At 32.8% G+C, this 115343-nt stretch carries 93 protein-coding genes, 1 tRNA gene and 2 riboswitches (1 of these 96 cut by a window edge); of the genes, 52 read left to right on the top strand and 42 right to left on the bottom strand.

Going from position 1 to position 115343, the window contains the following annotated elements; genetic code table 11:
• The 11 genes from hemW to D3P13_RS01940 all read right to left on the bottom strand — a co-directional run.
• Positions 1–95: the start of a radical SAM family heme chaperone HemW gene (gene hemW / locus D3P13_RS01890; RefSeq protein ID WP_117879602.1), read on the bottom strand. 1033 nt of this gene lie to the left of the window's left edge; 95 of the gene's 1128 nt are visible here — the first part of the coding sequence; its start codon is at positions 93–95; its stop codon lies beyond the left edge, outside the window.
• Between the two features lie 249 nt (positions 96–344).
• Positions 345–896 carry a crossover junction endodeoxyribonuclease RuvC gene (ruvC, locus tag D3P13_RS01895; protein WP_117879603.1) on the bottom strand — a complete coding sequence of 184 codons (552 nt, stop codon included), beginning with the start codon at positions 894–896 and terminating at the stop codon, positions 345–347.
• 54 nt (positions 897–950) lie between these two features.
• A complete protein-coding gene (locus D3P13_RS01900) occupies positions 951–1871 on the bottom strand; it encodes an endonuclease/exonuclease/phosphatase family protein (RefSeq protein WP_157972804.1) in 921 nt (306 codons plus the stop codon).
• A 7-nt stretch (positions 1872–1878) separates the two neighbouring features.
• Positions 1879–2814: a metallophosphoesterase family protein gene (locus tag D3P13_RS01905; protein ID WP_198679939.1), complete on the bottom strand. Its 936-nt coding sequence runs from the start codon at positions 2812–2814 to the stop codon at positions 1879–1881.
• Between the two features lie 41 nt (positions 2815–2855).
• Positions 2856–4019 (bottom strand): MFS transporter, encoded by a 1164-nt coding sequence (locus D3P13_RS01910; protein ID WP_117879605.1) that lies wholly within the window; start codon positions 4017–4019, stop codon positions 2856–2858.
• An 8-nt stretch (positions 4020–4027) separates the two neighbouring features.
• On the bottom strand, positions 4028–4957 hold the full coding sequence (locus D3P13_RS01915; protein WP_117879606.1) for an ROK family protein: 930 nt from the start codon (positions 4955–4957) through the stop codon (positions 4028–4030).
• Between the two features lie 9 nt (positions 4958–4966).
• The gene (locus D3P13_RS01920) at positions 4967–5716 is read right to left on the bottom strand and encodes a GntR family transcriptional regulator (protein ID WP_117879607.1); all 750 of its coding nucleotides are present in this window, start codon (positions 5714–5716) and stop codon (positions 4967–4969) included.
• A gap of 4 nt (positions 5717–5720) precedes the next feature.
• Positions 5721–7010, bottom strand: coding sequence for a GH36-type glycosyl hydrolase domain-containing protein (locus D3P13_RS01925; RefSeq protein ID WP_117879608.1), 1290 nt, complete (start codon positions 7008–7010; stop codon positions 5721–5723).
• A 12-nt stretch (positions 7011–7022) separates the two neighbouring features.
• Positions 7023–9425: a GH92 family glycosyl hydrolase gene (locus tag D3P13_RS01930; protein WP_117879609.1), complete on the bottom strand. Its 2403-nt coding sequence runs from the start codon at positions 9423–9425 to the stop codon at positions 7023–7025.
• A 7-nt stretch (positions 9426–9432) separates the two neighbouring features.
• A complete protein-coding gene (locus tag D3P13_RS01935; RefSeq protein WP_117879610.1) occupies positions 9433–12663 on the bottom strand; it encodes a GH92 family glycosyl hydrolase in 3231 nt (1076 codons plus the stop codon).
• Positions 12664–12674: 11 nt separating this feature from the next.
• A complete protein-coding gene (locus tag D3P13_RS01940) occupies positions 12675–14441 on the bottom strand; it encodes a class I mannose-6-phosphate isomerase (RefSeq protein ID WP_117879611.1) in 1767 nt (588 codons plus the stop codon).
• 148 nt (positions 14442–14589) lie between these two features.
• Between D3P13_RS01940 and D3P13_RS01945 the strand changes: the two genes are divergently transcribed.
• The 16 genes from D3P13_RS01945 (at position 14590) to D3P13_RS02020 (ending at position 40423) form a co-directional block, all read left to right on the top strand.
• Positions 14590–15600: a LacI family DNA-binding transcriptional regulator gene (locus D3P13_RS01945; RefSeq protein ID WP_117879612.1), complete on the top strand. Its 1011-nt coding sequence runs from the start codon at positions 14590–14592 to the stop codon at positions 15598–15600.
• A gap of 49 nt (positions 15601–15649) precedes the next feature.
• Entirely contained in the window at positions 15650–19264 is a 3615-nt protein-coding gene (locus tag D3P13_RS01950; RefSeq protein WP_117879613.1) for a glycoside hydrolase family 38 N-terminal domain-containing protein, read from the top strand.
• Between the two features lie 3 nt (positions 19265–19267).
• Positions 19268–20611 carry a sugar porter family MFS transporter gene (locus D3P13_RS01955; protein ID WP_117879614.1) on the top strand — a complete coding sequence of 448 codons (1344 nt, stop codon included), beginning with the start codon at positions 19268–19270 and terminating at the stop codon, positions 20609–20611.
• Between the two features lie 9 nt (positions 20612–20620).
• Positions 20621–21028, top strand: coding sequence for a cupin domain-containing protein (locus D3P13_RS01960; protein ID WP_117879615.1), 408 nt, complete (start codon positions 20621–20623; stop codon positions 21026–21028).
• 10 nt (positions 21029–21038) lie between these two features.
• Positions 21039–21731 (top strand): RraA family protein, encoded by a 693-nt coding sequence (locus tag D3P13_RS01965; protein WP_117880228.1) that lies wholly within the window; start codon positions 21039–21041, stop codon positions 21729–21731.
• 20 nt (positions 21732–21751) lie between these two features.
• The gene (locus tag D3P13_RS01970) at positions 21752–22549 is read left to right on the top strand and encodes an SDR family NAD(P)-dependent oxidoreductase (protein ID WP_117879616.1); all 798 of its coding nucleotides are present in this window, start codon (positions 21752–21754) and stop codon (positions 22547–22549) included.
• 29 nt (positions 22550–22578) lie between these two features.
• Positions 22579–23625: a lactonase family protein gene (locus D3P13_RS01975; RefSeq protein ID WP_117879617.1), complete on the top strand. Its 1047-nt coding sequence runs from the start codon at positions 22579–22581 to the stop codon at positions 23623–23625.
• A gap of 47 nt (positions 23626–23672) precedes the next feature.
• Positions 23673–24740: a mannonate dehydratase gene (locus D3P13_RS01980; protein WP_117879618.1), complete on the top strand. Its 1068-nt coding sequence runs from the start codon at positions 23673–23675 to the stop codon at positions 24738–24740.
• 198 nt (positions 24741–24938) lie between these two features.
• Positions 24939–29153: a glycoside hydrolase family 38 N-terminal domain-containing protein gene (locus D3P13_RS01985; protein WP_232829112.1), complete on the top strand. Its 4215-nt coding sequence runs from the start codon at positions 24939–24941 to the stop codon at positions 29151–29153.
• A gap of 21 nt (positions 29154–29174) precedes the next feature.
• Positions 29175–31397 (top strand): glucosidase family protein, encoded by a 2223-nt coding sequence (locus D3P13_RS01990; protein ID WP_157972805.1) that lies wholly within the window; start codon positions 29175–29177, stop codon positions 31395–31397.
• 43 nt (positions 31398–31440) lie between these two features.
• Positions 31441–33705, top strand: coding sequence for a glycoside hydrolase family 38 N-terminal domain-containing protein (locus D3P13_RS01995; protein WP_117879621.1), 2265 nt, complete (start codon positions 31441–31443; stop codon positions 33703–33705).
• 9 nt (positions 33706–33714) lie between these two features.
• Entirely contained in the window at positions 33715–34842 is a 1128-nt protein-coding gene (locus D3P13_RS02000) for a glycoside hydrolase family 38 C-terminal domain-containing protein (protein WP_117879622.1), read from the top strand.
• 12 nt (positions 34843–34854) lie between these two features.
• Positions 34855–37506 (top strand): GH92 family glycosyl hydrolase, encoded by a 2652-nt coding sequence (locus D3P13_RS02005; protein WP_117879623.1) that lies wholly within the window; start codon positions 34855–34857, stop codon positions 37504–37506.
• Between the two features lie 95 nt (positions 37507–37601).
• Complete coding sequence (locus D3P13_RS02010; protein WP_117879624.1) at positions 37602–38555, top strand: lysylphosphatidylglycerol synthase transmembrane domain-containing protein; 954 nt, start codon at positions 37602–37604, stop codon at positions 38553–38555.
• A complete protein-coding gene (locus D3P13_RS02015) occupies positions 38552–39679 on the top strand; it encodes a glycosyltransferase family 2 protein (protein WP_117879625.1) in 1128 nt (375 codons plus the stop codon). The genes D3P13_RS02010 and D3P13_RS02015 overlap by 4 nt, the downstream gene beginning before the upstream one ends.
• A gap of 3 nt (positions 39680–39682) precedes the next feature.
• On the top strand, positions 39683–40423 hold the full coding sequence (locus D3P13_RS02020; protein WP_117879626.1) for a Bax inhibitor-1/YccA family protein: 741 nt from the start codon (positions 39683–39685) through the stop codon (positions 40421–40423).
• Between the two features lie 406 nt (positions 40424–40829).
• Here D3P13_RS02020 and D3P13_RS02025 read toward each other — a convergent pair whose 3' ends face one another.
• The 4 genes from D3P13_RS02025 to D3P13_RS02040 all read right to left on the bottom strand — a co-directional run bounded on the left by D3P13_RS02025 (position 40830) and on the right by D3P13_RS02040 (position 44563).
• Positions 40830–41315 carry a hypothetical protein gene (locus D3P13_RS02025; RefSeq protein ID WP_117879627.1) on the bottom strand — a complete coding sequence of 162 codons (486 nt, stop codon included), beginning with the start codon at positions 41313–41315 and terminating at the stop codon, positions 40830–40832.
• A gap of 91 nt (positions 41316–41406) precedes the next feature.
• Positions 41407–42660: a tetratricopeptide repeat protein gene (locus D3P13_RS02030; protein WP_117879628.1), complete on the bottom strand. Its 1254-nt coding sequence runs from the start codon at positions 42658–42660 to the stop codon at positions 41407–41409.
• 13 nt (positions 42661–42673) lie between these two features.
• A complete protein-coding gene (locus D3P13_RS02035; protein ID WP_117879629.1) occupies positions 42674–44125 on the bottom strand; it encodes a M56 family metallopeptidase in 1452 nt (483 codons plus the stop codon).
• Between the two features lie 60 nt (positions 44126–44185).
• A complete protein-coding gene (locus D3P13_RS02040) occupies positions 44186–44563 on the bottom strand; it encodes a BlaI/MecI/CopY family transcriptional regulator (RefSeq protein ID WP_117879630.1) in 378 nt (125 codons plus the stop codon).
• 121 nt (positions 44564–44684) lie between these two features.
• On the opposite strand from D3P13_RS02040, the gene D3P13_RS02045 reads away from it, so the two are divergent.
• From D3P13_RS02045 to D3P13_RS02210, 34 genes are all read left to right on the top strand, one after another.
• Complete coding sequence (locus tag D3P13_RS02045) at positions 44685–45188, top strand: DUF456 domain-containing protein (protein WP_117879631.1); 504 nt, start codon at positions 44685–44687, stop codon at positions 45186–45188.
• 507 nt (positions 45189–45695) lie between these two features.
• The gene (locus tag D3P13_RS02050) at positions 45696–46310 is read left to right on the top strand and encodes a hypothetical protein (RefSeq protein WP_117879632.1); all 615 of its coding nucleotides are present in this window, start codon (positions 45696–45698) and stop codon (positions 46308–46310) included.
• Positions 46311–46421: 111 nt separating this feature from the next.
• The gene (locus tag D3P13_RS02055; protein ID WP_117879633.1) at positions 46422–48119 is read left to right on the top strand and encodes a histidine kinase; all 1698 of its coding nucleotides are present in this window, start codon (positions 46422–46424) and stop codon (positions 48117–48119) included.
• A complete protein-coding gene (locus D3P13_RS02060; RefSeq protein ID WP_117879634.1) occupies positions 48112–48846 on the top strand; it encodes a LytR/AlgR family response regulator transcription factor in 735 nt (244 codons plus the stop codon). The genes D3P13_RS02055 and D3P13_RS02060 overlap by 8 nt, the downstream gene beginning before the upstream one ends.
• A gap of 137 nt (positions 48847–48983) precedes the next feature.
• Positions 48984–49340, top strand: coding sequence for a hypothetical protein (locus D3P13_RS02065; RefSeq protein ID WP_117879635.1), 357 nt, complete (start codon positions 48984–48986; stop codon positions 49338–49340).
• 2 nt (positions 49341–49342) lie between these two features.
• Entirely contained in the window at positions 49343–49834 is a 492-nt protein-coding gene (locus D3P13_RS02070) for a DUF1206 domain-containing protein (RefSeq protein WP_117879636.1), read from the top strand.
• A 248-nt stretch (positions 49835–50082) separates the two neighbouring features.
• On the top strand, positions 50083–50763 hold the full coding sequence (locus D3P13_RS02075) for a LipL32 family surface lipoprotein (protein ID WP_117879637.1): 681 nt from the start codon (positions 50083–50085) through the stop codon (positions 50761–50763).
• A gap of 11 nt (positions 50764–50774) precedes the next feature.
• Positions 50775–51473, top strand: coding sequence for a hypothetical protein (locus D3P13_RS02080; RefSeq protein WP_117879638.1), 699 nt, complete (start codon positions 50775–50777; stop codon positions 51471–51473).
• A 249-nt stretch (positions 51474–51722) separates the two neighbouring features.
• Entirely contained in the window at positions 51723–52058 is a 336-nt protein-coding gene (locus tag D3P13_RS02085) for a hypothetical protein (RefSeq protein ID WP_117879639.1), read from the top strand.
• Positions 52059–52413: 355 nt separating this feature from the next.
• Positions 52414–53970 carry a hypothetical protein gene (locus D3P13_RS02090; protein ID WP_157972806.1) on the top strand — a complete coding sequence of 519 codons (1557 nt, stop codon included), beginning with the start codon at positions 52414–52416 and terminating at the stop codon, positions 53968–53970.
• A gap of 16 nt (positions 53971–53986) precedes the next feature.
• A complete protein-coding gene (locus tag D3P13_RS02095; protein WP_157972807.1) occupies positions 53987–55606 on the top strand; it encodes a hypothetical protein in 1620 nt (539 codons plus the stop codon).
• Positions 55607–55609: 3 nt separating this feature from the next.
• Positions 55610–56416: a hypothetical protein gene (locus D3P13_RS02100; RefSeq protein ID WP_117879642.1), complete on the top strand. Its 807-nt coding sequence runs from the start codon at positions 55610–55612 to the stop codon at positions 56414–56416.
• Between the two features lie 109 nt (positions 56417–56525).
• Positions 56526–56975, top strand: a complete 450-nt coding sequence (locus tag D3P13_RS02105; RefSeq protein WP_117879643.1) for a hypothetical protein — start codon at positions 56526–56528, stop codon at positions 56973–56975.
• Entirely contained in the window at positions 56972–57718 is a 747-nt protein-coding gene (locus D3P13_RS02110) for a DKNYY domain-containing protein (RefSeq protein WP_117879644.1), read from the top strand. The genes D3P13_RS02105 and D3P13_RS02110 overlap by 4 nt, the downstream gene beginning before the upstream one ends.
• Positions 57719–57734: 16 nt before the next feature.
• Positions 57735–58457, top strand: a complete 723-nt coding sequence (locus tag D3P13_RS02115; RefSeq protein WP_117879645.1) for a hypothetical protein — start codon at positions 57735–57737, stop codon at positions 58455–58457.
• 1 nt (position 58458) lies between these two features.
• Positions 58459–60000: a leucine-rich repeat domain-containing protein gene (locus D3P13_RS02120; protein WP_117879646.1), complete on the top strand. Its 1542-nt coding sequence runs from the start codon at positions 58459–58461 to the stop codon at positions 59998–60000.
• An 8-nt stretch (positions 60001–60008) separates the two neighbouring features.
• Positions 60009–60419, top strand: coding sequence for a hypothetical protein (locus D3P13_RS02125; protein ID WP_117879647.1), 411 nt, complete (start codon positions 60009–60011; stop codon positions 60417–60419).
• Positions 60391–60897 carry a hypothetical protein gene (locus D3P13_RS02130; RefSeq protein WP_117879648.1) on the top strand — a complete coding sequence of 169 codons (507 nt, stop codon included), beginning with the start codon at positions 60391–60393 and terminating at the stop codon, positions 60895–60897. Before D3P13_RS02125 ends, D3P13_RS02130 begins: the two co-directional genes overlap by 29 nt.
• Positions 60898–61056: 159 nt before the next feature.
• The gene (locus tag D3P13_RS02135) at positions 61057–61551 is read left to right on the top strand and encodes a hypothetical protein (protein ID WP_117879649.1); all 495 of its coding nucleotides are present in this window, start codon (positions 61057–61059) and stop codon (positions 61549–61551) included.
• A gap of 18 nt (positions 61552–61569) precedes the next feature.
• The gene (locus D3P13_RS02140) at positions 61570–62829 is read left to right on the top strand and encodes a hypothetical protein (protein WP_117879650.1); all 1260 of its coding nucleotides are present in this window, start codon (positions 61570–61572) and stop codon (positions 62827–62829) included.
• The gene (locus D3P13_RS02145) at positions 62829–64568 is read left to right on the top strand and encodes a WG repeat-containing protein (RefSeq protein ID WP_117879651.1); all 1740 of its coding nucleotides are present in this window, start codon (positions 62829–62831) and stop codon (positions 64566–64568) included. Before D3P13_RS02140 ends, D3P13_RS02145 begins: the two co-directional genes overlap by 1 nt.
• Positions 64568–65086, top strand: coding sequence for a hypothetical protein (locus D3P13_RS02150; protein ID WP_117879652.1), 519 nt, complete (start codon positions 64568–64570; stop codon positions 65084–65086). The genes D3P13_RS02145 and D3P13_RS02150 overlap by 1 nt, the downstream gene beginning before the upstream one ends.
• Positions 65087–65270: 184 nt before the next feature.
• Positions 65271–65945 (top strand): DUF7822 domain-containing protein, encoded by a 675-nt coding sequence (locus D3P13_RS02155; protein WP_117879653.1) that lies wholly within the window; start codon positions 65271–65273, stop codon positions 65943–65945.
• A gap of 248 nt (positions 65946–66193) precedes the next feature.
• Positions 66194–66655 (top strand): hypothetical protein, encoded by a 462-nt coding sequence (locus D3P13_RS02160; RefSeq protein WP_117879654.1) that lies wholly within the window; start codon positions 66194–66196, stop codon positions 66653–66655.
• 311 nt (positions 66656–66966) lie between these two features.
• Positions 66967–67962, top strand: a complete 996-nt coding sequence (locus D3P13_RS02165; protein WP_117879655.1) for a GH116 family glycosyl-hydrolase — start codon at positions 66967–66969, stop codon at positions 67960–67962.
• Between the two features lie 138 nt (positions 67963–68100).
• Positions 68101–69765, top strand: a complete 1665-nt coding sequence (locus tag D3P13_RS02170; protein WP_117879656.1) for a GH116 family glycosyl hydrolase — start codon at positions 68101–68103, stop codon at positions 69763–69765.
• 10 nt (positions 69766–69775) lie between these two features.
• Entirely contained in the window at positions 69776–70780 is a 1005-nt protein-coding gene (locus tag D3P13_RS02175; RefSeq protein WP_117879657.1) for a DUF2961 domain-containing protein, read from the top strand.
• A gap of 18 nt (positions 70781–70798) precedes the next feature.
• Positions 70799–73426, top strand: coding sequence for a GH116 family glycosyl-hydrolase (locus D3P13_RS02180; protein ID WP_117879658.1), 2628 nt, complete (start codon positions 70799–70801; stop codon positions 73424–73426).
• A gap of 171 nt (positions 73427–73597) precedes the next feature.
• Positions 73598–75640 (top strand): hypothetical protein, encoded by a 2043-nt coding sequence (locus D3P13_RS02185; RefSeq protein WP_117879659.1) that lies wholly within the window; start codon positions 73598–73600, stop codon positions 75638–75640.
• Between the two features lie 56 nt (positions 75641–75696).
• Entirely contained in the window at positions 75697–76593 is an 897-nt protein-coding gene (locus tag D3P13_RS02190) for an endonuclease/exonuclease/phosphatase family protein (RefSeq protein ID WP_117879660.1), read from the top strand.
• 20 nt (positions 76594–76613) lie between these two features.
• Positions 76614–77630: a family 43 glycosylhydrolase gene (locus D3P13_RS02195; protein WP_117879661.1), complete on the top strand. Its 1017-nt coding sequence runs from the start codon at positions 76614–76616 to the stop codon at positions 77628–77630.
• An 11-nt stretch (positions 77631–77641) separates the two neighbouring features.
• Positions 77642–78910 (top strand): DUF6786 family protein, encoded by a 1269-nt coding sequence (locus D3P13_RS02200; RefSeq protein ID WP_117879662.1) that lies wholly within the window; start codon positions 77642–77644, stop codon positions 78908–78910.
• A gap of 56 nt (positions 78911–78966) precedes the next feature.
• A complete protein-coding gene (locus D3P13_RS02205; protein ID WP_117879663.1) occupies positions 78967–81594 on the top strand; it encodes a GH116 family glycosyl-hydrolase in 2628 nt (875 codons plus the stop codon).
• Positions 81595–81605: 11 nt separating this feature from the next.
• A complete protein-coding gene (locus D3P13_RS02210; RefSeq protein WP_117879664.1) occupies positions 81606–82613 on the top strand; it encodes a metallophosphoesterase family protein in 1008 nt (335 codons plus the stop codon).
• 185 nt (positions 82614–82798) lie between these two features.
• Here D3P13_RS02210 and D3P13_RS02215 read toward each other — a convergent pair whose 3' ends face one another.
• The 26 genes from D3P13_RS02215 to D3P13_RS02340 form a co-directional block, all read right to left on the bottom strand.
• The gene (locus D3P13_RS02215) at positions 82799–83992 is read right to left on the bottom strand and encodes a serine hydrolase domain-containing protein (RefSeq protein ID WP_232829113.1); all 1194 of its coding nucleotides are present in this window, start codon (positions 83990–83992) and stop codon (positions 82799–82801) included.
• 351 nt (positions 83993–84343) lie between these two features.
• A tRNA-Asp gene (locus D3P13_RS02220) sits at positions 84344–84417 on the bottom strand.
• Between the two features lie 65 nt (positions 84418–84482).
• Positions 84483–85406, bottom strand: a complete 924-nt coding sequence (locus tag D3P13_RS02225) for a DUF58 domain-containing protein (RefSeq protein WP_117879665.1) — start codon at positions 85404–85406, stop codon at positions 84483–84485.
• A gap of 78 nt (positions 85407–85484) precedes the next feature.
• Complete coding sequence (trxA, locus tag D3P13_RS02230; RefSeq protein WP_117879666.1) at positions 85485–85802, bottom strand: thioredoxin; 318 nt, start codon at positions 85800–85802, stop codon at positions 85485–85487.
• A gap of 127 nt (positions 85803–85929) precedes the next feature.
• Positions 85930–86883 carry a methylenetetrahydrofolate reductase [NAD(P)H] gene (gene metF / locus D3P13_RS02235; RefSeq protein WP_117879667.1) on the bottom strand — a complete coding sequence of 318 codons (954 nt, stop codon included), beginning with the start codon at positions 86881–86883 and terminating at the stop codon, positions 85930–85932.
• On the bottom strand, positions 86880–87116 hold the full coding sequence (locus D3P13_RS02240; RefSeq protein ID WP_117879668.1) for a hypothetical protein: 237 nt from the start codon (positions 87114–87116) through the stop codon (positions 86880–86882). Before D3P13_RS02240 ends, metF begins: the two co-directional genes overlap by 4 nt.
• A gap of 5 nt (positions 87117–87121) precedes the next feature.
• Positions 87122–89806, bottom strand: a complete 2685-nt coding sequence (metH, locus tag D3P13_RS02245) for a methionine synthase (protein ID WP_117879669.1) — start codon at positions 89804–89806, stop codon at positions 87122–87124.
• Positions 89807–90088, bottom strand: coding sequence for an antibiotic biosynthesis monooxygenase family protein (locus D3P13_RS02250; RefSeq protein ID WP_117879670.1), 282 nt, complete (start codon positions 90086–90088; stop codon positions 89807–89809). It abuts the gene before it with no gap.
• Complete coding sequence (locus tag D3P13_RS02255; RefSeq protein ID WP_117879671.1) at positions 90085–91089, bottom strand: homocysteine S-methyltransferase family protein; 1005 nt, start codon at positions 91087–91089, stop codon at positions 90085–90087. The genes D3P13_RS02250 and D3P13_RS02255 overlap by 4 nt, the downstream gene beginning before the upstream one ends.
• 137 nt (positions 91090–91226) lie before the next feature.
• Positions 91227–91342: riboswitch (SAM riboswitch) on the bottom strand.
• A 58-nt stretch (positions 91343–91400) separates the two neighbouring features.
• The gene (cysM, locus tag D3P13_RS02260; protein ID WP_117879672.1) at positions 91401–92291 is read right to left on the bottom strand and encodes a cysteine synthase CysM; all 891 of its coding nucleotides are present in this window, start codon (positions 92289–92291) and stop codon (positions 91401–91403) included.
• Positions 92278–93048, bottom strand: coding sequence for a serine O-acetyltransferase EpsC (epsC, locus tag D3P13_RS02265; protein WP_117879673.1), 771 nt, complete (start codon positions 93046–93048; stop codon positions 92278–92280). The genes cysM and epsC overlap by 14 nt, the downstream gene beginning before the upstream one ends.
• Positions 93049–93157: 109 nt before the next feature.
• Positions 93158–93478 (bottom strand): 2Fe-2S iron-sulfur cluster-binding protein, encoded by a 321-nt coding sequence (locus D3P13_RS02270; protein WP_117879674.1) that lies wholly within the window; start codon positions 93476–93478, stop codon positions 93158–93160.
• Between the two features lie 2 nt (positions 93479–93480).
• Positions 93481–94530, bottom strand: coding sequence for an NAD(P)/FAD-dependent oxidoreductase (locus D3P13_RS02275; RefSeq protein ID WP_117879675.1), 1050 nt, complete (start codon positions 94528–94530; stop codon positions 93481–93483).
• Positions 94531–94566: 36 nt separating this feature from the next.
• The gene (locus D3P13_RS02280; protein WP_394336452.1) at positions 94567–95148 is read right to left on the bottom strand and encodes a precorrin-2 dehydrogenase/sirohydrochlorin ferrochelatase family protein; all 582 of its coding nucleotides are present in this window, start codon (positions 95146–95148) and stop codon (positions 94567–94569) included.
• The gene (cobA, locus tag D3P13_RS02285) at positions 95148–95918 is read right to left on the bottom strand and encodes a uroporphyrinogen-III C-methyltransferase (RefSeq protein ID WP_117879676.1); all 771 of its coding nucleotides are present in this window, start codon (positions 95916–95918) and stop codon (positions 95148–95150) included. The genes D3P13_RS02280 and cobA overlap by 1 nt, the downstream gene beginning before the upstream one ends.
• A gap of 9 nt (positions 95919–95927) precedes the next feature.
• Entirely contained in the window at positions 95928–98030 is a 2103-nt protein-coding gene (locus D3P13_RS02290; protein ID WP_117879677.1) for a HEPN domain-containing protein, read from the bottom strand.
• 196 nt (positions 98031–98226) lie between these two features.
• Positions 98227–99480, bottom strand: coding sequence for a sulfate adenylyltransferase subunit 1 (locus D3P13_RS02295; RefSeq protein WP_117879678.1), 1254 nt, complete (start codon positions 99478–99480; stop codon positions 98227–98229).
• A gap of 73 nt (positions 99481–99553) precedes the next feature.
• A complete protein-coding gene (gene cysD, locus D3P13_RS02300) occupies positions 99554–100501 on the bottom strand; it encodes a sulfate adenylyltransferase subunit CysD (RefSeq protein ID WP_117879679.1) in 948 nt (315 codons plus the stop codon).
• A gap of 24 nt (positions 100502–100525) precedes the next feature.
• The gene (locus tag D3P13_RS02305) at positions 100526–101140 is read right to left on the bottom strand and encodes a phosphoadenosine phosphosulfate reductase domain-containing protein (RefSeq protein WP_198679940.1); all 615 of its coding nucleotides are present in this window, start codon (positions 101138–101140) and stop codon (positions 100526–100528) included.
• Positions 101140–101394, bottom strand: coding sequence for a DUF2061 domain-containing protein (locus tag D3P13_RS02310; RefSeq protein ID WP_117879680.1), 255 nt, complete (start codon positions 101392–101394; stop codon positions 101140–101142). Before D3P13_RS02310 ends, D3P13_RS02305 begins: the two co-directional genes overlap by 1 nt.
• Before the next feature lie 102 nt (positions 101395–101496).
• The gene (locus D3P13_RS02315) at positions 101497–103437 is read right to left on the bottom strand and encodes an AMP-dependent synthetase/ligase (RefSeq protein WP_117879681.1); all 1941 of its coding nucleotides are present in this window, start codon (positions 103435–103437) and stop codon (positions 101497–101499) included.
• A gap of 103 nt (positions 103438–103540) precedes the next feature.
• Complete coding sequence (locus D3P13_RS02320) at positions 103541–103948, bottom strand: RrF2 family transcriptional regulator (RefSeq protein ID WP_117879682.1); 408 nt, start codon at positions 103946–103948, stop codon at positions 103541–103543.
• Between the two features lie 24 nt (positions 103949–103972).
• Positions 103973–105148, bottom strand: a complete 1176-nt coding sequence (locus tag D3P13_RS02325; protein WP_117879683.1) for an O-succinylhomoserine sulfhydrylase — start codon at positions 105146–105148, stop codon at positions 103973–103975.
• Positions 105149–105266: 118 nt separating this feature from the next.
• A complete protein-coding gene (gene thrA / locus D3P13_RS02330; protein WP_117879684.1) occupies positions 105267–108656 on the bottom strand; it encodes a bifunctional aspartate kinase/homoserine dehydrogenase I in 3390 nt (1129 codons plus the stop codon).
• A 14-nt stretch (positions 108657–108670) separates the two neighbouring features.
• A complete protein-coding gene (locus D3P13_RS02335) occupies positions 108671–109963 on the bottom strand; it encodes an O-acetylhomoserine aminocarboxypropyltransferase/cysteine synthase family protein (RefSeq protein WP_117879685.1) in 1293 nt (430 codons plus the stop codon).
• 186 nt (positions 109964–110149) lie between these two features.
• Positions 110150–110264, bottom strand: a riboswitch (SAM riboswitch).
• 148 nt (positions 110265–110412) lie between these two features.
• On the bottom strand, positions 110413–110814 hold the full coding sequence (locus D3P13_RS02340) for a DM13 domain-containing protein (RefSeq protein WP_117879686.1): 402 nt from the start codon (positions 110812–110814) through the stop codon (positions 110413–110415).
• Positions 110815–111084: 270 nt separating this feature from the next.
• Between D3P13_RS02340 and metK the strand changes: the two genes are divergently transcribed.
• Both metK and D3P13_RS02350 read left to right on the top strand, forming a co-directional pair.
• The gene (gene metK / locus D3P13_RS02345) at positions 111085–112341 is read left to right on the top strand and encodes a methionine adenosyltransferase (RefSeq protein WP_117879687.1); all 1257 of its coding nucleotides are present in this window, start codon (positions 111085–111087) and stop codon (positions 112339–112341) included.
• 123 nt (positions 112342–112464) lie between these two features.
• Entirely contained in the window at positions 112465–113697 is a 1233-nt protein-coding gene (locus D3P13_RS02350) for a glycoside hydrolase family protein (protein ID WP_117880232.1), read from the top strand.
• A gap of 76 nt (positions 113698–113773) precedes the next feature.
• Here the strand turns inward: D3P13_RS02350 and D3P13_RS02355 are convergent, their stop codons facing one another.
• A complete protein-coding gene (locus tag D3P13_RS02355) occupies positions 113774–115336 on the bottom strand; it encodes a M20/M25/M40 family metallo-hydrolase (protein WP_117879688.1) in 1563 nt (520 codons plus the stop codon).
• Positions 115337–115343 lie beyond the last annotated feature (7 nt).

The raw sequence follows: 115343 nt of genomic DNA on the forward strand, positions 1-115343 counted from the left end.
ATTTCTTCTTTTCGCTGTAATGAAGTTGAAAAATGAAAATCACAATAGTGACAAGCTTGTTTGCAAAATGGTATGTGAATGTAGATGGAAGACATATATTAAGTAATAGTATTTATTAAAAATATTCAGTAGCAGTTAATTGGCTCCAAATTTACTTATGTTAAATTTTCTTTTTAACACGAGTTTTCTTTTAAAAATAAGGAAAAAGAAATACCCAAAATATCCAAATAAAAAAGCTAAAATTAGCCAAATTCATTTATTTCTTTTTTTCTTAAATCCTAAATTTTTAAATTCATTAACATGGAGTAACACAAAAATAATATTTGAAAAATAAATAATATTCATTAACCAATTTTCTTCGGGTTATTCTTCACAAAAGCTCCCCATCCCGAATAATTTTTACCAACCTCTATTCTACCTTCGTTATAAAAATGACAAACAGCAGCTGCCAAACCATCGGTAGAATCTAAATTCTTAGGTAATTCTTTTAGTCCCAATGTACTTTGCAGCATCTTAGCAACTTGCTCTTTACTGGCATTACCACTACCTGTAATTGCCATTTTAATTTTTTTAGGAGAGTATTCCGTAATAGGAATATCTCGCGAAAGACCTGCTGCCATAGCTACGCCCTGAGCACGCCCCAACTTTAACATACTTTGCACATTTTTACCAAAAAATGGAGCCTCAATAGCTATTTCATCTGGATGATAACTGTCAATCAATTCAATAGTACGCTCAAAAATAAGTTTGAGCTTTACATAATGGTTGTCGTATTTTTTGAGCTGTAACTCATTCAATTGCATAAAGTGCATCTTTTTATTGACCACTTTAATCAACCCAAAACCCATAATTGTGGTTCCGGGATCAATACCTAATATGATTTTTTCTGTATCCAAATTTTATATTTCGCTATACCCACAAAACTAATCATTTCTACTTTGTCAGGTTCTTTATTCTTTAAGTTCAAATGTAGTGACAACAAACCCATGATCTGAAGGATAATTGATCTGTTTTCCATTAAGGGAAAATGGTTCATTTAAAAAAGCCATATATGATATTGATTTTATGGCTTTAAGTTTTGGACTTTTATAAAAGATATAATCTATTCTATGTTCATCTTTTATTGCTTTGGAATCCCAAGTAATTCCAGGATGAGTTATAGGATTTGTATTTACTTCTCTGTAAGAATCTATCAATTCCAATTCTTCTAATACTTTCGTTGAATACCATGGCACAACTAAATTCTCATGTATTTCTTGAGTATCTTCTCCCCAATCCAAATGAGATACAGAATTCATATCTCCACCAAAAATCATTGGGATAGAATCCGTTTGTAATGCATATTTTTTAATAGTAGGGAGTACTTTTTGAATCATTTTATATTTAGTTTCTGTTCGCTCCCATTCTAATAATTCTTCTACTGTTTTACCCATTTTCTCCGGCTCATCATTCCACGGTAAATAATGAAACCAATTTGAAAATAAATTAATTTTTTGCCCCTTAATAAGAATGGCTCGACCTCCCAGATAAAAAGGAAATTTTGTATCAATTCTTTCTTCAAAAGGAAATTTAGAAAAGATAGATAAGTTAACACTTTTATCATCCAAAGCAGTACCTTCTTGAGCAATCAAATGAAAATTATACCCTAAAGAATCAGCAATCATTTTACCAGAACCATAAGTTTCTACCATTAAAATAACATCAGGGTTTATTTCTTTAATAATCTTAACGGCATTTTCAGGACCATTTTCTATATCATTGGCACCATGCAAAATATTCCATGCCATTACTTTAAAAACAATGGGGCTTTCTTGAGTATTTGCAACAAAAGAAAATAACATTACGAAACTAATTAATAGATTTTTTTTCATAGATGGTTTAATAAGGGTGAGGGTAATATGTATTTTCAAGTGTACCATCATCAAACAAATCGATAATAGCATATCCTGGTGGGGTTTCTCTATACCAGTATTTCTGTGCAGAATGTTCATCTCCTTCTTCCCACCAAGCACCACTTACCGCACCAGTAACAAAATAATTTACATTATTATAAACTGCAGCATCTAGCAAATGAATGTGACCACTAAAACAATTTATTTTTTTGTCTTTATGCTTATATAAAAGTTTGGTTATTTCTTCATAATCTTTATGGTTACCATTTTTAAAAACACCACTCGCACTCAAAATAGGGCAATGAGACATTATTACAATTGAAGAGCCTGGTGGTAATTTCTCTAAATCTTCAGCTAACCAATTGCGTTGTGCTTCACCTAAAGCAATGGTCTTATCATTCATGCTATCTAATATGATAAAATGCCAACCTTCTTTATCAAAACTATAATAAGTAGCTGGCATCTCTAATTGTTGTACTACATATTCTTTACCATACATAGGATCAGTTTTTTCTGGAGCCGCCCACCACATATCATGATTTCCTAAACAACAATACATTTCATATTCAGAAAACTTACTTCTTAGGTCTTTCCAAATATTCCATTGTTCATGAACTCTATCTCTTGCTATGTTTTTATAATTTGCGGCATAAATAACATCTCCTCCATTAAGAAAAAAATCAACATTATGTTTCTTTATATCGGCTAAACATTTTTCAAAGCGATTTGGAGCGTCGTGTTCTGGTCTTATATGAATATCCGTTATATGGGCAACCCTTAATACGTTATTCTTTTTACTATCGCCGTCCTTTAGAGTCGTTGCAGAAACTAAAGGTGAAATTGTTAATGCACCAGCAACCAAACCCATTTTTTTCAACGCACTCCGTCTATTCGAATTAAAATCTGTATCTGTTTTACCCAATTTTTCAGTTTTATTAAGCTATAAATTTAAGAAAAAAAGAATTATAGGTTCTCTATTTTTTTTGGTGCCATCATTGGTATAAAAAGAATAAACACAAAACATAGAATTAGGACAATAATACTAGGAACAACACCGAGTTGTGAACTTACAAATCCCATTATTGGAGGAATTACCGCACCACCAACAATCGCCATAATTAATAATCCAGAAATTTCACTAGACCTTGTTGGCAGATAATTAATGGCTATTGAAAAAATTAAAGGAAATAAATTACCAGCACCTAAACCTATAATAAAAATGCCAACATAAGCTACCATTTCGGTTGGTGAAAATAGAATTAACAAAACACCTCCTATTGCCAATATCGTCGTACTAATTAGAAAAAATATGGGCTTTAAAAACTGTAGTAAAATAGCACCTAAAAACCTACTGATCATTAAGGCCGTAAAGTATACACTAATTCCATAAGAGGCAGTTTCGAGAGTTGTCCCGTGCAATTTCATCATAAACCCTTGAATATTAGAGTTTACACCAACATCTGCACCAACTATTAAAAATATAGCTATAACCAAAGCAAGAATAAACTTATTTTTAAGCAACCCCATACATGATGTAAAAGTTGCAGGAGTTTCTGATTTTATAGTTTCCTCAATTTTTGTTGCAGACAACCATAAAATGGAAAGTATAGAGACCACTCCATAAACCGCAAATACAAATTTCCAATTTCCATAATGAAGTGCAAAAAAAGTAGCGATAATGGGTCCTAATAAAGAGGTTATGGCTTTAATAAATTGAGAGAGACTTAAAAAACTTGATAATTTTTCTGTAGGCACTACTTCTTGTAATAATGGATTTGCAGAAACTTGCACAATCGTATTACCAATACCCATAAAAACAAAAGCTATTAAAACCATTATAAATGAGTAACTTATAAATGGTAGTAACAAGCCAAATAAAGTCACCATAATACCGATGTTCATCATCTTTTTCTTGCCAATCTTATCTTGAAAAACACCTACAGGAATAGAAAACACAAAAAACCATATAAAAACCATTGAGGGTAAAAACTGAGCCGTTGCATCTGATAGTTCAAAATCTTTTTGCACATAACCCGTAGAAACACCAACAATGTCAACAAAGCCCATTACTATAAATGTTAAGAATACGGGCATCATTTTACTGATACTATTTTTTTTTGAATTCATCTTTTATATTAAAGATTTGGTAAATCATTTTTTACACTATTCCAGAAATTGGAGTCAAATAGTTTTGCACTTCCAATAATGGCAGCATCTTCCATTAATTGTGATATTTCAAAACCTGTTTTTAGTCCTGCTTCTTTTATTTTTTTTTCTAAAACAGGTAAGAAAAATTTAGAAGCATTAGAAATATTTCCACCAAGAACAATTAGCCCAGGTTGAAACTTTTTAATAAAAGGTATCATAAACTCTGCCATATTCGAACCAAATTCTGTAAAAACTTGTTTAGAATGTTCATCGTTTGCTTCTGCAATTTCTTTAACACCATTAACTCTTTTTGATGTTATTTTCTGATACCTATCAATACACCATCGCGTTGAAAAATAATCATCACCAATACCCTCTTTACAAGGCTTATCCCACAAACAACCATCTACAGGAACCTCTTCAGACACTACTATAGGCACACCATTCTTTATAAATGCAGAGCCAAAACCTGTACCTAAAGTAACTGCTATAATTTTATTAAAACCTCTTGCCTTACCAATTGCTGAAACACCAACACCAAAAGAAGTTGCATCGTTTAAAAAACGCATAGCAGTATCAGTTGCATTAATGTACTTCACTAATTCTTTTGATACTGAAACATTATATAAACTGTCATACTTATCATTATCTCCAGAAAACATGGCAATTCCCTCTTTGTAGTTAAAAGGTCCCGGTATGGCAACGCCAATATTTACATTACCAATACCCCCAACACTTTCAATCGTTTTATTAATTGCTTCTGACCATTTTTTAAAGATTTCTTCTTTACTAGCTTTATTATCTAACTTAACACAATGGATAGTATTTGGAATTATTTTAAGTTCCTTTAAATTAACTGCGGCACTTGAAATGTGGCTTCCACCTACATCAACACCAATGGCAATTGAATCATTCATAATAATAATTTAAGATTTGGTATTAAATTCTCTTTTGATATCTATATCATAGGTAAAATAATCTGTATGATAGTAGACTATATTATATTCTACTGGTCGTACTCCAGTATCTAACACTATTCTTTCTCTTTGTAATAAGGCAACATCTTTTCCTAAATCTAGCATTGCCGCAATCTTGTAATCCGCTTTGATTGCCCTTAATTTTTCCTTAGATAAGGCTACAATCACATCGTGTTTTTCCTCTAGCAATTCATACAATGGTCTCATAAAATTTTCATCTCCTTTTATGCCCACTCTCGGATGAAAATAAGAAACTGAGTATAAATATTTTGCATTTTTTGAACCCCTTATTTTTTCTAATTTCCAAACTTTCTTTTTGGCATCAATTGATAATGCCTTACAAACATCTTCTTCTGGAGTTATCAATGATATATTAACAAGATAATTTACCACTTCAATGCCCTGGTTTTTCATTTCTTTGGTAAAAGAAATCCAATTATCCAATCGCATTAATATTCTTTTGGTTGTTACCTTTGAACCCACTCCTTTTTTACGCTCAATTAACCCTTCATTTACCAATCTATTAAGTGCATGTCTTATAGTGTTTCTAGACACTCCCAACTTTTTTGCCAAGCTAACTTCTTTAGGTAAAAATGAATCTCCATTTTTATACTCCTCTTTAGTAATAAGCTCTCTTAAATAAACTTCAATCTGTGCATGAAGTGGAACAGGGCTGTCTAAATCTAATTTAAAATCCATCTTGTTACTTATTTTTTTTTGCCCAATCTTCGAACATTAAAATACTTTTATATAGCACACCTGCAGAGCCTCTAAACGTACCAGAGCCTTCTGGTTTATTATCTACAGTATACCATTCATAAAAGCCTTTATTTTTAACTACTCTATCTGTCATCGGCAACAATTGTTCATAAGCTTCTTTGACAAAACCATAATTAATCAATTGCTGAATCATACGGGCTCCAAACCAAGTCCAATCTCCTCCATTTTGATAGCTGTATTCTGGATTCATAATCTTATTTGCAAATAACCCTTCTGGATAAGGAGGATAAAGTGTAAGCCCAATGGAGGGGGCTCCGGCTTTTTTTACTCTCGAAATCATTTCCGCTAATGACAATTGTATTTCTTTTTTTGTCAATAAACCAGCTACAATCGCTATCGCAGTTCCTCCAAAATAAAATATTTCATTCTCGTTAAAATCTTCAGGAAATGGCGAGCCTTTCAAATAAATATGAGGAATAAATTTTTGTGCTTTATCATCCCAAAGGTATTTTCTACAATTACTAGCCAATTTTTCACGTATGGGGAACCATTTAGTTTGGGTTTCTGGTAAAATTTCAGTCATATTATCAATAGCAATTATAAGCATAGCATTGTCATAAATATCTATAGCTTGATGCGTATTGTTATCTAAATCAACTCCCCAACCGTGCTCTGGCTGTACATCTCCCCAATCTGCAGTGGTTGCTCCCCAAATTAAACCATATTTATCAGAAAATCGATGATCTAATAGGAATTGCATTGCCCATTTCATACGTTCCGCTACCGTTTTATAACCTACTTTTTCATTGAAAATGGATGTGTCTCCTGTTTTTTTAACATATTTGTATACCGTTTGAATTAAAGAAGTTTCTTGATCTGTTTCAACGGTATTTTTATGACCTGCGTAACGGGGCTCAAGTTCAAAATAACTAAAATCTGTTGCTTCTTTACTTACCTTCTCTACAGGTGTAAATCCATCTAAAATGTTTCCATCATCACCTTGCATTCTAAAGAAGACAAGCAAATTTTCTTTCAATTCAGAAGCAGGATATACGTCTGCAGAAAGCTCAATGAAGGTGTTATAATCTCTTATCCAAACTTCGCCATATCCATCACCAGCGTTAAAACCCGTTTTCACTATTTCAAGAGCTTTATCTTTTACGTATTTAAACTCTTTATTTGTTTCTATTTTATCAACTAACTCATTATTTTCTTTTTGAACAGAACACCCTAGCATTAGAAACAACAGACCTGAACTTAATAACTTATACATAATAATTAATTTTTAATTTTCATTAGACATTGATGGTGGCATTTTTTCAATGCCCCATTCTTGATTTGGTTTTGATCCCAACGTAAATGTTAGCTTACCACCTTCCATAAGTTTATTACGATACATCCAATTGTTTAGTACTGGTTCTCCATTCCATAAAACTGATTGGACATAAATATTTTCTGAAGATTGATTTACAGTTTCTATTTCTAATTCTTCTCCTTTGTAATAAGTTGAATCCAGCTTAATGGTAATTTTATCGAATAAAGGACTTCCAAATTGAAAAGATGGATTTGCAGAAGTATGTCCTTGCACATCAAATAATCCCATAGAAGCCATAACATACCATGCTCCCAATTGCCCTTGATCTTCATCTTGCCCCACACCATATCCTCGTAATGGCTCTGTTCCATAAAACTCATTGCAAATGGTACGTGCCCATTTTTGAGTCAGCCAAGGTTTTCCCGAATAATTAAACAACCAGGCATCGTGCAAACAAGGTTGGTTACCATGATTATATAATTTTTCTAATCCCGAAAAACTATTTATGTCTTCTGAATTACCCCCAAACATCGTTTTTTGAGCATCATTGAACATGGTCTCTAAACGTTCATTAAAAAGAGCTTTTCCTATTAGTTTAATTAAATTCTCTGGGTCATGCGGCACATACCAAGTGTATTGATAAGCATTTCCTTCCTGAAAACCATCCCATGGCTTCATAGGATCAAAGTCTTTAATAAAAGAGCCGTCTTCTAATTTCGGTCTCATAAATTTTGTTTCTGGATCAAAGAGGTTTATATAATACCCCGCTTGTTGCATGAGTTTATTATAGCTAGAAGTATCGTTCATCCCTTTTGCCATTTGCGCTACGGCATAGGAGCTAAAACTATACTCCAACGTATGAGAAGCACCAAAATTGAATACCCAACCATTTGAGATCGTAGTATCCTTGTAGGGAACGTAATGTTCTTTCACAAAATAAGCAAGGTCATATTTTCCATTACCCAAATTACGCCCATGATATTCCAATTCATTTTTTAATGCAGCTTCATATCCAGTTTTTAGATCAAAATCACGAATACCAACATTATAAGCTGATGCTAATAATAAACCTTGAAAATTAGTCTGTACCCCATTAGTAAAAACACCTGCGGCCGCACCATCATGTAGCCATCCTCTATCTTTATAAAAATCGACACCTGTTTGCACGTAATCACTAAAATAATCAGGATAAGCTAATGCCCATACTTGACTTAAATTCCAAAAGCCTCCCCAAATTCCATCGGTATTGTAATGATTATATTTAGGTTTCCCATTTTCGTCTAAAGGTGTTTTTCCTATTTTTCCATCTATTTCTGGAAAATCTCCATTCACATCATTCGATAATCCTCTACCTAATAAGGCATGATAAAGCCCTGTATAAAATTTAATTCTATCTTCCTTTTTACCTCCTTCTACTACAATATTATTTAGTTTTTGATTCCAGATTTCTTTAGACTCTTTATGAACTTCGTCAAAACTTTTCCCTGTGGATTCCGTTTTTAAATTTAATCGAGCATTGGCTATAGAGGTATAACTTAATCCTGTTTGAATTTCTAACAACTCGTTCTTTTCCATAGAAAAAGTGAGATATAATCCGTTATTAATACCTTCTGTTTTTAGCTGACCTTCTTTTTGAGTTGCATCAATAAAACTTCCATATTTTGTTGGGTTTTTATTGAACTTAGCAACAAAATACATTTTTACTCTTTTCTCTGGATCACAAAATTTTACATACTCTGGATACGTTTCAATAAAGCCTTCAACCTGATTCTCATTTACTATTTGAGCAAACGTATTGGTAACATCACCACTTTCTCCTTGCTTGTGCCCTAAATCAATTACAACATGAGCTTCTTCTGTTTTTGGATATGTAAAGCGTTGGTACCCCACCCGTTCTGTTGAAGCTAATTCTGCCTTAACCGCATAATCTTCTAAAAACACACTGTAATAACCTGCCTCTGCATGTTCGGTAGTTTTATTAAAACGCGAACGATACCCTACATCTGGATTTTCTAAAGTACCTGGAACCGTTTTTAAATGTCCAACTGTTGGCATAAAAACTAATCCTCCAATTTGAAATTCATGAAAATGTCCAAATCCTTCAATAGAAGTATGCCTATCGTCATAGCCTGTTGGCCCCCATCCTCCTGCACTATTAAATCCATTAGTACTTGGAGCTAATTTAGCCAACCCAAAAGGGCGTGCGGCTGGGGTGTAAAAAAACCACCGACCATGTACCGATCCTATTTGAGGGTCTACATATTGCGTTAATTCTACTAGAGATTTTTCTTTAACTTTTTTAGTCTCATGGTCATTACATGCTACTAAATGAATACAAAAGAAAATAAATACTATAATTTTTAAGTGCTTCATTTTGTGTTTATTTTGGATTAAGAGGCATCTTTTCAACTCCCCATTTTTTATTTGGAACAGATCCCATTTGCAATTCTAATTTTCCACCTTTTAACAATTCAGTTGCTGGAAACCAAAAAGTTTTGAGTTCTTTTCCGTTTAAAGTGGCACTTTGAATATATTTATTGTTGAAGGAATTATTTTTAGCTTCAATAATAAAGGACTTCCCCCTATTGTATTGGTTCCCTAAATCTATTTCAATTTTCTTAAACAGTGGACTTCCTATCTCATAGATAGGCTCTGACCTTGTACCTCCATCGGTTTGAAACAAGCCTATAGACGACATCATAAACCAAGCACTCATTTGTCCTTGATCCTCATCACCCAAATACGCATTAGACACTCCATAGCCATAAAATCGAGCCATAATATCGCGATTCCACTTTTGAGTTAGCCATGGTTTTTTAACCCAATTAAACAAAAAGGAAAAATGCATAGATTGTTGATTGCCTTGAATCACTGGAAAATCCCAGTACAATTCATTGGGTGCATTATAACGCCAATTACTACTCAAAGTGAACCCATCATCCAACCGTTTTACAAATGTATCTTCTCCTATTATTTTTGCTAATTCAGGAACATCTTGTGGTACAAAAAAGGTTAATTGCCATGCATTACCTTCAGCAAATTGATGGTTTCCACCTGTTTTAATGGGGTCAAAATCTTTATACCAATTACCATCAGAATCTTTCAACCGTGCAAATCCAATTTCTGGATCAATAGCATTCTTCCACCAATATGCTCTATCAATAAACTCGTTATATTCTTTCGTTTTACCCAAGGACTTTGCGAATTGCGAAACGGTAAAATCATCAAAGGAATACTCTAAAGTATTTGAAAAACGCCCCTTATTATAGGGCACATATTTATGTTTTAAATAAGTTTCTAAATCTCTATTTCCAGCATAGCCATTGCCGACTTGCTCCCCTTTTGTCGTTTGCATTTTATATACCGCATCAAAGGCTTTTTCAGCATCAAAATCTCTAATCCCCATTTGGTAAGCACCCACAATTAATGGAATTTCATGTTCGGCAACCATAACAGGAATATACTCCATACCCGCCGGCCCTTTTGCCAACCACCCACTGGCATCATACATTGCCAATTGTGATTTTACCCATTTTGATGACCACTCTGGAATTACTAAATTCCAAAATTGATTTAAATTCCAAAAGGTATTCCAAAACGCATCACACCCTAAAGCAACATCATTAGGGTCTTTAAATTTTTTAATATTTTCTTCCGCATCAACCCAGCTTCCATCAACATCACTAAAGGTATTTCTACTAACCAATGCACGATACATATTGGAATAAAATCTGGTTTTTTCTAACTCATTATTAGTTGTAATCAGAACTCTTTTGAATAACTTATTCCAAGTTTTTTCTTGATTTTCTCTAACTTTTTCAAAGCTCCAACCGAAAGGTTCTGTAATTTCTTGATCTAAGTTTAATCCGGCATTTTCTATACTCACATATGAAATACCGGTTCTAGTTTGTACCACTTGGTGCTCTGCAGTATCAAACTCCACAAAACATACAATATCTTCCGGATTTATAACCGTTAGTTCTGTTTTATTTGATATAAGAGCATCCTCTTTTCCTTTTTTAGCACCATCAACCCAAATTCCAAAATTCTTTATGGGCTGATCAAATTCCATCACAAAATGAACGGTATATTCTTGAGCAATATCATCCCATTCCATTTTTTTATCACCATCTTCAACCATTTGGCTTCGATAGTATTGTTCACCCCAAATACCTGATGATTTTTGTTTACTATATCCTACTATTTTATGATCGTTTATTTTTTTAAAATAAGCTTCTTCTATACTATATCCGTATTCTGAAGGTATTTGTAAATCTACCAATATTCTAGAGTTGGGAACATCATTCGGATAGGTATATCTCTGAAAACTAGCTCTTGTTGTAGCGGTTAATTCTGCTTTTATTTTATAATCGCTTAAAAAAACCGAGTAGTACCCCAACGGTGCTTCTTCGGTACTTTTATCAAAACGAGAGCGATATCCATTATCCGGATCTCCTTGACTACCAACATGTGTCACTAAGGGTCCATTGGTTGGAAATGTACCCAATCCGGCCATAGTCCATTCGTGAATATGACTAAAAACACCTACGCTTTCAAAAGTGGGTTGATAGCCAGATTGCCACCCTTCATTTTGATTGTCAGGACTAATTTTAACCATTCCAAAAGGCATCCACGGTCCTGGAGCAATCATCCATCTAGAATGACCAGTACCAATTTTAGTATCCACATAATCAACGAGTCTATTCTGTTTTTTAGGACTTCTTTCAACGATACCTGTCTCAATAATGTTTCCATCTACTTTAATAGAATAATTGCTCTTTACTCGTTTAGCAACCGACTTCATTGGAACTTCATAAATTAATCTTCCATGTTCAAGTATTTGCGTAAAAATAACTTTACCATCTAACTGCACTTCAATTTTTGGAGTTCCCTGAAGATGTTGTATCTCTAACAACAAAGGTTGAATTACTTCTCCTTTTTCATTTAGTTCATAATTGGCAACATTTACACTTCTAACAAAAGCTTTTTCAGGTGTTAATAACATCACACTGGTTGGGCCTTCGAATCTTACTTGATCAAAAACCATCCAACTTCCTTCTAATGTTGTAAATTGAATATGATTACCTCCACTCTTGATTAAGTTAGCATCAATAGGAATTACCAATTTTTGTTCTTTTGTATTTGTAATTTCTCCTTTTAAAGCCGCCGTATTTCTACCTTTATCTAATCTAATTTTCCAAGATTTACCATTGACTGTAATTTTAAAATAGGGTGGTGTTTCTGGATTACAATCTAACACGTCAATAATCAATTCGTAATTACCTTTCTTCGGTTTCTCTTTAATTCCAAATAAAACATTAATTTCATGTGGACGGATTCCAGCCAAACCTGAAGTACCTCCCCAGTAATCAATTGCCCCTGGAAGTACAAAAGGAAAATCTTCTTTTTCATTAGAATAACCAACCACATAAAATCGATCTTCCCACCCAAAATCTTTTTCTAAAAATTTATTGTATTCACCATTAGCTAAAGCGAATTCAGCACCACTATTATCTGACTTACCTATTTGCCATATTGTTGACACTTGAGCAGAACAGCTGACAAAAGCCATTACACTTAAAATTAACAATTTTATTTTTAAACCTTTCATTTTATTCTAGTTTAACAAGCTTCGTCTTTTACAAATGATACTATAACCTTTGCCTTTAGCCCACCTTTATTAACCAACTTATAACTATTTGCAGCAGCAGATACTACAAATGTTTCGGCATAATGAAATGTTTGACATTTATCCGCTAACTCTAGTTCAATTGAAGTACCCTCAACAAGCATTAATACATGACATTGATTAAGTGTTTCGATGGTGACTTCGGTATCAAATTCATACCTGCAGATGTCATAAAAATGATCAGAATGTGTTGGTAAATGTATTTTCTTCCAATCTTGTCCTGACGATGCCACATAAGGTTTAGAAATTAAAGTTTCTTGAACAACCTTTCCTTTTCTATTAAAATTTAAATTGTCAAATGCCCGATTAATATTTAAGGGTCTTGGATTCCCTTCTAAATCTAATCGTTGCCAATCATACATTTTAAAGGTGAATATATATGGAGTAGCACTAATCTCTAAAATCATATTATTAATTCCAGAACAGTGAATGGTACCGTTTGGAATTAAAAATAAATCGTGCTTTTTTGCCGGTATTCTTTGAACATACTTTTCTACATCCAAAATTTCCTTTGTTTCACAACTGTGCTCAAGTGCTTTTTTAAACAATTTTGGCTTAATATCCTCTTGAAATCCTAAATAAACATCAGCATCTTCTTCTGCATCAAGAATATAATAAGTCTCATCTTGTGTGAAATTTTCACCAAATTCTTTTTTAATATAATGTGGTTTTGGATGGCATTGTACCGAGAGGTTACCTCCATCGAATGTATCGAGAAAATCAAAACGAATTGGAAACTCATCTTGAAACCTTTTTGCTGCTTTTCCTAAAACATTCTTTTGTTCATGGAACATTAACATATCAAAGGAAACTTCTAAGAGTTTTCCATCACTTTCAAATAACAAACCATTTTCAGGAACAATCATTTCAAAAGACCAAGCGTAATTAGGTACATTTTGATTTAAGTCTTTAAACCGATCTTTTATCCATTGCCCACCCCAAACACCAGGCTCAAACCAAGGTCTTACCCGAAAATAAGTTTTAGACATCTTCGTTAGTTGTTGTCGTAATAAAGCACCAGTCATCCAAGTAGGATGTTTAGGCCTTTGTTGATCAACAATAAGGTCAATTTTTGACAATAATCGCTTCTTTTCTTTATTCAACACTACCCAATCTACAAAATAGAAATGCTTATACATCTGTTTTGTATTTTTAGCTGAATTCATCCCCAAATTAGTAATTTCATTTGCCCTCATTCTGAATTGGAGTTCGTTCTTAGGTAATTCAAAATATACTAAGTACCCATTCAGATTGTATTGACCAGCACCAGTTCCGTAGATAATTGTAATGTCTGTATTTTTTTCTACTTTAATAGTTGAAACTTTTGCTTCATCAAAATAGTCATGTAATTCAATAGCTGCTCTATATCCAAAAATAGGATCTTCACCTCCTAAATAAGGCCTTACCATTTGTTCTATTTCATCTTCAGGTTTTAAGCAATCTTGCATGTTATACATCGTAACACTCAATCCTTTATTTCTCAATATTTGCACAAAAGAGATGGAAACCTCCTCCCAATCTACACCAACATAGCCATCAAGGATAACTATCTTTTCTTTACAAATTTCATTTACTAATGTTTCATACCCTTCACCAATAAACCCATCCTTTATATGTACAGACGGATAAATATCATAAACATTTTTATTATGGCTTGGTTTTTCTAAGGGCAGTAAAAATTGATTTGTTTTTCGTTTCATTTAATTGTTCTAAAGAGTACTAAAGTAAACATAATTTTCATATGTTCAAACATATGAACATATATTTATTAAAATATTTTTTGCCAGAACATTAAAAAAACCTACCTTTGAATAACTTAACTAAACCGGTGTAGTTATTTTGAAGAAAATGTACTTAAAAGATATTGCCAGCGACTTAAACCTCTCCAAGACTGCTGTTTCTCTTGTGCTTAACAACAGAGGTAACGAAAATAAAATAAGTCAAAAAACTCAAAAAAGAATTATTGATTATGCTAAAAAGCATAATTATAAACCGAATCAACTTGCCCGTGGATTAAGCCGAGGGAAAAGCGAAACTATCGGGTTAATTATACCTAATATTTCGGATATATTTTACGCTAAAATAGCAAGTCATATCGAGAAAAAAGCCAAGCTGTATGGATATACAGTAGTCTATAGTAGCTCTAATGAAAATCCGGAAATTGAAAGTGAGTTAATTAGATCGATGTTAAACCGTCAAGTAGATGGATTGATAATTGCCTCGACACAACAAAATCAGGCCGATATTCAGATTTTGAAAGACTTAAATTTCCCGTTTGTATTAATTGATAGACACTACCCCAATATTGAAACTAATTTTGTTATTGTTGATAATTTTGGTGGAACTAAAGATATAACTCAGCATTTAATAAAAAATGGAAGAAAAAAAATTGGATTTATTACAATTAAATCTAATTTAGATGCTATAGAGCAAAGATTATTGGGTTACCAAGATGCTATTAAAGCAAATAATTTAGAAATTAAAAGTGAGAATATTAAGCAATTAGATGTTGTTGATTATCAAAAAGAAATGAAACAAGCAATTAGTGATTTGGTAAAGCCATCAGTTAATGTAGATGCCATTGTATTTTCTACTCATTATTTAACAGCATCTGGATTGAGAGAACTAAAATTATTAAAGTTTAAAGTACCTCAGCAGATTGCTCTTGTCAGTTTTGATGAACTAGGAGCATTCGATTTGGTTGAACCGCCAATTACAACTAGTAAGCAACCAGTGCTCGATATTGGAAATCTTGCTGTTGAAATTTTGGTAAATGACATTGAAAATAAAAATTTAAAGATTGAAAATAAAAATGTATTGAAAACCAAACTCTTAATTCGTAAATCTTGCGGAATATAAAATTTATCATTTAACTAAACCGGTTTAGTAAAGCTAAAAATAACATAGTATGAAACAACAGAATAATTATCCAGCGATTAAAATAATAATTACTATTACTTTATCTTTCTTTTTATTCACCAATGCTTATGCAGATTTAGGTGAACCTATCCCCAAAAAGCCTTCAAGTATTACTTTTCATGAAGGTAACGGAAATGGGCATATACAAGAACTAAATACTAACTACAACTTATATAAAATTATTAAAAATGACATAGAAGGTTATAAAAAAATGCTTTCAGGATCAGAATTCTATTTATATCCTTCAATACGAGAAGATATAAATGTGTCTATGATTGCCCGTGCCACCACAGGGAAAATGGGATTTGAGTTTCTTACAGGAGAAGTACCTAAAAATTATACCTCAGACAATGTAACTTTCTTAATGTTAAGTGATATTGATCTAACATTGAAGGAGTCCTTCGACATTTATATAAATGATAAACACTTATTGACATTCAACTCCAATGAAGATGGCACACTTACAGTTACTGACAATCCAGGAAATGGTAATGCCGAATATGGTTTAATGAAAAGAGATGGCAATGGTGATGGGGTAGGTATATTCCGCCTAACCGTTCCTACCTCATCAATCAAAAAAGGAAAAAGTGCTAAGGTTAAGATTGTTGGTCATAAAAAAAACTCAAACTGTTGGCTCATGATTTTTAAAGCAACAGATGTGGTTGAACGAATCAAAAAATCAGTTTTTAATGAAGCTGCCTTTGTTCTTAAGGAAAAAAACGGAACTCTTTATATTGATGCCCCAACACATTTCTCAGGCAAAAAGGTCCATGTTATTAGCGATGGTAATAAAAGTAAGATAAAGGCTTTCAAAGCACAAGGAGAATTATCAAAAGTATCTTTCGCTATAAATCCACCAAAAAACAGCTTCTCTATTATTTATGATGGTAACATCATAGATTTAAAATTTGATAAAGATGATGGCACAATCTCAAATACAGATATTGAAGGAAAATATCTCTACCACAACATCGCAAATTACAATAATGGTTGGTTTGCTTCATTGACCAAATTATACAAGCCCGAGTTTTTTGAAACTTATAATGATTTTTTTGATAAGAAATATGAAAAAGGGTTGGTTTCCATAATGAATTCAAGTCATCAGGATATTGCTTGGGTAGATCGTCCTGAAGTATGTATTATCTTAAGAGATACATTATTAATAAAACCCATATTAAAAGATGCCTTTACAAGAGATGATTATGGGTTTGATATAGAAGATGGACTTATGTTACGTGAATACATAGAAAGACATCCTGAATCAGTAGAACGTCTGACTACATTACTAAATAAAAAACTTATTTCAGTTGGAGCAACCTATAACTGCCCCTATGAAGATATGTATGATGCCGAAGACCAAGTGCGTCAATTATACTTGGGTAAAAAATGGGTAAAAAAGACTTTTGGAGGGTATGACTCTAAAGTTTATTGGAATGTAGATGTACCAGGAAAATCTTTACAAACACCGCAAATACTTAAAAAAGCAGGTGTAGATTATATGATTATCAGTAGACACGCCAAGGGTATGTTTCATTGGAAAAGCCCTGATGGAAGTTCCGTATTTACCTATTCACCTGGCCACTATGGAAATGATCTACTTTATCTTTCAAGAGACCTTAACAATAAAATGAAATACGGGGCAGAACAAATTTTATATTGGGAAAATAATTTTGAAGGTGGTGAAATTCACACCCCCTTACTATCAAGTCAAGATATGCTTCCAGCCATTGATTACTCAGAATTTATAGAGACTTGGAACACCTTCGATTCATTGAAAGATGATAAAGGGGTAGAAAAAAGTGTTTATCTACCTAAAATGGAGCTTATGACAGTTGATGAGTTTATGCCCTTGGCTGAGAAAAATGCAACCAAAATAGACACTATCATGGGAGAACGTCCCAATGTTTGGGTTTATATTCATGGTCCGGGTCATCATGATGCTCTTACCGCAAGTAGAGAAGCTTCAAAATTACTACCTGCTGCAGAAAAATTTCTTTCAATAGCTAATATTTTGGACCCAAAAAAGATGCAATACCCTTATGACGAGTTTGATGAAGCCTGGCAATCTAAGATCTATCCTGACCACGGTTGGGGAGGACATGATGGTGATATTACTGATAACTTATTTAAAGAAAATTTAGTAAAATCGAGAGTTATGGGTCAAAATCTTTTAGATAAAGGGATAGACTATATTTCAAGTAGAATTAAGAAGAATGAAAAAATTGGCATCCCGATAGTGCTCTTTAATAGTCTTTCATGGAAAAGAACCGACCCTGTAACAACATCTGTTCAATTCGCTAAGGGAGATATGACAAATGTAAGTGTACGTACTTCCAATAAAAAGAAAATTTCTACACAAACTAGTAATAAAGTGTATTATGATGATGGAAGTTTAAAAAGTGCGGATATTACTTTTATCGCCGAAAATATCCCTTCTATTGGCTATACAACGTACTATATCACCAATGATAAAAAGACCTCTTCAATAAAGCCTAAAAACACGAGTACTTCTTCCTATGAAAACCCTTTTTACAAAATAGATTTTGGAAAAGGTGGTATAAATCAAGTTTATGATAAGGAATTTAATAAAGAACTTTTTGTGACTGATAACTTCAAAGTGGGAGATGTTTTCACCATGCAATCTGTGGGTAATGGTGCAGGAGAATTTGGCGATATTCAGCAACCGAGTATGGAAAATTTTGACAAAGTGAGTCAGCACAATCCGGAATGGAAAATTTTGGAAGATGGCCCTGTTTACACAAAATATAGATTAGAACAACAAATCTTACATTCCATAGTGAGACAAGATGTTACCTTATACCATAATTTGAAGCGAATTTATTTTGATACGAGTCTACGAAATTGGTCAGGAGAATTATACCGCGAGTTTAGAACGGCATTCCCCATTAATATGAACAACGCTGAAATTGCCCATGAAGTTCCTTTTGGAAGTGTTAGAGTGGGCAAGGATGAAATAAAATCAGCTGGCGAACGCTATACGCCATTAGGTAAAGACGTTCATCCTCGAGCAATTATAGATTGGATTTCATCTACAGATGATGATATCTCAATTACATTGAGTTCTTCAGTTGCAGCAGCTGATTGGATAGATCCAACCGAAAATAGTGCTGGAAAAGCCGTTTTACAGAACCTATTGTTGGCCAGTAGAACATCATGCCATTGGGAAGGGAACGAATACTCACAAGCAGGCAATCATGATTTTCATAATGTCTTAACATCAAATAAGGCAGGAAGTATTCAAGGTCAAAAAATTGCCAAACAAAAAAATGAACCCTTGTACGTGGTCGTACATCCAAATACTTCCAAAAAATCGTTTTTGCCCGAATCATTGAGCTTCTTCTCTATAGATACCGACAATGTTATGATAACAACCATTAAAAAGGCGGAAGATTCTGAAGAAACAATTGCTCGTATGTACAATGTAAAGGGTGGCAATGAAAAGGTGAACGTTTCATCTTATTTCGACATCAATTTCTACAAACACACTAATATTATTGAGGAGAATCCTACACCTATAGCTCCTGAATTAAAAATAGGTAAATATGCCATTGAAACCTTTAGTTTAAATATTAATGACTTTTAAATTATGAAGAAGAGAATCTTTTTTTACACATTTGTTGCAGCTCTAGGGGGCTTGTTATTTGGATATGATACTGCAGTAATAAATGGGGCTCTTCCATTTTTTACGGATTATTTTCAATTAACAAACTCCATGCAAGGATGGGCTGTAAGTTCGGCATTAATAGGTTGTATCGTTGGAGCTTTTTTTATTGGTCGCTTAGGTGATAAATATGGAAGAAGAAGTATGCTAAGGGTTATGGCTTTATTCTTTCTAATTTCGGCAATTGGATCAGGTTTAGCAGATAGTTTGTCAATATTTGTTGTCTATAGATTTTTAGGAGGTATTGCTATTGGTGGTGCATCGGTACTTTCACCAATGTACATTACTGAAATTGCACCACCAAAATATAGAGGAAGGCTTACAATTACATTTCAACTTTCAATAGTTTTAGGGATTTTAGTAGCATTTTACGCAGATTATTTATTGTTAGATATAGGTGAAAATAACTGGCGTTGGATGTTTGCTTCCGAAGCGATACCAGCATTTTTGTTTTTCGGGTTACTATTTTTTGTTGGTAGAAGCCCACGTTGGTTAATTGCAAAAGGAAAATTGGCAGAGGCAAGAGAAGTTATTATTAGTGTAAATAATGTTGCTGATGTAGAAAGTACTTTTACAGAAATAAAAGAATCTATTAATACGGATAAAGTTGAAAGCGGTAAAATATTACTTCAAAAACCCTATTTTAAATTGGTAATTATTGGAATTCTTATTGGGATGTTCAACCAATTTACAGGAATTAATATTGTAATGTATTATGCTACAGATATTTTTAGAACTGCAGGTTTCTCTACGGAATCAGCTATTGGTCAAACTGTTTTAATTGGGATTACAAACTTAGTATTTACCTTAATTGCAATGCAATTAATAGATAAAATAGGACGAAAAATCTTACTACTTATTGGCTCTATTGGAATGGCATTATTTTTAGGAATCTTTTCATTTTTCTTCTTAACTGGAACTATGAATTTTGTCCTAGTAATTTGTTTAATCGGTTTTGTTGCATTTTTCGCAGCTTCTCAAGGTGCTGTAATTTGGGTGTTATTTTCTGAGATGTTTCCAAATAATATTAGATCAAGAGGTGTTGCAATAGGTACATTTTCACATTGGTTTTTTAACGGGTTAACATCGTTTTTGTTTCCAATTGTAGCGGGTGCCTTTACAAATGGAATGGGAACAGGTTACATTTTTGCATTTTATGCTGTAGCAACATTAACAAGTTATTTCTTTTATAAAAAATATCTAATTGAAACGAAAGGAAAATCATTAGAACAGATAGAAAAAGAATTGTTTAAAAATGAAACTAAATAATTTCACACAATGAGTTTAATAGAATCTTATTCAGTAAAAGAAGCTGGTTTTAATCCCTTTTTAATTAGAGAAGGGTGGCAGATTGCTCAACTCAACTTTTTTGAAGAACAGCATATAAATAATATAAATAAAATGGAAGTTCATCATGATACAGATGAGGTTTTTATTTTATTGAAAGGAAAAGCAGTTTTAATTTCAGGTGCAATTAAAGATAATGTTATAAAATTTTCAGCAGATATAGTGAAACCTTATGTTGTGTATAATGTGCCTAAAAATGTATGGCATAATATAGCCATGGAAGAAGGATGTAAATTACTAATTGTAGAAAAATCTGGTACACATGTTAATGATGTTGAGTATATGCCATTAAATATTGCACAGATAAATGATTTAAAAATTGAAGCTAAAAAATATTAAAAGAGAAATTATGGGATTGTGGAATAACGATAAGGAATTATTTGAAATTGCCAAAAAAGAATTGTTTACGGCTTTAGTGGGCGATGTACTTGATAAAATGGGATACTTACATCAGTTTCTTTCCCCAAATATAAAACCGTTAAGAAAAGACATGGTTATTATTGGGCGAGCTATGACAGTACTTGAAGCTGATGTTTTTTCAGAATCAGCTAAACAAACCAATAATCCAATAATGACAAAACCATTCGGAATTATGTTTGAAGCTCTAGATAGTTTAAAGGAAAACGAAGTCTACATATGCTCCGGATCATCTCCTAGATATGCCTTATGGGGTGGATTAATGAGCACAAGAGCTCTAAAGTTAAAATCTTCAGGAGCTGTGGTTGACGGATATTCAAGAGACTCAAATGAAATAGAAAAACTAAATTTTCCAACTTTTTCATTAGGCACCTATGCACAAGATCAAGGACCTAGAGGTAAAGTAATTGATTATAGAATACCTATAGAATTTAATGGGGTTCACATAAATCCGGGAGATATTGTATATGGAGATAGAGATGGTGTGTTGATTATTCCAAAAGATGCAGAAATTGAAGCGTTTGAAGGTGCTATTGAAAAGGCAAGAGGTGAAAAATTAGTACAAAAAGCTTTAGAGGCGGGAATGAGTACCGTAGAGGCATTTAAAAAATTTGGAATTATGTAATTTCTTAAAACACCAATAATATGGACGGAATAAATTTAAAAGGAAAAAAAGCATTAGTAACAGGTGGCTCACAAGGCATTGGGGCTCAAATTTGTAGAGAATTAGCTTCACATGGTGCAGATGTTTTTATCAATTATTTTACAAATAAAGAAAAAGCTGAAATTTTAGCCTCTGAATTAAGAGAAACTTTTAACGTAAACGTATGTATCGGTGTTGCAAATGTCTCAAAACCGAATGAAGTTGAGGCAATGTTCCAACTTATGGATAAAAAATTAAATGGCATCGATATTTTAATTAACAATGCTGGTTCAGAAAGCAATAGCCATATTTTAGATTTAGATGTTGATGAATGGGATCGTGTAAATAATATCAATTTAAAAGGACCTTTTTTATGTGCACAACAAGCCGGTAGAAGAATGGAAAAATCAGGTGGTGGTGTCATTATAAATATTTCTTCCATTCATGATACTGTCCCAAGGAAAGGTTTAACGCATTATTGTACTGCTAAAGGAGGCTTAAAAATGTTTACAAAATGTTTGGCGTTGGAACTTGCTGAAAGTAATATTAGAGTGATTTCTGTAGCTCCAGGAGCCATTGAAACAGAAATGAATCGTAAAGAAATTGCAAATTTTGGTGTAGATAAATTTCAAGGTTGGATACCTCAAGGAAGAATTGGAAATGTAAAAGATGTATCTCCAACCATTGCGTTTTTATGTTCGGATATGGCAAGTTATATGACTGGAATTGATATATATATTGATGGAGGTTATATGCAATCAACCATACCTTATGATCCTCGTCCTCCTAGAAAAATTTAAGTTTTGATATAAAATTAGAGAACCATAAAATGATAATATCGACTTTTTTCATCGGCAGTTATACACAAATGCTAACCCCCGAAATAAACGGTTTTGGAGATGGTATATCCACAATCCAACTCAATAATATTACGGGTGAATTAAGTGTTCTTCATACGATGAAGACGATTAATCCAAGTTATTTAGTAATCAGTGAGGATGGTAAATTTTTATATTGTAATACAGAGGTTGGTCTAGATAAAATGCCAAAAGTTCAGGCATATCAAATCAATGATGACTTTTCATTAGAATTTTTGAATGAACAACTCATTTCAGGAGGGTATCCTTGTCATATTGAAAAATTGGATAATAATATTTTCGTAGCCTGTTATGAAACAGGAAACATACTTCAATTTCCTTTAGACTCAATTGGAAAACTTTTAAAATGTACCAATAATTATCAACACACAGGGGTAAGTATTAATAAAGAACGTCAGGAAAGTACTCATGCACATCAGGTCGCTATTCATCCGAATAAAAAAGAAGTTTATGTTTGTGATTTAGGTATTGATAGCATTAAAGCCTATCATTTTAATGGGACTAAACTTATAGCTGAACCAAACTATGATACTAAAGTTTCTATGGGAGGTGGTCCTAGACACATGGTATTTAATAAAAATGGAACTTTAGCATATGTTTTAAATGAATTATCTGGCGAAGTTTCAGTCCTGAAATTTATTGAAAATGAATTTCAGCAGATTAGTACATATAGTTCTATACCACCTAATTTTAAAGGTATTCCAAGTGCTTCCGCCATAAGAATTCATCCAAATCAAACTTTTTTATATACTGCTAACAGAACCTTAGACGCCATAACCGTTTTTAAAATAAACAATGAAAAATTAGAAGTAGTTGAATATAAATATACCGAAGGAAATGAATTAAGAGAATTTAATATTTCTCCCAATGGAAAATGGTTAATTGCCTGTCATCAAAACTCTCATGACACAGTTGTATATAAAGTACAAAATGATGGGAAATTAATCGAAAAAAATAGAACAAAAGCAATAAAAACACCAGTTTGTGTTGTTTTTTGAAACAGTTGACGTGTTGCAATAAAATTAATTAAAACATATTTAAAAAGATGAAATTAGGATTCGGTTTATATAAACACATGCTAAATACCCAGCACTATAATTTTGCCAAACAATGTGGAGCCACACATCTCGTAATTCATATGGTAGACTATTTTGGCCACAACAAGGATAATGCAGACCAGCCTATTGGAGGTAAGGATGGTTGGGGAAAGGCAGGTAGTCCTTGTGATATCTGGTCATTCGAAGATCTTATGTCCATTAAAAAAGAAATCAATGATCACGGGTTACAGTTAGAGGCTATTGAGAATTTTGACCCTGCCCATTGGCATGATATCTTATTGGATGGCCCAAAAAAAGAGCTTCAAATGGAAAACTTGAAGCAACTTATCCGCAATGTGGGTAAAGCAGGAATACCCATTTTTGGTTATAATTTTTCATTAGCAGGGGTTGCGGCAAGAAACCAAGGGCCTTACGCTCGGGGAAAGGCCGTTTCTGTAGGTATGGATGGTGGAGATGATACACCCATTCCCAATGGTATGGTTTGGAATATGATTTATGACGAAAACGCCCCAGAAGGTACTTTGCCAAAAATCGACCATGATGAACTGTGGAATCGCCTACAGTATTTTCTGAATGAGATCCTACCGGTTGCCGAGGAAGCAGGTGTGAAAATGGCAGCCCACCCAGATGATCCACCAATGCCCTATGTTCGCAACACACCAAGATTGGTTTATCAACCTGATATGTACCAGAAATTGATAGATATGACACCTAGTCCATCAAATAATTTGGAGTTCTGTTTAGGTTCCATTGCCGAAATGACCGAGGGCGATGTTTATGAGGCAACGAATACGTATAGTAAACAGGGTAAGATTGGTTATATCCATTTTAGAAATATCATAGGGAAGGTACCCAATTACAAGGAGGTATTTGTGGATGATGGTGATATTGACATGTTCAAAATCTTAAAAATCCTTAAGAAAAACAATTTTGACGGCGTATTGATCCCTGATCACACACCGCAAATGACCTGTGATGCCCCATGGTATGCCGGAATGGCTTATGCTATGGGATATATGAAAGCCGCCATTTCTCTAGTTAATAATAAAAAATAAACAACACTTATGCATACTAATTTAGTCAAAATCGCTCTTTTATGTATTTTTTCGCTTAATCCAAAATTTGCACAAAAAAATGAAATTAATGAGGAAATAGTTACTGTTTATTCAACCTCCCTTGTAAAGCGAAACAACGGAAATCCGGTCCAGGTAGGTATTATTGAGATAACCGATGAGACTATTAAATCCATAAACATGGAACTACAATTTCCAGATAGAATTGAAAAATATCAATTTAAAGAACTAGATAAAAATCAGCATATTATTTCTTTTGAGTTTCCTGTTCTAAAAAAGCCTGTTAAGGTTAAGGTAAAAATAGCACAAAACGGATCTATAATCATGGAAAACACAATACAATTTCTGCCACCAAAAACATGGAAAATTTACGATGTACAAGTTTCACACCATGATTTAGGCTACGCTGATTATTACCAACTTATGCGGCGTGATGTTCGTGAAATGGGTATTGAAAATGCCATGGAATATTCCAGAAAAACAGATGGGTGGCCTAAGAATAGTCAGTTTCATTGGACGATTGAAACAAGCGAGCCAATGATTCAATATCTATCCGAACAATCAGAAGAGGTTTTAACAGAGTTGCTAGAACGAGTTAATAAAGGTCAAATTGCAATTGGCGGTGTACACAATTCTGTTTCTACAGAACATCTTGGATATGAAGCTATGGCACGATTGTTTTACACTCCAAACCGTTATGTTAGCGATTGGTTTACTACCAAACCATCCAAAACAGCTCTAATTACCGATGTTGTAGGGTTTACAAGGTCGCTTGCTATGTACAGCAAAGAGGCTGATATTCCATACTTTATGTTTGGACGTAATTCTACGGTAAAGTCTTTTGATAAAGCTGAAGATGCTGCAGCATTTTACTGGCAATCTCCCGATAAAGATTCTAAAATGACACTTAGTAAAGTTTGGCATTATTACTCACCTGACCGATTGATAAAATATGATACACGAGAAATTGCAGGACTTACTAGACGTTACGAAGCACACAAAAACTATCCATACTCTTGCATCCTTGCAGAAGATAGTTATGATTTTGGGATGCCAGATTTTAAAAATGTAGAAGCCATAAAAAAGTGGAACGCAGAGTATGCTAATCCCACAGTGGTATCTAGTACTTTTGACATGTATTTTGAGGATTTAAGTCGTCAACAAAACAAAGAATCCTTTCAAATTTTTGATCAAGATGTTCCGAATGCTTGGGCAGATGAAGATTTAACTGATGCCGAATATGCAGCAAAAGCAAAAAGATTAAACGCAAGTTTACCAACTACTGAAAAGTGGGCAACATTTGCTTCTGCTTCTGCTCCAAAAGCCTTTCCTTGGATAGATATTTACCAAGCCTACCACAGCTTATTAATGTGGGGCGAACATACTAACGGAGCACATTCTGAAGGCCCTGTTTTTTCACCACCATCATTAGACGACCAAACAGCAGCCAATATAACCTATTATGAACTAGAGCAGGAAATGCATCGTGATTTGGTTAGAGAAAGTAAGTTATTTCAAGACAAAGTAATAAAAGCTACTGAAACCCTATTTACTAAGCAAATAACTACAAAAAGTAAAAACACCTTAGTGATTAATAATCCGCTTGTGCGTAAACGTTCCGATTATGTATATTTTGAGATACCTAAAAATAAAGGCGTTCGAAAAATTATTGATAACACAACAGGTAAAGAGGTTGAATTTCAAATTGATGAAAATAATTTAGCATTCTTTTATGCTCAAGAAGTTCCGTCTCTAGGTTATAAAACCTTTACACTTCATTTAGATAACTCAAAAGCATCAGCAAATTTTAAAACGGAAACTTCCCCTAAAATTGAAAATGATTTTTACATCATAACATTTGATGCTAAATCGGGGGGTATTAAAAGTCTATATGATAAGAAGTTAAAACGTGAACTTATAGACCAAAATGCCAACTTTAAATTAAATGAATATTACTATGAGCGTTTTGAGAGTACCAATTATCAAGAAGGCTCCAAAAAGTATCAAGGTAAAAGTGCAACATTCAAAGTACAACGTGGTGCATTTGCCGACATTATTATTTCCAAAGTTGAAGCTGAAGGTTCTAAAGATATTGTACAAAAAGTAACCATTTATAAAAACAGTAATCAAATAGATTTTGAAGTTAGTTTTGATAAGGATTCCTCTGGCAGAACTTTGGATGATTATAGAAACTATTCGCCAAAAGGTAAAGAAGGTTTGTTTTACTGCTTACCATTCAATGTTCCAAACTTCACAATCAAACACGAGCTTGCAGGTGGAATAATGGAACCTATTGAAGACCAAATGGAAGGGTCATCAACCGATTATTATTCCATTCAAAATTTTTCTGACATTTCTAATAACGATTGGGGCATAACACTAGCGGTAAAGGATGTCGATTTAGTGGAGTATGGAAAACCTCGACCTGCCTATTGGAGTAAAGGTGATGATTATGAAAACATCATGAAAAAAGCTAAACATAGTCACTTCTACCTTTATTTACTTAATAATATGTTTTTTACCAATGTGAGACAATCACAACCTGGTCCGAAAAATTTCAAATGGTCTGTAAGAAGTCATACTGGAAATTGGAGAGAAGGTAAAGCGTATAATTTTGGACGTGATTTTGCTAATCCGCTAACTTCATTTATATCCGTTGGAAAAAAAGAAGGTGTATTGCCTTCAAAATCCAATTCTTTTATTGAATTAGATTCTGAAAGTATATTATGTTCAACAATTAAACCGGCTGAATCTAATGGAGAGGGGTACATTATGCGTTTTGTAGAGGTCAGTGGCAAAGAACAAATTGTGACTGTTAAGGCTCATTTTATAAAACAAATTGAAAAAGCTAATTTAACAAATTTAGTAGAGGTTGATCGTAACTACCCACTTCAATTACTTGGGGATAATAGTTTCAAATTTATAATCCCAGCATTTGGATTACGTACCATTCGTGTCGTCCCTGTTAAAAGTCAACTACCCGAAATCGTTAAGTTCATAGGAAGCTCACTATCAGATAGCAAAATAAATCTTACTTGGAATCTATCTTCATCAAAAAATAACGACATCTCTTATTATAAAGTCTTCAGAAGTAAAACCCCGAATTTCACAACTTCATTAAGAACGTTTGTGGACAATACCGATAAGCCTAATTTTATTGACGAACCTGTTCTGAATATTAGAGGTTGGCAAAACAATAAATTAGAACCTGAGACTTCTTATTATTACAAAGTTGAGGCAATAGGTAAAAACAATAGAGCTGGTAAAGTATCTTCTGAAATACGGGTACAAACGAAAAAAACAGAAGAAGTTAACGAAAAACCTAAAAAAGTGCTCGGTTTGGTTTCTACTTTGATAAGTGAAATAACAAACAATAATTATATAGGACTATACTTTTATACAAACATTGAAAAAGACATTAATAAGTATAACGTTTACAGAAGCACAGAAAAAGATTTTGTTCCTAATAAGACAAATATACTTGCGGAAATGGATGTAACGAAAACCTTCGAACATGTTACGCCTCATGGTTTTGCAAAAGCAACCCGCCAACTAAAAGAATACAACCGCCTTTTATTTGTTGATGAAGATATTCAGCCATTTACAACCTATTACTATAAAGTAGTCGCAGTAGATGATGCAGGACAAATTGGTGATTTCTCAAGAGAAGTGCACACTACTACAGGAATTGCCAATTTAATACTTGTAGGAGCATCCGGATTTAGAGAAAGTAGAGAGGTTTCATTTGAGAACCCAAATAATAATGATTGGGAAATAAGGTATACTAAAGATGGTAGCCTACCAACAACTAATTCCACGCTTTATACAGGGCCATTTGAAATAAATCAAGATGTAATGATTACAGGTTCATTATTCGAAATAGGAACTGATATAGGAGGAGGAACCGTTCATCGTGGTTTTCAAAAAGTAAAAAATTTCGAAGTGAGCTATGTTACAAAATATGACGAAAAATGGAAAAGTTCTGGAGATGTTGCACTAATTGACAACTACAGAGGAGATCTTACATTGGGTAATAATTGGCAAGGCTTTGAAGTAAATGATATGGACGTTACTATAGATTTAAAAAAAGCAACAGATGTGCAATCTGTAGCAGTATCTTGTTTGCAAAATTTTGGGACATGGGTATTTTTCCCTAATTATATAGAAGTATTTACCTCTGAAGACGGTGAAAATTTCAAATCGGAAGGACGCATAGAAACTATAAAAGAATGGCAGCGTTTAGTATCTAAACAAGCCGATTTAACGGTTTCATTCCCTATAACAAATTGCAGGTATGTTAGAGTTTTTGCTCAGAATATTGGATATATCCCGGAGTGGCATAACTTTTCTGGAGCCAAAGCATGGTTATTTGTAGATGAAATAATAATAAAATAAAGAATTTATAAAATGAATAATATGAAAGTTACAACAGTTCTTACAAACAAAGTAAAACATAATTCAAAATCGTTTCTCAACAACACATTGATTCTTGGTTTGTTTTTGTTAGCAATAAATCAAATATCTGCACAAAAAGAAATCACTCCCGCCGACCCTGAGTTTTATGCTATGGATAGGGAGCATATTGCTTTCGAAGACGAACATGTCATCTTAATAAATTATAGAGGTTCTGTCTCTCCAAGACAATATAGTGTAACCCAATTTACCAATGTACAGTTTTTACCCATTAGTAGCAGTCGTTATGAATTCAATTTAAACTTTTTTGATAAAAATACACAACGTTTAATCGAAGATGATGTGCCTACTAAGTGGAAATCTTGGATAGACGATAGTGGTAGTTACGACCCACTGGGTTCAAACTTCCGGCCTAATTCACCATCTATAATGGTAACACAAGATGAAAAGTGGCAACCAAACCAATACCATAGAACGGCTACCTTTCATAAAGAATATAATAAAAAATGGGCAAGTTTTGCTGCTGATAGTTGGACTAACGTTTCCTATGAAGATGATGAAGTTTTTATAAAACTAAAACTTACCAACAGAAACTCCAAAAACATGGAGATGACAATTATTCCAAATCAGGTAGCTGACCAATTGACTCGCCATTTTAAAGAAGGGAATACAAAGTCAAAAACTATTGATGCCTTTACTATTGGAAGTGAAATGGCTCATGCCCGTGTTTCTTCTTCCATACAAAAAACAAGTGATCAAGGTTTTGAAATAAGCATTGCTCCTGGAAAAACAGAAACGTACTATTTTGCTGTTAAATTTTTCGAACCAGATAATGGAACTCCTGAAATTTCTCAGTCAGATATTAAAGAACGTATGGAACGTGCTGATAAAAAAACACGTGAAATGTTAGCTTGGGCATACAATAAGCTTCCAAAATTCAAGAGTATGAACAAAGACCTTGAAAAGTATTATTACCGTTGTATTTTATCTGTATTAATGAGTCGTTATGAAAACCCTAACTATATATCAGATATATTTTGGGCCGTAGGTACATGGCCTTACACTATTAGTTGGGATACATCATATTCCTCTGATTTAATTGCTATGCTTGAACCAGAGAGTTTGAAAGCTGCTATTTTAACCGATTTTGAGCAAGTACAATTAAAAAGAACTTATGTAGGTTGGAACGGAGCACATTGGGATATTCTATACATTCAAGAACCTTTTGCACTTCAAATAATGATTGAAGCCTACATTAGACATACTGGTGACTATTCTATTTTTGATGAAAAAGCTGCTGGTGTTACTGTTTGGGAATGGATGCAACGCTGGGTAGACGAGCTGCAAGATAACTATACCAACGAAATAGGCCTAATTGACGTAGGCTACAATACCGAAAAAATTATTGAAATCCGAACCGATGGCTACAATCATGCGGTGCCAATTACGAATACTTTAACAATTGACTTATTATACACTATGTCAGATTGGGCAAAAAAACGCAATGAAAAAAAGATTCAGAAAACTTATTTTAATGATGCTGAAAAACTAAAATCATTGGTTAATAAATATATGTGGAATGAGGAACTAGGTTGGTTCGATAATTATTATCCTGACGGAACACGAGGCACTATTTGGACGTTTCATTTGTTCGATTTACTGGGGACTGATTTTCTTCCTGACCACCAATTATATCGTTTGGTAAGCCACTTACAAGAAGGTGAGTTTTTGGGAAAATATGGCGTTTATTCTATTGCTCGTAGAGATAAAGTGCATTGGGATTTAATTGACTCTGACTGGGGAGGTGGCGGACAATATGCCGGTATGCCTGGGCGTATTTCACGTAACTTGTACCAAAAAGGTTTTGCTGGTAAAGGTTGGGATGTACTAAAACGTAATATTAGATATGTAGACCATTTCCCATATCTGCCACAAAATCCAAGAATAGACATTCCTGAACAAGACCGTTCGTCAATGCCTTTAGAAATTTCGGCTGGTGCTGGAATGGAAGCTATTGTTTTTGGAACTTTTGGAGTTAAAATAGAACAAGACAAATTAACTATTAAACCATTTAATCACGAAGACATTGGTGAGGCGACACTAACTAATATCACATGGAAGGGCAGAACATTCGGGATTCAATTGACCCGTAAAACATTCTCCGTGTATGAAGGAGAAAAGTTGATGGCTACCGAATTTTATGGGGAAGAAGTGATTGTTCAATAAACAATTCAAGTACAGAAATTATAAATTATCAAAAATCAATACGATGAAAACCAAACATTTACCAATACTGTTATTGTTATTTATTTTGACGACTATGGTACAGGCCCAAGAAAATTATTTGGCGGGTTATGAACAAAAAATCAGTGGAACCGATTTTACGTATCACTCCCCTTTTTCCTATAGGGAAAATTGTCTTTTGACCAGAGCTCGGGCCGATGTACCTCCTATTACTTGGAAAACAGAAGCTGTACCCAATGATTATTCAAAAAAAACCGTATCGTTCATATGGTTGTATGGTATTGGTGCGAAGACGCCTTCCAATAAATTTGATCTTTATGTAAATAAGGAAAAAGTATTGACATTTTCTTCTCCCAACAAGAATGAGGAAGTACGGACCTTATCGGGTAAAGACGGGGCTCAACTGGTATTTAACCGCTCAATGGTAGATACGAACCGTGATGAAATGGGTACTGCGGTCTTAACTATTTCCAGGAACTATTTCACGCCAGGAAATGCTGTTGAATTAATGGTTGATGGTGTGGATAATCACAGCAATGATTGGTTTATGACCTTTGACAAGGTGCTGAGTGAAGACATCAAATCGAAACAGCTAAAAACGGTGACTAAAAAAGAGGGTTCGTTGTACCATACGGTCCGGTTTGAAATCGTGCATTTGAAAGCACCTACCAAGGCAAGAATAACCACTTCGGATCTTACACAGAAATTTGATATCAAAACGGGATTTAATGAAATTGATTTACTTATTCCTGCAGTAACAACTCCAACAAAGGTTGACGCGGAACTTCGTATGGGCAAAGTGAGGAAGCAAGTTGGTTTTAGGGTTGAACCTGTTAAGGAATGGACCATTCATTTAGTGCAGCATAGCCACACCGACATCGGCTATACAAGATCACAGACCGAGATTTTGACCGAGCATTTACGTTTTATTGATTATGCCCTTGATTATTGCGATCAAACTGATGATTACCCAAATGAAGCCAAATTTCGATGGACATGTGAAGCCGCTTGGACCGTTCGCGAATATTTGAAAAACAGACCAAAAGAACAAATAGACCGATTGCTACGACGAATTAAGGAGGGGCGGATAGAAGTGACCAGTATGTTCTTCAATTTTTCGGAGATCATAGATGAAACCGCTTTGGCCATGCAAACACAGGCACTGAACCATTTTAAGGAAAGGGGTATCGATGTAAACACGGCCATGCAAAATGATGTGAACGGCATAGGTTGGGCCATGATCGATCTGTACAAGAATACAGGCATTAAATACCTGACCATGGGACAGCATGGGCATAGGACACAGGTTCCTTTTGATAAACCAACCTCTTTTTGGTGGGAGTCTAACTCAGGTAATCGTCTCTTGGCTTATAGAAGCGAGCACTACATGCATGGCAATGCGTTAAGCTTAACCTCTGGGGAGTTAGATCAGTTTAGGACCAACTTATCCCAATACCTTGATGGACTGGAAGAAAAAGGGTATCCACATAACAGGACGGCTTTTCAATTTTCAGGATATGTTACCGATAATTCACCACCTTCCACCAAGGCATGTGATATTGTTAAAGAGTGGAATGAAAAGTATGAATGGCCCAAATTGAAACTTTCTTTGGCCAGTGAGTTCATGGTGTACTTGGATAAAAATAAAAGTGATGACTTGCCTGTTAAAAAAGAAGCGTGGCCCGATTGGTGGACCGACGGTTTTGGTTCTGCTTTTACAGAAACAAAAACGGCAAGAACGGTACATTCAAATATGATCGCAAATATGGGACTCTTGTCTATGGCCCAGTTCATGGGAACAAAACTACCGGAAAATATTACGGGCGATATTGAAAAAGCATATGATGAATTACTGTTTTATGACGAACACACTTTTGGGGCCGCAGAGAGTATAACGGATCCCCAAATTGAAAATTCCGTTATTCAATGGGGACAAAAATCGGCATATGCTTGGACGGCATTTAAGGAATCCAGTTTAATCCAAGAAAAGGCCTTGGGGTTAATTCAACAACACATCCCTAAAGCCAAAGAGCCTACCATAGCGGTTTTCAACACGTTGAATTGGGAACGCTCAGGATTGGTTAAGGCCTATATAGACCATCAGTTGTTACCATTAGGTAAATCATATAAAATATTGGATGCCAAAGAGAATGAAATTGCCGTGCAAAGGGTTTCAAGTAGGGCGGATGGCAGCAATTATCTGTTGTGGGTGCCCAATGTTCCCCCAATGGGTTATGCAACTTTCAAAATTGTTTTGGAAGAAGGGAAAAAGCTACAAAAACAAAACTAAGAAGTTGAAGTGCCAATACTTGAAAATGAATATTATCGTATTCAAATTGATTCAAAAAAAGGAGTGGTAACTAGTTTATTCGATAAGGAATTGAATAAAGAATTGGTCGATTTAAGCAGTGGGTATAAGTTAGGTGAATTTGTATACGAACAACTGGATAACCGAGAATCGATGGAGCGTCTTACCAATGCGAATAGGGATACGGTTTATGTTCCGATAAAAAAGAAAATGTCTGGTTTATCCGATATAAAGGTTTCGGGTATAAAGGAAACCCCGTTATGGAGCAGTATACATATCAATGGGAAAAACGAGGAATGTGCAGATTCAAGGGGGGTTAATTTTGAAATAAAATTATATAAAAATTCAAAACGAATAGAACTCTCCTATGACATGTTCAAACGAAAGCATACTGCTCCTGAAGGTGTTTTCATTGCCCTTCCATTTCGTATGAAGGATAATGATCAATTGGCTTTTGATGTACAAGGTGGGATTGTAAATCCCGGTATGAACCAATTGGAGGGTACATCGGCCGATTGGAACGTAATACAGAATTTTGCGGCGGTTCAAAACGATGAAGCCCAGATTTTATTCAGCTCTAATGATGTTCCGCTAGTTCAATTCGGGGATATCAATACGGGTAGATTTTATTATAAGCACAAACCTGAAAACCCACATATTTATTCTTGGGTACTCAATAATTATTGGACGACCAATTTTAAGGCCAGTCAAGAAGGTGAAATGAAATGGAAGTATTATTTGACATCATCCAAGGATCGTTCTAAATCTTTTGCCACCCGCTTCGGATGGGAAAGTAGGGTCCCAATGCTTTCTCGGGTTATTCCACCAAGTAAATCAAACAAGGCCAATAGTACGGTTTCCAAATCTTTATTGGATTTTGATCTACCCAATTTAATTCTCGTCAGTGCTAGGCCTTTACCTGGTGATCAAGGAGTGCTCCTTCATCTGCGGGAAACAGAAGGGGATCATGCCATTCTTGATGTTCCAAGATTACTTGAACAAACCGGGGCGGTAAAAGCCGTTGAGACAAATGTACTGGGGGAAGAAATTAAGGAGTTGACCAAACCATTACTTATAGAGCATTACGAAACTCGATTTGTATTGTTGAAAATGTTATAGATAATAAAAAGTATGATGAAATTTAGATTGATAAGGTTTATAGTTTGTATTGGAGTTAGTTGTATTTGCTTTAGTTGTGATGAAAACGAAGGGGATAAAGGTTTGTCGAGTAATGGGTATTTGGAATATGTAGATACAAGAGTAGGTACGGCAGCCAGTATAGCAGATATTACAGTTACAGAGGTCGAAGAACCTATGGGATATGTATCGCCAATCGTAGGTAATCCTTCTGCATTAACACATTGGACACCGCAAACAGCAAAATGGACAGATAGGGTAATAACCGTTCCAGTACCCTATTGGTATGACCAAAATAAAATTCAAGGATTTCGAGGTACGCGTTACCCAAACGGAGCTGTAGTTGGTGATTGGGGTCCAATGTCCATTATGCCAATGACAGGTAAAGTTATAACTGACGCTGAGACACGTGCTTCAAAATTTAGTCATGATTCTGAGATTGCGAAACCACACTATTACTCGGTACAATTGGATGATTACAATATAAAATCCGAATTTACAGCAGCTTCTAAAACTGCATTCTTTCAGTTTACTTTTCCAGAATCTAAGTCTTCTTCAATAGTAATAGATGGCGTGTATGTTCCAGGGAACTATAAAGTGATACCTGAGAGAAATGAAATTGAGGGGTATACTGTTATTGCAGGTCATTTTAAAAATCACTTTGTTGCAAAGTTTGATAAAAAATTTAAGGTATATAATGTAGATCTGCTCCCAAATGTGGTTGGCACGAAATTGGTTCCTAATGGGTTTAAAGCAGCATATTATAATAACGATAAGTTAGAAGGAGAGCCCGATGTATTAGTAAATTATTCTGAATTGAATTACAATTGGTTAAAAGAACCTGCTGAAGGTGTTAATGCCGATTTCTTTTCTGCAAAGTATACTTGTACTCTTGTACCAAGGTACACTGGTGAGCATATATTTGAATTAACAACAAAAGATGGAACTCGAATGTATATTAACGGTAAAATGGTAATAGACCAATGGATGTATAGAGCTACTGGAACTAATAGTTACAAGGTAAACCTTACCAAAGGAAAAAAAATTGATATACGTATAGAGTATTATGACGGTTCAAGTACAACCGAAATGCAATTTAGATGTGCGGAACCCGTAAAACCAGACCCAAAACTTGGACCTCAAATGGCACTTAAAGGAGCTGATGGAAATGCAGTATATGTAACTTTTAATACTAAGGATCAGGAAAAAGTAAAGATGAAGGTTGGTACTTCTCTAATTGATATAGCACAAGCTCGAGCTAATATGGAAGAAGAATTTCCCGATTTCAATTTTAAAAAAGCTGTTACACAGGTTGCTGGTGTCTGGGAAAAAGAGTTAAATATGATTCAGGTTGAAGGTACCGAAGATGATAAAGCCATTTTCTATACTGCCTTAACCAAATGTTTTGTAAACCCTCGCAATTTAAACGAAGGTGGTAGATATTTTAGTCCGTTTGACTTTCAGGTTCATGAGGGTCAAATGTATACAGATCTTTCCCTATGGGATACCTTCAGGTCTTTACACCCGCTTTGGGTAATTTTAAAGCCTGATGAAACTGCTGACATTATCAATGGCATGTTGAATGCCTACAAAGAAGGTGGTTGGTTACCAAAATGGCCTAACCCATGGTATCGCAGTATTATGATGGGAACGCATTCAGATGCTGTTATTGCTGATGCTTATGTCAAAGGCATAAGAGGTTTTGATACAGATTTAGCATTTGAAGCAATGTTAAAAAACGCTAATGAAAAAGGAAACCATGGTTTTTCAGGTCGAGTAGGTATTGAGGAATTTAATACAATTGGTTACGTACCTGCCGATGTTTTCGGGTTTTATGGCGAACCTGTTGCAAGAACACTTGAGTTTTCTTATGATGATTATTGTATTGCCCAAATGGCTAAAGCTTTGGGAAAAGATGATTATCATGATGAATTTATGCAACGCTCAAAACGATACATTAATGTTTTAGACAAAGAAACTGGTTTAGTTCGTGGTAAAAAATTAAATGGTGAGTGGCTTCCTCCTTTTGCTAAAAGTATTAGTGTTTGGGCACAAGGCACAGATCATGACACAGAAGTATATTATAAAAATCACACATTATTAGTGCCTCACGACATTCCAGGTTTAGCCAATTTTATGGGAGGAGAAGAAAAACTGGTAAACTACCTTGATGATTTTTTCGAAAAGGATATGTATTATGTTGGTGACGAATTCTCCATGCATGCACCTTACATGTATAATAGTTTAGGTACACCTTGGAAAACTCAAAAAGTTGTTCGAGATATGCTTGCTAAATACTTCTTTAATGATGTTGGAGGTTTACCAGGTAATGATGATTGCGGTCAAGTTTCATCATGGTATGTTTTTGGAGCGATAGGCTTTTACCCTGCACTACCAGGAACCCCTACATATCAGCTTTGTAGTCCTGTCTTTGACAAGGTTTCTATAAATGTAGGTAATGGTAAGGTTTTTACAATAATTGCAAATAATAACTCTAAAAAGAATGCTTATATTCAATCGGCAACGTTCAATGGTAAAACCCATAATTCTAGTCAATTACATCATGATGATTTAATAGCCGGTGGTAAATTAGTTTTTGAAATGGGACCTAAACCAAATAAAAGTTGGGGCGTAAAAAATAATTAGAGAATAAATCAATTAGCTCATATGAATACAAAAAGCCTTGTTTATTAATCATTACTTTTGCTCTTTATACAAATTAGGTTTTAAAGTACGAAGCATTGCAAAAAAAAACTAAACAATTCTTTTTTTTTCTAATTAAGCTCACCATAGTTATTGGTGCTTTTTATTTTATTTATCAAAAAACCTTACATAACGACCAACTTAGTATTGAAACTTTTATCAATCAGTTAGAAAAAAGTGTTTTTACCAGTTCTAAATCCATTTTAATACTATTGGCATTTACTATCTGTAACTGGTTTTTTGAAATCGTTAAGTGGAAAACATTGGTTTCAAGTATAAAAAATATTTCTTTATTTGACTCTTTTAGACAGAGTTTAGGTTCACTTACAGCATCACTATTCACCCCAAATAGAATAGGTGAATATGGAGCCAAAGCTATTTATTTTAAAAAAGGAAATAGAAGAAAAATAATGTTATTAAATCTACTTGGAAATAGCAGTCAAATGGCAATTACTGTGCTATTAGGCATACTAGGATTAACATACGTTGTGATAAATTTCGATATAGAAATTAACCTGTATCGTTTAAGAAAAGCGGGATATCTATTAGCGTTATTATTGGTTGTTTTAATTGGCGGTAGTATTAAAGGGTTAAAAAAAATAAGAGGATTTTATATTGATAAAATAATTCAATTTATAAAAGAAATGCCAAAAACCTTGCATGTAAAAACGTTGACCTTCTCTTTTTTAAGATATGTATTCTTTTCGCATCAGTTTTATTTTTTATTGATAGTCTTTGGAGTTGACCTCAATTATTCAACAGCAATGGCGTTAATAACGAGCATGTATTTGTTGGCCTCTATTGTTCCCAGTATGGCATTGTTAGATTGGTTAGTAAAAGGTTCTGTGGCTATATGGGTATTTAGTTTAGTTGGCGTAAATGAATTGATTATTGTAACCATAACTTTGTTAATGTGGATTTTAAACTTCGGATTTCCTGCCATGATTGGCAGTTATTTTGTACTAAACTTTAATACCAATCAACAAAAATGATACTCTCAGTCATTATCATGTTATTTTGTTACGGAGCCTTAATAATTGCTCTAAGCATTGGGTTTGACAACGTATCTCCTTTTGTCAAAGAAGTTACTAATCCCATTTCTAAATTCTCTATTATTATTCCTTTCCGGAACGAAGAAGCGAATCTAACTGAATTACTGAACAGTTTGGTTTTACTTAATTACCCTAAAGAATATTTCGAAATTTTAATGGTTAATGATGCTTCTAATGACACTTCAGTTCAACTTATTGAGCGTTTTAAATCAATGCATCCAAGCTTACCACTGCTAGTCTTAGAAAATATCAGAAAATCAGTTTCACCAAAAAAAGATGCCATTAAAACTGCCATTAACATCGCACAATTTGATTGGATACTTACGACAGATGCCGATTGTATGTTGCCAAAAACTTGGTTACAAACTTACGATTCCTTTATACAAACTCATGAATCTAAATTAATTGCAGCACCCGTTACTTATACGATTGAAAATACCTTTTTAGAACACTTTCAATTGTTTGATTTCTTAAGTTTACAAGCTTCTACAATTGGAGGGTTTGGATTAAAAAAACCGTTTTTATGTAATGGAGCAAACCTCTGTTACCAGAAATCAGCTTTTATTGAGGTAAATGGATTTAGTGGGAACGAAGAAATTGCTAGTGGAGATGATGTATTTTTACTTGAGAAAATGAAAGACAAATTTCCAAATAACGTGCATTTTCTAAAATCTAAAGAAGCTATTGTTTTAACGAAACCTCAACCCTCAATAAAATCGTTAATTTCACAACGGGTTCGTTGGGCAGCCAAAACAACCTCAGTTAAAAGTGGGTTCACAAAATTAGTAGGCCTTATTGTTTTAGTAATGAATTTTCTATGGATTTCATCCATCATATTGTTTTTAGCAGGGTATATGAATTGGCAGAATTTATGCACTGTCATAACCTTTAAACTCGTTGTAGATTTTGTGCTGCTCATAAAAGCATTTCATTTCTTTAAGCAATCATTTGATTTTCTAAAATTTATTTTAAACAGTTTCTGCTATCCCTTTTTTAGTATGTTTGTCATCATTCTATCCTTCAAAAAAGGGTATCAATGGAAAAACAGGGCGTTTAAAAAATAAATAATGGTAAATTTAAATTACAACACATCAAATCCTGTTTTTAGCGGGTACATTTGGAAATACAAACGTAGTTCCGCTTCCAAAATGACCCTGAATGGCGTTATTTTAAAATCACTTTTTTCTATTTTTTTAGTGGGATTAACCACCTGGTATGTTTGGGATTTGGTCAACAAAGGAATTGATGTTCAGTACTACACGTATGGAGGAATGATAGCTGCAGTTGTATTCAGTATTCTTACTTCCTATAAAAAGAAATGGTCTCCCGTTACAACTCCCCTTTATGCTCTATCCAAAGGTCTTTTTCTTGGTGGCATTTCGGCCTATGCCGAAGCCAAATTTGATGGAATGCCGATGCGAGCCGTTAGCGTTACGTTACTAACATTTCTTATTATGCTACTGTTATACAAAGCTAAAATAGTTGTGGTTACCAAAAGGTTTAGAAGTGTTATAATTACTGCCATTATAACCATTATGACCATCTACATCATCAATTGGATTTTAAATCTATTTGGTATTAACTTACCTTACATTTATGGAACTTCTTGGTTCGCTATTGGGTTTAATGTTATAGCGGCAATTGTTGCATCATTCTCATTATTACTAGACTTTGATTTTATAGATCGCAAACTCGGTAAAGCACCCAAATTTTACGAATGGGTTGCCACTTGGGGCTTGCTCGTTACACTTATTTGGTTGTATGTAGAGGTGTTACGTTTAATGAAGAAGTTGGCTATCAGGTTTTAAGATACACGATCTTAGTAAAAATCATATAATTTGGTCAGTTCGAGCGTCCCGAGATATTCGGGAGAGAACTCAGTGTCCGCACATACAAGTAGGTTTCAACTCCGCTCAACCTGACATAGTAACTTATAAAAATGATAACTAAATTATCTTAACTTCAATTGCCTTTCTGTACTGAGATCGTACTAAAATCAGGTATTTGCTCGTTACACTTATTTGGTTGTATGTAGAGGTGTTACGTTTAATGAAGAAGTTGGTGATCAGGTTTTAAGATACACGATCTTAGTAAAAATCATATAATTTGGTCAGTTCGAGCGTCCCGAGATATTCGGGAGAGAACTCAGTGTCCGAACATACAAGTAGGTTTCGACTCCGTTCAACCTGACATTGTAACTCATAAAAACTATACCTAAATTGTCTTTACCTCAATAGCCATTCTATATTGAGAACGGACTAAAATTGCTTGTTTTACGGCAGGCTTCATTGTTGGTAAACGACCAATACTCTGCTCAAGAATTTCTCTAAAATTAGGAATTTGCTCGTCAATTGCATTGGTTGAAATTACATCCACTAGACTTGCTCTACCCGTATTGTCAATCAAAATATCTATCCAAGCTGTATCATTTACAGCTTTTTTCACTTTGATATCAGCCTTACTCAACGACTCTCCTAATTTTTGAGTTATGGTAGTCTGAAAGCATTCTTTTTGATTGTCGTTTTCGGCATAATTTTCACAATCCGTAAATATAGGATAGGTGTCTACTTTTGTAAAATCAATGAAGGTATTGGCCGCAATTTCTAGGTTACTTTTTGATAAAGAAGAGCTAGACGAAAAGTACTCGCATGAAGTACATAAAAGTATAAAAAAAAGAAAACTAATGGTTCGCCTTAACATTGCTGATGGTTATAATAAAAGCACTTAAACTTTTTACTTTTAAGTATAAATTTGTATTATGACGAAAGTACAATTTTTTAGCAAAATAATGCTACTCCTCTTCTTTTCCTTTCATAAAAAGCACTTTATTAATCTCTTTAATGCGTGATTTTGCATATAAAGTTGATTTCTCATCATAGGTGGAGAATTTCTCAATATATTTTTTATAATGATTTAAGGCAATTTTTTTATCCTTATAATAATCATCGGAGAGCATTGCTATTTGAAATAAAAGTTGATAATTTCTCTGATTATTTTCATAGCCTTTCTGAAAAGACGTTATGGCTTTTTTAACTTCCTTTTGTTCTAACTGAACTTTCCCCAATTCAAAATAGTTCTTATCAACATCAGGTTTTTGAAAAGCAATGGACATATAAAAACTCATTTCAGCCTTTTCATATTCTTTCATAGCTGCATGCACTAATCCAATATTAAACAGGGTATTCGTATCCGTAAAATCTACTTTCATCACCTTTTTAAAATACAACAAGGCGTTTTCATAATCATCAACTTTAAAATAACTTAAGCCAAATAATTTATTGACAAATGGGGTTTTAAAGTTTAAAGCTTCCAATCGCTTTAGATACACTATAGTAGTATCATATTTCTTCTTTAAAAATTGATTTTGGGCTTTTAATTGTAAAAAGTTCAAATTTTCAGAATCGATTTTCAGCCCTTTATCAATAAATATGTCAGCTGAATCTCTCACCTTAACTTTATTATAATATTTTGCCAGTTGATACATACTTTTAATATGCGTAGTATCTAATCGAAAGGCTTCTAAATAGGGGTTCAAAGGGTCCTTTTTTATCTTTTCTAAGGCTTCACCTAATTCATAATGGTAATTCGGATTTTCAGGATCTTTTACCACCAACCCATTTAACAAATCAATGGCCTTTTCTGTTTTTCTATTGGCACTGTATAGTTTAGCCAAATTGTATTGTAATAATAAATTATCAGGATTATCTTTTAAAACCTCACTTTGCAATTGCATCGCTTTTTTAGAATTACCAGTATACTGATAACACTTACCCAATTGTTCTTTTACTTTATCCGTTGGTTTTAAAGTATAAACTTGATTGTAGTAGTTAATTGCATTAGTGTAGTTACCTGTTTTTTGATATATGTCTGCAATTTTATTAAGCACGTCAACTGAAGGATTTTCTTCAGTTTTCAATTGCTCTAATGCTAATTGATAATTCCCTTTTTCTAAAAATTCGTCAGCAACGGCCAAAACCGATGTTTGAGCATCGGTTTTAATTATACATACAAATACGAGCAGCGACAGTACTAATTTATGTAACATAAAAGATAATGTTTTAATCTACCTCTAAAGTAATAGGTAATGTATATTTTACAGCTACTTTTTTACCTTGATACTCTCCAGGAATCATTTTAGGTAGACTTTTTACAACTCGTATAGCTTCACGCTCTAAATCGGCATGTGGCCCACGAGCTCTTACCTCAGTAACATTACCTTCTTTATCAATTTTAAAAGCTACATACACCTTCTTTTTACCTGGTTCTAAACTCAAGTTTTTTGTAAGATTTACATTAAACTTACTTCCAACAAATTTTTGAATACTTTGTTGTAAGCATTTTTTCGAATCTTCTGCATTTTCACAATCCGGAAAAATCGGAGAGTTTTCAATTATTGCAAAAGGAACTCCTTCTGTTAACAATTGTTCGGAGAGTTTTTCTATTATTGGGTTATTAGATTTGTCGTTTTCCTCTCTCATTTTTAGTAAATATTGATAAAGTGCTTCCTTTGTTATTTTTTTTCTTTCATCGTTTCCACTATCAGCTTTATCTATTTCTTCTAATTCCTTAATAATTATTTCCAATCTTTCTTCAATAAATTTTCGACTTTCTGTATCTAAATCTAATAATTCATCTGTCGAGATTCGTTCTTCAATACTAGGATCTGATTTCTCACATGAAGTATACAATAGCATTCCTGCTAATACTGGGATTAACAATACATACTTGAGCTTCTGTAATTGTTTTGATTTACTTTTGTTTATCATAAGTATTCGTTTTTTTAGTAATGAATGTTTAAAAAATGGATTGATAAATGATATGTTTTGGACTCCAAAAGTTTCTGCTAATAAATGGTTAAAATAAGTAGCCTTATTTTCCGTTTTTATCGCTTTTGAATCGGCAATAAATTCGTGTAATTCAGATATTCGTGCTTGGTATAAATAACTATATGGATTAAACCAACACACAATTTTTTGTAATTCAAAAAACAATAAATCTAAACTGTGCTTTTGTTTTACATGCACCAATTCATGCTCAATAATTTGCGTTTTATTATTGGTTTCTTTTCCTAAAAAAATATAGTTAAAGAAAGAAAATGCCTTATTATTATGTAACCATACCAAGTAATAACTAGGTTTGAATTCCTTATCATGGGTAGTTATTAATCTGACTAACTTATAAAGCCTTAATGCAAATAAAATACTGGCAACGGCAATACCAAGCCAAAAAATTACTTTTAACACTAAAAAAAATGTAATTGGCTGACCCAATTGTTCTTTAATTACTGTAGAAGGATTCAACACCACTTCAGGCAATAGTACCACATACTCTTGGGGAATGATTTCTTGTACAAGGTCAATTTTTACCAACGGAATAACATAAGCCAACACTGAAGTTGTCATCAAATAAAAGCGGTTCCATTGAAAAAAAGTCTCTCGTTTTAAAAACAAGTCGTACACTACTAGAAATAGCGTTTGAAATAATAGGACTTTGATGATGTAGTCTAGCATGGTTAAAATATTAGTCGGAAGACGGTAGACCGTGAACCGAAGTTATTTTTCTTACTTTTATTACTCAGTTTTTTTCTGGTCTTCCAACTTATTAATCTCTTTCAATATTCCCTCCAACTCACCTACACTCACATCATTTTTCTCCACAAAAAAGGATACCATACTTTTAAATGAACCTCCAAAATAACCATCCATTAATTTGTGTAAACTCTGATTACTATAGGAAGATTTTTTAACCAAAGGAAAATACTTATATCCCTTTCCGAAAGTTTCATGATCTACAAAATTTTTATCTTCCAAAATCCTTACTATGGTAGATACCGTATTATAGGCTGGTTTTGGTTCCGGAAACTTCTCAATCATTTCTTTTACTGTGCACAATTTTAATTGCCACATAATCTGCATAATTTGCTCTTCAGCTTTTGTTAATTGTTTCATTTTTTTTACTTTTATTAATTTCCATATGACAAATATAACTAAAAAATTAGTTTAAACTAATTTTTTAGTTATAAACTTTAGCACACTTATTGCTATATTGCATATAAATACTAAATTAATAATGGATATACTTTTACTTATACTGGGCGGATGCCTAATGCTACTAGGCTTAATTGGCTCATTTTTACCGATATTACCTGGCCCACTTACGGGATGGTTGGGCTTATTGGTTTTACATTTAACAAATGCCATACCTATGAACTGGACGTTTTTAGGAATCACCCTAGGGGTTGCTTTACTTATTTGGGTGCTTGATTATATAATTCCCGCAATGGGCACCAAAAAATTTGGTGGAAGTAAATCAGGTGCAATTGGCACCACTATAGGGTTGATAATAGGTTTATTCTCCCCTATTCCTTTAGGATTTATTATCGGAGCATTTGTTGGAGCCTTTATTGGAGAAATGGTTTTTGACAGTACAGATACTAAACGTGCCCTTAAAGCTAGTTTCGGATCTTTTTTAGGTTTTCTTTTCTCAACAACAGTAAAATTTATAATAAGTATGGTGTTTCTGGTTTTCTTTATAAGTAAAGTGTATGACAATTGGTCATTACTAATTGGATAATCAGATTTACTTCTCTAGCACTTCATAAACGCAAAAAAGACTTCCCTAAATGGAAAGTCTTTTTTCATGTAAATTGGATTGAATTATTTTTTATCTCCGTCGAGATATTTCTTTTTCTGTTGATTAATTTCTGCAAATGTTTCTTTTTAGGGACTTTTAAAAAGTTTACTTTATGTTTCACTTACACTTATAAAACAATTCGTTACTAAAAGTTCCTACCTTAACATTCAACTAATTAACATTTTAAACCACAAACACCTCTATTTAAGCAACTTATATATTTCTATTAATTCTTATAATACTTCATTTTAAGTTAACACATCGTCAAAGGGAACTATTAAATTACCAGTAAGATTCAAAGAGTTTTAATCAAAAAACTTCCATTTTATCAGATTGTGCTAATAAAACACTTCCTTTAACGGATATAAATTAGAACTACACGAATATCGTTTCTCTATTTGTTGTTGTCATTTTTAATCTACTTTTATTGCTTCAAAATGACAATTCATGGATACATTTATTATAAATACGAATGCCACTTATATAAAGAATATTTTAATTTCAGAAGACTATATAAAAGTTACTGATGAAGATTATAAAACGAAAGATGCTTTTTTAGAAAAATTCAACACTAAAAAAGGAATTTTAGATACTCGACATCTCATTGACTATAAAAACATAGAAAAAATTGTTTTATATGAAGATGAATTAGCCTATCAAGTTTACTTTAAAGAAAATGATAAAAAGGAAATGTGTCTATTACATCTTACTACATTACAACAGTATAATGAAGTTTTAGATACTATCCTTTCAAAGATAAACTTAAAGAAAATCGATATTAAAATTCGCACTAGAGCATGGATAAAACCAGCCATCTACACCTTAATACCCGCTCTATTAACATTTGCTTTATTTATGTCTGCCAAGCAACTTGAAGCGGGTGAAAATGTTCAAGTTTCTGGGAGCAGAAGAGGCTTAAAAAAAATAATGTTGCAAATTTCAGAATATTTAGGGTCAACAAATGCACTGCTGTTAGGGAGTGTTGTTACTTGTGGTTTTATTTACTTTGCGTACAGAGCCTATCAAAAAAGTACTATTGAACAAGAGTCTTTTATAAAATAATACTGAAAATCTGAAAGTAAAAAGAATAATAAAAATCAAAGCAGTCTTATTTAACAACAGTAAACGAAATTAATCGTTAACTAAAATAAATATGTTTATTTTTAACTATTAATGGGCAAAACAAAACACATATTCACACGCTTACTATTGTTTTTTACAATAACCTCGACTTTTAGTCAGAGTGAAGAAATAAAAGACCTACCTCAACTCTTTAAAGATAGAGAATATCAAGAAGTTATAGATATTTTAAGCTCTGAAGATGAAAAACGAGAACTCAATTTAGATGAACTTTTTTATTTAACAAAATCATATGGCAGAACGGGCCAATACTCTAATGGACTTGTTTATGCCGAAAGAATGAAAAACATTTGTTTAGTTCAAAAAGATACCACAAATTTAGTGAGAGCCCTGAACTTAAAAGCCGAAAACGTAATTGATTTAGGTAGATATGAAATAGGCGTTAAATTTTGTGAAGAGGCAAGTACTGTATTTAGAACACAAGATTCATTAGAATATCAGAAGTTATGTTTTAAATGGGGTATGATGCTCTATCACACCCAACAGTTTAAAGATGCATATGATGTTTATAATAAAATTACACACAAACCTTATAGAGAACTGTCTCTATTTACCAATAATTATGCGTTAACCCTTATGGGAATTGAGAAATGGGATGAAGCTCTTAAGTATCTAAAAAAATCAATATCCTTAGATAACAGTACAGGTAAAAACACAAGTATCAATCTATCAAACATGGCTAATATTTATATAAATTTGAAGCAATGGAAACAAGCTGAAATTCTTTTAGATTCCGCCGTGAGATCATTACAAAAAGGCAACAGTTTAATCGCAAGAAAGGCTGTTTATAACAATTATTTTGAACTTTTTAAAAAACAAAACAACATTGAGAAAGCAATGTTTACGTTAGACGAAATAGAAAAAATTAACCAAGATATTTTCAATCAGAAAGTAAATGAAAAATTACAAGCTCTAGAAAGTGCAAATAGCAGTAAAGTATCATTAACAAAAAAAGTAAAAGTTATTGATGATCAGTTACAATTATCGCAACGTCAAATGTTATGGGGTGCCGTTATATCATTATTATTAATTATAGGGTTACTTACTACGCTTTTTATTTACAAATACAGAAATATAATGGCTGCTCATGAAAATGTATTAGTAGAACAAAAACTATTACGATCGCAAATGACACCACATTTCATTTTCAATTCACTGTCTGTTCTTCAGGGTATGATTTTAAATAAAGAAGATAGAAAAGCAGTTAGTTACCTTTCTAAATTCTCAAAATTGTTACGATTAATTTTAGAAAATTCTAGAGAAAAATTAGTCCAACTTGAAGATGAATTAAATGCTGTGCAACACTATGCAGACTTACAAAATATGAGAAGTCAGAATCAGTTTACTTACACCTTAACATTTAAAAATAAATTGCCGTCTCAAAACATACTTATTCCACCTATGTTAATTCAACCCTTTGTTGAAAATGCCATTGAACATGGCTTTAAAAAAGATTTTACAAATGCTAAAATCGACGTAGACATTCTATTTAAAGATAATAAATTAACATGTATTATAAGTGATAACGGTGTTGGAGTAGATTCTGACATTAATAAAACGAACAGTAAAAAGAAATCTTTAGCAACAAAAATTACCTCAGAGCGTTTAAAAATCATATCAAGAGAATTTAAAATGGAATCTGGTGTTCATGTGCAAGACCGACAACAATTTAACGAAAAAGGGACGCTAGTTACCCTAATATTACCTTATAAAATTAATAAAGATGCTTAAAGCCCTTATAGTAGAAGACGAATTATATATTAGGAAAGGTTTAATTTCTATGGTAGAAAGTCTTAATAAAGACATAGAAATTATTGGTGAATGTGAATCGGTTAAAGATGCAGTTACCGTAACTAAAGCTTGCAAACCGGATCTTATTTTTTTAGATATTAACTTAACAGATGGCAATGCTTTTGACTTCTTAGATCAAACTACGGAACTCTCATTTAAAGTTATTTTCATTACAGCTTATGAGCAATATGCACTGCAAGCTATAAAAAATGGAGCAGTTGATTATATTTTAAAACCTGTAGATATTGATGAGCTCGAAGCCGCTATTGATAAAGCTATAACGACTGAAGTGGTCACTCAGAAAGAGCAATTAGAAGTTGTTAAAAGTCAATTGATAGACAATACTAAAACCAAATTAGTTTTAAGACTACAAGAAGGCTATCAAGTTATTGAATTTGATGCATTGGTATATTGCCAATCAGACAAAGGTTATACTACATTTTACCTTTCTGACGGCAAATCATATATCGCCTCTAAACCTATAAAAGAATTTGAAGGACAGTTACCTACTTCAAATTTTATCAGAACACATCAATCATATGTTGTTAATTTAAATTTTATCGATAAATATGACAAAACAGGTTATATTTATTTAAAATCAGGAGTAAAAGTACCTGTAGCTTCACGAAGAAAAGAAGAGTTTGTTTCTAAATTACTTGGAGAATAAATAAGTATTTCATTTGATTAATCAAATGTAAATCCATCTTAAACAAATACTAAAATAATCATTGCAAATATACATTTGCACTTTATTTAAACTTAGTTCGTTATTAGTTTTGGTATTGAATTTAAAATCAATAACAAATGAAACGTAAGTTACAACCAGAATACAATTCACTTGAAAATATCAAACAGTTTTTAATGACTAAAACTTCAATGGATTGCTCTATACAACAAGACCAATGGTTTGATGACGGACAAGTAATGTTAACGGCAAGGAAACAATGTATTGTTATAAAAGAAAGTGGTACGGCAGGTGCAAAAGTAGTATTAAAAGAAAATAACATTGTTGATATAAGACCTATTGCACCAAGCACCTATATCAATACGCTAACTCAACGTGGTATTGTAGCGATGCTTATCCACGCTATTATTTCTGGCTCACAAAATAAAGTAGCTAACGAAGTAGAAAACTATTTATTAGAAATTCAAAACAACTAACCATGAACACTAAAACCTTCAATTATAAAGAAAAATTTTCAATTTGGATTTTCACACCTGCTGTTGTTTTTATTGCAGTAGCAATATATGCCTTTATTGAAAAAGTAAGTTTTTCGTATAGAGGTAATATGGTCTTAGACTATCCTATTAGTTATTATGTACCAGGAATCCTTGGAGTACTATTTATTGCTTATGGATTTTATAAATTTGTTAAAGCTTCAAAGTCTAACCAAAATCAAAAACCAATAAGTTTAGGCGAAACTTCAATGAGTTTTCCAAAAGGTTCGTCTAACACTGTACTATTAAATTACAGTACTATTAACGAATTATGGGTAAAGGATGATAAAGATGATGGAGAGTCCGTTATTTTATATAGCGAGGATAGCAAAAATAGATTTGAATTTTTTGCAGAAAACTTTGACTCTGATTCGAAATATATTGACTTTAAAACCTATTTAGAAAAAGTATGTACAAATATTACCAATAGAGAATAACAATTATTTCGATATAGTATAAAAAGAGCTTTACTGTTTAATAAGACATACGAACAAAAACATTAAATGGACCTAATTCCAACACTGTTGAATTAGGTTTTTTTTATTTCAAAACAATAAAAAAAACGAATATCAATCAAACCGCCGCGAATAAACATCGCTTCACTATTAAGCTCCAAAGTTCTTTTATTTTAGCCAAGTGAATACAAATAATCACAATAAATAATTAATCAATTTAAATTTTAAAAATGAAAACATTAAAAATCAGTTTACTAGTTGCCATTGCAGCTTTCACCGTTAACACTGCAAGTGCACAAAAACTAAAATCTTTTGGTAGTTCTATTGAAAAGAAGGTAGGCCCAGTTACAAAAAAAGTTCCTTATACCGATGTCGTAAGTTATTTAGGCCATGCCGCTGTAGATACTGAAGATGAAGTTAGAGATGGTAAAAAATTCTATTACATCTATGTATGGATTCCTGCTGTAGCACCTGAATTGGGACTTAGAATGATCTCTCCAGCTAATAAAGTAAAAGTAAAAAACCCTATAAAAGGAGCTACTTATGATGCTAATGCATCTTCTAAAGATTTCTTTGATACCTATATTACTTTAGAGCGATCTGATATTATTTCTAAAGATAAAGTTGACACATACAAAACAGCATCTTGGCATAAGTTAGCTAGTAATGATGATACTAGTGAAATATATAAACAGCCAAGTGGAAACTCTTATAACTCATTATTAAGATATAAAAGTAAAGTAGGTGATCCTACAGGAGCATTGACAACAGGTTTATATAGAATCGGTTTTACTACTTATAAAAAAGGTGAAGTAAAAGGTACATTTTTAGCTCAAATTGGTTCTCCAATAAAATTACCAGGAGTTGTTATGGCAAAAACTATTGAAGAGTTAAAAGCTCAAATGAAATAATTTTTAAATTTATGGGAACAATAGGAACAATAATATTGGTAATCGTGCTTTGTGCTTTTTCCTTTGGTTGGTATTTTATGCAACAAAAGAAAACGGCCAACGTAACGAAGGATTTTAATGTTATAAATCAAAAAGAGAATACCTCTATATATTTCAAAGAACTATTAAATGGGAAATTCTCATTTTTAAAGAATGAAATGAAAAACGCTCCTATTGATGCTTTTTCAGCAGGCCGAATTCCAAATTCTTTAGGAGACAAAGCAAAAGCACTTGCAACAGACGTTGCAAAATCCGCAGCTTGGAGGTTAGTTGGTGTAAAAGCCAGGTATACCAGAGAAGATGCAATGTGTTACTTTGTTTTGAGTGGTGATGACCTTCATTTTCTCACTTATTTTGAGGATAAAATTGATAGTCATACACTCTTTACTAAAGATAAAATTAACGGTGCTACAATTTCTCAAATTGAGTCAGCAAAAACAGAGAAGAAGTTTGGTGCTGGAGTTCATAATGAATACCAGCTGACTTTTACAATGAAAGGTGAACCAATTGTTCTAATCCTAAAAGATTATATAACAGAAGTTGTTGGACAAGGCATACCCAATGCGATGAGTACTGAGTACAACAAAGATTTAGTTAAGCAAAACTTAATAGGCTTACACTTTAAACGTATGTTAGGAGAAAAGTACCATCATTTAAAAATTGGATTATAAAATTTCAGAATACTCTATCCTCATTTAGGGTAGAGTATTCTTATTTTAAGAGATACATTTGAACTAGTTGTGGCATGTTAAAAATAAAATCAAAACTATTCAAGTATCCACATTTAGAATAAAACATATAGGCTAAACTACCACAAAATCGCTTCATTTAACCAATCAAAGGAAGGTTTATACCAAGATTTTGACCAAATAAATATCACAAACGGTACCCCATTTATAAATTTAAAAAACTTTAATATTATGATATTTTACGGAAGTAGAAGTAAACATTTAAAAACAGAAAGGGTTACAGGTCCTACTTGTCAGCACTGTAAAAATCAGGCCCCTATCAATATTACTATTTTTGGTAAATACGCACATCTTTATTGGATACCATTTTTCCCTATTGGTAAAACTGGAGTATCAGAATGTACACATTGTAAAAAAACGCTTGCACCTAAAGAAATGGATACTTCATTAAAAAGAAAATATGATGAAATAAATTCTTTTATCAAAACACCATTTTGGTTTTGGTCTGGTATTATACTTATATTATTTCTTTTTTTACCGACCATTATAATGACTATATTTAGATAATAACAACCTAAAATATCATTTCTTACAATCTCTATCTCATCTAACAGAGGTTAAGTTTAGCAATGTTTTAAAACTATATTTTCTTCTTTCTAAAAGCACATTATAAAATCAATTTTAAGATTAATACTCCTACTATATTTATTTCTTTATAGAAATTCATATTGTATTTATTATATATAAAATAGAAGTATTGAAGTAAGTTAGAGCAATGGAAAGAATACTGAATACACTAACAATTTAATCTGTAACGAATATAAATTTCAGCTTAGCAGATATATATTCCTATGATTGATAATTAACAAATAAAATTATTTTAGCATCATCAATCAAATCAATGAAGATAAAATTATCACTCATGAAAAAATACATTTACATATTATCTTTTTTGCTATTTAGTATTGCTTGTAAACCTCAAAACAAGGAATTACAAGAAGCTCAAATTGAACTTGAAAAAATAGTGCAATCTATCGAGTCTTTACTTGCTTTTATGGATTCTAGTATCATCCTAACACCAGCAGATCATGAAGGAAATGACTCTTTGAAAGTATCTGATTTCCGTGATGCTTTTGGTTTAAAAGACACATTGGTAATTGAAGAACATATAAATAACTATTTAGATTCTATAAAATTTGTCGAAAAACTACTATACCCTACTAACTATCTTGAGTTGGATTATTATGGTTATGATTTCGGAAAAATAATAAGCCAATCTGGATACTATACTACTCCTACAAAGGAAGAACCTATTTTTTTATTAAAAAAAGTATTTTTTAAAAATAAAACAACACTTGCTGTAAACGACACTATGGTTTATAGCCCTGGCAATTCTAGAAAAGGTAATCAAATTGAATCTTCTAAACCTGCAGCTAAATTAGCAATTGAAGTGCAGTACCAATATCCAATTATTAATAAGGTTAGCTTAGGTATAGTCAATAACAAAATATCTTTACCCGAAGGAGATATTATCTTAAAAAAAATAAACAAAAACGAAGTTACGCTGATTATGCCTAAGGTGTTAGAAGAACGGATAGTTGATATTAATGCTATTTATAAAGATGGAAATGTATTAAAGAAAAAAGGCATGTCTGGTAATACCTTACCCTCAAAAGAAGAATTGTTATTTTTTGAAAAAGTATTGGTTATTCAGAAATCCGCCCTTAAAAAACTAAAAGATAATGAGTTTAAGAATAAAAAGAAACTAGATGCATATATCAAAAAAAACGTACCTAATGAACCTACAAGTACACAGCAATTATTTACAGGAACTTATTATTTTAACGGAGATGTTTCTTCAATTGATTTATTTATTAAAAAAGAACAAAATATTTTTGGAAAACGAAATATTTTAATCGAAAAAAACGCATATAGAAAACTTGAAGAGAATACATATGGTTATTATATTTCAACAGATACTGTTTCCGGGAAAGACGGATTGATGGGAATTGATGGTAACTGGAAAATACAACCTAACTATGAATATTTAAATGCTCGTAATGACTTTTATTTCATTGGAGAATCAGAACAGTTATTCCATCTTAATATTATGGAAGAGAAACTAGAGCCAGTATCTTATCAATTACGTGAAACAAAGCTTTATTACGGTAATTTGGTAATTAGTAAAATAAAAGACAGTTGGGACATATTATTATATGGTGTTACAAATGCTAAAACTAACCAGCTTGTAATCCCTAACAAATATAAATATATTAGTGTAGATAATGGTTTATTTGAAGTGCTTAACTTAGATGATACAAGAGGTGTTTATGACAAAAATGGTAAACAAATTCTACCAGAAATTTATGATAGTATAAGCATTTATGACAACATAATTAAAACCAGTAGAAGCATTGACGGACAATCCAATTCTAAATATGAAGTTTTTAATTTTAAGGGTGTTGAATTAAAAGAATAGGTAAATGTATAGTCATATGAATAAATTTCTTTTTATAGGAATTGTTTTATTAACATCGATAAGCATTAATGCACAAGATGTCATAAAAACTACAATTATAGATTTGATTGCATATAATAATGATGCCTATTACTATTTGTTTCAAAAAGATGATGATGGTAATTTTAATGAAATTTATTTAGATAAAAGCACCAATAAAAACAAGGTGATTTTACTTGAAATACAAAAAGACGATAGCGTAGAAACACTCCATGAAATTCAAGAAAAATATGATAACATTATTCACACAACAGCATTAGTTCCCAATACGCTTTTAGGTTTTAAAAAATTATTATCAGAAAATAATTGGCTGCTGCATAATTCAGAAACGGATAAAAAAAATACTACTTTATTAAAACCCATTACCGAAGACATAACAAGCATAAATGAGCTTACGTATTCAACCCGATTAGGTGCAGGTCTAGGAGGCTTTATTGAAAATCAACACGATGATAAAACGGACAAATGGAGAATAAAAGATAGAGAATTTCTTACGACACTTATTTTAAGTTTAGGTAATGACAAATACATGAATCTTTATTTTCAAGGAAGCTCAATAATAGGAATTTTACTTCCATTAAAAAAGGAAAACTTAATGGTGTTTGATGATTACAAACCGATGACAAACAGCAACATCTCTATAGATGACGATCGTTATAACTTCAGAAACAAAGAATTATTAACCTATTTTAATCCAGAGGACTTTTACAAATTACAGAAGGATTCAAACCAATATAGATTGGTTAACAACTATGGAACTGATAAACTTAAAAAGGCATTTGACTCCATCTTAATTAGCCCACAATATATCATTGGTAAAACTTCATCTAGTACTTCAATTTATAATTTCGCTTTAAAGTCGATAGAAGTTCCTTCGTTGCAACAGGTGTATTTTTATCATTCTGGTATAGAAATATTAGACGCTGAAGGTGCTTATTATTTGGATAGTGAAGGTAATAAAATACGTACATTGCCCCCTGTATCCTATTTTGTTTGCGGCACGGTATCCTCAAGCGAGTATCGTATTCAAAAAAACAAAGATCTTAAAACACCATTCAGCATTAGCACTTCAAGTGGTTCTTTTGGAGGAATGCTATATGGAGAAACGTTACAATTACGAAATTTACCTAAAAATAGTAAGGTCAGTTTTTTAGATAATTCTAATCATTTCTCTTGGGATGGCAACAGCAGCTACGTTGGTGAAATAAATATACAACCGAAATTACTAAAAGTAACGCAAAACGACAAAACAGGTATTTTTACTTATGATTCAGAAAAAGCAGTAACTATAAAACCACCTAAAGAATATTTTATAACCAAATCTGGTGATTCTATTCTAAAACCCTTACCAACTGGTTTGGACAAAAAAGGCTATGTAAAAGTTACCGAAGCACTACCATTGGTTTATGACAATATTGAAATGAATACCAAAGATGGATTAATCTATTTTTATAAGGAAGGTAAAGTTGGTATTTACCCAAATCATAAAACCACACAATTTGATTCTATTGAGCAAATTACTCGCTCTTTTTATAAGATATCTAAAGATGGCAAACAAGGTTGGTTAGACATAAAGACTTTTAATGAGTATTATTAAATTATGGGTAACAGAGCGTATTTAAGCATTCAAACAGAAAAAGACACAAATGTACTATTATTTGAAGCAAACAATTCATTACCTTTTTTTTGGATTGGATTGCTGGATAATGAGATATTAGATAATGTAAAACCTGTCTGGTTGGAAATTGAAGAACTTTTAAATTCCGAAGATGATGATAAAATTGAAGATTATTTTCGTAATAACCCCAATACAGGATCTTTTAGAGTTGAGAAAAAATCCTTTCTTAAAAACATACACAAAACACAATTGTTTCTAGAAAGTTATGCACCAGAGAGCATCCCTATATTTAACGATTTTCGTTCCTATATTGATTCCAAATTTGCAAAGCCCAATCAATATTTATTATTGGATATCATAGAAATTACTGGGTTTACAAGCATTAGTGAATTAATGACCAATCTATATGATGAAATTAAAAAAATTGAAACACAAAACCTTCAGGGAATAACACATTTAGTACGCCATGATTTAATTGCAGGCGGTACAGGATTTTCAACTGAATTTGAGGAACTCTCTTCGTTTTATGCAAAAGAAATGAAAGATCGGATGAAAAATACACCCAACTATCCAAATGTAAAAATTACTACCAAAAAATCATTAACTCCACATATAGCTGTCTTAATTTTAGCTCCATTATTTACCTACATTACTTATAGAGGTTATATAAAAGAAGGCTTTTCTTCTACTGTAATTATTCTCGGATTAAGTAATATGATGTTTTACTGCTATAGTATTTTCCGTTTAATTCAAATTACAACAGTGTTAAAGTCCAAAAAGCTTAAATAACATAGTATTCCAACATTTTATCGAATATTAACCAAAAGTCTTCAAATATTAATTGTCCTATTTATATGAATACATTACCTCATACTTTTACAGTATCAAAATAAAAACATTGAAAGCAAAACCAGATAATAGCATTGCCACAGAACTTATTTTGTTAGGAATTTTATTTTTAATTGGTTATTATTTTTCTGATTCTTTACAGAAACATCCGTTGGGCTATTTCTGGCTTGCTTTATCAATTACAACACTATGTTATGGCTTTTGGAAAATAGAGCGTTATGAAATAAAAAACGCTCAATTAATAAAGAAAAACTTTTTTGGCCTTTTTACTAAAACTGCTGATTTAAAAAAGCTGAAACAAAAACAAATTAAAAAACATAAAACAGGCACAAGTCCGTTTATATTCATAAGCTTGTTTAAAAACACCGACAAATATCGTAATTTTCAAAAAGTAAAGTTGACTTTTTATAATGGTAAAAAAATGACAATATATCAAAACACCATCGATACTAAAGATTTTTATAGCTTAATGAAACAACTCAAAACACGCAAATTATGAACGTAGGTTACTTATCAAGACTTTTCCCATTCTTGACACTTTTAATGCTTTTGGGGTGTCCTAATTTTGAAGATAGAGACTATATTCATAGACATACTTCAGAAAGCGTAATAGATGCTTCAGAAGCAGCAGATGCGGTAGATCTTGAAGACCCCTTGGTTCAAGATACTCTTTCCAGAGAGGATAAAATCAAGAACACAATAGAAAGGCTAGATAGTATTAATATGGCATTAGACTGGAAACTTATTAAGGACAAACTTTACCGTAACAACGCAGGTCAACTCGGTTTTCAAATTGACTATGCCACTGAAGTTGGTAATACTAAAAATTATATTACCCAATTCTGCGATAGTGAAAGCACTTTAAATGAAATAATTGACATGGAATCATTTGAGCATTTAGGAAGTACTTTTTATAAAGACAAAAACAATATTTACCATTACTTTGATATGGCGTATGGTGGAAGATTTTCAAAATACACCACTGCGGATTATGATACTTTCCATGTAATTGGCGATAATTATGCAAAAGACAAAAACAATATTTATGGAGAACGAGCTGGAATTTTAAAAAATGTAGATTACAAAACTTTCACTTCAGAAATAGGTGCTGGCCCTTATGCAAAAGATAAATTTGGTTACTACTTCTGGGATGAATTAATAATGACCCATGAGGAGTTTTATAAAAAATACAAGCGTAAATCAGTTTCGGTAAAAGATTTTTCAAAATTAATTCAAAATTAATTCAAAATTAAAATCTATGAATATTTATGCCTTTTCAGATACTGCTATAAATAAATTAGCGACTAAAAAAGTGATTGCAATTTATCCATTGTTGATCTGTTTGGTTTTTACGAGTTTTGTAATAGCCAACGCCGTTAAAGATGGTGATCTTTTTAGGGATAAAAATTTTGCTCTCATTATGGCAGGTATTGGTTTCTTCTTTTTAATCGCTGGTTTTTTTTCGGCAAAAAAAGGTGCAAAAAGTGCTTTTATTGACACAAAATATATACTTGATGATACTACTATTGAGAAACAAGTACCCAATGCTAAAAACACGAAAATAAGCTATAGAGATATAAAAAGTTATCGTGAAACAAAAAGAGGACTTCGCATTAGAGCTCTTAAAAAACAAATCTTTATACCCGCTGAATTGACTGATTACCAAGTTGTATTATCCCAAATTAAAAAGAATACGCAATCTGGGGTAATAAAATATCGCACCAAATTTAAACTTAATGAATACGTAGAAATTAACTTAGCAGGTTTTGGTATGATGATCATATTGGTAAGTTTTTTTGTCTTAGAAGACAAACACTACAAATTACTCTTTGGCATACCGTTATTAATCATATTACTTTATGCCATTCTAGATGCTTTTACAAATAAGCATACGCAAACTGATAGTGGTGTTTTAGCTAAAATAACACTCTATTCAATAGCCCTAATTGGTTATTTAACGTATATACTATTCTTTACTTAAAATGAGAACCTTTATTTTACTTATACTATTACTTCATGTCAATTTGAGCTTTGCTCAAAACAAGGACAAAGTCTATGAATACAGTGAAATTACAAATCAAACTGATAAAACGAAGATTCATCATTTAGAAATTCATGGTTTTTACTATAAAATAAAGGAACTTCCAACTGATATTGCCGAATTTAAAAACCTGAAAAGTCTCAATATAAAATTTCAAGATAGTTTAACAGATATAACACCATTAGGTAATTTAACCAACCTAGAAAAATTAACAGTTTCACACTGCAATGCAATTCAAAGCCTAAAAGGTATTTACAATCTTAAACATTTAAAAACCTTAGATATTAGCTTTTGTAAATTTCTCATTTTACCTAAAAAAATAAAAAAAATTACCCAACTTGAGCATATAAGAATAGGAAGTCTAGAAAATGAAAAGCATATCAAAAGGATTATCCCTTTACAGAAGCTAAAATCACTAGATGTATATCTAAAAAACAAAATCCCTAAGGCTATTTTAAAATTAAAATCACTAAGAAAAGTAATATTATCTGCTGACTCCATTAGCGACTATGAAAGTTTTAAATACTTAGCACATATTGACACACTCATTTTTGAACAAACCAAACTCGATTCAATTCCCAAAAGTTTCAAGTATTTAAAAAACTTAAAATATCTCGACTTACATTACAGCAATAATCTGACAGACCTATCAAATTTAAAATATACAAAACAACTTGAGCATTTAAATGTATCTGCATGTAATATTGTAAAGTTTCCTAAGGTATTTAGTACATTCAGCAAACTAAAAAGTCTAAATATATCAGGTAATCTCAAATTAGGATACGTAAATAGTTTATGGTTTTTAGAATATTTAGTACAATTAGAAACTTTAGATATTTCGCATAGTAACATTTCAACTATTAGACCTGAAATTTTAGCACTAAAAAATCTAAAATCACTAAAAACAGGAAGTGTATTACAAGATTTTGAGGGATTAGAGCAATTAACTAATCTTACTCATTTAGACTTACAGGAAAACAGAGAAACAGGTTATATGCTTCCTTATGAAGTTTTACAACTTAAAAAATTAAAATACCTAAATCTCTTTGACAATAACAATTTAGAAAATCTGGCAGGCATAGAAAACCTGAATGATCTCGAAGAGTTAAACCTCAGTTTTTGTACTTTTGAAAGCGTACCCAAATATTTTAATAAAATTAAAAAATTAAAAAAACTGAACCTAAGTTTTAACAAAAAAATTAAACGTTTTGATTATTTAGGTAAAATCGAACATCTAGAAGAATTAAACATCGGTTTCTGTAACTTAAAAAAACTACCAGAAGAAGTTTATTCATTAAAAAAATTAAAAAAACTTGATTTTGATTACTATACAGATGCCATAGATTTTGATGCATTTAACAATTTAAAATATCTTAAGGAACTGCATCTAAATTACCTAGATGATAAAGATTATGAAGAAATTAAAATACTTAAAAAAAAGTATCCTCATTTGAAAATTCACACCTATAATCGTAATCCATAAAAAACAGTATGAAGAAAATAATTTTAATTATTACGCTAATAAGTATTTTTACAACTTCTTATAGTCAAGACAACCATGAGGTTTCGAAATTAAAGCCGCCTACTAACACACCTGTTGAATTAAAAGTATTTAAAAACCAACAGCGATATAAACTAATTATTGATTCACAAAAATGTGAAGTTGATGTTTACATAAATGGTATTGAAATCAATCCTACATATGGCACAAAGAATTATGATTTAAACAATTATATTACAGACAAAGTTTCTTCTATCAAAATAATAGCAAATCCTGGATATATCTCTTATCCTGAAAATGGAACTATCAATAAAAGAAAGGTTCAGAGTTTTAGAGAATATTCAAAATTATCTGCCATGATAATAGAAGAACATGCTACTGATTCTAAAAAAAACTCTTGACAACACCTTACTTGAAGGCAATGAACCAGTTGTTTTTCAATTTAAGTTTGATTCTAAATTACCATATTACCCTGAAGCTTGGAAAAATGGCGTTGATTTAAGAAAGGATGAAAAGTTACCTATAAAAATAATTGCTCTTTACGAGAAACTAGGTAAAGCAGTTTTAGAGAACGATGAAATTGCCATTAATGACCTACTCTATAAACGTGAATATGAAATTCAACAATTGGATTTTGACACCAAAATTGAAACAACTAGAAAACTTTGGACAGAAATTATTACACTAAATGAACCTGCAAAAAATTATTCCGTATCAGAAGATTTTAGCATGACATATTATGCTGACGGAAAATTGGTATACATACAGCCTGAAAATAATTTAGATATGCTCATCTTCAATGGAAAAACAATAGATACTCAAATGTCTTACATGTTGTACCAACCTAAAGGCTCCAAAGAACTTAAAATAATAAGGTAAAAGACAGATTTTATTAAGAAACATAATAAATACTACCGTCGAATTTCAAATATTTACCAAACTACTACGAATATATATTAGCCATTTCAATCAATTTTAAATTATAATATGTTTGCCATGTTAAATCGCAAATACAACAGCTAATCAGCAAAAAAACTTATGAAAAGACTAACCATGCTCCTATTATTTACCTCCTTATTTGGTTACGCCCAAATAGACTATAAAGGACTCGTAAAAAACTTAGAAGATATCACCTATGAAACCGATATAAAAGCTCATTTTAAAGGTATACCGTTTAATGAAGAATATAGTGAAATTGAATTTAATGATGAACGTTTCTTACGATTTTACGGTGTTATTGTTAATAAAGTAACATTTAGTGATAGTTGGAACGGTAAAGTGATAAACATTAAACCGTTTAATGAAAACGCAGACTATGAAAAAATAAAAGCTAAATTATTTGAATTATATGGTGAACCAGAAACTAGCGAAAGAACAACTAGAATTAGATATGAATGGGAAACTGACAACAAACAGATATTATTAAGTATAAACCTACAAGGAGAAGAAGAGGAAGAAGAAGAAAAAGAAGAAACAGTTCAAGGTGTATTTAAAGATTTTGATTCTTTAACAATCGTCTTAAAACAAGAATAAATATTTAATATTCAACTAATGAAAAACCTTATAATTTTACTCATATTAACTATCAACTTCACATTTACTTCATGTGGTAGTGACACGCTTAAATATGATTTTTCAAAAATAAAGTCGTTGGCAGAAACCAAAGCATTAATCGCAAAAATGCAACTTGAAAATAAAGATGAAAAAGTTGACAGTACTTCCAATTTTCAAGAAATCACTTTAAAAGGGATGCACTATGCTGGAGTACCTGTAAAAAGTGCTCTTATTACTGATAATTACACTTTACTGACAACGGATACCCTTAACTTTTCTGCCAAAAATTTACTGGAATCATTGGAAGCTGAAAAGGGTTTAACAAATATAGCAGACAGTTATAGTGACGATATTGACTTTTTTTGGAAAGATGAAACTGAAAATAAAAAACTTGAAATCAAACTAGTTAATGGTAAACATTTAGCGGCCTTTGGAGATAAAGATTATGCTGAGTTAACTATAAACTATAAACCAACCTACACTATACCATTAGCAAACCTTCATAAGAAGATTAAAACTTTTGAGAACCAACCTAAATACATACTAAATATAAGAGCTTATGATTGCCTATATGATATAATTCTTAACGACATAATCATTACAGAGTCTACTAATATTACTGAATTTAATTTAAACAACTACATTACTGGGCCTAATTCTTCAATAAAAATAATAGCTAAACCTAGTAAAAGTGAGGGTTCAAAAACATTTCATGAACAGTCTTATTTTTCGGCTACCATTATCAATAAAAGTAATAATGAACCTGTTCAAGAAATCGTAAAAACAGCTCTAAATGGTAGTAATTCTATTGTATTTGATACTGAATTTAATTCTATACTACCCTACTACCCTATTGCATGGACTGACGGTGCCGATTTAAGAAATGACAAAAACTTGAAGAAAAAAGTAATTGCATTATATGATAAATTAGGAAAGGCCATTTTAGCGAAAGATAAGCAAGCAATTAACGATATATTCTATCAAAAAGATTTCGAAATGCAACAATTAGATTTTGATACTAATTTTGAAACCGCACGAAATGAATGGGAAGCCTATTTAGCAATTCAAACCTCCAGCTACAAGTACACCCTAGCAAATGATTTTGAAATTGAATTTAATGATGGTGGAAAGTTAATTTACACCTATGCCAAAGACAAATCAGATATGATCATTTTTACTGGAAAAGGCTATGATGATACGTTAAATCATTATTTATACCAACCAAAAGGATCTAACGAACTCAAAATAATCAGATAATGAAAAAAATATTTTATATACTACCAGTAGTCTTAATTATGGTTAGCTGTTCTAAATCACAATCTATAGATAATGAAGAACTAGATCATTTTATATCAAAACTTGACGATAAATCATTGGAAGAGATTAAAGAAGAAATGAATAGCAATGTCTCACAATTTGAATCTTTTTCAAAATTCTTTGAAAGTTCATTTTCCAATGATATAGAAATAATTAATAAGGAAGATGAAAAATATGAAGAAGAATTTAAAATAGATACCTCAGGTATTGGAAAAGCTCTTCATCAATTTGATAATGTTGAATTTACTCAAACTTATGAAGATTATGAAAGCCAGTTAGAATTTTCAAAGAACAATTCTGATTCTTCTAAACTATTGGACCTAGGAGAAGGCGTATCTCAAAGATTTACACCTAACAAAATCTACTACCACGATGGAGAGGTACGGACGGATAGCATATCAAACTATGACGTAGATTTTACTTTTGATGAAAGCTGGGGAAAAACAAAACCAATTGATAGTATTGATATTACTTATAAAGTAACTTATGTAAAAGATTATGATGTTGTTGAAATCTCTGTAGACAATCCAACTGCTAGTTATAACGGTGGAGAAATTAGCTTGGTTAAAGCAGAGGGCAATTATATTTATTTTACAATGAGCGATACACTTTCGGCACCTGTTAGAATACAAGGTTATAACGAAGAAGGTAAGGTTTTAGACCGAAGTGGTTATTCTAACAATGGCGTGGCTCCTGGCGAAATGGAAAGTGTATTTACTGAAATTCTAGGTTACTTAAAAAAATTACAAGAAAAATTAAATGATGATGACTTTGAAAATACCGCCGAATTTCAAGAATATTTAAAAGACAACTTATCAAATTTAGATTTCTTCAATGATAATGATGGTATTTTTCACAGACAATACTACTATCATGGAAATGTAAAATCCTTAAAGTTATATTTCGAAAAAGATTCTGAAAATAGGGAAATTATATTCACTGCACGAAACTATAAACCTTTTAATGAGAATGACGACTTATTTGTTATGGAAACTGAAGATGCAACTGTACTTTTAAATAACAAAGGTGAACAAGTAATTACATTAAATGGATTTGATGGTTTAGAAAATATAGGTGGTAATTTTTATGAAGATTATAATCATTTTTATTATTTAAACAGAACCAAAAAACAATTAGACACATTATTAGTTTATGATATAAAAGCTCTGAGCAATGGTCTTATTGGGATACTACCTGAACAAGAAAACGAACATTATACACTTGTTACTTCCAACAACATACCAATTGGATCTAAATCATTTTGGCTTCTTCAAGAAGTTGGAAATATAGTATTTGGAATTACTACTGATGATAAACATTACATTTTAGATGAGAATGCTAATTCAATGTTAATACCAGGTGTAACTAAAGTTTATGATAAACAATCTGATGATAGAATAATGGTTAGTAATACAGACAGGAAAATAGGATTTATTAATAGTAAAGGTAAATTAGTAATTCCATTTAAATATGATGATGCCAAAGATTTTGAAGATGGATTAACAGCAGTAAAATTTAATGATACCTATAAACTGATTGATATAAATGCTAAAGTGTTAGTAGATACAGAAGAAGATTATATCAATTTTTTTGGTGAAGATGATAACAATAAGAGAATCTATAAATTTGATTATGGTAAAAAAAGCTATAATTATAAAGGAGAGTTGATTGAAAAATAATGAAACCTAAAATTTTAAAGACTGTTCTTTTTACTCTAATTTTCGCACTATTACTGTTAACAATGGTGCTAAACAAAATGCCTTTTTGGACTATTGGTTTACTTTCGTTTATTATCTCCCTAGCAATAGGGAGTTATATATTATCATCCTTTTCAAATGGGAAGAACCAAATAGATACCATTGAATTTTCAGAAGACATTACAACTGACTTTAGTTCCTTAAAAAAAATCTCCACGAAAAACCACTATTATCATAATGATGCTTTTTATATAGTGAATAATGAGCAAAAAGCAATCGCCATACCTTTTGCTAATATCATAGAGATTAAACACACTTTATCTAAAGAAAACAACAGACGAATCTGGAAATTAATTGCTTTACACAATGACGAGCAAGTTGAATTTAAATTCAGACACAACTTCACTTTATGGAATAGAAATTTTACTCAATTTCTGTCTGAATTAAAACAGAAAAATCCCAATACCAACATAGGAAAATTTAATCTTTTTACGATGTAAAATATTCAAAAGTATGCGAATATTGTTTACATCTACCCAAATATAGATTCACCCCTTTTTATAGCGTTTCTATGCCCTACTTTTGAGTAAAAGCAATTTAAAACACAAGATAAAACAGTGGTGTTTCATATACTATATAACATACCCCTTCCCGAAAAATTAAAAGAGGTAAATCATCAATAATATGGCAAATAGAAGTTATTTATACTCCCTTAATTACAACCAATGCAAACTAGAAAAAGCACTTAAAAAGACCATTTCTGGAGTGTCAGAAAGCGAGTATTATATTCCTTTAGCTTATAAAATACTGATCAGTCAAGAAATTCAAATGTGCAATTCCATCATATGGGATAACAAACAAAAAATAGCCTTAACAGGTAATTTAGAAAAAGGAAAAAGTAAATTATTTGATTTTTTAGAAACGCTGAAATCTAAAAGACTATTTGATGAAAATTTACTTATTGAAAAAATTGAAAACACCAGAATTTCACTTTCTAAGACCGAAAAATATGGCCTTTTAGAACCTGGGGAAATTTATGATTTGGAAAATGAAAACATCTACGACCAAAATACCAGACTCTATAGTAATTTAAAAAATATAGATTCTGAGATTAAATCGTTCTATAAAGCTGTTTTAGAAATTGAAGAAAAGCTTACCAGCCAAAAAAGTTATTTAAAAGATCTTAAAGACAATAATGACTTTGTAGGTAGAATATTCGTGAAACTATTTTCAAAAAAGAAAGTACCCGTCAAAGATAGTATTCGTAAGCTTGAAAATAACATCGCATATTACCAACAAGAAAAATGGAATTTATTGGGCATTGATCAATGGAAAGATCATTTATATTATAATTTTTGATGAGAACCTACTTTATAAGAACCAAAATTATCATTTTTTAATAGGAGGTAAAAGCTCTGATAATAATTCAATACATAGCGTATTTAACTCCAGAAGTGGTTATTACTTTAGCGGTATTATAAAATTTGATAGTCTAAGAAATGACATCATTTACTTCTAAAATAAAGTAATAGAAATTATAAAAAACATTACACGAATAAATGTCTCTGTTTTAATTACAAGGCCATCTAATTTTTTAGGCACATAGTATGAAAAATAAACGGAAAGCAATATTTTTATTAATTACACTACTAACAATAAATTTAGGTTTTTACATATGGACAAACAGCATAGAGAACGAAACTAAAAAATACGACAACTACGATTTTGAAATTGGTCGCTTTTTTCAACAGTCTAATGCTAGCCTGACTGATTCATTAGAAATAGCAACAAAATTATATTCCGTCGAACCCGCTTTACGGTGGTTTGCTGCTATAAACTTTTATGCTAACAACAGTAAAGAAAGCATTAGAATACAACAGGTAAAAACTAAATATTCTGCCTTAAAATCACAAAACGATGCTATATCTTTTAGAGAATTCTTTTATACTAACCTTAATGAACTAAGAGAAAAGTACTTTAAAAGTTATTCTTATAAAATACGTGAGTATAAATGGTATATACTTACACCTCTTTACGGATTGGTCTTATTATTTATGTTTAAACGTTAAATTTAAATTCCTTTGTTAATATAAAAAACTATGAATACTAAAATCCAATAAAATTTTGACCCAACATCGCATTGGGTGTATTCGGTTCCATTTCCAACCAAACCAATTTCCATTTACTAAATTTACACACTTCTCTAAAACAAAACGTTCTAATTTTAGCAAGCTATTCATCAAAAAATATAATAATTTAGTAAAACAGTTACATAATTGCAAAAAAGTATCAAACAAAGCATAATTTCATGTAGTTCGAAAACCTAGTTTTATGTTACTTTGAAGAATAGTAGTTCAAAAAAAATCTTAAATAAACTTCCATGAATAAAAAAGAATTAAATAGTAAAAAAACTATTACTTGTAATTCAAATTCTGATTGTTGTACGCCAAATTCTAAAGTTGAAGAAAATGTGGTTCATAATAGCCTAGTTCAGCGACGTGATTTTATGAAGGTAATGGGGTTAGGCCTTGTTGGATTAACAACACTTGGGTTAAGTCATCCCTTAAGTGCAACAGGAATTCTTCAAGAAGGTTATAAAATTCCTATCAATAAAAATTTAGATCCTGCTTGGATAAAATCATTATATCAGAGGGGTACTCCAGAAACTTATACAGGTAAAGAATTGGTATATATAGGAATGCCGGTTGGTGGTATTTGTGCAGGTCAAGTGTATTTAGGTGGTGATGGAAAACTTTGGTTGTGGGATATTTTTAACGACACCAAAGAAGGTATTGTAGATACAACACACCAGTTGAATGGGAGAAAAGTTAGAGCGAGAGATGGTAGTAATTATATTGTCCCAGTGACTCAAGAATATCCTTTCGATCAAGGTTTTGCTATTAAGGTAAAGCAAAATACTAAAAGTTGGGTTCGTGAGCTAAGCTACAAAGGATTTAAAGACATAACGTTTAAAGGACAATATCCCGTCGGGGAGGTCAATTTTAAAGATAAAAACCTTCCCGTTACGGTTAAGTTAAAAGCCTTTTCACCATTTATACCTTTAGATGTCAAATCATCAAGTTATCCAGCAACGATAATGCATTACACTATCACTAATACTACTGATAAAGAAGTTACTTGCGAACTCTCGGGCTGGTTAGAAAATGCAGCATTACACATTTCAGGTTCAGCTTCTGAGGTGCAATTAAAAAATTCTATTGTTAAAAAGGGAAATACTTCTGCACTGTTTTGTGAAGCCTTGATTGATGAAAATGGCTCTGAGCTCGATTTTAAATTTAAAGATAAACGTGATTACGGAAACATGAGTTTAACCTTACTAAATGCAGATGAATCTGTAAAAGCAATAACTCAATAAAATAATTATTTACAGCCTTTTATAGCTTCAGAAAACGAAATAAACACTGAAGTAATAGAACCTTTTGGTATTAGTTTACGAGGAGGATTAAGCAAAACAGTAACATTAACTGCAGGACAGCGTAAAGAGATTTCATTTGTGATAAGTTGGTATTTTCCTAATTTAAGTGCCGACGGTGACCGTTTTAAAGGACGTTCTTATAGTAATCATTTTAAAAATGCTCTGGAAATTGGTCAAGAAATTGCTGAAAATTTCACCAATTTACATCAAAAAACAGCGTCTTTTGTTGATATGTTTTATAATAAATCAACATTACCATATTGGTTTTTAAACCGAACTTTTGCAAACACATCAACTTTAGCAACTGAAACTTGCTATCTTTTAGAAGATGGTCGTTTTTGGGCTTGGGAAGGTATTGGTTATTGCCCAGGAACCTGTACCCACGTTTGGCATTATGCCCAAGCTATGGGACGCGTGTTCCCTGAATTAGAACGAAATTTAAGAGAGCAAACCGACTTTTCGGTGATTGAAAGTAATGGGAAAATTGACTTTAGAGGCGGTAGAGCCAATAGAGATGCTACCGATGGACAAGCAGGTATTGTTTTAAGATCGTACCGTGAGCATCAAATGACTGTAGACAATATCTTTTTAAAAACGAATTGGAAATATATTAAATCGGCATTGCAATATCTAATTGATATGGATGCTGAAGATGGTGAAGCAAATGGAATGATCTACGGAGAACAGCACAACACCTTAGATGCCGAATGGTATGGCAACATTCCTGTAATAACTTCTTTGTATTTGGCAGCATTAAAAGCAGGTCAACAAATGGCAATTGAAATGGAAGACAATAGCTTTTCTAAAATGTGCACAACCATTTTGAAAAAAGGGAAAAAAAATATAGAAACCCTGTATAATGGTGAGTATTTTGTTCAAAATGAAGACCCAAAACACGAAGATGCTATTGGTATTGGTGCGGGTTGTTATATAGATCAGGTATTCGGACAAAGTTGGGCATTCCAATTAGGATTGGGACGATTGTATAATAAAGAAATGATTCAAAATTCATTAGACGCTCTTTGGAAATACAATTTTGTGCCTAATATGGGTGAATTTAGAAAATCGTTACCAGAGAGTTTAGCAGGTCGCCCGTATGCGATTGATGACGATGCAGGTTTAGTCATGTGCACGTGGCCAAAAGGCGGTAAAAAAAGTGATTGGAAAAAGCACTGGCAATTTGGATATTTTAATGAATGTATGACAGGGTTTGAATACGAAGCAGCAGGACATATGGTTTGGGAAGATAAAATTAAAGAAGGATTAGCCATTACTAGAGCCATTCACGACCGTTACCATGCAGGAAAAAGAAATCCATACAATGAAGTAGAATGTAGCGACCATTACGCAAGAGCGATGGCAAGTTATGGTGTGTATTTGGCAGCTTGTGGTTTTGAGTACCACGGACCTAAAAAACATTTGGCTTTTGCTCCTAAATTGAACCCAGAAAATTTTCAAGCAGGATTTATAGCTGCTGAAGGTTGGGGAACGTATACGCAAACACAAAGTAGAAATACACTACAGGTATCTATTGAATTAGCATCAGGAAATTTGGGACTTAAAGAAGTCAGTTTAGAAATTCCAAATGGAAAAAAATTAAAAAAAGCAGTACTACATTTAAATGGAAAACGAGTAAAAAACACTTGTACAACAAAGGCTTCTAAAGTATTAATAAAATTCAAAGCATTAGAAGTTATTGAAAACGGAAAATTAATTATTGAAATAAAATATATGTTCACATAATAATACAGTTATGACTTTAAAATTAAGATTGAAAATAGTAACGAGTCTTATACTCATAATTGGAGCTGTATCTTGTACTCAAAAAGTAAAAGTTGTTAAAAATGACACTACCCATTCAATGGATTCATTGAAAACTTTTGGAACGATGGGTAAAGAACTCAAAGTGTTAAAAAAAGGTAGTGAAACCGAATTGTTTTCATACCAAGGTAAAGGATGTATTACTCATATGTGGTTTGGAGGACAAGAATTGAAGCATATTGATATTAAAATCTATGTTGATGGCGAAGTGCAACCTTCCATTGATATGGAAATGTATTTGGGTCATGGTATTGGTTTTAAGGATGATTTTTCACCATGGGGAACAGAACGCATGGGAAATATTGGAGGAGAAAGTGGCATCTATAACACGTATAAAGTTCCTTTTGGAACCAACATAAGAATAACAGCTCAATTAACTGCAGAAGGTAAAGAATTAGAGAATTTTTGGTGGATTTTTAGAGGGACTGAAAATTTACCTGTTGAATTTAATGGTGTAAAACTACCAGACAATGCTCGTTTAAAATTACATAAATTAGAAAAACATAAAGCACAGCCTTTAGAAGAATTTTCAATGTGTGATATTGACGGGTCGGGTATGCTATATCAAGTAACAATGGAGGCCAAGGGACTCCGTAAAACTAATCATTGGAAAGACCTGTCATTTATGGAATCTTGTATAAGAGCATATATTGGAGGGAAAAAGGAGCCACTATTTTTGTCATCGGGATTAGAGGATTATTTCCTTGGTACATATTATTTTAATAAAGGAAGATATACCAATATGTTGGCAGGATTAACTCATTTTGATAAAGAAGAAAACGAATTTTCAGGATATAGATTACATGAAAATGACCCCGTGTTTTTTCAAAATGGAATGAGATTAACCAATCGCTGTGGTGAAGAAATTGATGGTAAAATTTTTCATGATCCACCAGCAACAGAATATACAACCTATGTGTGGACGTATGAATGGTAATTTTTAAAAGCAATTTAAATGAAAAGTAAATTAAATATTTTGGTATGTATTATAGCAATATTTTGCTGTGGTTTAGCCTTTGGTCAGGCAAAAGATTGGCCTGTTTTAAAAACATATGTAGGTAAATATTTAGATGAAGTAGCAATGCCACTAGGGGGTATAGGTACGGGTACGGTTTCAATTGGAGGTCGAGGTGATTTACGCGATTGGGAATTGATGAACAGAGGTGCTTTGGGGTATTTACCAGCTTTTAAATTTGTGCAACCGACAATTGCCAATGGGCCTTTTTTCGCCCTGTATTACAAAGAGCAGGATAAAGAAGCGGCTATAAAAGTATTGGAAGGTCCTGTGTCTACCAGAGACTATTATGGTGATTGGGGTGCGGATGCTGTAAATTCAGGATTTCCACGCTTTGAAGAAACCACCTTTTCAACAGCATATCCGTTGGCACAAGTCTATTTTAAGCATAAAGAAGTGCCTGTGGATGTCCGTTTAGAAGCGTTTAATCCACTCATTATGGGGGATGCCGATAAAAGTGGAATTCCAGTAGCCGTATTACGATATGTGATTACTAATAATACAGACAAGCCTATAGAAACCTCTGTAGTTGGAATGGTTCCTAATTATATAGGAGTAGATGGTTGGTCTGGAAAGCCAAAGGATAATTATAACGATTATAAGGAAACGAAAAACCTAAAAGGACTGTATATGTATTCTGAAGGTGTAGACAAAAAAGACACCAATTGGGGGACGATGGCTTTGACTACTATGGCTAATGAAAATGTTACATACAGAACATCGTGGGCTAAACTAGGATGGAATTGGACGTTTCGTGAGTTTTGGGATGATTTTATTGCTGATGGAAAACTAACAGACCATCCAGACAGAAAAAAAGTAACCGATAGTAATGGTAAAACAACATTTATAGGTGGACATAATGTAAAGGACACCAAAAAAATAGAGACACCTCCAGCAACATTAGCTGTAAAACAACTATTGCAACCAGGAGAATCTAAAAAAGTAACGTTTATGCTTACTTGGTATTTTCCAAATCGTAGAGCATGGGATCATGGTGTTCATTCTGGTGGCGGTGGACCTGAAATTGTAGGTAATTATTATACAACACTTTACGAAAACGCTTGGGATGTGGCTGAAAAAACGGCTAACGAACTTGAATCTTTAGAAAATGAAACGGTAAATTTTGTATCAACTTTAGTGAATAGTGATATTCCGTCGGTTTTACAAGAAGCAGGGTTGTTCAACTTAAATAATTTGAGAAGCCAAACAGTTTTTAGAACCGCTGATGGTTTGCCTTTTGGTTTTGAAGGAACTGGAAGTATTAAAGGCACAAAAATAGGAGCTGATAAATCCTCGGGTTGGGGTTATGGAACTTGTACCCACGTTTGGAATTATGAATCTACCACTCCGTTTGTTTTTGGAAACCTCGCTACTAAATTTAGAGAAGTCGAATTTTTGCACAGTGTTAACGATAATGGTGGTCAAAGCCATCGTGTAGGCTTACCTATAAAGGAAAGAGGGAAAAATATGCAAAGTTGGGCAGCAGATGGACAAATGGGAACGCTTATAAAAGTATATCGCGATTGGCAATTATCGGGTGATGATGAGAAGTTAAAAGAAATGTGGCCATACATTAAAAAGGCAATGGCTTTTGCTTGGACAGGAATTTGGGACACCAATAAAGATGGTGTAATGGAAGGGAGTCAGCATAATACGATGGATATTGCTTACAAAGGTCCAAATCCGCAAATGGCTGGTTGGTATTTAGGAGCATTAAAAGCTTCAGAAAAAATGGCGTCGCATCTAAACGATAAAGCCTTTGCTAAAGAATGTAAAACACTTTTTGAAAAAGGAAGTAAATGGATTGATGCTAATATTTTTAATGGAGAATATTATGAGCATCATATCCCAGATGGAACTTCAAAAGTAGCACAGTTAGGAAAAGGCTGTTTGGTAGATCAATTGGTGGGACAATATTTAGCACATACCGCTGGATTAGGATATGTTTTAGATAAAAGCAACGTGCAAACCACTTTAAAAAGTATTATGAAATACAATTATGTAACCAACTTTAACGAACATTTTAATACCTTTAGAAGTTTTGGGTTAGGAGATGAAGCTGGTTTGGTAATGGCATCCTATCCAAGAGGAGAAAAATTAGATTTTCCATTTCCGTATTATACCGAAATTATGACTGGTTTTGAATACAGTACTGCGGCACATATGATTTATGAAGGTCAGGTAGAAAATGGACTTCAAATTTTTAAAGACATTCGTAACCGTTATGATGGCTATAAAAGAAACCCTTTTAACGAAGGCGAATATGGTCACCGTTATGCACGAGCTATGGCAGCTTGGGCAGGTATTTTAGCTTATACAGGTTTCAATTATTCGGCCGTAGATAAATCAATGAGTTTCAATGCTAAAAATGGTACTTATTTTTGGTCCAATGGGTATCAATACGGAAGCGTAAAAATTTCAGGAAACAATAAACAAAAAACAGTAACCTTACTATCTAAAAATGGTGATTTCATTTTAAAATCATTCACATTAAACGGTTTTGGTGCTAAAAAATTCAGAAAAGGAAAAAACTTAGAAAAAGGAAAAGAAATTCAGTTTAAAATATAAAAATAGGGACAATATGACGACTTTATACACTGAAAATAATGAAAACATTAAAACAATCAAGTATCACATATAACCGTAATAACAATAACACCTAGTATGGGACATAAAGAACTGATACCTTATAATTACTTCTGTAAATTTTCAGTAAAAAAATATTATCAGACTCAAACTATGTTAAAAAAAATTAAGCAGTTCTTGCCAATACTAATATTTGCCACCAGCATTTCGCAAGCACAAACATTTAATGTTACTAGAATCCAAGACGTTTACAAAATACAGGTAAATGTAAACGGCTTACCTTATTTGTCTTCACCTTCAGAAGGGTTATGGTCTATTGCTACCACGTGGAAAAATGATTGGCCAACAGATTGGAAACATGCAGAAGCGACCAGTTTTAATACCTATGGAGAATGGACTGTTTTAAGAGGTAAACTGAGCTTACCTCAAGGCGATTGGCATTTTCAAGATGCGTATAAACAAGAAAAAGACAAAGTAAAATGTATTCGTAGGTTTGAGTGGAGAGGCAATGAAGAATTAGATAGCATTACATTGGCTATTCGCTGGAAAGTAAAAGCTGAAAAAGCACAAACTTTTTTACCAGGTATTTTGTATTATGGAAATCCGTCAGGAGAAAAAAATGGAGTTAGAAAAATTCCAGTATATCATGGTGAAACAGGAGAGAAAGCCATTTTTGAAGAACACCGTTATACCATGCCATTTGCGAGCTTAGAATGGCAAGACACAAATGCGTTTAAAGGTGCGGCATTGCACAGTATACCAAGTCCCGTAGTTGGAGCAAATCATTTTGACCAGTGGTGGTCTCTTGGAGTTGAAGCTTTTGAAAGTGACTCTGAATTGGTATTATTATCGGGCCCTATAACTTATAATAACAGGTTAAGTGTCGCCAAAGCACTACAAACTAAAGAAATGGCGTATCCTGATACATTTATGAAAGTTAAACCCGGAACGGTTATAGAAAAGACCTTTTATTTAGAAGCTTATGATGTTGATTCTAAAGGAGCTGGTTTTCAAAAACCTTTGTACAGTTCTATCGCAATTTTTAATCCTTTTTATGTAGGAGACTTGCCTAGTTATAACGATATTTTAAAATCAAAATATCAATTTACAAAAGCAAGGTATATGGAAACTCCCACCTATGCAGGTTTTAATATGTTTCCAGAAAATATTGTACCACAGATAGTATTGGGTTGGGCAGGACAATCAGAAGCACCAACATACGCATTACAAGTTTTAAAAGAGCGATTTAAAGATGATAATATTTGGGGTATGGTTCAAAAGTCATTGGACCACATAACCACATCAACCATAGGTAAAGAAGGTTTTATGGTGAACTATAATACCAATACAAAAAAATGGTCGTCAACAGACCCTGTTTCTCAAGGTCAAGCCATGAATAGTATTATTTTAGCTATTAAAACGGGCAGAAAAAGACAGGAGATAAACACCAAATTATGGGAAACCTTTATAAAGAAAGTATGCGATATTCATTCTAAAAGAATTTTGAGTAATGCTTGGAATCCAATAAATACAGCCGAAGCATTTTATATTTCACCTTTATTAATTGCTGGGAAACTTTTTAAAAATGAAACCTATAAAAAAGCAGCCTTAAAAATGACCGAATATTACGGCAAACGTCATTTGGATATGACTGAACCTTATTGGGGTGGTACATTAGATGCTACTTGTGAGGATAAAGAAGGGGCTTGGGGTGCTTTTCAAGGATTTTTAGCAGCTTATGAGCACACCAAAGAACCAAAATATTTAAAATGGGCAAAACACGCAGGAGACGTAACGTTAAGTTATACAGTGGTTTGGGACATTCCATTACCCGCTGGTCGCTTGGCAGATCATAACTTTAAAACTAGAGGTTGGACTGGGGTTTCACCTCAAAATCAACATTTAGATGTTTATGGTGTTTTAATAGCACCATCCATCTATAAATTAGGGGTTTATACCCAAAAAGAATCGTTAAAGCAATTATCAAAAGTAATGTACAGAAGTTGCGGACAGCTTTTAGACCCGTTTGGTTCGCAAGGGGAACAAATTCAACAAACTAATTTTGCACAACACGGCGACATGTCTAATGTGTTTAAATTGCGTGGTGGGTATTCCGAAGGATGGACAGTATATTGGATAACGGCACATTTTTTACACGCAGCAGCTCAATTTGAAGAAATGGGTGTGAAATTGTAAAATGAATTTTAAAAAATGATTTACATCAAATAAACTTATAAAAATAAAAGAAATCAATGAGAAAAATAATTGTAGGAGGCATTTTGTTAGTTTCATTTTTGTATAACCACTCTGTTAATGCTCAAGAAAAACAATCCTTAAAAGTAATCAGTTATAACATATGGAATGGTTTTGATTGGGGTAAAGATATTGACCGAAAAAGTAAATTTATAGATTGGATAAATATGCAAAAACCAGATGTATTTGCATTGCAAGAGTTGTGTGGCTATACTCAAGAGAAATTGTTGACTGATGCTAAAAAATGGGGGCACAATTATGCCGAAATTGTAAAAACATCAGGTTATCCAGTTGGTATTACATCCAATAAACCTATAGAAGTAAAAGAAAATATATTAGAAGGAATGCATCATGGTGCATTGCATTGTAAATCGGCTGGTATAGATTTTCTAGTGGTTCATTTTTCACCATTTAGTTATAAGAAAAGACACGAGGAGGCAAAAATTATTTTAGATAAATTAGGAGACATTTCTAAAAGACAAAAAAAGTATATCGTTTTAGGTGATTTTAATGCAGTATCACCTTTTGATGCCGATTTATACAAAAACAAACCCAAGTTAATTAGTGAATCTAAAGCGTCAGAAGAAAAGCATAGTCATGTTAGAAATTTATTTCATGGCGAGTTAGAGTATGGGGTTTTAGGTACTTTTTTAAGTTCACAATTAATAGATGTAACTCAAAAACATACATCAGGTTGGGACGATAGAGTGAGTTGTCCGACTCAAATTTTTGAAACAGAAAAAGGGGATGAAAGACATGAAAGCTCTATACGGATAGACTATATTTTGACTTCGCCACTGTTGTCAAAACAATGTATAAATGCCAAAGTGATGAATAAAAAAGAAACATTTTATTTATCAGACCACTATCCGGTTATTGCAGAATTTGAATGGTAGATTTTAATAAATAAATTAAAATGATAAAAAGTACAAAGTTAGGAGTCTTAATATTGCTAATCTTTTGTTTGTCTTGCCTGAAAAAAAAGGCAAAACAAATAGATTTTGAACTAAAACCTGTGACGTACAGTTATACAGAACTATCTGGAATTGGTTTAGAAAAAGGAATTACTAGAAGAGACCCCAGTGATGTTATAAAAGTTAATAATACCTATTATGTGTATTACACTAAAGTAATAGGGAAAGCTGCAGGCTATTGGGGAGATTTATGGTGTGCGACTTCTAAAGATGAGGGCTTCACTTGGGAAGAACAAGGACAGATTTTAGGCATTGGAGATGAAAAAACTTTTGATTCACAGGCCGTTTTCACACCGAATATTATAAAAGGAAACGAAAAATATTATCTATTTTACACAGGTGTAAAGCCTACGAAAGGAAGAACTGATGGTGTTTTCGAGAATAACTCTACAACAGATATCACTGCAATCGGTTTAGCCGTAGCAGACACTCCAGATGGTCCTTTTGAAAGAATTAGTAGTGAGCCTGTAATGAAAATTAGTGATGAGGCCGAAAAATTTGATAGCTATAGAATTGATGATGCGGCATTGCTATTTAAAGATGGTAAATATTTATTATTTTATAAAGGTAGAAGTAGAACCCACGGAGCAACAGGACCAGCTCATACACAAATGGGCGTTGCAGTGGCTAATCAACCAGAAGGACCTTATGTAAAACATAAATCACCTATTTTAGACAACAGTCATGAAGTTATGATTTGGAAACAAGGAGAAGGTATTGCTGCTTTGGCATCTATTTCGTCCACTTTAGAATATTCGCAAACAGGATTAGATTTCACAACGGATAGAAAAACAATAAAAGTAACAAACAGACCATTTGCCCCTGGAGCATTTCGAGCTGATTTGACTGGTGGAGAATCAGAAAAATTGGAATGGGGAATCTCTATGATTCATAATGATGTCGATTGCTATTTGGTAAGATATGAAGTAGAAGAAGTTCAAAAAAAAGAAAATAACTAATAAAAAAAAACATGCAAAAAATGTATTTAAAATCGGCACTCATATTTTTTTGTGTAGTTACAATAAGTAGTTGCAAAAATAAAGTTTCAAAAGAATCAAATGACACAAAAAGTGATATTGAAGAAGTATCATTTGAAAAAGGAACTTTTGGTTTTGATAAAAACTTTCTTCAAAAAAACTATAAAAACACGCTTGTATTAGAAAGTGATGATAAAAAAGCAAGTTTGGTGTTATCTCCTGAATTACAGGGACGAGTGATGACAAGTACATTAAATGGAAACGCAGGGACTAGTTTTGGTTGGTTGAATTATGATTTAATTGCTTCTAAAGAGTTAAAAGAACACATTAACCCTACAGGTGGTGAAGAACGGTTTTGGTTGGGTCCAGAAGGTGGGCAGTATTCCATTTTTTTTAAACCAGAGGTAAGTTTCGATTTTGAAAATTGGTACGTGCCGGCAGAATTAGATACAGAAGGTTTTGATGTTGTCGAGCACAATTCTAATAGTGCAATTTTTCATAAAGAGATCCATTTAATTAATTATTCAGGGACGAAATTAGATATTGATGTAAATAGAAAAGTATCATTACTTACTAAGGAACAAATAAACGACGCCTTGCAATTAGGAACAGAAGATTTTTCAGTAGTTGCTTATGAAACATTCAATGTTGTTAAAAATATTGGTGCAGAAGATTGGAAAAAAGAATCTGGTTTGGTGTCTATTTGGTTGTTAAGTATGTTAACGCCTTCACCCGAAACAACAGTAATTATTCCAATTAAAGAAGGAACTGAAGCTGAATTAGGGACAAAAGTAAAAGACGATTATTTTGGAAAAGTAGCCAATGATCGTTTAAAAAAGACTGAACAAACTATTTTCTTTAAAGCGGATGGAGCTAGTCGAGGTAAAATTGGCGTTTCTCCTACTAGATCTACTAAATTTATGGGAAGTTATGATGCCAAAAATGAAACTTTAACCATTTTAGAAATCGCAGCACCTAATCCTAAAGATGGGTATGTGAATTCTGCTTGGAAAATGCAAGAAAAACCATATTCTGGAGATGCTTTAAACTCTTATAATGACGGTCCGTTGGAGGATGGCTCGCAAATGGGACCATTTTACGAATTAGAAAGTTCATCGCCGGCATTGGCATTGGCAGCTGGAGAAAGTTATACCCATGCACAACGCATCTATCACTTTAAAGGAAAAAAGGAGATTATAAATCAAATAGCTGAAAAAATACTAAAAGTATCAATTGATGAAATTAATACTGCTTTTAAATAAAAGAATAAACTGAAGGTTTTAGCAGGTTACATAGAATTATAACAAACTACAACACAATGCTTAAGAAAATATTACTACTGGTTTTAGCAGTTATTTCATTCCAAATGAACGCACAAAAAGCAGATGCCGAAGTTTATTCAGGCAAACAATTAAAATACGTAGGAATGCCTGTTGGAGGAATTAATACGGGGCAAGTGTATCTAGGTGGTGATGGACAATTATGGTACTGGGATATTTTTAATATTCAACGAATAGACCCAAATAGTCCAGGTGCAGGAGATAAATTTTACATCAATCCAATGATTCAAAATAAACAGTTTGAGCAAGGGTTTGCCATTCGTGTAAATAAAAAAGTATTAAACAAAGTATCTACACCCCATATTAAAACGTTGAATAGTAACGGCTTTTCTGATGTAACTTTCAGAGGTGAATATCCAATTGGAAAAGTCACTTATAAAGAGGTTGGTTTTCCGGTTTCTGTTGCTTTAAATTCGTATTCTCCATTTATTCCAACAGACAACGAATCGTCTGATTTCCCTGCAGTAGTAATGGAATATACGATAACAAACGATTCCGAAAAAGAAGTGTCCGTCGATTTAATTGGTTGGCTACAAAATATGGCTAATTATAAAATGGCAAGTGCTGCAAAAGGAAAAGCTCAAAATGAAATTATAAAATCGGGAGAAGCACTGCAATTAGTTGCATCGTCAAAGGTTACTAATGAAGAAAGCAAAGATTTACCAGATTATGGCAATATGTCTCTAACACTTATAGAAGGAACTGATGCATGGGGAACACCACAAACGTCTAGCGATATAAAATATAATCTTAACAAAGTTAATGGCTCAAATCAAGTAACTTCAAAAACCAATCTGGGAAACAAATTAATTGGTGCTATAGGAAAAAATATGCTTTTAAAAGCTGGAGAAAGTAGAACCTTAACCTATATGTTGTCTTGGTATTTTCCAAATGTTCATCGTAAAGAAAGTGGTTTTCATAATTTAAAAAACAAAGAAAATTTACGACATTATTATAGCAAAAAGTTTACATCCTCAGCAGATGTAGCAAACAAAATTGCTGCAAACACAACTAAATATTTAGAAACAACAAAACAGTGGAATAAAACGTGGTATGATGCGTCATTACCGGCTTGGTTTTTAGATAGAACTTTTGTGAATACAAGTATTTTAGCAACCACTTCTTGTTATCGATTGGATGATTTAACCGATGATCCAGATAATGAAGGACGTTTTTATACGATGGAAGGTGTATATTTAGGGGAAGGAACTTGTACGCATGTATTTCATTATGAACAAGCACTGGGAAGAGTTTTTCCAAATTTAGCAAGACAATTAAGAACACAAGTCGATTATGGTTTATCTTTTAAAGAAAATGGTATTATTGGTTATAGAGGAGAATTTAGTGGGTCAGGTAGTCATGACGGTAGAGGTTATGCTGTTGACGGACAGGCGGGAACCATTTTGCGAGCCTATCGAGAACACACCACTTCTTCCAACAATGAATATTTAAGAGCATATTGGCCAAAAATTAAAAAAAGTGTGGAATATATGATAGCACACGATGCCGAAAAATCAATAACACCAGACGGTATTTTAGAAGGCATACAATACAATACCTTAGATAAAATGTGGTACGGTAAAAATACTTGGCATAGTAGCATGTACAATGCCGCTTTACAAGTAGGTGCTGCTATGGCAACAGAAATGAGAGATAAAAAGTTTGCTAAAAAATGTAAGGCTATTGCTGAATTAGGGAAGAAAAATATGACCAATCAATTATTTGATGGTGAATATTTTATAAATATACCAGACCTTGAAAACACAGAAAACCCTAATACAGGTGTTGGTTGTCATATTGACCAAGTGTTGGGACAATCTTGGGCTAATCAAGTAGGATTACCTCGTGTATTACCAAAAAAAGAAACGGTTAGTGCTTTAAAAGCAATTTATAAATATAATTTTCAAGATGATGTTGGAAAATATTTAGATACGGCGACTATTAAAAATGTCCGTTTTTACGCGTTACCAGGTGAGGCGGGAACTATTATGTGTACATTTCCTAAAGGTGGGGCATTAGAATCTAAAGGCACAAAAACGGCAGATTGGGATAATTTAGTGGTGGGTTATTTTAGTGAAAGCATGACTGGTTTTACCTATCAAGCCGCTGCTCACATGATTTCAGAAGGTTTGGTAGATGAGGGAATGACCATGATTAAAGCCATTCATGATCGTTATTCACCCAATAAAAGAAATCCGTATAACGAAATTGAATATGGCAATCATTATACACGAGCCATGTCAAGTTACGGAGCATTTATTTCGGCTTCTGGTTTTACATTAAATGAACCGAATGGAAAAATTGGTTTTTCACCAAAAATTAATCCCGAAAACTTTAAATCGGCATTTATTACTGGAAATAGTTGGGGTACATTTTCGCAAACTAAAACTGCTAAAAAATTAAATAGCTTTATAACATTGACCTATGGTACATTAACGTTAAGTTCATTTGATTTGGATGAATTTTCAACTGCCAATTTCGTAAAGATGACACTTAACAATAAAAAAACAAAGGCGAAATTAAAAAAGGAAAATCATAAGATTGTAGTATCTTTTAAAGAACTTCACTTAATAAAAGGTGATAAATTAACAATAGAAATATATTGAAATTTAAACAAATGGAACGACGCAAATTTATAAATCAATTAGGCTTAGGAGCAGCTGCTTCGTTAGCATCTACAACCCTATTATCATTTACACCATCAATCAAAAATAACACAACCGATAAAACTTTAAATTTTGGTATTGTTACTGATGTGCATAAAGATTTAATGCCAGATGCAAACCAACGTTTAGAAACCTTTATTCATCAAGCACAAGAACGAAATGTAGATTTCATTATACAGATGGGAGACTTCTGTATGGCTGAGACTAAAAACAAAGACTTTTTAAAAATTTGGGAGCAGTTTAAAGGACCTAAATATCATATTTTAGGAAATCATGACATGGATAAAAACTCTAAAGAAGAGGTATTAGATTTTTGGGGTATGCCAAAAACCTATTATTCATATGATTTTGGAAGCTATCATTTTATTGTGTTAGATGCTAATTTCTTGTATGAAGACGGAGAATTTATAGATTACAAAAATGCTAATTTTTATGTAAATGATAATGTTAGAACATTTATTGACAATGAACAAATTGAATGGTTTAAATCAGATTTAGAAGCTACAGATTCACCAACTATTGTGTTTTCCCATCAAAGTTTATGGCATTACCAATGGGGTGTGAAAAACCGACTAACACTTCAAAAAATAATGGAAAAACACAAAGAAAAAATAATTTGTTGTTTAAATGGCCATAATCATTTAGACTATCACCATCATCAAAACGGAATCGATTATGTTGAAATAAACAGTATGTCTTACCAATGGATGTCTGACAAATACAGTAGTACAGAACGTTTTTCAAAAGAATTATATAAAAAATATGGAAACCTACATCACATAGCAGGTTACAAAGACCCATTGTATGCCTTTGCTAGCATAAATTCAAAAGGAACTATGCAAATAGAAGGTGTAAAAAGCCAATGGATTTCTCCTTCTCCTTACGAAATGGGTATGCCTAAAGGCATTGACGGAATGGTTTATTCTGCAGAAATTTCTGACTATCAACTTAAGTTTTAAAAAATCAATATTAATACGCAGTTGAAATAACATATACGACATACCTCCACGAAACAAAAAAGCATCCCGATTTGGGAAGCTTTTCATCAACTAACATGCGTTAGAGTAGTTTTATCTATAATCTATTAAATCAAATTTTAAAATCGGTTTTGGAAGGCCAGAGCACTCGAGTAACCTAGATTATCTTAAGAATGAAAATTTTCAATAATAATTTTCTTCACTTTTTTATTCAAAGATGCAATAGCATTATAACTAGTGTGTTCTAAAATAATAACCACCAAATCGTCTTTCTGATATTGCGTAAGCCCCGTTCTAAAACCATTCCATTTACCGTAATGATAGATAGTGTTTTGGTCTTTGGTATTAATCCTTAAACCGAAACCGTATGGAATTTCTTTTCCGTAGATCGTTTCTCCTTTAGAATACATAAGGCTCAAAGATTCTTTTGAAAGTAGTTTTCCGCTATTTAGTCCAAGTGTCCACTTCAACAAATCTTTACTTGAGGAATACACATTTTTATCACCAACAATAGCGTCATTAACTGTAGTATTAATTTTAAGATGTCTATAACCTCTTTGCAATCTATATCCATCCAAATGATTTTCTGCAGTGTTACCTTTTTCTGAACTCAATACAAAAGAATCTTTCATATCTAGTGGTTCAAAAATGTTCTTTTTCATAAAGGCACTAAAACTATTACCTGAAACTTTTTCAACTATAGATGCCAATACAAAATAACCCGTGTTTGAATAATCAAATCTCCGTCCTGGTTTAAAATAACGCTGTGCTTTACTCGATTCAAGCAATGCCATCATTTCACTATTCGTTGGTGCTTTTTCTTGTTTCCATTCGTGCTCTGCAACCCAAAAATATCTCGGTAACCCAGAAGTATGATTTAGCAGGTTTTTAATAGTTATATTTTCATAAGGGAAGTGCGGAAAATACTTATTTACAGTATCTGTAAGTTGAATTTGATTCCGCTCATACAATAACATAATAGCCGCTGCAGTGAATTGTTTACTTACTGAGGCCAATTGAAATACAGACGCTTCATTTAAGGGTTCTTTCTTTTTAAAATCTGCATAACCGATGTAATTGTCATATAGAATTTTCCCATGCTTTGCGACTAATAATGAACCATGAAAATCTTGCTTTTTATTAATACGCTGTAACAAGGAATCTAACTTCTGGCTCACTTTTTCTGTTTCCACTTGAGGATACTGCTCAATTAAAATAGGATTTCCCTCTTCAATATGAGTCGCTAATGTTACTACAGGCTCAATTGCTTCTTTCTTTGCAGATTCAGGCTTAGCACCCAACATAAAGCTGCTCAAAACAACTATTAGTGCTATCAATGTAACTGGAATATATTTTTTCAATGTGATTATGTTTACGGGTGCAAATTAACAATCACCTTAGATTTCAAAAAGGTTTAGTGCCTATAACGTAAATTTTAAGGTTTTATGATAGTGTTTTTTAAATTCCAACAAAATTTAACATTTAAATACAACCAAGTAAAAGAAAATTTCGAAAAATAATAGAGCTTAACCCCGTTGTATAAAACAATGAATGCTACTTTAAAATAGGAAGAAAAATGGCTATAAAACAAAAAAGCATCCCGATTTGGGAAGCTTTTCATCGACTAACTTATTCAGTTAGAGTAGTTTTATATGTAAACTACTAAAAACAACACAACGTCGTTAAAATTTCTCGAACTTTAGAAATTTTAGCGGTCTGGACGGGATTCGAACCCGCGACCTCCGCCGTGACAGGGCGGCATTCTAACCAGCTGAACTACCAGACCGTTGCTTAAAGCGAGTGCAAATATAAACGCGTTTTTTTTAATAGCAAAATGTTTTTACAAATTTATTATAAAAACTTTTTTCTACTGACTAAATACGTAGTAAGTACCTGCTCAAAACCTTCATTAATATCTACTGGAACATAGTCAATTTTATATTGCATACATTTCATTTTCAAGTTATTAAAATATTTTTCAACAATTTCCTTATACCCTTCCTTCACAGTATCAGCATATAAATTAATATGCTCACCGGTTTCTACATCAACAAATCTTTTTGGAGTATTGCTAAAATCGAAATCAAGCTCTCTTTTACCGTCAAACGTATGAAACAGTACTACTTCGTGCTTATTATACTTTAAATGACGCAACGCCTCGAATAAGCTCTCTTCTTCAATATCCGACTGAAACATGTCAGTAAATAGGAAAATTAAAGAGCGTCTATGAATTTTGTCTGCAATCTCATGCAATGCTGTAAATGTCTTTGTTTTGGTCTTTGCCTCTTGCTCAAGTAATAATTCGAGTTGATTCAATAACATTCGCCTATGGCGTTCACTCCCTTTAGCTGGAGCGTAATATTCATTTACATCAGAATAGACACTTAACCCATAAGCATCGCGTTGACGCTTTAGAATCTCTAATAAAGCCGCTGAAGCCACAACTGAAAACCCTATTTTATTCAACTGCTCTAAACCTGAATTTTTTAATTGAGGATAATGCATCGATGCTGAATTATCTATAATCAGCTGACATCTTAGATTCGTTTCTTCTTCGTACCTTTTTACAAATAGCTTATCAGTTTTTGCAAATAATTTCCAATCTATATGTTTCGTACTTTCTCCTTTATTGTACAAGCGATGTTCGGCAAACTCAACCGAAAACCCGTGAAATGGGCTTTTGTGTATACCAGTAATAAAACCTTCTACCACTTGATTAGCAAGCAATTCCAAGTTTTTTATTCCGGTTATGTTTTTTGCTTCATTAACTGACATCGACACAAGATATAATAAAAAAAGGTTTGTATCGGACTACGTCTGAAACAAACCTTTTTAAAATTTACTAGCTTTTTTTTATACTAAAGCTTCTAATTTTTCAGTGTATGTTGCTTTTGGTGCTACACCAACTTGCTTATCAACCACTTCACCACCTTTAAATATTAAGATAGTAGGTATATTTCTAACACCATATTTAGCGGCAAATTCTTGATTTGCATCAACATCAACTTTTACAACAACTGCTTTGCCTTCAAAATCGGCACTTAATTCTTCTACTGTTGGAGCTAACATTCTACAAGGGCCACACCATGCTGCCCAAAAATCTACTAAAACAGGTTTTTCTGATTTTAATACTACATCCAAAAAGGTAGCATCTGTAACTTCTATTGCCATATTATTTTTTTATAATTGTTATTATTTTTTACACTACAAAAATAGTAATTATTTTACCAAATAGAATAAACTATAATTGCTTTTGCTTATTTTAGTATCTAAAATAGCTATTTACTTACAAAATAAGTTAAAAAACGCCCTGAGCTACCGCTTTAATGTTATCTGATTTACCCATTGAGTAATAATGCAATACCGGTACACCAGCCTTTAACAACTCCTTAGACTGTTGAATACAATACGCTACACCAACCTGTCTTACCGCTTTATTATCTTTGCATTTCTCAACTTCTTTTATCAGTTCTTCTGGCAAATCAATTTTAAATACTTGCGGTAACAATTGTAAATGTCGTTTTACAGCAATCGGTTTAATTCCCGGAATTATAGGCACCATAATTCCTTCTTTTCTTGCAGCAGCAACAAACTCAAAATACTTTTTATTGTCAAAAAACATTTGGGTTACTACATAATCTGCACCCGCATCTACTTTTTGTTTTAACCTTTTTAAATCGGTTTGTAAAGATGGAGCCTCTAAATGCTTTTCAGGATACCCCGCTACACCAATACAGAAATCTGCTTTGTCATCTACATCAATTACATCATGTAAATATTTACCCGCATTTAAGTTTTGAATTTGACTTACCAATTCTGTTGCAAAAGTATGACCACCATTGGTCGACTTAAAATATTGCTCGTGTTTCATAGCATCTCCTCTAAGAGCCATTACGTTTTCAATACCCAAATAATGACAATCGACCAACAGATATTCCGTTTCTTCTTTAGTAAAACCTCCACATAAAACATGCGGAACCGTATCAACGTTATATTTGTGTTTTATAGCCGCACAAATACCAACGGTTCCCGGACGCATCCTAGTCGTTTTTCTATCTAACAGTCCACCTTTATCAATATAAATATATTCTTCCCTAGACGTTGTAACATCTATAAAGGGAGGTTTAAACTCCATCAAAGGATCTATATTATTATATAACTCTTGAATGTTTTTACCCTTTTGTGGTGGGATAATTTCAAAAGAAAATAATGTTTTCCCTTTTGCTTGTGCTATGTGTTCTGTTATTTTCATTTTTTTAGTAATTCATTTACGGCTTCAAAAGTGCCATCATATTCCCAATAAATCCATCGACCATCTATATAATCGGTTAATATATATTTTTCACTTACCGATTTAATTCTTGAAAGTGCAACCAATTTTCTTGAAAATCCTTCAACAGTAACCTGCTCAGTTACCTCTTTATTTTCTTTGTCGTAACCATGTACAACGATATGACTTCCTAAATTTAATTCAATAAATTTCATTGTATTTAATCTTCTGCCAAATTAGGATTCAACCATTTTCTAGCTTCATCAAGTGGTATATTTCTACGTTTTGCATAGCTCATCAATTGATCTTCTTTTATTTTTCCTAGACCAAAATACTTAGCATCTTCATTACCAAAATAATAACCAGATACACTTGAAGCTGGCCACATAGCAAGACTGTCTGTGAGTTGCATTCCAATATTTTCCTCAACATTTAAAAGCTCCCAAATGGTTCTTTTTTCAAGATGATCTGGGCAAGCAGGATAGCCTGGTGCCGGACGAATACCTTTGTAACTTTCTTTTATCATCTCTTCGTTAGATAAGTGTTCATTAGCATCATATCCCCAATAGTCAGTTCTAACTTTTTCGTGTATATATTCTGCAAAAGCTTCTGCTAGCCTATCCGCTAATGCCTTTACCATAATGGCATTATAATCATCTAAATTATCTTGAAACTCCTGAACAATCTCATCGGTTCCAAAACCTGTTGTAACGGCAAAACATCCCATATAATCTTGTTTACCACTCTCTTTGGGGGCTATAAAATCAGCTAACGCATAACTTGGAATCCCCTCACGTCTTTTAAGCTGTTGTCTTAACGTAATAAATGAATTTACAGCTTTTCCATTTTCGTCATAAATTTCAATATCATCGTCATTTATAGCACTTGCAGGAAACAAACCGAAAATAGCTTTGCCTTCTAAAAGTTTTTCATCAAAAATACGCTTTAATAAAACCTGTGCTTCTTCATAAATTACAGTGGCTTGTTCACCCACAACAGCATCAGTTAATATATCAGGAAATTTTCCATGGAGTTCCCAACTTCTAAAAAAGGGGCTCCAATCGATATAATCCTTTAAAAGACTTAAATCAAAATCTTCAATAATTGTAACCCCTAATTTTTTGGGCTTTGTAATCGCTGTATGCTTCCAATCTATCTTGTACTTTCTCGATCTTGCAACTTCTATAGTAGTGTATTCTTTAGCTTTCTTTCGATTTAAAAAATTCTCTCTAAATTTATCGTACTCTTCTCTAATTTGTTTTTTAAAGGCTTCATTATTCTTGTCTAACAGATTACCAACAACAGTTACTGCCCTTGACGCATCGTTAATATGCACTACTGTATTGTTGTACTTTGGCGAAATTTTGACTACAGTATGAGCCTTTGACGTTGTTGCCCCACCAATCAATAACGGAATGGTCATTCCGCTCTTTTCCATCTCTTCTGCCAAAAAGGTCATCTCGTCTAAGGATGGTGTAATTAGACCACTTAAACCGATGGCATCTACCTTATGTTTTATAGCTTCAGCAATAATTTTTTCTGGCGGTACCATCACACCTAAGTCAACAATATCATAATTGTTACACGCTAAAACAACAGCAACAATATTTTTACCAATATCATGTACATCGCCCTTTACAGTGGCCATTAAAATTTTCCCTATACCTTCTTTTGGAGCTTTAGGATCTTTTGCAGCTTCAATATATGGTTGTAAATAGGCTACTGCCTTTTTCATTACTCGTGCTGATTTTACCACTTGTGGTAAAAACATTTTTCCATTACCAAAAAGATCACCAACCACATTCATTCCGGTCATTAAATTAATTTCAATAACTTCTATCGGTCTTTCAGCAGTAAGTCTCGCTTCTTCTACATCTTCGATAATAAAGGCATCAATTCCTTTAACCAAGGCATGTGTAATTCTATCTTGCAACGGATCATTTCGCCATAGATTTTTCGTAACATCATCTACCTTATCTTTTCCAACTACGGTTTCTGCAAATTCTAATAATCGCTCTGTAGCATCGTCTCGTTTATCAAATAACACATCTTCAACACGCTCTAATAAATCTTTAGGAATATCATCATAAACCTCTAACATCGTTGGATTTACAATACCCATGGTCATTCCATGTTGAATAGCATGGTACAAAAAGGCAGCATTAATAGCTTCTCTTACAGGATTGTTTCCTCTAAACGAAAAAGAGACATTACTTACACCACCACTTACATTTGCATGCGGTAGGTTTTCACGAATCCATTTTGTTGCTTTAAAAAAATCAAGTGCATTTAGTCTGTGCTCTTCTAATCCAGTTGCTACTGGAAAAATATTTGGATCAAAAATAATATCTTGAGCTGGGAATCCAACTTTGTCAACCAAAACATCATAAGAACGTTTACAAATTTCAATTCTTCGTTCGTAAGTATCCGCTTGTCCATCTTCATCAAATGCCATTACTATTACGGCCGCACCATAACGTTTTACCAATTTTGCATGATAAATAAATTGTTCTTCACCCTCTTTTAAACTAATAGAATTTACAACTCCTTTACCTTGTACTACTTTTAGTCCGGCTTCTATAATGTTCCATTTTGAGCTATCAATCATTACGGGAACACGAGCAATATCTGGTTCTGAAGCAATAAGATGTAAAAATTTCACCATTGCCTGCTCACCATCTAACATGCCCTCATCCATATTAACATCGATAATTTGAGCACCACCTTCTACTTGATCTCTAGCAACACTTAAGGCTTCATCAAATTTTTCTTCTTTAATTAACCTCAAAAATTTACGAGAACCTGTAACATTGGTTCGTTCACCAACATTTACAAAGTTACTTTCTGGCGTAAGAATTAAGGGTTCTAAACCAGATAAGGTTAAATATTTATTTTCGTTTTTCATTTATTTATAATGTTCTACAATTGGAAAAGGCTCATAATAATGATGTAATAATGCTTTCCAATCTTGATACTCTGGTGATTTTCTAAAGCCAACTTCGTGATCTTCTATAGTATTCCAGTTTACTAATAATATATATTTATCTTCTTGCTCAATACATTTTTTAAGCTGATGAGAAACATATCCATTTTTAGATGCTATTATTTTTTGAGCTACGTTAAAACTAATCTCAAAATCTTTAGACCATCCTTTCTTAATATGTAAAATAGCCACTTCTAAAATCATAAGGTTTGTTCTAAAACGCTCCTAGGTTTATATTTCTTTGCAACCTCTGCAATGGCTTTAATATGCTCAGGGTTTGTACCACAGCACCCTCCAATAATATTTATCAAATTATCTTTTAGATAGCTTTCAATTAAGGCTTGCATTTCTTCAGGAGTTTCGTCATATTCACCGAAGGCATTAGGTAAACCTGCATTTGGGTGAGCAGAGGTAAGAAAAGATGTTGTTCTAGATAACCTTTGCATATAAGGTTTTAACTGATCTGCTCCTAAAGCACAATTAAATCCTACACTTAGGATTGGAATATGAGAAATTGAAATTAAAAAAGCTTCAACAGTTTGGCCTGACAGCGTTCTCCCTGAAGCATCCGTAATTGTTCCTGATACCATAATTGGAATGTCTATATTCTTCTCTTCTTTAACCTGTTCAATTGCAAATAAAGCCGCTTTAGCATTTAAGGTATCAAACACGGTTTCTACTAGCAACAAATCTACACCACCGTCAATTAAAGCCTCTACTTGTTGTTTATAAGCAATACGCAACTCATCAAAAGTTACTGCTCTAAAAGATGGGTCATTAACGTCTGGAGACATACTTGCCGTACGGTTTGTTGGCCCAATTGAACCTGCTACAAACCTAGGCTTATTTGGTTCTTTTTCTGTATATGCCTCAGCAACTTCTTTCGCCAATTTAGCAGATTCAAAATTCAGTTCATATACAATGTCTTGTAAATCATAATCCGCCATAGCGATTGTGGTTCCTGAAAATGTATTGGTCTCAATAATGTCTGCTCCAACATCAAAATACTTGGCATGAATATCTTTAATTGCCTGTGGCTGGGTAATTGACAACAAGTCATTGTTCCCTTTTAATGGTAAGTGAAAATCTTTAAAACGTTCTCCTCTAAAGTCTTCTTCTGAAAATTTATATTGCTGTAACATGGTACCCATGGCACCATCTAATACTAAAATTCTTTTTTCTAATTCTTGTCGAATATTTTTCATCTGCATATTTTTTATATCAGTTCATGATTTACCCTTCCTTTTTAGGATAATTAAAATATATGTGTTCGCAAGAATCGTGGAGTTTGAAAATCTCGTAGTTATCTAGCCTAAATTTATAGTTTTACACTAAAAACCCTAAAACAACTGTGGTTCTAGGAAGAGTAGAATGTAGCACCTTCTTTATTCTGAGAAATCAGAAAAAGGGTTGCTAAGGTTTCATAGGGTCTAATCCCTCCACCTTTCTTGATAACATATATTAAAGAACTAATACTTAGGCACAAAATAAAGCAATAAATAACTTAAAACCAATTTTATTCAAACAAATCTGAAGACAAATATCGGTCACCTATATCGCATATTATGGCAACGATCACCCCTTTTTCAATAGTCTCAGCAATTTTTAAGGCAGCACTAACTGAACCTCCGCTGCTCATACCTGCAAAGACACCTTCTTCTTTCGCCAATCTATTTGCTATAATTCTAGCCTCTTTTTCGCTTACCTCTACAATAGTATCTACTTTTGATCTGTTAAAGATTTTAGGTAAGTATTCTTCTGGCCATTTTCTGATACCAGGAATTTTTGCTCCATCTGCAGGCTGAGCACCTACTATTTCAATGTCTTTATTTTGTTCTTTTAAATAGGTAGAAACGCCCATAATAGTTCCCGTTGTACCCATCGCAGACACAAAATGTGTTATTTCTCCTTCTGTGTCTTTCCAAATTTCCGGACCCGTAGTTTTGTAGTGAGCTTTCCAATTATCGTCATTAGAAAACTGATTAAGCATAAAGTATCCTTTCTCTTTTTCTAGTTGAATGGCTAAATCGCGAGCCCCTTCAATGCCATTATCGGCAGGAGTTAAAATTAATTCTGCTCCGTATGCTCGCATCGTTTTGATTCGTTCTTCTGTAGAATTCTCGGGCATAACCAATATCATATTTAATCCCAAAAGCTTTGCAATAAAAGCTAAGGCAATCCCCGTATTTCCACTAGTAGCTTCAACCAATGTATCTCCTTTACTAATGTCACCACGTTTTAATGCTTCGTTAACCATGTTAAATGCCGCACGATCTTTAACACTACCTCCAGGGTTTTTCCCTTCTAATTTCAAGAAAAGACGTACCTTTTTATTTGAAGTAATATTTTTTGCTTCTATTAAGGGTGTATTACCAATAATATCAATTATAGTTTCACTTTGAATCATCGTCTCTCGTTCTTATTTTAAATTCTTTTTGATAGGTTAAGATTGAGTTTTCAGGAACTGATTCCGTAAGACAAACATTTGCACCTATGATACTGTTAGCTCCCACAACAACATCACCACCTAGAATAGTAGCATTGGCATAAATAATGACATTATCTTCAATAGTAGGATGTCTTTTCGTTCTCGCCAAACTCTTTTTTACTTGAATTCCACCCAGCGTAACACCTTGATATATTTTTACATTATTTTTTATAACTGATGATTCACCAATTACAATTCCAGTGGCGTGGTCTATAAAAAATGAATCACCAATAGTGGCACCAGGATGGATATCTACTCCCGTTAACCCATGCCCATATTCACTCATCATTCTTGGTAAAATGGGGACTTTTAATTTATAAAGTTCATGACTTAATCTATAAATGGCAGTAGCATGAAATCCTGGATAAGCCAAATACACCTCTTCTAAACTTTCTGCCGCAGGGTCATTTTCTTCTATAGTCTTGGCATCTAAGTTCAATTTGTATTGAATGGTTTCAAACTTCGATTGAAATTCTTCCCAAAGTTGCGGATTACCAATCACATTTAGTTTATCTGTAATTTTTAAAAACGTAATTTTTAAAAATTCATAATTTTCAGCCTTAAAAACGCTATCAAACAAACTATAAAAAAGTTTTTTGGTAAATACTTCTACAGTATCTTTTAGACAGATATTGTAATTTCTAAGTTGTGGCTTTTCCTGAGAATGTAATTGCATAAATTAAAAACAGATTAAAGTGTTTGACTATAAAATTATTTAACACAAAGGTATTAAGTTTAAGCATTTACAACACCACTTCAATTCAGATTTTATAAAAAATCTTAACTTAAGATTCTGGTGCCAATTCAATTTCTAAACCATGTAACTCTTTTGTTATTGGTATTTGGCATCCAAGTCTACTATTATCTTTTACATGAAACGCTTCAGATAGCATTGCTTCTTCTTCATCTTCCATATCAGATATACTATGATCAGATAAAATATAACATTGACATGATGCACACATAGCCATACCGCCACAAGTACCTTCTACAGGAAGTTCGTATGATTTACAAACTTCCATTATATTCATTGCCATATCAGTCGGTGCAAGTACCTCATGAATTACACCTTCTCTGTCTTTTATTTTTATATTTATGTCAACCATCTCTAAATTATCGATTTAACTACTACTTTTGGTGCCTCTTTACGACTACCATCAAAACCATCAATACCACTAACTGTAGTGTATTTCATAACATGTTTTTTACCAGGGTTAATAATTTTAAATGCTGATTGGCACATTAAAGTAGCCTCATGAAATCCACATAAAATTAACTTCAATTTACCTGGATAGGTATTTACGTCACCAATAGCAAAAACACCTGGAATATTCGTTTGATAGTCAAAAGTATCCACTTTTATTGCATTTTTTTCAATGTCTAATCCCCAATTACCAATTGGTCCTAATTTAGGTGACAATCCGAAAAGCGGAATAAAATGATCTGTTTCAATACGTTCTTCTTTGCCATCTTTAAGCACTGATACCGCTTCTACTTTATCTTCACCATGCAACTTGATTACTTCGGCTGGTGTTACTAAATTAATTTTTCCTAATATTTTTAATTTTTGAACTGTATCTACAGAATCTAATGCTCCTCTAAATTCATTTCTTCTATGGACTAAGGTAACTTCACTTGCTACATCTGCTAGAAAAATTGCCCAATCTAAGGCAGAATCTCCACCACCAGAAATTACTACTTTTTTATTTCTATACACCTCAGGATCTTTAATAAAATACTCAACCCCTTTATCTTCATAAAAAGTGATTTTTTCAATTAAAGGCTTACGTGGTTCAAAACTTCCTAATCCTCCAGCAATTGCTACGACTGGAGCTTGATGTTTTGTACCTCTATTTGTAGTAACAATAAACGTACCATCTTCTTGTTTGTCGATAGTTTCTGCACGTTCACCTAAAGTAAACCCTGGTTCAAATTGCTTACCTTGTTCAAGTAAGTTATCAGTCAACTTACCTGCTAACACCTCTGGAAAGCCTGGGATATCATAAATAGGTTTCTTAGGATAAATTTCTGAACATTGTCCACCTGGAATTGGCAAAGCATCAATTAAATGACATCTTAACTTTAACAATCCTGCTTCAAATACCGTAAACAATCCGGTTGGACCCGCCCCTATTATTAATATATCTGTTTTAATCATTTTTATTTTTTTGTTATTTCGAATTATAAAATAAATTTAATTCTTAATTAATAAGGTTTCTGTTAACTTATTTAAGGTAGTTACCTTTGATTGAAAATTTCCCTTTATGTTTTTTCTGAATGCATTTAAATTAGCAACCATTAAATTGATATCTTCTGGAATCACTTCTTCAAAAAATTGACGCAATCTGTTAGCAGTCGTTGGCGATTTTCCATTGGTTGAAATTGCAATTTTCACATTGCCCTTTGTTACAATTCCTCCAAGGTAAAAATCACATAAATCTGGTGTATCTGCAACATTAACCAATAGTTGCTTTTCCTTTGCATCCTTATAAATTTGAGCATTTACTTCCACGTTGTTTGTAGCCGCAATTACAATATGCTGTTTATGTAATATATTTTTGGTATAGGGTCTTTGCATGGCTAATATGTCATGTTTTTTTGCTAACGCTAATAACTCAGCAGAAAAATCTAAGGCTATTAATCCTACTTTGGCATTTGGACTCGATTTTAATAAAAAAGAAAGCTTTTCAAGTGCTAAATTTCCTCCTCCAATAATAATTACATTCAATTGGTTCACTTTTAAAAATATGGGATACAATTCATTTTTTTCTATCATCATAATGCCTGTTTTATTTGAATCTGGTGTTGAACTTTGTCTAAAATATTTCTCTGATCCACCACTTTACCTATAACAATAATAGCTGGCGAAGATAATTGTTTTTCTTTAACTATTTGACTAATGGTTTCTATGGTTCCGAATCCTGACTTTTCACTTTCAGTTGTACCATTCTGGATAATAGCTACTGGTATTTTTTGCTTATTCTCGGCAGAGAACAATGCTACTATTTCATCCAGTTTACCCATACCCATTAAAATAACAATGGTTGCAGAAGATTTTGCTGCCAACGCTACATCGGTAGATATTTGATGAGACTTTGTGGTACCTGTAATTACCCAAAAACTCTCAGACGCTCCTCTTTTCGTCAATGGAATACCTTGATAAGCAGGTACCGCCATTGCTGAAGATATTCCGGGTACAACGGCTGTTTCTAAACCAAATTGTTGTGCATATTCTATTTCTTCAGAACCTCTACCAAATATATAAGGATCGCCACCTTTTAATCTAACTACATGACCATCAGAATTCGCTCTACTCACAATAATCTCATTGATTTGCTCTTGCTGATAACGGTAACATCCTTTTCGTTTACCCACAAATATTTTTTCAACACCGGCAGATGCATATTCCAAAAGTGCTTCATTAATAAGTGCATCATACATAATAACATCAGCAGCTTGTATTGCCTTAATCGCTTTTAACGTGATTAGCTCTGGATCTCCAGGACCAGCACCTACTACAGTTAATTTTGGTGTTTTTAAACTCATTTATAATTTTTATACAGCTTTCGCTTCTAGTTGTTTTTGAGCTTCTCTATACGCTCTAACTTTATCCAAAAACTGATATGAATTTTCAATATATTTTGCAGCAAACTCTTCAGTTGGTGAAAATTTATTGATTTGATATATTAAATCAGAAAAAGAAGTTCCTAAAACTATTTTATCACTTTCAACAAAAAACTCATCAAACTGAGCAATTATACCAGCATGTGTATTTGTTTTTTTATTTTCAGCTAATAATAATGCTTTCGCAGAATTTACGAGTGAACTATAAGCATGATAAATAGCACTTGAATAAACTTTATCATTTAATGCTTCTTCTGCATTTTCAATTTTCTCTTCACTTTCTAAAAACAGGGTCGCAATTAAGTCTATAACCACACCTGCACATTCACCAATACCAATCTCTTTAAGGTACTTTTCTTCCTCTCCCCAATCAATAAAATCAGATTGAACTAAATTATCTACATCTTGTAAATCATTTAAGAAATCGTAAAAATACTTTTCACCTTTCTCTTTATAATAATCAACAAATTGTTTTCCGTTCGCATTTGCTTCGAAATCATTTAATATTCTTCGTAAAGCTTCTGGCCCTCTTTTACTTGGTACTTTAACTACTTTATCTGCAAAGGCTCCATTTCCGTTTCCTAAATTTCCTCCACCTAACAATACTTGTAATGCTGGAGCAATTAATTTGTCTGGAGTTCTTACGGTCATCCCTTGGAAACCAATATTCGCCATATTATGCTGACCACAAGCATTCATACATCCACTAATTTTGATGACTAAATCTTCATTTTTTAAATACTGTGGATATTCAGCCTTAAGCAAACGTTCTAACTCTACCGCTATACCTGTACTACTAGCAATACCCAAATTACAGGTATCTGTACCTGGACAAGCTGTAATATCTATGGCTTTATTATAACCCGCTTCAACAAATCCTAATTTCTCTAATTCTCGATAAAAAAATGGAACTAAATCTTCCTTAACAAAAGGAACAACTATATTTTGACGTAATGTTAAACGCACTTCACCAGCGGCATATGTATCAACCAAATCTGCCAATAATCGTGCTTTATCTGTGTAAAAATCACCTAATAATACTTTGATACCTATAGCTACATAACCTTCCTGCTTTTGAGGAATAAGGTTCGTAGATTTCCATAAATTGAATGCGTCTTGATCCTTAATTGTTACTTGAGGTGCTTCAATTGAAACTGGTTTTGAAGCCACATAACTATCAGCATCAATAGCAATACTTTTAAACTCAATTGCTAATTGCTCATGAGCAATTAGCTCTTTAAAAGCATCTAAACCGATATCTTTTAACAAGAACTTCATTCTCGCTTTGGCTCTACTTTTACGCTCACCGTAACGATCAAAAACCCTCAAAACACCTTCCATGATTGGAATAATTTTATCAGAAGCAACAAAATCATATAATACATCAGCATGACGAGGTTGAGAACCTAAACCTCCAGCTACAACAACTTTAAAACCACGAACACCATTTTCAATTTTAGCAATGTAACCTATATCATGAAGGTAAGATAACCCCGTATCTTCATCTGTAGATGAGAAAGACACTTTAAATTTACGTCCCATTTCTTGACAAATTGGGTTACGTAAAAAGAATTTATAAATAGCATCAGCATAAGGCGATACATCAAAAGGTTCGTTAACATCTATTCCAGCTGTTTCAGATGCAGTTACATTTCTAACAACATTACCACAAGCTTCTCGAACTGTAACTTCATCTTTTTCTAATTCAGCCCATAACTCTGGAGTTCTATCTAAATCAACATAATGAATTTGAATATCTTGACGCGTCGTAATATGTAAACGTCCACGAGAATACTCATCGGAAACGGCCGAAATTCTACGCAACTGATTACTCTTTAATTTGCCGAAAGGTATTTTAATACGAATCATTTGAACACCTGCTTGACGCTGACCGTAAACACCACGTGCTAAGCGAAGACTTCTAAATTTTTCTTCATCAATTTTACCATTGTGAAATAGCTCAATTTTATTCGCTAATTCTATAATATCTTTTTCTACAACTGGATTTTCTAATTCTGTTCTAAAACTTTGCATAATTGCTTACCTTACTTACCTTCCCGGAGGAAAAGAACTCTCGTATGGATTTCTGAGAGTATTTAATTTATAATTTCCTTTTCTTAATAACACCTATATCCTATAGGGTAAGTAGTTTATTAAACGTGTTTTTAATAAACTTATTTAACTACCTTAAAATTCAATTGAATTTGAATTAAATTACTATTACTTCAATTTAATTCTGACTGATGAATCCAGCTCCTACTGTATTATTGGTTTGCGTGTCTATTAATATAAATGAACCATTAGTTCTATGATCTTTAAAGGCATCATAAAAAATTGGTTTGTTTAATTTAAAAGAAACGGATGCTATATCATTTACACCTAAACCTGTAATATCGCTATTTATACCTGAATAATCTGGATTTATTTTATGATGTATAGTGTCAACTTTTGCCAATACTTTATTCACTCCATGCTGAACAATATACTTAGCACCTGCAGTCAACTCTTTCGTATCCATCCAACACACTTGAGCCGTAAATTGCTTATCAATCGTTGGTATTTCACCAGCTTTAACAATCATATCTCCTCTACTCACATTGATATCATCTTCTAATGTTATAGTAACTGAAGATCGTCTTGATGCCGTTTGATACTTTTTATCATAAAAATAAATATCTTTTATTTTTGATTTTGTTTGTGATGGTAATACGACAACATCATCACCTACACTTAACTCACCACCATATACTTTACCAGCATACCCTCTAAAATCATGAAATTCATCAGTCTTAGGACGAATTACTAATTGTACTGGAAACCTAGGTGTACCTACATTAAAAATGTCTTGTTTACCCAATGCTTCCAATCGATCTAAAATAGAAGGACCCGTATACCAAGGCATATTTTCTGACTTACTTACAACATTATCACCTTTAAGTGCACTAACAGGTACAAAAGTTATCTTTTGATTTTGATAATCTCTTTTACTCATTAAGGCTTCAAAATCTGCCTTTATCGCATTATATTTTTCTTCAGAATAATCAACGAGATCCATTTTATTAATAGCTACAACAACCTCTTTAATTCTTAAAAGGTTATTGATAAAAAAATGGCGATTGGTTTGCTCTATCACACCTTTTCTCGCATCAATTAAAATTATTGCCGCTTGTGATGTTGACGCACCAGTAACCATATTTCTAGTATACTCAACATGGCCAGGTGTATCTGCTATAATATAACTTTTAGTAGCCGTTGAAAAATAGATATGAGCCACATCAATGGTAATACCTTGCTCTCTTTCCGCAACTAAACCATCAGTGGCTAAAGAAAAATCAAGATAATCATATCCTTTTTGTTTACTTGTTTTTTCAATGGCTTCTAACTTATCATCTGTTAAAGATTTTGTATCATAAAGTATTCTTCCTATTAAGGTACTTTTACCATCATCTACACTACCTGCCGTTGCTATTTTTAAAACTTCCATAATCTAATTTGTATTCTGTTTTCAGTCTTATCTTTAATGAACTGATTACTATAACTGGCTTTTGCCTTACTTACTAAAAGTACCCTTGTTGTTTACGTTTTTCCATAGCTGCTTCGCTACGTTTATCATCTATTCTTGCTCCTCTTTCTGAAATTGTAGATGCTCTTATTTCTCTAACAACAGATGTAATATCTGCTGCATCAGATAGTACTGCTGCGGTACAACTCATATCACCAACTGTTCTAAAACGGACTACGCGATCAACAACCTCTTCATTATCATCTCTAAATACGACTTCATCATCTGCTGTCCAAATCATACCATCTCTTACAAAAGTCGCTCTTGTGTGAGCAAAATAAATTGACGGAATTTCAATATCTTCTTTTTCTATATAAGACCAAACATCTAATTCAGTCCAATTTGAAATTGGAAAAACTCTTACGTTTTGACCTAACTCAATTTCACCATTTAACATGTCAAATAATTCTGGTCTTTGTTTTTTTTCATCCCATTGTCCAAAATCATCTCGTACAGAAAATATTCTTTCTTTAGCTCTTGCTTTTTCCTCATCTCTTCTTGCTCCACCAATACATGCATCAAACTTAAATTCTTCAATAGCATCTAACAATGTTGTTGTTTGTAATTGATTTCTGCTTGAATATCTTCCAGATTCTTCTTTTACCTTACCTTGATCAATTGAGTCTTGTACATTTCTAATAATCAATTCTAGCCCTAGTTCTTTAACCAATCTATCTCTAAACTCAATCGTTTCTGGAAAGTTATGCCCTGTATCAATATGCATTAAAGGGAAAGGTATTTTAGCAGGATAAAAAGCCTTTTGAGCCAACCTTACTAAAGTAATTGAATCTTTACCTCCTGAAAATAATAACACAGGTTTTTCAAATTGTGCTGCTACTTCTCTAAAAATATAAATTGCTTCATTTTCTAAAGAATTTATTGATGCTGTATTATTAATCACCGCTGTACTTTTTATTTGTTCTAATTTTTCTATCGTCTCCATTTCTCTATAGTTTGTTGCCGTTTATTAAGAATGTAATCCACATTCTCTATTCTCTAGCACTTTTGTTGGATCAAAATATTTAAATTCATTGGGTAAACTATTGGCCTCTAAATAAGCATCCAATTCTTCATCACTATAATGATAAAATGGACTCACTTTCAATAAGTCATTTGCATCTTGCGATAAAATATCAATACTATCTCTAAAAGCAGTTTGCCCTTTTCTCAAGTTTGTAAACCACACATCAGGCGTATGTTCTGCCATCGCTCTTTTAAAAGGCTCTAATTTTACTTGTTCTGTAAAGATTTTATGCTTCGGATCATCTACATTCGGAATACCTAAAACAACATCTCTATGAGCTGAAGTTTGTTTAGGCACATACAACGCTATATTTAATTCCAATTTATCAATGAGCTCCTCTGCGTGTTTATAGGTATTTGGTGTATTGTAACCCGTATCACACCAAATGACTTTAATATCTTTTTTAACCTGAGATACTGCATGTAAAATTGCCACTTCATAAGGTCTAAAGTTTGTGGTAAGCACAGGTGCTTTTGCTATAGTTATTGCCCATTCAATAATTTGTACAGGTGTTTTCTCTCTTAGTTCTTTATTAAGTTCTTCTAAATTCAATTCCATTATTTCCCCCATTTTATGTTGTTCCATGCTCTTTCATGAAAAAAGTACAAGATCATTTTCGATACTAATTCGATACCTCCAATAGATAATGCCAAGGTCATAGTACCTGTGATAAACCATGAAATTAAAACCGTATCTAAAGTACCTATGATTCTCCAGCTTATTGTTTTCACTGCACTTCTGCGAATATTCTCACCTGATGAATCAGATACTTGTTTCTCTGTTTTTCGGTTAAAGACCTGTTCTAAAATCATTTGCTATCTTATTTCCTATAGATTTACTAGACTAAAGGGCAAATCTAAACTATTTCTTTAAAGTACAAAAGAATTAATAAGGTTTTTTGAAGTTTTTTAATCTCAATTAATAGGAAACATTTGGCTAATCACTTCCTTATTCTTCTCGGCAGCTGTATTTTGAGAATCTTTTCCATACATTATATCCAAGCGGTCTTGGTATTTTATGGTGATTTTATGTCGAACCATTTTTAAGGTAGAATTGATCAGAAAGTTTGCTTCTGAAAATTCTTCCTTTATGATTTGAAAATTAGAGGGAATCCATTTGGATGGGAATTTTCCTTTAAATTCAGGTTGTTTACTAAATGCTAATAATTCCTTTTTCAATTTCTGAAGTAGCTGATCGGCATCAACCTTTTTATGAGTTTTAATAAACGACTGAACATGCATGTTATTTAATGTTATTAATGCCGTGGTATATTTTTTATGATCATTATAAATCATAATTTGTTCAATTAAAGGAGAAACATTAATAATAGCCTCTTCAATTTCTTCCGGAGAATATTTTTCACCATCTTCTGAGATCAACAATGCTTTCTCTCTACCTACCACGACTAAAAAGTTGTCTTTATCTATAAAGCCTAAATCGCCAGTAAAGAGCCAGCCCTCTTTTATAGTTTCTTTGGTGGCCTCTTCATTTTTATAATATCCCTTCATCACATTATCACCTTTAATACAGATTTCCCCTCGTTGTCCTTTGGGGAGTTCGACACCATTTTCGTCACAAATTTTACATAACATATTGTTTAAAATAATACCCGATGTTCCCATTTTATGGGCAAAAGGCGTATTTGTTGAAATGATTGGTGATGCCTCTGTTAGTCCATATCCTTGATACACAGGTATGCCAATCGCTTTATAGAATTGCTGTTGTTTAATGTCCAATAAAGCACCACCACCCACAAAAAATTCAATTTCGGACCCAAAAATTAACCGTAGTTTCTTAAATATTAATTTTTCTGCAATCATATAATTAAAGTGTGTTACCACCTGAGTCAATGCACCTGGTTTGGTAAAACCATCACCATTTCTGAGAATTCCAGCTTTTAAACCACGTCTAAAAATCCCTTCAATAAATGGTCCTTTTGATTTGATACCATCCTTTATCTTATTTATAAAATTTCCAGTCAAGGCCGGTACTGTCAATAAAAAATTAGGTTTGGCTTCCACTAAATTAATAGGTATGTTTTTCAATGCATTCATACCACCTCCACGAGCATCTACAAAATGAATAGAAATACCACAGACCAATGCTGTATACAAACCAATAGTATGGGCGAATGAATGATCTGTCGGTAAAATAATCAATGTAGATATTAACTCTCCAATTTTAAAAGTATTTACGGCTTCATTACTATTAGAAAAATAATTTAAATGAGTCAGCATAATCCCTTTTGGGTTGCCTGTTGTACCCGAAGTATAGGAGATTGTTACAACATTATCTTCTTGAGTGTTATTTTCATTTTCTTCAATTTTCTTTAAATTTACTTCTAATTTCGAAACCCCTAGCTCATACAAATCGTCGATAAAAAGAAGTTGTTTTTCATCAAAATTGGCAGCTTTACAAATTTCACTAATTTTAGCAGAAGGCTTATCTAGTACTATAATCTTCATATCTATATTTTCATATAAATTCCAAGATCCAATAACCTTTTCTAACGTATTTTCTGAGATTACAAAAAACTTAGCTCCAGAATGGTTAACGCGAAAAGGCACCTCTTCTGGTAATAATTTTATAGAGAGCGGGACAATAACGCTACTTGCATATAGGGTTGCAAATTCTGAAATTACCCAATCTATTTTGGCTTCAGATAAAATGGCGACTTTATCTTTAGCATTTACGCCCAATTCAATAAATGCAGAGGCTAACTTTAATGCCCTTTCTTTTGCCTCACCAAAAGTGATCCTATCCCAACCTGAATCGTTTTTTTGACTTAAATAATTATTATCTTTATAGGTAACAGATGCCTCGTTGAGCATCTTAAACACAGTTCGTTTTTGCATTTTATTAAATTCTAGAAATCAAAAATAAGCTATTTTTTTCGCCTTTTAAAAATACGAAAAATAATAGTGAATGGATTTTGATTGAAAATAAAGAAAAGAAGTATTAAATGAGATCAGCAAGTGTTTTGTGATCAAATATTTTCAGTGTACTGTCTCTTACCTCGAGCATAAGATGACGGACTTCACATGTTTCCTCATCAACACAGTCTGCACATTTTTCATAAAAATTAAGACTGACACATGGTGTTAGGGCTATGGGGCCTTCTAAAACACGGATAACATCAGACATTCTGATGTCTTCAGGATTTTTTAATAAGTAGTAACCACCACCTTTTCCCTTTTTTGAGCCTAAGAATCCGCTTTTACGCAAAGTCAATAAAATACTTTCTAAAAATTTTCTAGAGATATTCTCTTTTTCAGAAATGGTGGCAATCTGAACTGGTGTTCTGTCCTTTTCTCTTGCCAAATAGGAAAGAGCCTTAAGTCCGTATTTTGTTTTTTTCGAAAGCATTGTACTGCGAAAGTACTAAATTTTTTAACTACTTTTTAATGCTTGATCTAAATCTTGAATTATATCATTTACATTCTCTAATCCCACAGAAACTCTTACTAAACCGTCAGTAATTCCTGTTTCCAATCTATCATCTTTACTTAATTTACCGTGCGTTGTAGAGGCAGGATGCGTAACAATGGTTCTTGTATCACCTAAATTAGCAGAAAGCGAACAGATTTCTAAAGCATTTAAAAACTTTTTACCAGCTTCTACTCCTCCTTTAACTTCAAAAGCTACAATATTACCACCAGCTTTCATTTGTTTTTTAGCTATCGCATATTGTGGATGCGACTTTAAAAAAGGATACTTTACCAAGCTAACTTGAGCCTGACTTTCTAAAAATTCTGCAATTTTTAAAGCATTTTCACAATGCTTATCTACTCTAACTGCCAAGGTTTCTAAACTTTTTGATAACACCCAAGCGTTAAAGGGAGACAATGCTGGCCCTGTGTTCCTTGCAAATAAATAAATTTCTCTGATTAGATTAGCTCTACCCACGGTAACTCCCCCCATTACTCTACCCTGTCCGTCAATTAATTTAGTGGCAGAATGTATTACCAAATCAGCTCCGAATTTTATAGGATTCTGTAAATAAGGTGTAGCAAAACAATTATCAATTACAAGTAATATATTATGCTTTTTAGCAATACTACCCAACAGCTCTAAATCTAAAATATCAACTGCGGGATTGGTAGGACTCTCGGCATATAAAATTTTAGTATTCGGCGTAATTAAACTTTCAATTTTATCTAACTCATCAATTTTAAAATAACTCGTAGTGATATTCCATTTTGGTAAAAACTTTGTAAATAAACCATGAGTAGAACCAAAAACAGAACGTGCAGAAACAATATGATCTCCTGCATTTAATAACGATGCAAACGTTGAAAACACCGCTGACATACCTGTAGCAAAGGCAACACCTTGTTCCGCTCCTTCCATTTTACAAATTTTATCTACAAATTCTGAATTGTTTGGATTTGTAAAACGACTGTAAATATTACGTTCTTTTTCTTCAGCAAAAGAAGCCCGCATATCTTCAGCATCTTCAAACACAAAGCTAGACGTTAAATATATAGGATTAGAATGTTCTAAAAATTGTGAACGCTCAATTTGAGTTCTGATGGCTTCTGTTTCGAAGTTTTTTTGTTTAGACATGCATAATAATTTAGATTTGAAATGAACAGAGACAGTTATATTAGTTACTTGAACACCCCTAAAGTCCCCTCAAGGGGACAATTGTTAAATTTAAATTTTTTTTAGTAACAAAGATGTTTTACCCCAACTTCTCCGTCAACCTTAAAATATCACCAAAAACACCTCTTGCAGTAACTGCTGCTCCGGCACCTGCACCTTGAATAACAATAGGTTGATCTCCATAAGATTCCGTATAAATTTCAAAAATAGAATCACTACCTTTTACTTGACCTAATGGACTATCTTCTGGCACAGAATCTAGTTGCACATTTAATTTCGCACCATCATCTTTCGATAGATCACCAGACAAATCACCTACATATCTAAGTACATGATTTGGTTTTTGATCTTGTTTTACAGAAGTATAAACTTCATCTAATTCGGCAATTCTATTTAAAAATTCATCAGAAGAAACCGCTCTTAAATTCTCTGGAATCAAATTTTGAATCTGCACATCTTCCAATTCATTTTTTAAATCTAATTCACGTGCTAAAATCAATAATTTTCTAGCCACATCATTACCACATAAATCTTCCCTAGCATCTGGCTCTGTAAACCCGTTATCAATAGCTTCTTTTAAAATAACGCTAAACGGCCTATCCTCAACTGAAAAATGATTGAATAAATAGCTTAAAGATCCAGAAAAGACACCCCTAATTCTAGTTATATTTTCACCTGAAAGGTGTAATAATTGAATGGTGTCAATTAATGGTAAACCTGCACCAACATTGGTTTCGTATAAATAATTTTTTTGATTTTTTGACAACACCTCTCTGAGTTTCTCATAAAAATCTAATCCGATAGTATTTCCAATTTTATTTGAAGACACTAAGTCAAATCCGTTTTCAGCCAACTTGATGTAGTTAGCCACAAATTCTTTACTTGCTGTATTGTCAACCGCGATTAAATTTTCCAAATGATTTTGATTCGCAAAAGTGATGATATCATCTACAGTATAAAATATACCATCATTTACAATATCAGATTGCCAAGTTTCTGTAACTCCATTTCTATCAAGCAACACTTTCCTAGAATTACCAACACCAAAAATATTAAGTTTTATACCTTTTCGTTTTTCTATACCGTCTTTAGAATTTATAATTTGATTGATTAAAGTTCCACCAACCAAGCCATGTCCAAAAATGGCTATATTTATCTTTTTAGAAATGCCAAATATCTCACTGTGAATAACATTAAGAGCTTTGTGTAATTGCTCTTTTTTAACCACAATACTCACATTTTTTCCAGAAATAGTGTTGTTAAATAATAAAGGTACCACTTGATTTTTAACAAGAGAGTTAAAAGGTTTATGAAAAGAACTCAAATCAATTCCTATCAAAGAAATAACGGAAACCTGATCTATAACACTTATTTTATTTACATCTTGAGAATAGAAGTCACTTTCAAATTCACGCTCTAAAGCTACGACAGCTTGAGTAGCTTTTTCTGCATCTACTACTAAACCAATACCACGCTCCGAAGAACCTTGAGAGATAATACTTACACTAATATCATGATTGCCTAACGCCCTAAATATTCTTGCATCTACACCTACTTTACCTAATAAACCACGACCTTCAAAATTAATTAATGCGGTGTTTTCTAAGACAGAAAGCGATTTAATACCTTTAGAACTTGCCCTAGCTGTAATTAAAGTACCTTCATCTTCAGGTTTAAAGGTATTTAGTATTCTTAAATTTATATTTTTTTCAATTAACGGAATAATAGTTTTAGCATGTAAAATCGTAGCTCCAAAATTTGCTAACTCATTGGCTTCACTATAAGAAAGTTCCTTTATTTTTCTTGCATCAGCAACCATATCAGGATTTGCAGTGTAAATTCCATCTACATGCGTATAGTTCTGTAACTCTTCAGCATCTAAATAATTGGCTAATAAAGCAGCCGTATAATTACTACCATTTCTACCCAACGTAGTGGTTTCATTTTTTTTATTAGAAGCAATAAACCCAGTAACAATATTTACCGTTGTACCATTAAATTTTTTGAAGTGTTCTATTACATTCTCTTTAGAGATTTTACCAACTGGTTGTGCATTACCGAAGTTCTCGTCTGTTTTTATTAAGGTTCTAGCGTCAGTAATATTTGTATTAACACCCTGTTCTTGTAACACATTTGCAAGTAACTTTACTGAGAGCAATTCGCCCTGAGCTAACACTTGATCTTTTATTTTTTGACTGTAATCTCCTAATAATTGAACGCCATTAAAAAGTTTATCGAGTATGGCAAATTCATCAGTAAAATCAATGTTCTCATAAATATCTCGTTGATATTTTTTAAAAGCATCTAACGCTTCATGATAATCTTCATTTTTAACTGCTTTTGCAAGAATTGCCTCCAATTCATTAGTAGCATTGCCGCGAGCAGAAACTACCACAGCAATTTTATCACCTTGATCTACCTTTCCCTTAATAATGGAAACTACTTTGTTGATGCCCTCTCCATTAGCAAGAGATTTACCTCCAAATTTTAATATCTTCATTCTTTTTGTTTCAGATGAAGGTCTAAATACACCTTCAATAATTTTTTCTAATTGGTCAAATTCTATTAAAAAAGCATCGTGCCCGTGAACCGAATTAATTTCATTATACGTAACATTAGGATGCGTTAATGCCAATTTTAGTTGTGTTTCTCTATTTTCTTCTGCTGTGAAAAACATGTCAGAATCTACCCCTACTAAATGAATATTAGCAGAAATAGTATCTAAAATTTTATCAGTATTATCTTTAGAGGCATCAATGCTTTTAAGCAATTGATTCATTAATTTATATGCTGATAATTGAAAGCGTTCTTGTAACTTTTTACCGTGATGTAACAACCAACTTTCTACATTAAAAACATCTAACTCTTCATTTTTAGAACGATGAAAACGCTCCTTAAAAGATTCTGGAGTTCTATAACAGAGCATGGCATGCATTCTGGCATCATGCACAGGGCTGCTAGAATTTAATAAAAATTGTTCTTGAATTTGGCAATTGGCTATCAACCAATCAGTCGATTTCCAATCTGAAGCTACTGGAATTAAATTTTCAGTAATTTCAGGAGATAACACTGCCATTTCCCATGCAATTCCTCCTCCTAACGAACCTCCAACAATAGCAAAAAGCTTGTTTACTTTTAACTTTTTTAATCCCAACAAAAATAAACGTGCTATATCTCTAGCCACAAAATCTTTGTAATTTTCAATTACAAAACCATCATAACCATTACCTGGAATATTAAAAGCCAGCACAGTAAACTTTTTAGTATCAATGACCTTATCATCACCTACTAAATCTGTCCACCAGCCACCTTCACCAGCAACATTACTATTTCCTGTTAAAGCGTGGTTAATCAAAACAATTGGTGCCGAATGAAGTTCTTTACCAAAAACTTGATAACTCAACGGGATTTCTTCATAAGAAACCCCTGACTGAGTTACATAATTATGTATGCTGATTTTTGAAAGCATGTTTTATTCCTAGATTAAGCTAATACACTTTTATCAATTGCGGCAAAGGCCTCTTCTAAATCAGCTTTTAAATCTTCTATATCTTCTAAACCAACAGATAATCTAATCAAATCTTGACCTACACCCGCATCAGCTTGCTGTTCTGCAGTTAACTGCTGATGAGTTGTACTTGCTGGATGAATTATTAGCGATTTTGTATCACCAATATTTGCTAACAAAGAAAATATTTTGGTTGCATCAGTAACTTTTTTGGCCGATTCAAATCCACCTTTTACACCAAAAGTTACCAATCCGCTTTGACCTTTTGGTAAGTATTCTTTCGCTAATGCATTGTACTTATTACTTTCTAAACCGGGGTAATTAACCCAAACAACTTCGTCTCTTCCTTCTAACCAAGTGGCCAATTCAAGAGCATTAGCACTATGTTGTTTAATTCTAACTGGTAATGTTTCTAAACCTTGTATAATTTGAAAAGCATTAAATGGACTTAAAGCTCCACCAAAATCACGTAAACCTTCCAATATTAATTTAAAAGTAAATGCTGCAGCACCTAAAGCTTCGCTATACACTAAACCGTGGTAACCTGCACTTGGCTCTGTAAATTCTGGGAATTTACCATTAGTCCAATCAAAAGTTCCTGCATCAATTATTGCACCACCTAATGAAGTTCCTTGTCCGCCAATATATTTAGTAAGTGAATGAATTACAAGGTTGGCTCCATGTTCAATTGGGTTTAATAAGGCAGGAGTTGCTACGGTATTATCTACAATAAAAGGCACTTGAGCCGCCTTAGCTTCTTTTGATATTGCTTTTAAATCTAGCACATCTAATTTTGGATTACCCAAAGATTCTACAAAAAAGGCTCTTGTATTTTCCTTAACGGCTTTACCGAAACTTTCAGGATTAGATGCATCTACAAAAGTAGTTGTTATACCAAATCTTGGTAACGTAACATTCAAAAGGTTATAGGTTCCGCCATACAAACTGCTTGATGCAACGATATGATCTCCCGCTTTTAAAAGCGTTAAAAGACCTGTTGAAATCGCTGCTGATCCTGATGCGAAAACTACCGCTCCAATTCCACCTTCAACTGCAGCTAGTCTGCTTTGTAATATTTCATTTGTTGGATTATTTAATCGTGTATAAATAAAACCTAATTCCTTTAATGAAAATAAATTTGCGGCGTGGTCTGTATTATCAAAAACATACGATGATGTTTGATAAATAGGAACAGCTCTTGTTCCTCCATTTGTTTTTGTGTCGTGACCTGCATGTAATGCGTTGGTTGCTAATTTGAGTGAACTCATTTTTCTGAAATTTAATTATTAAATAAAATTGACTCGTTTTTCGAGCCAAATACTTTGTAATTGAACTTATAAGTATGGCGATAAGTCAAAATCTAGGCATAACCTGATGCCGCTTTTGTACTAAATCTTTATACTAGAAAAATGTTATTAAGAAATACATAAAAATTACTGAATGTAATTTTGTCTGTGTTATCTATCCTAAAGCTTAAAAACTTTTTTGGTAGAATTTAGCACCTTCTTTAAAGATTAAAGGGTTGCTAAGGCTTCAACGGGTCTATCCCTCTGCCTTTCTTGATAACAATTTCAATAAGTAATTGAACTTACATTGCAAATATTGCAAAACAATTCTAATATATCAAAGCTTTTTCTTTACTTTTTTTTAGAATCTACTATGAATAACGCAAAATATAAATTATTATTTTTTCTTCAATTGTCTTAATTCATACATCCTATTTAAGTTCTGCATGTCCAAAACTTACGGAAAAATCTACACACCAAATATCTACAATTTTATATTTAGTCAAATCTGTATTCGCCGGAATTGAATATGAATAATTACCAGAAACACCTTTTAAATCTCCCAAAGAAACAAAATCAGATGAGCCAACAGCAGTGGTAAGATACACTAATAACTTAGGTCCATTATCAGTTTTAAAATTGGTGAAATTTAATGTTTTAAGGTCAGGACTAACATCAGCTTTACCTGTTGTGGTATGGGCACCTGAAACAAAATCTCCAAGTATAACTTCTACTTCTTCCATCTCTTCTTGTTCAGCTTGCATTTCGCCATCAGACGATGAGCAATTCAAAAAAAACACCATTAAAAATGACAATATCAATACCTTTCGCATATTTATAGTTTTTCATTTTGTCGTAACAATTAAGAGAAGCTTACAGAAAAATAAAAATTACCAAAATTTTAATAGTACTTTATATGTTATGACTTTTATTTTTCTACCTTTGCCCCCGTATTTGAATAAATTGATTATTCAATTATAAAGAATAGAGGATTAATTTGACTGATTGCAACCTCTTTAAAAATGCTAAAGCAGTAATCCTACTCCTTTAGTCTGTTTTGCAATCTTTTTTTATTTAAAATCGTTACCATTTAAAATAACATTATGGCATATTTATTTACATCAGAAAGTGTTTCGGAAGGACACCCTGACAAAGTCGCAGATCAGATTAGCGACGCATTATTAGACAATTTTTTAGCCTTTGACCCTGAGTCTAAAGTAGCATGTGAAACCTTAGTAACAACTGGACAAGTTGTATTAGCAGGTGAGGTTAAAAGTAAGACCTATTTAGACGTTCAAGAAATTGCAAGAAAAGTGATCAATAAAATTGGTTATACCAAAGGTGAGTATCAGTTTTCTGGTGATTCTTGTGGTGTAATTTCGTTGATACACGAACAATCTCAAGATATTAATCAAGGTGTTGATAGAGCCACCAAAGAAGAGCAAGGTGCAGGTGACCAAGGTATGATGTTTGGTTATGCAACCAATGAAACTGAAAATTACATGCCATTGGCTTTAGATATTTCTCACAAAATATTACAAGTATTGGCTGAATTACGACGAGAAAATTATGAAATTTCATATTTAAGACCTGATGCTAAAAGTCAGGTTACTATTGAATATAGTGATGATAATAAACCTCAACGTATAGATGCCATTGTAGTTTCTACTCAGCATGACGATTTTGACAATAATGATGAAAACATGTTGGCAAAAATTAAAAGTGATATCATTTCTATATTAATACCTAGAGTTAAAGAATTATTCCCTGCTCATGTACAGGCATTATTTAATGATGATATTGCATATCATATAAACCCAACAGGTAAATTTGTAATTGGTGGGCCACATGGTGATACCGGGTTAACAGGAAGAAAAATTATTGTAGATACATACGGCGGAAAAGGAGCTCACGGTGGTGGTGCATTTTCAGGAAAAGATCCAAGTAAAGTAGATAGAAGTGCGGCGTATGCCTCTAGACATATTGCAAAAAATTTAGTAGCTGCAGGTGTTGCAAGCGAAGTACTTGTGCAAGTAAGTTATGCTATTGGAGTTGTGGAACCTACTTCAATATTTGTAGATACTTATGGGACCTCAACTTTAGGTTTGACAGATGGTGAAATTGCGAGAAAAGCTGCTTCAATTTTTGATATGCGACCTGCTGCTATAGAAGAGCGTTTAAAATTACGTAACCCAATATATTTAGAAACTGCTGCTTACGGACATATGGGTAAAGCCCCGCAAACAATTACAAAAGTATTTGAAAGCCCGTATTCAGGTAAAGTGGAAAAAGAAGTAGAATTATTTACTTGGGAAAAATTAGATTTTGTAGATAAAGTAAAGGAAGCTTTTAATATTTAAGCAAACCTATTTTAATATATAAAGCCTCATAGTCAATTGACCATGAGGCTTTTTTTTTTCAATCATATTGACTTTTTAAAAAATATAGGCGACCTTCGTTTACCAATAATTAAAAAAAATATAATGAAAATAATGAAATTGTTCCTAGTTTGCACAGTCTTTTGCCTCGTATCTTGTCAATATTCTCAGAAAAATAAACAAACGAATACTGAAACTAATGTTGTTAATGACATAACGACCATCAATTTAGATGCCGCCATTAAAAACTGTGTATCACAACTGGAAATAGCCGCCCCTAAACTTACCGATCTAACAAAGCATCCAAGACTTATAGAAACGAATCAAACCGAATGGGAAGAGGTGCCAAATCATAGACTAAAATGGACATCCGGGTTTTACCCTGGTATACTTTGGTACATGTACAATTTGACAAAAGATGAAAAATGGAAACAGGAAGCCATAAAAAGAACCGAAGTTTTTGAAGATTTTAAGACTATTACCGAACACCATGATATTGGTTTCATGATGTTTCCTGCCTATGGAAACGGCTTTGAACTAGGAGACAAAAAAGAATACAAAGAAATCTTGCTAACCTCAGCTGCTTCTTTAGCATCACGGTATAATCCTAATGTAGGTACCATAAAATCATGGTCTAACGAATTACATCCCAGATGGCAACAGCATATTACTATAATTGACAACATGTTAAATTTAGAGCTCTTATTTTGGGCAGCCAAAAATGGTGGAGATTCTAACTATAAAGATATTGCTATAAAACATGCCGAAACTACTATGGAAAATCATTTTAGAGATGATTTTACTTCTTGGCACGTGTTAGAGTATGATTCTATTTCAGGAAAGGTGTTAAATAGACATACCAAACAAGGCTATGCAGATGATAGTAGATGGTCAAGAGGCCAAGCATGGGGCATTTATGGTTATACTATGGTGTATAGAGAAACGGGTGATAAAAAATTCTTAGATTTTGCTCAAAAATTAACGGATGCGTATCTTAACTACTTACCAGTAGACTATATACCGCATTGGGATTTTGATGTACCAAATCTCGACAATGAAGAAAGGGATGCCTCAGCAGGTGCAATCGTAGCCTCTGCTCTATTAGAGCTAAGTACTTTTTTAGAGGACAAAAAAAGTAAAGAAAAATACTATAATGCTGCATTAAAAATGTTAGGCTCCTTAAGTTCAGATAAGTACTCTGCTGTTGGTAAAGCCGATTCATTCCTTTTGCATTCTACTGGAGCAAAATCTTTAGGTTGGGAAATTGATGTAGCCTTAATCTATGCTGATTACTATTATATTGAAGCATTGAATAGGTTGAAAAACATGAGAGACTAAAAAACGTTGAATAAAAACAAAAAAAACCTTCTCACAACGAGAAGGTTTTTCTTATAAATTAACAATTGTTAACTACTTATTTTTTTTCTTCAAGCATCCCTTTTCGTTCAGGAGATCTAGGTGTAGGCCATTCCATTTGCTTACCAGTTCTTTTACTTACTGGCAATACAATTTTATCTTTTGGTGTTGACTGTTCATCTTCACTTGCCATATACGTTAAAATGGCCGTTAAAATAGCATTGCTACGTACATCATCAAAAACAATTTTGTCATAGGTATCTCTGTTGGTATGCCATGTATAATTCCAATACGACCAGCTTAAAGAACTTAAACTAAAGGCAGGTGCACCAGCCGCTAAAAATGAAGCATAATCTGAACCACCTCTTCCAGGAGCACCAGGATAACTTGTTTCTATATGCTTACTAATATCATTAGGTACTGCGGCAAGCCATCGTCCTAAAAAGTCATATGAATGTAAAAATCCTTGTCCTGATAAATTCACTACTCTACCGGTACCATTATCTTGATTAAATACCGCCTGTATGTTTTTTACAATTTCTGGATGATCTTCTACAAAAGCTCTAGAACCATTTAAACCCTGTTCTTCACTACCCCAATGCCCTACGATAATAGTACGTTTTGGGTTTGGATAATATTTTTTTAGTAAACGCATAGCTTCCATCATCACCAATGTACCTGTACCATTATCCGTAGCCCCTGTACCTCCATCCCAAGAATCGAAATGTGCAGAAAGAACTACATATTCTTCTGGTTTTTCAGTTCCTTTAATTTCAGCAATGGTATTAAAAGTAGGTACCGCACCTAACTCTTTAGACTCTGCTACTATTTTTAATTCTGGCTTATTTCCATATGCTGCCAATCTATAAAGCATCCCATAATCTTCTAACTCAATATCAACCGTTGGAATCTTTTTTGTTCTTGCACTAAATATTTTATTTACACCAAAACCTTTAGACCAATTACAAGTTATAATACCTGCAGCACCAGCTGATTCTAAAGCTTCAATAATAGAACGGCTATTATAACCTGTATTTCTCATATTTTCTCGCCATGCTTTAGTTAAGGCATCACGGTCTTCTTTCATCTTTTTAAAAGACTCTTCTGTGGCAAATTCTTCCCAGTTATAATCAGGACGGCCTGTTGGTTGATTCATAGAAATCATCACAAATTTACCTTTAACACTAGGCAACCAGTTTTTAAATGCCAGTGAATCTTTAACTGTTGGCAATACAATTGCCTCTGCTGAAACTCCTTTTTTTGAAGTACTAGGGTTCCAAGCCAATTGCATACCACTTAAACTTTGAATACGTGGTGACACCATATCAATATGTGTAATACCACGTTCCCATCCTCTCCATTCTCCCCATTTTTCATTTTTTGCTGAGATACCCCATTTACCATATTGAGACACTGCCCAATCATTAGCTTGTTTCATTTGAGGTGTACCTACTAATCTTGGTCCGATAACATCTAGCATTTCATGGGCCAAACGTTCTAATTGAGAATTTTCATTGGCTTCTTTGACAATACCTTCAATTATAGGATTGGTTTCTTGAGCTATTAGAGTGACACTAAATAGCAATGCCACAATACAGGATAGTTTACTTAATTTCTTCATGTTTAAG

The organism is Aureibaculum luteum, from assembly GCF_003449015.1.
Classification (GTDB): Bacteria; Bacteroidota; Bacteroidia; order Flavobacteriales; family Flavobacteriaceae; genus Aureibaculum; species Aureibaculum luteum.

Excerpts from the sequence above, each read along its gene's own strand:
- D3P13_RS01900 (WP_157972804.1), bottom strand. The coding sequence starts at position 1,871 with ATGAAAAAAAATCTATTAATTAGTTTCGTAATGTTATTTTCTTTTGTT.
- D3P13_RS01910 (WP_117879605.1), bottom strand. The coding sequence starts at position 4,019 with ATGAATTCAAAAAAAAATAGTATCAGTAAAATGATGCCCGTATTCTTA.
- D3P13_RS01915 (WP_117879606.1), bottom strand. The coding sequence starts at position 4,957 with ATGAATGATTCAATTGCCATTGGTGTTGATGTAGGTGGAAGCCACATT.
- D3P13_RS01920 (WP_117879607.1), bottom strand. The coding sequence starts at position 5,716 with ATGGATTTTAAATTAGATTTAGACAGCCCTGTTCCACTTCATGCACAG.
- D3P13_RS01925 (WP_117879608.1), bottom strand. The coding sequence starts at position 7,010 with ATGTATAAGTTATTAAGTTCAGGTCTGTTGTTTCTAATGCTAGGGTGT.
- D3P13_RS01930 (WP_117879609.1), bottom strand. The coding sequence starts at position 9,425 with ATGAAGCACTTAAAAATTATAGTATTTATTTTCTTTTGTATTCATTTA.
- D3P13_RS01935 (WP_117879610.1), bottom strand. The coding sequence starts at position 12,663 with ATGAAAGGTTTAAAAATAAAATTGTTAATTTTAAGTGTAATGGCTTTT.
- D3P13_RS01940 (WP_117879611.1), bottom strand. The coding sequence starts at position 14,441 with ATGAAACGAAAAACAAATCAATTTTTACTGCCCTTAGAAAAACCAAGC.
- D3P13_RS01945 (WP_117879612.1), top strand. The coding sequence starts at position 14,590 with ATGTACTTAAAAGATATTGCCAGCGACTTAAACCTCTCCAAGACTGCT.
- D3P13_RS01950 (WP_117879613.1), top strand. The coding sequence starts at position 15,650 with ATGAAACAACAGAATAATTATCCAGCGATTAAAATAATAATTACTATT.
- D3P13_RS01955 (WP_117879614.1), top strand. The coding sequence starts at position 19,268 with ATGAAGAAGAGAATCTTTTTTTACACATTTGTTGCAGCTCTAGGGGGC.
- D3P13_RS01960 (WP_117879615.1), top strand. The coding sequence starts at position 20,621 with ATGAGTTTAATAGAATCTTATTCAGTAAAAGAAGCTGGTTTTAATCCC.
- D3P13_RS01965 (WP_117880228.1), top strand. The coding sequence starts at position 21,039 with ATGGGATTGTGGAATAACGATAAGGAATTATTTGAAATTGCCAAAAAA.
- D3P13_RS01970 (WP_117879616.1), top strand. The coding sequence starts at position 21,752 with ATGGACGGAATAAATTTAAAAGGAAAAAAAGCATTAGTAACAGGTGGC.
- D3P13_RS01975 (WP_117879617.1), top strand. The coding sequence starts at position 22,579 with ATGATAATATCGACTTTTTTCATCGGCAGTTATACACAAATGCTAACC.
- D3P13_RS01980 (WP_117879618.1), top strand. The coding sequence starts at position 23,673 with ATGAAATTAGGATTCGGTTTATATAAACACATGCTAAATACCCAGCAC.
- D3P13_RS01985 (WP_232829112.1), top strand. The coding sequence starts at position 24,939 with ATGGAACTACAATTTCCAGATAGAATTGAAAAATATCAATTTAAAGAA.
- D3P13_RS01990 (WP_157972805.1), top strand. The coding sequence starts at position 29,175 with ATGAAAGTTACAACAGTTCTTACAAACAAAGTAAAACATAATTCAAAA.
- D3P13_RS01995 (WP_117879621.1), top strand. The coding sequence starts at position 31,441 with ATGAAAACCAAACATTTACCAATACTGTTATTGTTATTTATTTTGACG.
- D3P13_RS02005 (WP_117879623.1), top strand. The coding sequence starts at position 34,855 with ATGATGAAATTTAGATTGATAAGGTTTATAGTTTGTATTGGAGTTAGT.
- D3P13_RS02015 (WP_117879625.1), top strand. The coding sequence starts at position 38,552 with ATGATACTCTCAGTCATTATCATGTTATTTTGTTACGGAGCCTTAATA.
- D3P13_RS02020 (WP_117879626.1), top strand. The coding sequence starts at position 39,683 with ATGGTAAATTTAAATTACAACACATCAAATCCTGTTTTTAGCGGGTAC.
- D3P13_RS02025 (WP_117879627.1), bottom strand. The coding sequence starts at position 41,315 with ATGTTAAGGCGAACCATTAGTTTTCTTTTTTTTATACTTTTATGTACT.
- D3P13_RS02030 (WP_117879628.1), bottom strand. The coding sequence starts at position 42,660 with ATGTTACATAAATTAGTACTGTCGCTGCTCGTATTTGTATGTATAATT.
- D3P13_RS02035 (WP_117879629.1), bottom strand. The coding sequence starts at position 44,125 with ATGCTAGACTACATCATCAAAGTCCTATTATTTCAAACGCTATTTCTA.
- D3P13_RS02040 (WP_117879630.1), bottom strand. The coding sequence starts at position 44,563 with ATGAAACAATTAACAAAAGCTGAAGAGCAAATTATGCAGATTATGTGG.
- D3P13_RS02045 (WP_117879631.1), top strand. The coding sequence starts at position 44,685 with ATGGATATACTTTTACTTATACTGGGCGGATGCCTAATGCTACTAGGC.
- D3P13_RS02050 (WP_117879632.1), top strand. The coding sequence starts at position 45,696 with ATGGATACATTTATTATAAATACGAATGCCACTTATATAAAGAATATT.
- D3P13_RS02055 (WP_117879633.1), top strand. The coding sequence starts at position 46,422 with ATGGGCAAAACAAAACACATATTCACACGCTTACTATTGTTTTTTACA.
- D3P13_RS02060 (WP_117879634.1), top strand. The coding sequence starts at position 48,112 with ATGCTTAAAGCCCTTATAGTAGAAGACGAATTATATATTAGGAAAGGT.
- D3P13_RS02065 (WP_117879635.1), top strand. The coding sequence starts at position 48,984 with ATGAAACGTAAGTTACAACCAGAATACAATTCACTTGAAAATATCAAA.
- D3P13_RS02070 (WP_117879636.1), top strand. The coding sequence starts at position 49,343 with ATGAACACTAAAACCTTCAATTATAAAGAAAAATTTTCAATTTGGATT.
- D3P13_RS02075 (WP_117879637.1), top strand. The coding sequence starts at position 50,083 with ATGAAAACATTAAAAATCAGTTTACTAGTTGCCATTGCAGCTTTCACC.
- D3P13_RS02080 (WP_117879638.1), top strand. The coding sequence starts at position 50,775 with ATGGGAACAATAGGAACAATAATATTGGTAATCGTGCTTTGTGCTTTT.
- D3P13_RS02085 (WP_117879639.1), top strand. The coding sequence starts at position 51,723 with ATGATATTTTACGGAAGTAGAAGTAAACATTTAAAAACAGAAAGGGTT.
- D3P13_RS02090 (WP_157972806.1), top strand. The coding sequence starts at position 52,414 with ATGAAAAAATACATTTACATATTATCTTTTTTGCTATTTAGTATTGCT.
- D3P13_RS02095 (WP_157972807.1), top strand. The coding sequence starts at position 53,987 with ATGAATAAATTTCTTTTTATAGGAATTGTTTTATTAACATCGATAAGC.
- D3P13_RS02100 (WP_117879642.1), top strand. The coding sequence starts at position 55,610 with ATGGGTAACAGAGCGTATTTAAGCATTCAAACAGAAAAAGACACAAAT.
- D3P13_RS02110 (WP_117879644.1), top strand. The coding sequence starts at position 56,972 with ATGAACGTAGGTTACTTATCAAGACTTTTCCCATTCTTGACACTTTTA.
- D3P13_RS02115 (WP_117879645.1), top strand. The coding sequence starts at position 57,735 with ATGAATATTTATGCCTTTTCAGATACTGCTATAAATAAATTAGCGACT.
- D3P13_RS02120 (WP_117879646.1), top strand. The coding sequence starts at position 58,459 with ATGAGAACCTTTATTTTACTTATACTATTACTTCATGTCAATTTGAGC.
- D3P13_RS02125 (WP_117879647.1), top strand. The coding sequence starts at position 60,009 with ATGAAGAAAATAATTTTAATTATTACGCTAATAAGTATTTTTACAACT.
- D3P13_RS02130 (WP_117879648.1), top strand. The coding sequence starts at position 60,391 with ATGCTACTGATTCTAAAAAAAACTCTTGACAACACCTTACTTGAAGGC.
- D3P13_RS02135 (WP_117879649.1), top strand. The coding sequence starts at position 61,057 with ATGAAAAGACTAACCATGCTCCTATTATTTACCTCCTTATTTGGTTAC.
- D3P13_RS02140 (WP_117879650.1), top strand. The coding sequence starts at position 61,570 with ATGAAAAACCTTATAATTTTACTCATATTAACTATCAACTTCACATTT.
- D3P13_RS02145 (WP_117879651.1), top strand. The coding sequence starts at position 62,829 with ATGAAAAAAATATTTTATATACTACCAGTAGTCTTAATTATGGTTAGC.
- D3P13_RS02150 (WP_117879652.1), top strand. The coding sequence starts at position 64,568 with ATGAAACCTAAAATTTTAAAGACTGTTCTTTTTACTCTAATTTTCGCA.
- D3P13_RS02155 (WP_117879653.1), top strand. The coding sequence starts at position 65,271 with ATGGCAAATAGAAGTTATTTATACTCCCTTAATTACAACCAATGCAAA.
- D3P13_RS02160 (WP_117879654.1), top strand. The coding sequence starts at position 66,194 with ATGAAAAATAAACGGAAAGCAATATTTTTATTAATTACACTACTAACA.
- D3P13_RS02165 (WP_117879655.1), top strand. The coding sequence starts at position 66,967 with ATGAATAAAAAAGAATTAAATAGTAAAAAAACTATTACTTGTAATTCA.
- D3P13_RS02175 (WP_117879657.1), top strand. The coding sequence starts at position 69,776 with ATGACTTTAAAATTAAGATTGAAAATAGTAACGAGTCTTATACTCATA.
- D3P13_RS02180 (WP_117879658.1), top strand. The coding sequence starts at position 70,799 with ATGAAAAGTAAATTAAATATTTTGGTATGTATTATAGCAATATTTTGC.
- D3P13_RS02185 (WP_117879659.1), top strand. The coding sequence starts at position 73,598 with ATGTTAAAAAAAATTAAGCAGTTCTTGCCAATACTAATATTTGCCACC.
- D3P13_RS02190 (WP_117879660.1), top strand. The coding sequence starts at position 75,697 with ATGAGAAAAATAATTGTAGGAGGCATTTTGTTAGTTTCATTTTTGTAT.
- D3P13_RS02195 (WP_117879661.1), top strand. The coding sequence starts at position 76,614 with ATGATAAAAAGTACAAAGTTAGGAGTCTTAATATTGCTAATCTTTTGT.
- D3P13_RS02200 (WP_117879662.1), top strand. The coding sequence starts at position 77,642 with ATGCAAAAAATGTATTTAAAATCGGCACTCATATTTTTTTGTGTAGTT.
- D3P13_RS02205 (WP_117879663.1), top strand. The coding sequence starts at position 78,967 with ATGCTTAAGAAAATATTACTACTGGTTTTAGCAGTTATTTCATTCCAA.
- D3P13_RS02210 (WP_117879664.1), top strand. The coding sequence starts at position 81,606 with ATGGAACGACGCAAATTTATAAATCAATTAGGCTTAGGAGCAGCTGCT.
- D3P13_RS02225 (WP_117879665.1), bottom strand. The coding sequence starts at position 85,406 with ATGTCAGTTAATGAAGCAAAAAACATAACCGGAATAAAAAACTTGGAA.
- trxA (WP_117879666.1), bottom strand. The coding sequence starts at position 85,802 with ATGGCAATAGAAGTTACAGATGCTACCTTTTTGGATGTAGTATTAAAA.
- metF (WP_117879667.1), bottom strand. The coding sequence starts at position 86,883 with ATGAAAATAACAGAACACATAGCACAAGCAAAAGGGAAAACATTATTT.
- D3P13_RS02240 (WP_117879668.1), bottom strand. The coding sequence starts at position 87,116 with ATGAAATTTATTGAATTAAATTTAGGAAGTCATATCGTTGTACATGGT.
- metH (WP_117879669.1), bottom strand. The coding sequence starts at position 89,806 with ATGAAAAACGAAAATAAATATTTAACCTTATCTGGTTTAGAACCCTTA.
- D3P13_RS02250 (WP_117879670.1), bottom strand. The coding sequence starts at position 90,088 with ATGATTTTAGAAGTGGCTATTTTACATATTAAGAAAGGATGGTCTAAA.
- D3P13_RS02255 (WP_117879671.1), bottom strand. The coding sequence starts at position 91,089 with ATGAAAAATATTCGACAAGAATTAGAAAAAAGAATTTTAGTATTAGAT.
- cysM (WP_117879672.1), bottom strand. The coding sequence starts at position 92,291 with ATGATTCAAAGTGAAACTATAATTGATATTATTGGTAATACACCCTTA.
- epsC (WP_117879673.1), bottom strand. The coding sequence starts at position 93,048 with ATGCAATTACATTCTCAGGAAAAGCCACAACTTAGAAATTACAATATC.
- D3P13_RS02270 (WP_117879674.1), bottom strand. The coding sequence starts at position 93,478 with ATGGTTGACATAAATATAAAAATAAAAGACAGAGAAGGTGTAATTCAT.
- D3P13_RS02275 (WP_117879675.1), bottom strand. The coding sequence starts at position 94,530 with ATGATTAAAACAGATATATTAATAATAGGGGCGGGTCCAACCGGATTG.
- D3P13_RS02280 (WP_394336452.1), bottom strand. The coding sequence starts at position 95,148 with ATGATAGAAAAAAATGAATTGTATCCCATATTTTTAAAAGTGAACCAA.
- cobA (WP_117879676.1), bottom strand. The coding sequence starts at position 95,918 with ATGAGTTTAAAAACACCAAAATTAACTGTAGTAGGTGCTGGTCCTGGA.
- D3P13_RS02290 (WP_117879677.1), bottom strand. The coding sequence starts at position 98,030 with ATGCAAAGTTTTAGAACAGAATTAGAAAATCCAGTTGTAGAAAAAGAT.
- D3P13_RS02295 (WP_117879678.1), bottom strand. The coding sequence starts at position 99,480 with ATGGAAGTTTTAAAAATAGCAACGGCAGGTAGTGTAGATGATGGTAAA.
- cysD (WP_117879679.1), bottom strand. The coding sequence starts at position 100,501 with ATGGAGACGATAGAAAAATTAGAACAAATAAAAAGTACAGCGGTGATT.
- D3P13_RS02305 (WP_198679940.1), bottom strand. The coding sequence starts at position 101,140 with ATGGAATTGAATTTAGAAGAACTTAATAAAGAACTAAGAGAGAAAACA.
- D3P13_RS02310 (WP_117879680.1), bottom strand. The coding sequence starts at position 101,394 with ATGATTTTAGAACAGGTCTTTAACCGAAAAACAGAGAAACAAGTATCT.
- D3P13_RS02315 (WP_117879681.1), bottom strand. The coding sequence starts at position 103,437 with ATGCAAAAACGAACTGTGTTTAAGATGCTCAACGAGGCATCTGTTACC.
- D3P13_RS02320 (WP_117879682.1), bottom strand. The coding sequence starts at position 103,948 with ATGCTTTCGAAAAAAACAAAATACGGACTTAAGGCTCTTTCCTATTTG.
- D3P13_RS02325 (WP_117879683.1), bottom strand. The coding sequence starts at position 105,148 with ATGTCTAAACAAAAAAACTTCGAAACAGAAGCCATCAGAACTCAAATT.
- thrA (WP_117879684.1), bottom strand. The coding sequence starts at position 108,656 with ATGCTTTCAAAAATCAGCATACATAATTATGTAACTCAGTCAGGGGTT.
- D3P13_RS02335 (WP_117879685.1), bottom strand. The coding sequence starts at position 109,963 with ATGAGTTCACTCAAATTAGCAACCAACGCATTACATGCAGGTCACGAC.
- D3P13_RS02340 (WP_117879686.1), bottom strand. The coding sequence starts at position 110,814 with ATGCGAAAGGTATTGATATTGTCATTTTTAATGGTGTTTTTTTTGAAT.
- metK (WP_117879687.1), top strand. The coding sequence starts at position 111,085 with ATGGCATATTTATTTACATCAGAAAGTGTTTCGGAAGGACACCCTGAC.
- D3P13_RS02350 (WP_117880232.1), top strand. The coding sequence starts at position 112,465 with ATGAAAATAATGAAATTGTTCCTAGTTTGCACAGTCTTTTGCCTCGTA.
- D3P13_RS02355 (WP_117879688.1), bottom strand. The coding sequence starts at position 115,336 with ATGAAGAAATTAAGTAAACTATCCTGTATTGTGGCATTGCTATTTAGT.